The organism is Alteromonas sp. ABH4_453, from assembly GCF_056160665.1.
This window is the reverse complement of record NZ_JBSWXP010000001.1, coordinates 634,386-749,728: the sequence shown is the minus strand read 5'-3', so window position 1 is coordinate 749,728 and position 115,343 is coordinate 634,386. Positions and strand designations below refer to the sequence as shown.

Genomic DNA, 115,343 nt, shown 5'->3' with positions numbered 1-115,343 from the left:
CGGCTTCATTTTTTGGTTTGAAGTTATCGACACCGGTCGATAACACTTTGCCGTTTCGTTGCCTTTCAACAGTGCTTTCTTTACCAACAGATTCGGTCTCAGCATTCGCCGCTGCTACCTCTTTTTTGCCCGAGGGGGTTGTATCGATAAAGGCGAAAATACAACCAATAGCTACAATTGCCGTCGAAGCGGCAACAATACGCTTTTTCATAGTGTGTTCCTTTTATTTTTACTTACTGAATTTAGGAAATTGAACGTTAGAAATTAGCGACACTCTGATCCTCAAAGCGCGCTCTAGGTGAGCGATATAGAGAACCAATGTGTTTAGTGAAATTGCTTAGTGAATTAAGTAAGTCATTAAAACGTATAATATTTTCACGGTTATAAAAGTATCGCTTTGCATAAGGGGGTATAAAATTTAGCCCTTTAATGCAGTGTAAATTTCTTAGGCTAAATACGGGACTGCAAGATGTAGACCGAACGCTGAATTGGCTTGTTTTAACCATGTGAGTGAGAACGAATAAGTCACCTGAAAATGGCTTCTGGATGATGAAAAGAGAACACTAAAAATAACGAAGGAATAATCCCACTTGATAAGAGAGATAGCGAGGTAACAAGAGCGCAAAAAAAAGCGGGACAGGTAGGGAAAATATAAAAAAAGAGCGAGTAAAATCCTTTACTCGCTCAGTAAGAAGGCCACCTCTTCTGAGGGAAAGTAGCCGTCGGAGAACTGTTGGTTTTCTATTACGCTAATCGGTTGATTATTGAAGAGAAATCCATCCCTGCATTGCCTTCTTCGCAATGCATTTCAAACCACTTTGCAGCAAGCTCACCCATAGGTATTTGCGCGTTGACGCCCTTCGCGCCCTGCATGGCAAGGCCTAAGTCTTTAAGCATAAGCGCTGAAGCGAAACCGCCTGCAAAATCGTTATCAGCTGGGCTTTGAGGCCCTACACCTTTTACAGGGCAGTAGGTGGTCATTGACCATGTCTGTCCTGACGCATTAGACGCTATATCGAAGAATACTTGTGGATCTAGGCCTAGCTTTTGGGCCAGCTGGAAGCTTTCGCAGGTGGCTATCATAGTTGCCCCAAGCAGCATATTGTTGCAAATCTTCGCAGCTTGACCCGCGCCATGGCCGCCCGCATGAACAATTTTTTTGCCCATAGCACCAAGAACGCATTGCGCTTTATTGAAAGCGTCAGTATCGCCGCCCACCATAAACGTGAGTGTGCCGCCCGCAGCCGCTGCAACACCACCAGAAACCGGCGCATCCAACATTTTAAGGCCTTTTTTCTCTGCCAGTTCCGACACACTCTTCGCCGTTTCTACGTCGATGGTGGAGCAATCAATAAGCAAGGTGCCTTCGCGGACAGAAGCCAAGATCTGATTTGAATAGATATCTTGTACGTGCTTGCCTGCTGGTAACATAGTGATAACGATGTCGGCCTCAGCAGCAGCTTGCTCGGTACTTTGCGCAATAGTACACCCTGCCGCTTTGGCTTTGGCCAGTGCCGCTTCGCTTAAGTCAAAAGCCAATACGTTGTAATCGTTCTTAACCAGATTATCTGCCATCCCTGAGCCCATATTACCTAGGCCAATAAATGCAACTGTGGTCATAATAGTCTCCTCGCTTAGCCCATGGTTGGAATAACAAAGGCGTTGTCGTTCGTATCTGAGCCATCAGGCCAGCGCTGTGTAATGGTCTTAACCTTGGTCCAGAATTTCACCCCTTCCATACCGTGCTGGTTGGTATCACCAAACGCAGAGCGCTTCCAGCCCCCAAATGTGTGGTAAGCAACTGGCACAGGAATAGGTACGTTAATTCCAACCATGCCCACGTTTACACGTTGCGCAAATTCACGCGCCGCATGGCCGTTACGAGTGTACATAGCAACACCATTACCGTATTGATGATCACTTGCTAAGTTAACCGCTTCATTGAAGTCTTTAGCGCGCACCATTTGCAGCACTGGACCAAAAATTTCTTCTTGGTATGAGCGCATATCTTTGGACACGTGGTCGAAGAACGTTGGGCCGATAAAGTAGCCTCGACTGTCGTCTGGGATCTGACTGGTTCTGCCGTCATACACAAGCTCAGCACCTTCTTCTATGCAAAGGTCGATATAGCCTTCAACGCGCTCTTTGTGAGCAGCAGTAACCACAGGGCCATAATGAGCGTTAGGATCTTCACTATGACTTACCATAATGTCTTTAATAGCCGGAATAAGCTTGGCTTTCAGTTTCTCAGCGGTTTCATCGCCCACCGGAACGACAACCGGTAGCGCCATACAGCGTTCACCGGCACTGCCGTACGCAGCACCTACTAAGTCGGTTACTACCTGATCCAAATCAGCATCAGGCATTACGATACCGTGGTTTTTCGCGCCGCCCATAGCTTGAACGCGCTTACCTGAACGAGCACCACGCTCGTACACGTAGTTAGCGATATCAGAAGAGCCTACAAAGCTCACCGCCTTGATAGTTTGATGATCTAAAATACCATCAACCACTTCTTTGTTACCGTGCACAACGTTAAGCACGCCTGCAGGAAGGCCGGCTTCAATCATAAGCTTTGCCAGTTCAACAGGTACTGACGGATCGCGCTCAGATGGTTTTAAAATGAACGCATTACCGCAGGCAATTGCCACACCAAACATCCACATTGGGATCATAGCCGGGAAGTTAAATGGCGTAATACCTGCCACTACACCCAACGCTTGGCGCATGGAATACACATCGATTCCCGGGCCTGCGCCTTCGGTATATTCACCTTTTTGCGCATGAGGGATACCACAGGCAAACTCGATAACTTCAAGGCCGCGCTGAATATCACCTTGCGCATCAACCAACACTTTTCCGTGCTCGCTAGATAGCAACGCGGCTAGGCGATCGCGGTTTGCTTCAACTAGTTCTTTAAACTTGAACATGACACGAGCGCGTCGCTGAGGGTTTGTCGCTGCCCACTCAACCTGTGCAGCTTGGGCTGTTTCAATTGCATAGGCCAAAGTTGAAGTGTTAGCTAAGCTTACTTCAGCTTGTACTTCACCTGTGTTAGGCGCAAATACCGACGCGGTATTTTCGCTGCTATCCTCAAAATCTTTACCTGCAATAAAGTGAACAATCTTTCTCATGACATAGCTCCTGTAATTTTTAACAATATTGAAACCTTGTGTTTGCAAAGGCAATACATATACTTGCAGTATGGTGCTGTAAAAATGCAGGTGTTTGAATGAATTGGGATGACATGCGTTTATTTCTTGGTTTGGCAAGAAATGGCCGCGTAGCTATTGCAGCTAAAGGCTTAAAGGTAGATCCTACGACCTTGATACGTCGTGTAAAAAAACTGGAGGACTCACTAAATTGTAAATTGTTTGAGCTGACTAAAAGAGGGTATGTGCTTACCACCCATGGTAGTGAGCTAGTTACGTATATTGAAAAAGCAGAGCATTATTTTTTAGAAGCGCAAAATGAGCTTGGCGATGAACGTTCCCACTTGGCCGGCACCATTAGAGTTAGCGTTTCTGAAGGTTTTGGTAGCTGGTTTTTGGCGCCTTTACTCCCCGATTTTAAAAAGCAGTATCCGGGGATCAGTATTGAGCTTGTGGCAACCAGCGGCTTTTTAAACCTGAACAAACGAGAAGCCGATATGGCTATCTTGTTAGAAAAGCCCAGTAGAGGCTTATTGGTTACACAAAAACTCACTGACTATAACCTCTATCTTTATACCCACCAGTCTCTTATTGACGATAAAGAACCTAGATCATTACACGATCTTACCACATTCAATTTAGTGAGTTATGTTCCCGATTTAGTGTATGCGCCTCAATTGAAGTTCATTGAGGAAACGGCACTGTCACAGTTAAGCGCGCTTCGCAGCACCAGCATTAATGCGCAATATCAGATGCTTATTAATGGCGCTGGCGTAGGGATTTTGCCCAAATTTATGGCTGAGAAACAACCAGGCTTGGTTCGGCTAATTGAAAACGAGATTCACATCAAACGCACGTTCTGGTTGGCTACGCACAAAGAAACCCATTCTCAAGCACGTTTCCAAGCATTTACACAGTGGCTAATTGAAAACGTAGCGCGTTATCAGATAAGTTTTACGGACTAGTAATAATCGACATAGTAAAGGTCCCGCTTTGTTTGAAACTATTCAACTGTGAGGTCTAATACTGAGTTATAGTAGTACAGGCTAAAGTTTACTGCATTCAAAAGCCGTTTATTCGTTACATCATCCTGCGGCAAAATGCTTAAGTCAGTAGGGCAAACAAAGCTAAATTTATTCCCAAGTAATCTTTTAAATAGAATTGTAAATTTACTAAGAAAAACGCCAGTTTAGTCGATAAACGTACTATTACCGCAAAATTTTGTCAGGGAAGGCCCTATGTTCAATAAACACTTAGTGAAAGAAAACGAAGCGCTTCGCGAGGAGTTACATATACTCAAGCAAATGCGAGATGGCTTGAGCGAAGAAATGATCTTTCTCAATCTTAATGAGCGTGGTGAAATTGAAGCCGTCAACGAGATGTTCGAGAAAGAGCTAGGTTACTCACTCTCTCAAGTGAAAGGGCATCGCTTCTTTGAATTTGTTCCCGAGATTGCCAGAAACACGCCTCATTTTAAAAAGCTGAAAGATTCTATCGAGCAGCGCGTCCATTACTGGGGGGCGATTGAGTTTCTTCGTGAAAATGGTGAAGAAGCGTGGTTACGGGGCGTGGTTGAACCTATTTTTGACGGAAAAGGGAATATTCACAAATTCTCAGTTAACCTCAACGACCTCACGCGCACTATAGCTAACTCGAAAGAACACGAAGATTTGGTGGCCGCGTTACACAAGTCAAATGCGGCGATTGAATTCGATTTAAACGGAAATATTCAGGACGCAAACGAAGCTTTCCTGAAAACCGTTAAGTACAGCCTTAATGACATTAAAGGTCAGCATCATAGAATCTTCTGTGATACGGAGTATGCGAATTCCCGCGACTATAAAACGTTTTGGGAACGACTTGCTCAGGGGGAATTCGTAGCAGGAAGATTTGAGCGCTTCGATGCACACGGCAATGTTGTATGGCTGGAAGCCACCTATAACCCGATTTGTGATTCTCACGGTCGTATGTATAAAGTGGTTAAGTTGGCTACTGATATTACTGAGCAGGTGGCACGAGAAAATGCCGTATCCAGTGCCGCTGATATCGCCTACCGTTCTTCAAACACCACAGACCAAATCGCGTCCCGAGGCAAAGACGTTATTAGCGAACTGCTTTCTGAAATGTCTTCGCTGTCGCAGCAAATGGATAGGGCAAAAGAAGGGATTAACGCATTGGACGCTCAGTCTCAACAAATTGCCACCATTATCGGAAGTATCAGTGCTATTGCCGAACAAACCAACTTACTTGCTCTAAATGCTGCGATTGAGGCGGCACGTGCTGGCGATCAGGGGCGAGGTTTCGCTGTAGTTGCTGACGAAGTGCGTCAGTTAGCATCGCGTACGACCGAAGCCACAGAAGAAATCATCAATGTGGTTAAACACAACCAGACATTGGCCACCGACGCAGTGAGCTTGGTTAATGAAGGTGATGAAAAGGCGCAATCAGGTCTCAATTACGCCAAAGAAGCGGGTGAAGTTATCGAACAAATTCAAGACGGTGCAAAAGAAGTCGTTGATGCAGTAGGCCAATTCAGCAGTCGACTGGGAAGCTAGTAGCACAGAAAAAGAGGCTTACCGATAAGTGTTAACAGTCTCCGTTCTTACCAAATAAAACATCGCTCAAAACAGAATTCATCCTACCTTGGTAGGATGAATTCGCCCCTATTGCAGGATGTGCTTTTTAACGTAGCCTGTATAGCATAACCCTGTAATAAAAGGCTTGCAGGGGCGGTTATGTCAGGTTTTACGAAAATATCTACAGCTATAGTGGCCGTATTCATTGGCTGCTTTTTGGTTTTTACCTGTCTGGTCTACTTCCACATACAAGATAACATTGAGGAAGAGATGACGGGCGCGCTTAATCAAGTGCGAGAAATGGTCAACCTCAATATCCCTGTTGCTGATATCGAAGCGATTGTAGAGCCTAGCCCTCACTTATCCGCCCACTATTTCACAGGTCGCCTTCAGGCAGAGCAGACTTCATCGGTGTCGACAACTGAACGCATTGCACTCACACCTGTAATCATCCCAATTCAGGAAAATCAGTATCTTATCGTTACGCCTTTTGATGCTACTGAACTCACCCAGAATCTCACTTTTTTTGCCTTGGTGGCGGGACTGTTTTTCGCAACATTTGTGCTGTTGCTGTTTACGTTAAAAGTGGCGGTTAAGCAAAGGTTAGTGCCGCTAAATCAGCTCGCTGACGCGCTATCTGAGCTACGAGAAGGCAAGGAATCACAGCCCCTGCCACATTCAGATATCACCGAAATGAACAGGGTGTTAGAGCAGTTTAAGCACCTACAAAATGCACTTAAATCAAAAGAAAAGCAGCTCATAAAAATAGATAAGCAGCTAGCTCTTCTTCAAGAGCAAGAGCGTAATTACCTTGCCAGAGAGCTTCACGATAATGTGGGGCAGTTGCTGACAACGATAAAAGCCCACGCCTATATTTTGGTTAACGCAAAAGAGCGATCTGTTGTTGAACTGTCGGCGCAGAAGGTTCAAGTGATGTCACATCAAATAAGCGATGCAATTAGAAAACTCACTGCTCACCTACACCCGCTTGTTTTAGATAGAGTCTCTCTTCAGTCGTCGCTTGAGCGATTGGTGTACGAACAAGAAGTAGCACAGCCCGATACGCAGTGGGACGTGTCTATTAATCTAAAGCGCTATCAAGAAGATAATGAGCGAGATATTCACCTTTACCGATTTGCTCAAGAAGCCATTAACAACGTGATTAAGCATGCGAAGGCCACCAAGGTTAGCATTCAAATTTATGGCGATACTCACCGTGTTTCTGTGATGGTCAAAGACAACGGTCGGGGATTAGGGAACCACATTGTAGAAAATATTGGCATGTCTTCAATGCGCAGCCGAGCGCGTTGTATAGGAGCAAATTGCAGTGTAACGTCACCCGATGATGGCGGCGTTGCTGTATCGCTGTCCCTTACCCTTAAAAAAATGCCTCCTCTTATGGGTGCTAACGTCGCATGAATATTCTAATTGTCGACGACCACGCTGTGGTGCGTGAAGGATACAAAGCTTTACTCAATGCGATGATGCCCGACTGCCGTATTTTTGATGCTGAAAACGGTGCACAAACCCATCGTTTATTAGCCAGTAGTGACATTGAAATCTTAATCCTCGACATAAACCTTTCAAATGAAAGTGGCCTTGTTTTAGCCAAGGTTTTTTTGAAGCGACATCCAGATTTAAAAATTATCTTTTTCAGCATGTTCGAAGACAGCGTCATATTGCACCGCGCCATGCAGACCGGTGCTATGGGGTACATCAGTAAAAGTAGTTCGCCTGAAATATTGATCTCAGCAATTAAGGTCGTCGCAAAAGGGCAAAAGTATATTGAGCGAGGCCTGGCGGTAAATTTAGCCAATCAACTTCTCGATACCAATGTGGACATTGCTGCCAAATTAACAAAACGTGAGTTCGAAATATTTATTGCTATAGCAATGAATAAATCCCGCTTTGATATTGCTGATGAGTTGGGCCTATCGGCTAAGACTGTCTCTAACGCACTTACCGTCATTAAGCGAAAGCTTGACGCGGTGCCTTCCCAGTTTTCAGGCATTGCGGCTAAACACGGTTACATCGGTGATGCAGAGCTTTCAGCGTATCAATCGGTGTCTTTTGTCGAGAAGAGTGAGAAGTAGCCATAGGTTTCCCCTCCTAAAGTAGGAGTCAAATCGGCCTATCGCATCATGGTAGGTACAACGTAAAAGTACCATTATCAAACTACACAACAAACCAAGTTAGTGCGCGTGGTACGCGCAAAGTTATCAAAAGGTACTTCTTATGATTTATGCAAAGCCAGGTAGTGAAGGTTCGGTCGTAAGCTTCAAAGAAAGCTACGGTAATTTTATCAATGGCGAATGGGTAGCACCGGTTAAAGGTGAGTACTTCACCGCAACATCTCCAGTAGACGGCAGCGACATCGCACAAATCCCACGCTCAACATCTGAAGACATCGAGCTTGCGTTAGATGCCGCTCACGCTGCGAAAAAGGGCTGGGCAGATACGTCAGTAGCTGAGCGTTCTAACATTCTTCTGAAAATAGCCGATCGCATCGAAGAAAACCTAGAGCTACTCGCCGTTGCAGAAACTTGGGATAACGGTAAAGCCGTTCGTGAAACACTGAATGCCGACATTCCGCTGTGCGCAGACCATTACCGTTATTACGCAGGCTGTATTCGAAGCCAAGAAGGCACCATCGGTGAAATTGATAAAAACACGGTGGCGTATCACTTCCATGAACCTTATGGTGTAGTTGGACAAATCATTCCATGGAACTTCCCGCTACTTATGGCGGCATGGAAACTTGCGCCAGCACTTGTTACCGGTAATGTAGTGGTGTTAAAGCCAGCAGAACAAACGCCAGTATCTATCTTATTGTTCGCCGAACTAATCCAAGACCTACTACCACCGGGTGTACTAAACATCGTTAACGGGTTCGGGGCAGAAGCCGGACAGGCTCTTGCAACAAGCACAAGAATCGCAAAAATTGCGTTTACTGGCTCTACGCCGGTTGGCGGGCACATCCTTCGCTGTGCTGCCGAAAACCTTATTCCATCTACTGTAGAGCTTGGCGGCAAATCGCCAAACTTATTCTTCGCAGACATTATGGATCACGAACCAGAATTTATCGATAAGTGTGCGGAAGGGTTAGTGCTTGGCTATTTCAACCAAGGTGAAGTATGTACGTGTCCTTCTCGAGCGATTATTCACGAAGACATCTATGATGCATTCATGGAAAAAGTGTTGGAAAAAATTCAGAAGATCAAACGTGGCAACCCACTAGACACAGACACCATGGTAGGTGCACAGGCATCTAATGAGCAGTTCGAAAAGATCCTTAAATACATCGATATCGGTAAGTCAGAAGGGGCTCAGGTTGTCACTGGTGGTGAGAAAGAGCAGCTACCTGGCTTTGATGGAGGCTACTACATTCAGCCGACTATCTTGAAGGGTGAAAACCACATGCGTGTGTTCCAGGAAGAGATTTTTGGTCCGGTAATCGCTGTTCAAACCTTCAAAACCGAAGAAGAGGCGATTGAGATTGCCAATAATACAAGCTTCGGACTTGGCGCTGGTGTATGGAGCCGCGATGCGAATGTAGCATTCCGCGTAGGTCGAGCGATTGAAGCAGGTCGCGTATGGACGAACTGTTATCACTTGTATCCAGCTCACGCTGCGTTTGGCGGCTACAAGAAATCGGGCATTGGCCGCGAAACCCACAAGATGATGCTAGATCACTACCAGCAGACAAAAAATCTATTGGTAAGCTACGACATCAATCCACTTGGTTTCTTCTAAGTAAACCTGAGGGCGGCGCCTACCGCCGCCCGCTACTTTTATGCGCATCGCATTTTCCTCAATCATTTTCTTGCTGTTTCTCAGCACCAATGTGTTGGCGCAGTCTGACGCGACAGACATTCCACAAGACATTTACAAAATATTTCCCAACGCTACACGCGTGGGGGAGATGCACACAGATATCAAGGTAACCCCGGTCTATCAGCTTCAGCAATTACTCGGATATGTTTTTGAGTCGAATGACTTTGTCGACTTCATAGGCTTTTCAGGCAAACCGGTTAATGTAGTGATTGGGCTAGACACACAAGGCAATGTGGTCGATCTGTTCGTCAAGCAGCATAGCGAGCCGATTTTTTTGCACGGGCTTGGCGAGAAATCCATGTTTGATTTCGTTGCCCAATACCAAGGGCACAGTGTCAAAGAGCGTTTTATTATTGGTGGGAAAAGCAATGTAGGCAAAGACGCTACCTACTTTGATGGGGTTACGAAAGCCACCGTATCGGTGCTGGTTATCAACGATACCATCGTGACATCTGCATTAGCCGTTGCCAGAGCTAAGCTCGATGGCTTTGTTGCGCCTAGCAACAATATTATCAATCCAGACTTTTACGAACCTCTTACTTTTAGCGAATTGGTGGACAAGGGCTACATTCAAAAGCACCAGATTACTCAGCAAAATACCGAAGGGCTTTCGAGAGAAGTGGTTCGGGCGGTTGACGATATCCAAAGCGAGTTTGCTCTTGATGGTGACATCATTGCCGAACACTACTATGCGTTTTTAAGTCTTCCTATTGTGGGGAAAAACCTGCTAGATGAAGAGGAATTTGCTCGGTTGCAGGAAAACCTAAATCCGGGTGAAATGGCACTGATGGTGCTGAATACGAAAGGTTTCAGTTTTATCAGCGATGAGTTTATTCCCCAAACCACACCTGAGCATTTACGGGTGTCTCAAGGCGGCTTTCCCACAGCTATCCGCGATATCGATTTTTATAGCTTCTATGCCCCCGCATTTTCACAAGCATTGCCCGACTACAACGAGATCAAAGTACTTCGAGTAAAATCGAAAGGTGGGCTGTCACTTGACCAAGAAATGGAAATAGCGATTAGTGTGCCGTTTAAGCCAAGTTTCTTCGAGCAAGATGAGCATCTGTTCCCTTTGAAAGTGACACTGCCTAGTGAACTATTTATGGAAAATCCTGAGGCTCAGTTAGCGAAGCCCATTCCGTTGTGGCAGAAAATTTGGAGGGACAGAACCTTAACGATAAGCATCACCGTTGTTTATCTTGTAGCGCTGTCGTTGTTTTTTGCATTCCAGCAAAGGCTAACGCCTTACACCAAGTTTGTGCATACAGTGCGGGCATTTTCCCTTGTGTTCGTGCTGTTTTTTATTGGCTTTTACGCTCAAGGGCAACTGTCTGTTGTCAACATATACACGCTGCTACTGGATATTGTCGATGGATTTTCCTTAGAGGTGTATCTTCTCGACCCGGTCATTTTTATTTTGTGGAGCTTTGTATTTGTCTCGCTGTTTATCGTTGGACGGGGACTATTTTGTGGCTGGCTTTGCCCTTTCGGAGCACTCCAGGAAATGATGGGAATACTGGCTGAAAAGCTCAGGATAAAACAAATTAGAATTAAACCTCAGCACCACAAACGGGCGCAAAAAATCAAATATGGGTTGCTTATAGGGCTTGTTGCGTGCTCATTCTATTCGCTAAACTTTGCGGAGAAGCTCGCTGAAATAGAGCCGTTCAAAACGTCCATAACCCTACACTTTGTTCGATATTGGCCCTTTGTGCTGTATTCGGTTTTATTGCTGCTACTTAGCTTAAAAATTCATAAAGTGTACTGCCGCTATTTATGTCCATTGGGAGCAGGGCTCGCCATTCTGGGGCGTTTCCCTTTCGTTAAATTGCTTACACGTAAAGATGCCTGCGGTAATCCGTGTCAGCTGTGCAAACAAAAGAAATGTGGTATTGATGCTATAGAACAAGACGGCAGCATTGACTATGCTGAATGTATTCAGTGCCTTGAGTGTGTGGTTACGTTAGATAACCCTGACTTGTGCAAAATCGATAAATATAAAAAGAAAAAGGTGCCAACGCGTGTCAAAAACCTCAATCCTGTCCGCACTTAGTCAACCTGCTAATAGCAAGGTTAACGATGACAACCATTCTAGTTTATACGGTGCTAAAGAAGCCTGCCGTGATGTGGCCAATGAGATTTTAGCCAACGTTAAGTGCGATGAAATAGAGCTATTACTTTTTCATACCAGCACGCTGTTTGACTTAGACACCGTAGCACAGGAAATCTCCGCACGTTTTCCGCACGTGAATATTGTTGGCTGCACCAGTGCTGGAGAATTTAATAAAAATGGGTACGGAACAGAAAAGCTTTTGGCCGTCGCGTTTTTGAAAAACGAATTTTCTATTGCCACAGCATTGGTGCCTAATTTAGGCGAAGTAAACTTTGATGAAGCCCACGATATTGCCAGTGGTTTGCGCCGAGCCTTACAGGGGAGGGAGCGTCGTTACGATACAGAGCAGCACTTCGTTATTTCTGTGCTCGATGGACTTACCCGCCATGAGGAACATTTTCTAGAAACCTTTGCGACCGCATTTGGCAATATCCCACACTTAGGCGGTAGCGCTGGCGACGATTTAAAGCTTGAAGCCACCTATGTGTTTTACAACGGTGAATTTCATCGAGACGCAGCAGTACTGCTGCTTGTTGGCACGGGAAAGCCCTTCACCGTGTTCTCCATTGATCACATTAACTCTCCCGTATCGAAGCTGGTGGTCACCCACGCCGATCCTGAGTCGCGAACCGTGTATGAGATTAACGGTGAACCCGCAGCGCAGTATTACGCCAGTTTATTGGGAATGAAAGCTGAAGACTTAACGCCGGATGTGTTTTCCATGTTTCCCCTTGCTGTGATGGTAGGTGGCAAATATTTCATCCGCTCTATTCAAAAAGTAGATTTGGCCACTAACGCCATTACCTTTTACTGCGCGGTAGATATTGGCATTATTCTTACATTTGTTCAGCTGGGTGACTGCATTGAAGCATTAGAAAGTAAACTAGACAAACTGTGCGCTCAGCTTGGCGAGCCCGAATTTGTCTATGCTTGCGATTGCTTTTTGCGAAGGCTCGAAATTCAACAGGGCAAAAACGACCACGAAATAAGACGGCTACAGCAAAGGTACAATGTCGCGGGCTTCAATGCCTATGGCGAGCATATTCACTCGGTTCACTTAAACCAAACGTTTACGGGGGTGTATTTTGCAGCCCAATAATCAATTTGCCGACGTGGAAGCGCTCCAAAAGGCCCTTTACGAGCAACGGCGTGAAAACGAAAAGCTTGAGAAAATAAACGCAGCGCTGATGTATCGCATGGAAGAGGGCGGTTTTAATCATCACAGTTACCGCGCCTTCGAACATTCGGTTCAACTCTCTGAAAAAGTGAGTCAGAAAACAGAGGAGCTACAGTCAGTACTGCAAAAGCTGGAACAGTCAAACGCCGAACTGGTGCGTGCTCACGAAGAAACCCATCAGGTGAAGCAGCGTTTACACGATGCCATTGAAAGTACCAATCAGGCGATGGTGTTGCTAGATAGACTGGGCGGGATCATTTTCTTTAATCGGCACTTTGAAACGGTTTGGGATGACCTTTCTATTACCCCTAAAATTGGCGATAACTATTACGATATCACCCAAGCTGCCAAGCATTCCGGGGTTATTCGCCGCGCCCTGCCTGCTGATGTCGAAGGTAGGATGATTTATCAGTTGTCAAACCGGCGGTGGTATCAGCTGACCAATCGACCCACGCAAGAAGGCGGGAACGTTATTCTGTTTAACGACATCACTGAAGTAAAACTGCTTGAATCAAATCGTTACGAGCAAGTCATTAAAGAGAAAAACAAGCTGTTGCAAAGCCTTATCGATAATATTGATGTTGGAATATTGCTCATTGATAGAGAAGGTGGCATTGCGTTTTGGAATAACACGTTTTTGACCCAATCAAACGTGCCCCAGCACGTACTGGTAAACAGTAAGAATATTTATGCCCTTCAAAATAACCGTCACTGGAGCGGGCTCAACTTAAACCCGGTGGGGCCAAGTACCCAGATTATCCACGAGCAACTGGTGGTTGAACGCAACATCACTACACTGCCCGACGGCAATACGCTGTGCACGTTCACCAATGTTACATCGCAGCATCAGTACGCGGAAACGCTGAAGCAAAACGAAAGCTGGATCCGCATGATAACCGATAATGTACCGGCGCTTATTGCTTACATTGGTACCGATAAAAAGTTTCAATACACCAATAAAGGTTATCGCGATTGGTATGGCGTTAGTGAGCAAGATATTAATGATATGCCTATGGATCGAAGCCATCTGAAAGAGGTTTACCCCAATCTTATTCAGTACTTGCGCCGTGTTAACCAAGGCGAAGTGGTGAGCTTTCAAAGCAAAGAAAAAAATGCTCATGGCGACGTTGGCTTTTTACAGAAAGTTTATTTACCTCATTTCAATGAATCTGGCGATATCACCGGGCACTTTGTTTTGGCAACAGACGTGTCGCAGCAGGTAGAAAGCCAACTCCAGCTTAAAGCGGCTAAAGACCAATTAGAATCGAATGTAGAAAAGCGTACCCGTGAACTCAATCACGCCAACATCGCCCTTCAAGAAGCGATTGATTCAAAGAGCAAATTTTTGGCTGCTATTAGCCACGACCTTATGCAGCCCCTTAGCGCTGCCATCTTGTTCAACGAAACATTGAAAGATCAAGTGGATAGTTCATCCAGCCCCATTGTTGCCGCCCTCGATAATTCACTGTCTGATTTACATGGCCTTATTCGCACGCTTATTGAAACATCCAAACTGGACGCTGGGGTGTTACAGCCCGATAAGCAGCAAGAAAATGTATTGCCGTTACTTATGCAGCTAGCCGAAGAGTTTACGCATATCAGTAAAGACTACAGTGTAGATTTTCGCTATCGATTGAAAGAAGCCTTCGTGGTGACAGACGTGAACTTACTTTCTCGAATATTGCGAAATTTATTAATAAATGCAATGAAATACGGTGCCAACGGCAAGGTGTTACTGGCAGCACGAAAGGTGAATGAGAACCTAGAAATTAGCATCTATGATCAAGGGGTGGGTATAAGCGAAGACGATCAGAAAGTTATTTTTAAAGAGTTTTCCAGATTAGAAAACGATTTTAACTACTCTTACAGTTTGGGTCTGGGATTATACATTGTAGATAAAATGAGTAAGTTGCTAGAGCACGATATTCGAGTGCGCTCGAAAGAGGGCGTAGGCGCATGTTTCACGGTGACCATTCCTATTACCGAAGTGTGTGATACGAGCCAGGAACAAGACTATCTTTATACTTTGGAGCCATCGTTACCAGATTACATTTTGGATAAGCATATATGGCACATTGATAACGATGCGAATATGCGCATCGCTATGCAAACGTTGTTCGCAAACTGGGACATGGAAGTAGAGACTTTCTCAGGTTTTGAACAATGCAGTGCTGTAAATAATGGCAGTTTTAACGAGTGCGACATGCTTATTGTCGATTACCACCTAGATGAAGAAGAAACCGGTTTAGACATTGCGAAACGCGTAAGAAAAATCGCGCCTTCAATGCCCATTATGATTTGCACCGCTAATCACTCAAAAGCGTTAGCGAATGAACTTGAAGGCACCGACATTCAGCTGCTGCACAAACCTGTTAACTCCGCGGTGCTTAAGGCGGCGCTAGTCTCAAGCTTGAATGGCTAAAAGTATAGGAACATGGGGCCTGTTAATCTTCGGCGCACAGCAAAGAACAACAGGTCTTAATTAAATACGTATTGGTTAAAGTCGATATTCGCGGCACTGGCCACAACCTTTACTCGGTTGCTGGCGCCTAATTTTTTGAGAATAGATGAGACGTGAGACTTAACCGTGGTTTCAGAAATATTAAGCTCGTAGGCAATCACTTTATTGGCTAACCCTTGAGTTAGATATTTCAGTACAGTCAGCTCTTTTCGTGTTAATGAACGAATTTGCTCCGGCGAAATACCGTTGTCATTGGTCATGCGTGTTCTGGTAGACGGTGTTCTCAATATCTCTGATGGTAAACACACGTTCCCTTCAAAAATACTCTCGATAGATGTGGCGATTTCTTCAATCTTGCTGCTTTTTGAAATAAAGCCAACGGCACCATAAGAAATGGTTTGCAGTATATTTTGCTTTTCCGTTTCAGCGGAAATAATCACTACAGGTACGTTAGGGTGTTGGTTTCGAATTTCTAAAAGTCCGTTTAGGCCACAGGTTTCCGGCATATTTAAATCAAGCATGATTAAGTCGAACTTCGCGTCTTGCTCTAGTAACGTTAACGCTTCAGAAATTGAATTGGCTTCGAGGGTTTCTGAGTCGGGAAACTTTTTCCCTAAGATAGTAATCATTGCGTGACGAAAAATAGGGTGGTCGTCAATTATCAAGATACGGTGCATGGTCTTTCCCTCAGCTAAAAAAGCGACGTTTGCCGCTGGCCTTGTGACTTATTTGGGCTGGCGTTTTATTCACACATAAGCCTTTTAGTAAGACAAAATTATGGCGTAAATGAAACGCTTCAAAGTGACCAAATTCTCCGAAATATTAAAAGCTAAACAGTCACTTCACGTGTTTACAATGTTAACATTAATATAACATTAAATCAGGCCTAATAAGACCAATGGCTTATAATAAAAAAGCACGTAAGACCAGTACTGACGGGACTTTCGTTCTATAACTCGTCAAGTAACTGCCTTCTTTTTTCGGCGTATTCTGTTTCGCTAATTAGGTCTGCCTTTTTTAGTGCTTCTAACCGTTTAAAACGAGCAACGATATCGTTCTCTGCTGGTAAGGGGGCCGAGCCAGCTACGTCTTTCTTACTGGGTGTGTTTTCCCTATTCGCTGGGGAAAGTGTTTCCTTTTCTACAGGTGCTTCAAATGCTAGCTGAGTCGGTGCGACCACCCAATCGAAGCGACTTTTCGTTTTTAGTTCTATATCAGGTGCGGAAAAAGAGAGTGGGGAATCGAATGAGAACTTTGCTTGTTTCCGATTACCAAAATTAAAGTCGTATTTTACCAAGCCCTGAGAAGTAGGATCATAAGCCATTTCGTAGGCTTTATTGGCTACTTTGTCGAACTCGCCAATAAGAATATTGAGGTGATCGTCTGCAACGAAAATACTGCCTGCAATGTAATACGTTTGTGTTTTAAGGCCTGCCAAATAGCGCTTCTCTTTACTAAGGGCAAAAATTACGTCTTGCTGAGCAGTCGCTGTTCGCAGCGCATCAGGCAGATAGGCGGCAAGTAGCGTAACTTGCTCGTTGGAAAAAAGCGGTGTTGACGTATTTTTGTTCTTAACCACGTCAATAGCGCTAAGTATGGCTGATACATCCTGCTCGTGCAGCGTAAAGGGGTGTTGGTTGGCACGCATGTCACTGTCTGCTTCGTTTTGCTTTTCAACAAGGCGAATAAAGTTGTTTTTGTCCTCCTGAAATATGACCTGTGCGTCTGCGATATGTACTGTCGTTATGAAAAGTAGGGCTAACAGAATGGGTTGAGCTGAACGTAATGAAAATAGAGATATATTTTTCATGATCTTTCCTTTTTCAATAGGAAAAGCGAGAGTGAATCTCGCTTTTTTATGTCATATCTTTTAGCTTAATTTTAATTTTTTACTTAAGTTTAAAATTGTTCAATTTTTTATCATTAATTAAATGAGTCGAGTAATTTTTAAATTTCAGAGTAATTAGATATAAGTTCAATGTTAAAATATGACTGATTTTTAATTCTCAATTAAAAGAACACAGTGCCACCTAGTTGAATTAGGGTTAAGTCTTCTGCGCTGTTATAAATTCCTTGCGCAGATTCTGAACCATCAATATCTAAACTTAGATTTTCGTATTTCGCGTACACCAAGAAGCGCGAGCCAAAATATTGTTCTGCTGCAATACCCCATTGACTAAGCTCTGAGCCGGTAACGCCATCTAAATGCGCCATACCGTATTGGTCGTTATAACTTGCATATTCAGCATAGAAAGCAGAGTCACCAAAGCGATTAAACTGTTTTCTTATGCCTGCTTTAAAGTAATAGGCATCCGTATCGTCACCCGAGCCAACAATCGCATCGTCAGCTTCTTCCATCTGATAAGTGGCGACCCCAAATACTCCTGATTCAAGATGCATCACGCCAGCTTGCAGTTGCAGCGTAGTTGAGCTGTTGCCCCCAACATTGCTACCGCCATCTTTGTTCACCGAGTAACCTGCGTGAAGGTTAGTTTTGAAGCCTTCGTGCTCAGCCGCATACTTAACCGCAATATCGTAAATTTCGTCGTTTGCATAACCGACCGCAATACTCACATTGCCCATTTGGGGAAGATCGTAGCGTACACCATTACGGTAAATCCCATTACAATCTAGCCCTATACCCAAACCAGGCGTTGCCAGACACTGAGCAAATTGACCCCACGCTACATTGGTTGAACCTTCTTCCACGCCTCGAATAAAGAAACCATTAGCTCTAAATAATGGAGAAATTCCCGACCAGATTGTGCCAGAAGGATCGGCTAGAACGGCAATGTTATCGGTGGGAAGGCTTTGTAAACCAACGGTGATTTTACCCCAGTCGCCACCAAAGTAGAGGCTACTGCCCAACAGGCCTATGTCGCCGCCATTGAAGGTGTCTAAGTTATCCTGGTTTGCAAATAAAAGCGGCGTTTGATGGCCACCACCGGCGTAATTCGGTGCGCCTGAAAGAGGTTCAATAATGACCTCAAAGCCCACGTCCATGCCTTGTTCTTCCAGTTTATAATTCCCTGAAAGCGTAATACGGCTGCCTAGCGTTGTACCGTTGTCTGAAAGTTGTGCCACATCACTACCCAAACCGTCGTCGTAATAGGTTAAGCCTTCATTTATCCATCCAGAGATATTCCATGAATAGGGCTCGTCTTGGGCAAAACTATGGCTACTGACTGTGCTTAAAATGGCAATAGATAAACAGGTTTTTGTAAATGCGTTCTTTTTCATTTTACTGTCCCATTATTGGTAGTGTTGATTAATTACAGTGGCTTTTTATTTTTATTTTTGACTGGTTTAATGCTTTCGGTGTCCAGTAAATTGATAATAGGTTCTATTGAATTTTGAACCATCAGCCGTAAGGCGTGTTAATCTCCTTCTTTAGTAGCGGGAAAATTAAATGTATAAATGATAAAAAACGCGACTACTGTGAAAAAGTAAGTCGCGTTTTTTGATTATTTTTCAGCTTTTATATCGATAAAAGCGCGTGTGGTAACAACTGCTACTTGATTAGAATCTCGCTTTTAGATTCACACTGACCATTCGCGGTTGTGCGGGGCCCACGAACTCTGCGCCTTCTACGTCGGGATAAATGTCTTCTAACACCTCATCCGCCTCGCCATAAGTGCCGAAAGTTTCATAGTCTTTGTCAAACAGGTTGTTCACACGTAGCGATGCGGTAAATGTGTCGTTGAAACGGTACGATGCAAAAATGTTTGCAATAACGTATCCGTCAATCTTTTCATTTTCGTTCGCCTCATCGCCCCTAAAGTACTGACTAGATGCTGAAATAACTTCTGCCCCCAAACGCGCTTTATCCGTTAAGGCGTAATCTGCATAGAGCTTGACTAAATGCTCTGGCTGGCCTGGAATTTTGTCACCTGGTGTTACGAGTCTGTCTGGACCCTGAGGGTTAAAGGGGCTAAACGACGTGAATGTCGATTCGTAGGTTGCGTTAAGATAGTTGTAGTTTAACCGGTAGGTTAGTTTTTCCCACGTTGAGCCTACGCTGAATTCTACGCCCTGACGCTGGGTTTCATCAACGTTAATAAAGTATCCGCGAGAGGCAACAGAGCCTGCTTGTTGGAAGATAATGTCATCCTTACTTCTACTGTGAAAAACATTTAGCATCAGGTCGATGTTATCAATGCGTGTGGTGTAGTTCGCTTCAATAGTTTGGGTGACCACCTGATCAAGAGGAGGATCGGCCACAAAACCGTTCGGTAAGCGGCACGGGTCGTCTTCATCTGCACAACTTAACTCTGCTGGGCTTGGCGTTCTTGAAGACTGGCTGATTGCAAGATTCAACTGGCTTTGCTCATCAATAGTAATGTCTACCCCTACCGCTGGGTTAAATTGGGTAAAGCGGTGATTACCGTCCAATGAACCTTCACCGTCATCAATCAGGTCTTCCATAACAATATGGTCTCTGTTAAAACGTCCACCAAGATTGAGTGATACGGCTGAAGAGAGCTGTGTACTATTCATGAAAAATAGCGACCATGCGGTGGTGTCTACTTCTAATCTAACTCGTGCTTCTTGTGCCATAAGCCCGTCGATGGGTAAAACGGTGCGTGAGTCTTGTGCAGATTCGTTTTCCAAAATACCAAATGTAGTATCAGCGGCGTAGTTAACATCTCCTTTGGTGTAGCTGGCACCAACAATTAACTCTGAACCGAAGCCGCTCAAGGCATATTGTTTTGCTAGCTGAAAAGATAACCCAGTCGCTTTGGCGTCTGTGCGGCCCGTATTGTATGTACCATCAAGTTCATCTGCGTCCACATCTGATATGTCGGCAAGCGCGGTGTCGTCATCAAAGCCAATAAATTCAACCGCTTCTATATCGTCACCTTCTCCTACAACAGGCAAATCATCGTCATTGTCGTCGCCATCATCATCACTATCAAGCGGATCATCATCTTCATCGTCATCGTCGTCATCATCTTCAAATTCACACAGTGTTACGCGTCCATCAGCGAACTGGCAGGCACCAAAATCACTGTCATCGCCGTTGATTGATTGAGTTTGTGTGTCGCGATAAAACATATTGGCGGTTAAAGATAAGGTGTCAGTTAAAACGAAATCACCGGTTATATTAACGTGCGTAAGTTCGTTGTTGGTCTGATCGGGGTGGGTGTAGACCGCTTCTCTGCCTTCAATATCCAGCAGTTCAATAGGTGACGCACCATTCCCGAGTAACTCGTTATCGGCCATAAACAGGTTCAAGTCGAGATGCATTTTGTCACTTTTATAGGCAAGCGATGTAAATACTTGCTGCACTTCAGAAGGCGAATAGTCGCGCCAGCCATCTTCCTCATAGTGATTCAGGTTCACATAATACGCCCAGTGATCGTTATGACCACCTGATTCCACAGACGCGGCTTTCTGGCCGAATTGTCCAGCCTGTAAATCTATTTCGTTGGCGTTGAAGCTAAACCCTGTTTTCGTTCTTAGCGCAAGGGCGCCGCCTAGCGTGTTTTGGCCAAACAGAGGGTTTGAACCAGAGTACAAAGAAACGGTATCTATAGCATCTAGAGGCATTAGATCCCAATGCACAGTATCGCCAAACGCTTCATTAACCCGACCGCCGTTCAAGTACACCGAAATGCCCTGAGGTAGACCAAGCAGCGGAGAGGCAGTAAACCCGCGGTATTGCAGGTCGGGTTGGAATGGATTGTTTTGAACATCGTTTAGGTTCACGCTTGCCAGCTGAGTTTTGAGTAGCTCCGGTAGTGAACGGTTAACGCTCCCTTCAATGTCATCTTGAGTGAGTGTTTGAACGTTGCCAAATACGGCAGAGTTATTGCTGTTGGCGCTAAGCGGTGTCGCTCCCTGTACCTCTATAACCTCGTAGTGGTCCATTGCATCGTTAGCTTCTGCAGCAGAGCTAAACGCATAGGTTACAGCGCTTGCAATAATCGCAAGAGCAAAAGGTGAACGGGTAAGTTGATGTGTTGGGAATTGTGCAACGTTTTGGCTAGAGCTTTTAGTAGAAATTCGCGTAGGCATGGTCTTGACTGCTTCGTTATTATTTATACTTTCAGTATTGCCTTAACCATTCCCTAAAAATATCCTCCTTAAGTGGGAGGAAGTATCATAAATTGGTAGCAGTGTTTTTTCCCGAATTCCCTACGAGAGAATCGATAAAACCTTATGACACCAGTTTTCACGCTCTGTGATATTTGTATCGCTGGCACCAAATAGAAAAAGGTTATTTTTATAGGTTGCAGCGCCCAGTGCGTAGCATTCCCCCGAGGTTCTTGGTTGCCAGAAAAGGTGGTGTGCCAGCACCGCTTGTAGTCTTGACTGTTGATAGAACGCGATGCGATACACCCAGTGCGAGGCCAAATAACCAGAAGCTGAATTTAGAGGCACTGACTTTACTGTTGTGGAGGGGGACGGGTTTAAAAATGGTGCTAAGTCCGAAGCAATTTGCTCAGCGTTAAATTGCGCTAAAGCAGTGGTGTTTCTAGCGAGGGGGTGTAACAACCGTGGGAGCGAAGGCAAGTTATCTAAAGTAATAAAATGTTGGTACTTGGAGACAAGACGCGGTATGAAAAATGACGGGGCGCTATTGGAAGCGCTAGCACGCGCGGCTAAGCTTTTACGTGCCTTTGTAACACGCTCGCGTGCCACTGATTTTTCAGGTGAATCTAGCGCTCCCAGACAAAAATGCGATACCTTATTGGCACTCGCTAGATAAGCTTTTTTGGTGGTACTATCTTTGGCGGCACGCTCGTTCCAAGACAACCCATTCGTTAATTGCGCAAAATAACGAATGGCTACACCTACACCTTCTGCGTGTTTACCAGTGCTTGGCATCGGGTTTGAAGGCGCGATATCTAATGAGGCGAGACACGTGGATACGACATCTTTTAGTCGTTCCAACTCTTGATTATTACTACCCTTTATCTGCTTGTGTGTCAGTTTTTTTGAAAGCCTTGGTGCAGCTTCTCTTGAAAACTCTCTTGCTTCTTCTTTAATCGCTTCTTTTGTGACGAGGCGAATTGCAAAATTGCCTTGTTGATTAATTTCAGGGTCAATAAATAAGGTGTTTTCAGGGCCTGCTACAGTGTTAAGCCTTGCTTCTTGCTGCTGTAAACCCTTTAGAAAGCACTGAGGAAACCACCAGGTTAAGACATGGCTTATTGAATCGTTTTTGCCATTTATTGTTTGTGAATCAAGGGAGGCTACTTTGTCTAAATGTGAGTGCTCGCGTTGTGATGCGTGCTGACTCAGGGGGGCGTTACTGTTCAGTGTTGATTCTTCGCTCAAAGCTGCTTTCTCGCTCAGGGCTTTTTCAGCGCTCAGGGCTGCTTCCACGCTCAGGGCTGTAACAACCTCCTTGCATTGTTCAAAAAATTGGGCTGAATCACTATAAACCAGCGTGGTGATATTGCTTGGCTGATACCACTGGCGTTTGTAGTCTTGAAGCGCTTGAATGCTGTTGCTGCCTATGGTTTGTGTAACCCCCCCCGCGTGTTGATAGGCATTATTATCGGTATCGGCTAATCGAATAGCGGCGTTTAACGCATAGTCGCTGTTTGCCTCTAGCATGGCGAGCTCGTTAAAAATAACCCCGTCACGCTCTAAGATAACCTCATCGGTACCGTAATCCCAGTTAAGCAGGCCACAGTATAAGTAATTTATAGTATCAAGCAGTAGGTTCGCTTTTTCAGACGAGGCGAAAAAGAAGGTGTACTCGGCGAGCGTGGTAGCGTTTATAGTGACAGGCAGAAGTGTATTGGCCGTAAAAAGCTCGTGGGCAGCGGGGTAGTGGTGAGAGCGTCGAAAGCTCATGTGCTCAGCTAAATGAGACAATCCAGTGTGGCCTGCTGCAGGGGTTTTTAGCGCAAAAACAACGCTATGCACTTTTGACACAGAGCTGGCATCAATGAAATGAAATTCAGACATACACTTTTATCATTGCGGTTTAACGGTATCTCTTTTTTGTTTTGTATTTATCGCAGCGCACTCTTCTCGTATTACTTGTCTCGTATTACTTTTCTCGTAGCGCTTACCTCGTAGCACTTACTTCTAGAATGGGAATCGGCTTTTCCACCTTCCGATACTGAAGTGCCTTCGACGGTGCAGTACCTGCTTTATCGGTAATGCCTTTCATCAAATGGTGATCGGGCGACTTGCTGCAAACCGGATCCGTCTTATACATATCACCTGTTAGCAGGTACGCCTGACATCGGCAGCCGCCAAAGTCTTTATCTTTTTCATCGCAGTCCCTACAGGGCGACGGCATCCAACTATCGCCACGGAAATGATTAAAGCTAAAGTCTTGGTGCCAAATATCGTGCAATGAACGTTCTTTCACATTAGGAAAACGAAGGGGTAATATCTTTGCACTGTGACACGGAAGGGCACTGCCATCTGGCGTTACGGTTAAAAACGTTGTGCCCCAGCCATTCATGCACGCCTTAGGGCGAGATTCGTAGTAGTCGGGCGACACAAATATGAAGGTTGGGCCTTTACCGTTTTGTTGCGCGCGGTAGCGGTTCACTGCGGCCTCAGCTTCCTGTAGCTGCTGTGACGTAGGCAGCAAATGGTCTCTATTTTCATAGGCCCAGCCGTAATACTGTACGGTAGCTAGCTCGACAAAATCAGCGTTCAGCTGCTCGCTGAGCGCCATCACGTCTTCTATTTCGTGAATGTTCTGAGCGGTAATACAGAAGTTAAGCACCATAGGGTAGTTGTATTGTTTTACCAGTTTCGCAATTTTAAGTTTTTGTTCAAATGAGTGACGCTTGTTGCCTATTAAGTCGTTGACTTCAGCATTGGCTGCCTGAAAGCTCAGCTGAATGTGGTCAAGGCCGGCTTCTTTGAGTTTGGCAATACGTTTTTCTGTCATGCCAATGCCAGAGGTGATCAAGTTGGTGTAAAAACCCAAAGCCCGCGCATAAGCAACTAAATGCTCTAAGTCTTTTCGAAGCAATGGCTCTCCGCCAGAAAAGCCCAACTGCACGGCGCCCATTTCCCGCGCTTCACGCAGTACACGCTCCCAATGCTCAGTAGAGAGCTCATTAAATGTTTCTTCCATATTTACTGGGTTTGAGCAATAGGGGCAATGCAATGGGCACTGATAGGTAATTTCGGCTAGGAGCCATAGCGGAGGTGTTATGCTATTTGGTACGTCGGTTTGTAAATCAACGTCTGTATTATTCGTCATAGCGGATCCACTTCTTTTGCTCGGCATGGACCAGAAATGCATGAACATCTTCTTCCAAATCTTCAGGTGCATCAGGGAACGCTTGGCGAAGCTCAGCACAAATGGCATTTTCCGTATTGCTGCCATCCACACGCTTAAGAATTTCTGCCGCAGAAGGATTAAGTTTGATCATTCCTTCGGGGAATAACAAAACATAACAACCCTGAGCTTTCTCGTACTGCATGCGAAAAAGCGGATTTAAAGAAGCTGTTTTGTCTCTTGTGCCGCAGCCCTCGTTGTTGTGACTGCTGCTATTTTCCACGTTATCAGCACCGACGCTATCAGCATCTAAGTGGTGTTGGGTTTGTGATTGTAAATTCGACATCATTAAAACCTCCCTTTATGGCACACCCGCTGGTCGGCAATCCCATCAAACGGCTTTCTCTTGTATTCATAGGCAAAGCAAATGGCATCAGCAATGCTCCACAAAATATCAATTTTGAACTGCAGTATATTGAGCGCATGTTCTTGCTGTTGTCGGGTAACAAAGTGGTCAAGGGTAATCTGCAGGCCATGCTCTACATCACGGCGCGCCTGACTTAACCGCATTTGAAAGTAGGTAAAGCCTTCACTATCAATCCATGTATAGTGCCCAGGCCAGGTATCTAATCGGCTTTGATGTATTTCAGGGGCGAACATTTCAGTTAACGATGAGCAGGCAGCCTCTTCCCACGACGCACGGCGGGCAAAATTCACATAGGCATTTACTGCAAATTTAACCGCTGGCAACAGGTGGGTTTCATCAAGCAATTCACTGCGGTTCAAGCCTACCGCTTCGCCTAACCGCAACCAGGCTTCTATGCCGCCCAGTCCGTCTTCACCTTCCCGTCCATCGTGATCGATAATTCGTTGGATCCAAGTTCTGCGTACCGATTGATCTTCGCAATTCGCTAAAATTGCCGCGTCTTTAACCGGTATCGCCATTTGATAATATAGTCGGTTGGCCACCCAGCCCTGAATTTCATCAACGCTGCAGTGTCCTTCATTCATGCGTTTATGAAAGGGGTGATGAATATGGTAGTAAGCGCCTTTTTCTCTCAGTTTTTGTTCGAATTCTTGTCTAGACCATGCGTGTTCTGTCATTACTACACCTCAATTTCCATACCGTCGTAAGCCAATTCAATACCTTGCTCACACAGGCTGTGATAGGCACTGGAGTCTTCGTCAAGCACGCGATTTGTGTTGTTGATATGAATAAGCACTTTACGCTCAACGTTAAATTCCTTTAGCAGCGCAATGGCTCCGCCCTTTCCATTAACCGGCATGTGTCCCATATCAGTGCCCAGCTTGTTGCTAAAGCCGTGATCTATCATTTCTTCATTGGCCCACAGCGTACCGTCAAATAGCACGCAGTGAGATTCGCGCATCACCTGTTTTACTGTGTCGTTTGCCTGCATACATCCCGGCGCGTAAAAAAGCACGTTGCCCGTGGTGTCGTCAGTTATCTTCAGGCCGATATTGTTGCCCGGCACAATGTTGTCGCGATACGTCGAGTAAGGGGGCGCATTAGACTCTAATACCACAGGTTGGAAAGTCAGGCCTTCTGCCCCTTTTGGTACAAAGCGTTGATGATAATCGGTATTAATTGAATGCTGCTGTAGTCCGCCGTGCCAGTGTTTTAATACGGTAAAAAGCGGGAAGCTGGTGGTTAGGTCTTCGGCCACAACATCGGTACAATAAACGGGAAGGGGTAAGCCTTCGCGCAATGTTAGCAGACCTGTAGTATGGTCTATTTGACTGTCGGTAAGCACAATTGCGCTTATGCGTGTGCCGCGAAACACATGGGCGTCGGGCCACAGCTGCGGGTGGCTATTTATCTGCTCCCTTAAATCGGGGGAGGCATTAATGAGAACCCAATTTTTACCATCGCAACTGACAGCAATGCTCGACTGTGTTCTGCCTTTCGCCTTTATTTTACCTTCGCGTAAACCCTTACAATTGGGGCAGTGGCAGTTCCATTGCGGAAATCCCCCCCCGGCGGCGGAACCAAGAATCAATACGTGCATAACAACTCCATACTACAAGTAAAAAAAGGCTGCATCGGCAGCCTTTTTGTTCATCATCCCAGAGGGCGTTGCCTAGCGGTTATTGATGTAAAGAGTTACTTCAAAACCAAGGCGCATTTCTGTGTATTGGGGTTTAGTCCACATAATTGTTCCTCTTCTTTATGATTAAACGCATGACTGAGTATATGTTGAATATGTGTTAACAGATATCCTCCTAAGGGAGGAGAACTGTCATGAATTTTGATGATTTATTGATTATTTTTGATAGCGCAGCTGCTTAAGTAAGATAACAGCAAAGGAATAGGGCGGCCGGTTGCCGATAACGATTTGGTGTAGGTAAAAGCGGTTCCTGCTACATCGAGGTGAGCCCACGGGATGCCGTCAGCAAAGCGAGAGAGAAAGCAGCCTGCCGAAATAGCACCGGGAGAGTTTATCCCCGTATTCATCATATCCGCATGTTGAGAGGTAATGGCGTCTTGATATTCTGGCCACAGTGGGAAAGGCCAGCACCTGTCGTTAGCCTGTTCCCCCGCTTCAACTAACGCACTTTCAAGCGCTGAAGTGTTGCTAAAAAGCGCAGTGGCTTTGTGCCCCAGTGCGCTAATAGCCGCGCCGGTTAGCGTTGCTATATCAATAATAACCGAGGGGGTGAACTGTTTCGCGTAGCTGATTGCATCGGCCATAAGCATACGCCCTTCTGCATCGGTGCTCATGACTTCCACGGTTTTTCCTGAGTGCATAGTAATAATGTCACCCGGGCGATAGGCTTTGCCATCAATTGCATTATCGGCGTTCGCCACAATACCAATAATATTTATATTTAACCCCAGTGTGGCAACCGCCTGAATGACGCCCAATACACAGCCGGCGCCCGCCATGTCGTAAATCATGTGGCGCATGTCAGGGCTGCGTTTTAGCGTTATGCCGCCACTGTCAAACGTTACGCCTTTGCCAATTAACACTACCGGCGGAGAATTCTCTAAACCTTTGGCTGTGTAGCGAAGAATAGGCATTGTGGCAGCAAACTGTGAACCCGCGTTTACCGCTAAATAGCCATTCATGCCTAGCTGCTTCAGCGTGCTTTCATTGAGGATATCGCAAGAAACCGTGCTAAAGGTTTGCGCCAGTTGCTGAGCTTGTTCGGCCAAATAATCTGGCGTACATAGGTTGGCTGGCATGTGGGCGAGATCTTTAGCCCAGGTCATCGCGTCATTAAGGGCCGTTTCATAGCTTATAGTGTGTGAAACGAGACGCTTTTGCGCGCTAGTAAAATACTTGGCATCTAATGCAAGAGACAGCGTGCCCCTAATATCAAGTGCTTGGTTAATTGCTCCATTATTTGCGTTGTTGTTGTCATTGAGAGGCTGACTGTTGGAAACCGATCGATTATTCGTTTTATAGCCTTTAAAGTGATAGCCGTGCTTGAAATAGTTTCTAAGTAGCGCACTCAGAAACTGTGACTGGCTCGCAATGGTGTTAACAGGGTCACTGCTTGCTGTTTCAGTGGTAGAAAGCGCCATTAACGACAGCTTTTCCAAGGTTACCGACACGCTTTTAAGCTTTTTAAACAATGCATCGAACTGCTGTTCTAAGTAGCGAAATGCTGGCGCGTCATTTTGGTTCAAGTCACTGCTGCTTTTTGAATTAAACGCAGAATTTGAATCGCTAGCGTAGCTTGAACGATTCACCATGGAGGAGTAATTAGTTTTAGATAAAGTCGAGGCACGGCTAGAGGCGTTGGGTGCATCTGACGCTTCAAAAAGCGCAAAATCGACACCATAAAACAGCACCCGTTTTACATCAGCTAATTGTTGGCTAATTTTGTTTTGTCCGCTGTTTTCAGTGTCTGGGATGTAACTTGTTTTAAACGCCTTAAGGCCTTGTACTAATACACATTCGCCTTTATTTCCTGCAAAACCTACATCGTCAAAAACTTGCTCAATGTATGTCTTAACGGGTTTTGAAAAGTGAAATAGTTGGCTCGCTAATAACTCGGGTGTAGTTAAAATAAGTAAGCAGTCACTATCGTATAACGTTTCAACTTTATTGCTTTCATCAGCCCAAATCAGGTTTGCTTTTATCACGAGAAGCGCCCTTTTGAGGCTTTGGGGCGAAAGCTTCTCACCGAGAAAATAAACGTGATGACGGTAAGGCACAGTACAACAGCAAGCGCGTTGTGTTCGAGTTTTTCATAAAGCGCAAATCGCAGTAATTCTACGCCGCTACTAAAGGGATTAAAGGCACAAATCTGATAGAGCCATTCGCTGGCCTCACGCATTTTCCAAAGCGGGTATAAGGCGCTGGATAGAAAGAACAATGGGAAAATGACAAAGTTCATGACCCCGGCAAAGTTCTCTAGCTGCTTAATATAGTTTGCCAGTAATAATCCTAACGAACCTAAAAACAATGACAGTAGCGCAATAACAGGCAACGCATAAACGTATCCCAACGCAGATAGGCGTACATCCAGTAAAAGCGCAAAGGCAAAGAAGATGTACACCTGAATAGCGCTTACCAAGGTGTTGGCTATAAGCTTGCTGCCTAGCAGAAAAGGGCGGGGAACCGGGCTTAACAGCAGTACTTTCATGCTGCCCATTTCTCTGTCGTACACCATGGACAATGAACTTTGCATACTATTAAAAAGCACAATCATGGCGGCAAGCCCAGGTACAATGTACTCTTCGTACAAAATATAACTCTCGTAAGGCTCGGTCATTGAAAGACCCAGGGCCGAACGAAACCCTGCGGCAAAAACAAATAGCCAAAGCAGCGGGCGCACCAATGCACTTAACAGACGTGTACGTTGCTGCCAGAACTTCAGCATCTCTCGGTTGAGTACGCCAACAAAACAGCGCCAATACATCAGGAGCCTTCCTGCATCAAATGCTGCCAAAGGTGCTCAATATCCTGTTGATGATACTTGGCTAACAAGGCTTCACATTTATCGTGAGCTAACACTCGTCCTTTTGATAAGACTATCAGATTGTTGTTGTGCTTCACTTCTTCAAACAAATGCGTGGCCCACAGTACACTTACGTTTTGCGAATGAGCGAGTGCTTGTACTACCCGCAAAATAAGATGACGGGATTCTATGTCTAAGCCAACGGTAGGCTCGTCTAGTAGCAGCAAGGATGGCTTGTGAATAAGGCAGCGAGCTAACTCGACCCGACGTCTGTGCCCGCCATTTAAGTTGCGAATTTTTGTGTTGAGCTTGGTCGTAAGGTCGAGCTCGTCGAGCAGGCCTTGAATATGAGATAGCGCGCTAGTGGTACTTATGCCGTGGAGCGAAGCAAAATAGGACAAATTTTGTTTTACCGATAAGTCGATATCTAAAGTGCTTTGCTGAAATACCACGCCCATTTTCGCCATAATATTTGTACGAGATTGAGACAGGCTAGCACCATCAAAGGTAATGTTGCCTTGCGTGAGTTTTTGAAGGCCCGTAATAAGCGCAAATAAGGTACTTTTGCCTGCGCCATTTGGTCCAAGCAGCATGGTTAAGCCTGGTTTTAGGCAAAGGCTTATATTGTCCAGCGCGTGGTGGCCGCCGTACTGATGTGAAACCGCTTGAACCGCTATTTCCATTTAACCGCCACGCCCCAAGGGTATCGCCCCACTTTTACGGTATGCTCTACGTTTAACGAGTGGGTATTGATGACAGAAACATCACCGCTCACACCGTTAGTGGTCAGCAATAAAGACTGATCTTGATTAAACGCTAATTGCCACACTCGTCGCCCAACCAAAATGTAGTCTTCCACTTCGAAGGTATCGGTATTGATGACCGCTATGCGATTCGCAGGACCAAGCGCCACGAAGGCGTAGGGTTTATCTTTCATAAGCACAATACCCACTGGCTGAACCTTGTCGCGATAAACGCCTTTAATGGCAAAGGAAAGGGTCTTCACTTTTTGCTTAGTAGCAGTATCGAAAATACTAACGGTGCCACCTATTTCCGAGCTTACCCAAAGGTACTTGTCATCTCTGGTAAAGTGAGCATCTCTGGGTCTTGCATCAACCAAGCTATTTGCAATATTTTCATGCGTTTTGGTAACTATCCAGTGCACCATGTTAGTGGTTTCTGATGTGACGACCATCATGCTGCCATCGTGACTCACAGCCAGCCCCTCAGGCTCTACGCCCACATCTATCTGAGAAATGACCTGAGCCGTTGGAATGTCGATAACAGTAAGAAGGGCATCGTCTTCATTAGCTGTGTAAATAGTGGTGCCGTTAGGATGTAATGCTATGGTTTCAGGATCTGCACCTGAGGGAAGATCGCCCACTATGGAATGGGTAGACAAATCCATAATTTGAATGCGATCAGCATCAGAGGCACAGATATACGCGTGGGACTGGTCTGCACTTAAAATAAACCCTCGGGGGCGCTCTCCAACCTCGATAGTTTCAATCACATCAAATGTCGTCATATCAATGACAGATAGCGTGTTGTCTTTTTCGTTAGTGACATACGCTTGAGGAAATGCAAAGGTTTGAGGAAGTGCAAAGGCAAAGCTTGCCATTAAACTGCCAAGCAAGAGTGCAAAGCGATAGCTCATAACTTGTCCTTACAGGTAGTGTGTGTTGCGCCTAATGTGTCCAGTTCGTTGGTTTGGTGCAGAAAGCCTTCAAGGGGTGCATGAGTCACCAATGCGTCTTCGTGGGCCAACGCAATAGGCTGACGAAATTGGTGGGTGTAGGGGCGAATAGAAAGAGGGCGGCCTTTATAGGCACCTAGTGTGTAGTGGTCGCTAAGCAAGGTTTTAAGTATTCCCTGCTGCGTTAAATCGCTTCCTTGCTGCGCAGCATTCGCCACCGCGGTTACCGCAAGGTACGCGGCGAAGTCGACTTCATTCATGTGTCTGTTAAACCCGTCGTTAAAACGGCTTTGAAGCTGACGGGCGCCCCATTGTTCGTGGGTAAAGTGCCAACCTAGCGCTTTTAGGCCGGCAGCGCCTACCACAGGTACGGGATAATAGGTGTTAAAGGGTAGGCTATATGCGAATTGCGCCGCGCTATCGGCGGTAAAAACAGCCTGATAGGTTTCTGTTGTTCGCGTAAATTGAGGAATTTCAGCAAAGGCAGCCCTGCGCAAGTCGAAGTTATCCTGCCACTGTTTAGTTTCAACAAGTGAAAGTTTGAATTTTTTAGCGCTGCGTTTGAACGCGGCTAGGTATGCAGCATCGTCAGCGGTTTTTCCGTAAACTGCAAATATCTCGTCAATTCGCTTAGTGCGAAACCACTGGGCTAGCGCGTCGGCTTTCATCTGATAACTGGGGATCGTATGAAACAAGGGCAGGCGACATGAATTTTGTCTCAGCAAATCATCGCTATTAGCTACGTTAAAAAATACGGCATTAGGCAGCGTTTCCTGAATAGTTGTCATCAACTGTTCTATTGAGGTTTCCTCTGAGTTATCGCTGCTTTGCATATCCAGTAGTACAACAGGTGCGATGTTGCTCTGCTGATTGCTGCTTATTTCTTTGTGATTTGTGTTAGTACTTGAACCAGAGTGCTTACGTGTTTTAGCTAAAGAAGCTTGCAGTTCGCCGATAGAAGGCACACTGATTTCAGTTAACTCAAACTGATAACCAAGAAATTTTCCCGTGATGTTGGCATCCTGTATCGCCACACTTGCGCCAGCTGTCCCCTCATTGCTGGGGGACTTTAAATAGTCTGGTGTGCCTGGTGGAGATGTGCCCGCATCTTTTATGTAAATGACAGGAATAGTGGCAAAAGAGGCCTGTGGTGCAGCTTGTTTAGCCTGAGAAGATTGAGCTTCATTAAATGCGAGCGCGCTGTTTAAAAACGACAACAGAACGCAACAAAAAAGTGACGCTATACACTTTTGATAGCGCTTACCGGTTAATCGTCTTTCAACCGTGCTTTTTACACCCTTTGCCATATACCACCCCGAGCTCAGCTGCATGCTTTTGCTGATATCTGTTTGTCTGACATAAGGGTATATGGCAATTTTCCCGAAGAACATCCTCCTAAAGGAGGAATGCTATGGCGCTAAAGTAGCATTAGTAAAATCACGCTAACCCCTTAGTATGCTTAAGAAGTTCGATCGAATAAGTGGGTAAGCTGTGCAGTTAGTTAAACCTTTTCGAGTTATTTTCATTTTACTCTGCCTGATAACGGGTTCTGCGCTTTCTGCGTTCGGGGAAGCAAGATCGTTAGACGATATTAAAGACAGCGGTTTAATTAGAATTGCGGTGTACACCGACTATCCTCCATTTTCATTTATTGAAAACGACAGCCCCACAGGTATTGATATTGATATCGCCCGTGAAATCGCGAGCGCCCTTGGTGTTGAGCTAGAACTGATATGGATGACACCAGGTGAAACGACAGAGGACGATTTCAGAAATTACCTATGGAAGGGCCATATAATTCATCGCATTAAGGCTGATGTGATGATGCGCGCGCCTTACGACCCAAGCTTTTCTCAAAAACGTGACGACGTGGGCTTGTTGGTTAATGAGCTCGTTCATATGTTTGCCCCTTATCAGCGTGAAAGCTGGCAAATCATTCACAACACGCACACCTTGCCCGAAGTGGAAACCATGGGCATGTTTCAGTATCACACGATTGGTGCGGAAATAGACAGCATTCCCCACTTTTACTTAACGTCAGCGTTTGGCGGCCGATTGCGAGAAAAAACATCGCACTATGGTTCAAATGCAGAAGCGATTGACGCAATGAAAGCAGGAACCGTCGAAGCGGTAATGGGATTGCGCTCGCAAATATCCTACCTCAGTCAGTTTGTTAATAATGAGCAATATCGCCTTGCAAGCAACGCGTTTCCGCTTATTGGAAAGCAAAAGTGGGACATTGGACTTGCTGTTCACACTAATTATCGCGCGCTTGGCTATGAAATTGGCGATGTAATTACGCGAATGGTGGTAGAGGGCGATATGCAACGGCTATTTGAGAAATACAAAACCAATTATGAAATGCCGCCTTATTTTGCGGGGCAAGAGCATTCTGACCAATAGCATGTTAAACAATAGCAGTTTGGCCGAGAGCGCTTCGGATAACGTCCTTTCGAACACTAGCCTATTAACCGGTAACACTATGGCCAAATGCCTTTTTAGCTTTAGCACTGTTATTAATAACGCATCACTTCAAAAAGGCGTAAAGGCATTAATCAAAAGGGAAAATAGCCCTTCATTCCTCCTCCTAAAGGAGGAGTCAAATCACTCCGCTGTTGCATAGGCATCGACATCACCCCTAGCTATGCTAATCCTAACGAATAGTCTGAAACAGACCATTTATGGCCTACATGCAACTAGGAACCGTTATGAATAATAATATGCCAATTAAAAAACTTGCCCTATCAATGCTGATTTGTGCAAGTGCGTTAACTCCTGTCCATGCTGTTGTCACCGACAAAGATATTCAAAATGACCACGTTACCACTGATGACGTAGTGACGTATGGAATGGGCTTGAAAGCTCAGCGCTATAGTCCGCTAACCGCTATCAACCGCGATACAGTAGAAGAAGTGCGTCCCGTGTGGGCGTTCTCATTAGGCGGTGAAAAGCAGCGGGGGCAAGAATCGCAGCCTCTGGTAAAAGATGGTGTGATGTATGTAACCGGATCTTACTCTCGTGTGTGGGCCATCGATGCGAGAACTGGTGAAGAATTATGGCAGTATGAGGCGCGTTTGCCAGACGGCATTATGCCTTGCTGTGACGTGATAAACCGTGGCGTTGCGCTTTACGATAATCTGGTCATATTCGGCACCTTGGACGCTAAGTTAGTCGCATTGGATAAAGACACGGGTAAAACCGTTTGGAAGAAGAAAGTTGAAGACTACCGAGCGGGCTACGCCATTACTGCGGCGCCTATTGTTGTTGACGGAAAAGTCATTACAGGCATCTCCGGTGGTGAGTTCGGTATCGTCGGTAAGGTGTATGCTTACGACGCGAAGTCTGGCAAACAGCTGTGGGTAAGACCTACCGTTGAAGGGCACATGGGGTATTTGTGGAAAGATGGTAAGAAAACCGAGAATGGTATTTCAGGCGGTGCGCCAGGTAAAACATGGCCTGCTGATTTATGGAAAACCGGTGGCGCAGCAACGTGGCTAGGCGGCACTTATGACTCAGATACAGGCTTGCTATTTTTCGGTACGGGTAACCCTGCACCGTGGAACTCTCACCTACGTCCGGGCGATAACTATTTCTCGTCGTCGCGCTTAGCTATCGACCCTAATACAGGAAAAATTGTGTGGCATTTCCAAACCACACCACACGATGGTTGGGACTTCGATGGCGTAAACGAGCTTATCTCGTTTGATTACCAGGAAAACGGCAAGACAGTGAAAGCGGCGGCAACCGCTGACAGAAACGGCTTTTTCTACGTCCTTAACCGTGAAAACGGTGACTTTATCCGCGGCTTCCCGTTTGTTGATAAATTAAACTGGGCAAAGGGGCTGGATGAAAAAGGTCGACCTATCTACATTGAAGAAAATCGCCCAGGAAGCCCAGCGCAATCAGCTAATGGTAAACAAGGTGCACAGGTCGTAGCGCGTCCTGCGTTCTTAGGTGGTAAAAACTGGATGCCAATGGCCTATTCAAAAGATACTGAACTCTTCTATGTGCCTTCAAACGAATGGGAAATGGATATCTGGAACGAGCCTACCTCTTACAAGAAAGGTGCAGCGTACCTAGGTGCTGGTTTCACCATTAAATCAGTGAATGAGGACTTTATCGGCGTACTTAAAGCGATTGACCCCAAAACAGGTAAAACCGTTTGGCGCTATAACAACTTCTCTCCACTTTGGGGCGGCGTGTTAACTACAGGTGGTGGTTTGGTTTGGACCGGTAACCCTGAAGGTTATCTTATGGCCTTTGACGACAAAACCGGCGAAATGGTTTACAAGTTCCAAACTGGCTCAGGTATTGTTGGATCTCCAGTGACATGGGAAATGGACGGTGAGCAGTATATCTCGGTACTATCTGGATGGGGCGGCGCAGTGCCATTATGGGGCGGTGAAGTTGCAAAACGCGTGAAGCACTTCAACCAAGGCGGCACTGTGTGGACGTTTAAATTGCCCAAGCGCTATCAGCAGGTGGCAAAAAACTAATATTATCCAAGCGTAAAACGGTGATAATTGCATGGCCAGCGCTAACGTGCGCTGGCCTTTTTCTTCACTTATTCATTTACCTGTTGGCAAGGTAAGTCTTCATCATTCTTATGGGCTTTATTTCGACTCTGACTTTAGCACTAGCGTTGAAGCAGCAACGGTAAAGTTTGCGCTTTCAGTGGCTATCATTGTGGTCTCCTACCAAAGGAGGAGCCTTTCAAAACCAAAGTAGAGTTACCCCTTATTTACTCGTAAGTATACTTAATTCATAGTCTTTTGAGGATGTATGAATTATGAAAACAAAAATATCGATGTTGTTTGCTGCGCTCGTGGTAACTGGTTTGTCTGGCCACGTGCTTGCACATGGAAATGTTATCCCTCAAGGAGCAGATAGCTCAGCTATGCCGCCAATCACTGATGGCGATGAGTCTGAAAATGGGTGGGTGTTTGAAAACCCCTACCGAAGCCTAGACGACGACACCAAAACGAAAGTTATCAAATTTGGTGAATCAGCTTATGCAAATAATTGTGCTGGCTGTCACGGCTTGCACGCGCAGTCTGGCGGAATAAACCCAGACCTTCGTGAACTCGACCCAGAAAGCTTTGAAGACGACGAATGGTTCGTTGAGCGCTTGCGTTTTGGTTCGGCGAAAGGGATGCCTGCACTTGGCGGTATTCCTGAAGGTCAAACCGATCCTATCTTAGACCAAGAGACACTTTGGGCTATTAAAACCTACGTTGAAGCGCGTCGCGTTGTGGCCATTGAAGAGGGTGAGATAGAAGCAGATTAAGGTGACTGCTACACCTTTTTCGCCGGGTTAACGTCGAGTTGCCCGGCGCTTTTCGTTTCCAATACTGTCTAACAACACATCAATAGCTTCACTCTTCACTGTTTATAAACTTAAAATGCGCTTAACAAAGACGTATTGTCATCACACCAGCTGTAGCTTACTTAATATTCCAAAAGCGAGGGCGGTAATAGGCAAAGATGCCAATGTGCTGACTGCGATAATACTTGCTGCTAAGCGATAGTCGCCTCCTAAGTTTCTAACCATGACATAGCTTGCTGCGGCAGTAGGTGAAATGGCGAGAAGAAGAACAATGCCCAGCTCCATACCTCTAAATCCAAAAGCATAGGCAAACGCGACTAATATGGTGGGATAAACCACGCATTTACTGGTTGTGCTAAGCACAATGTTAAACCAGTCACTGGAGAATGAGCGGAACTGTAGGGAAGCACCGGTACAAATAAGTGCAAGTGGCAGTGTTAGCTGCGCAAAGTATTCACCGGTTTTTATCAAGGTGGTGGGCAATTGCCATTCGAAGTAAGAGAAGGGGAGCGCTGCCGCGATAGAAAGAATTAGCGGGTTTTTCGCCATGCCAGTAACTTGACCCAACAAAGAACGCGACGTGCCTTGATAAAAATTAAGAACAAAGACAGACAATACGTTAAACAATATAGTAATACATCCCATATAGACCGAGGCTACAGCAAGCCCTTCTTGCCCATAGGTATTGGCACAATAAGCAAGGCCAATAATGCCCATATTGGCTCTGAAACCGCCTTGTACAACCACACCTCTGGCTTTGTACGGATGTACGGTCAGATGAGAGGTAATCATCAGAGCGGCAAAAACAATGAGCGTGCCCATAACCCCAACGCCTATCAGCGATAGGTTGGCGGCTTTAGAAAAGTCTGCTCGCGCTATCGATAAAAATAACAGCGCAGGGAGCGCAACGTTAAATACCAGTTTAGATCCAGCTTCTATAAACCCTTCATTGAGCCATTTAATGCGAAAAAATAGCCATCCCATTAACAGAAGGAGCAAAACAGGAATCAGCGTGCTGGTAATAAAACTAAGCATAAAAGATACGTAAGCCTTTACAAGTGGAAACGAAACAACATAAAAACGCATTTGTAGAATATTGATGAATTTAACCTATTCACAAACGGTTTTGATAAGCGTAACTTAATATTTATATAAGAAAGGGTTGCCGATACAAAAGCTAGCCCTGTGTTCAAAAGCCCCTATAAAAAAGAATTGATGTATGAAAGCACTTCTTTTATTTATTGGTTTTGTAATAGTTAATTGCTTGTGGGGCGGGCTCTCTCACGCTTACGCTAAAAGTACTGCGTCTTTAGATAAAATGCAGTTAGTTAACGACAAGCTGTGGATGTATTACGAGGAAGGTAGTCAGCTTACTGCTGAAGACATCCTGACTAAGTATCAGCAGAATACACTTATAAAAAATACTAATGGGCGCGTTAGTTATGGGTTCACTGGTAACACGGTTTGGGGTGTGTTGGCTGTTGAATTAGATACATATGGTGTTCTTGTTACTCGTATTGCTAAAAATAGCCCAATAAACGTACCTTTTCTTCCTCTGAAAATAGAGATAGATAATGCGTGGCTAGACGAAATCGACCTCTATTTTTTCGAAAACGGTCAAAGAAAGCGTCATGTAAAACTTGGTGATAATCAGGTGCACAGTGCTCGCTTTGAAGACGCAAGAATGCCTTCCGTATTCTATCGATTTACCCAACCTGAAACGCTGGTGGTTTTTCGATTTTCCTCTGAAGATCCTATGACGATCCCCATATATGTAGGGCCCCCAATAGTTGCCAAAAACAAGACAACGGAAAATGCGTATTTTTATGGCGCGTTGTACGGCGCACTCGTTATTTTATTGGTCTACAACTTGGTTCTATACTCTTATCTTAAAGAACGGCGCTACCTGCTTTATTCCTTATACCTTCTCTCGTTTTTGCTATTTAACTTCACTTATACCGGTCATGGTTTTTGGTGGCTTTGGTCAGAATCGATATTCCTTCAACAGTGGCTTTTGCCCGCGCTAATGTTTTTGTATTTGTTCAGTGCGGTAAGATTCACTATCGAGTTTCTTAATACCCAACTCTATCTACCAAAGCTCTATCGGTGTAGGAAGTATATCTATGGCGCATTGGGTGCACTCGCTGTCACCATTGTGTTGATTGGAAGTCGCTCTTTCGCGGTGATGTCGCAGCTTGCCGTTTTAACAACAATAGCGATTTGGATGTTATTGATAGGAATTTTTGCCTACCGTAATGGCGACACATTAGCTAAATTTTTCCTCCCTGCCATTTTATGCGGAACCGGCGGTGCGATGGTGTCGAGTCTAGCCACATGGGGGCTTATTCCATACTCTAAATGGGCATTTAGAGGCATTGAAATTGGTATGGTGTTGGAAATGTCTTTGCTATCTATCTCACTGGCATTTAACTACAAACAAGTACAGCAAGCGCGCAGAAACGCCGAGCGTGACGCAAGGCTTGATCCGCTTACGTCGCTTTATAATCGGCGAGCTTTTGAAGACTTGGTTTATCCTATTTGGGAGATGGGAAAGCGCAGTAATAAGTTCATGTCGGTTATGCTCATTGATATTGATTGGTTTAAACGTATCAACGATAAATATGGTCACGACATGGGTGACAAGGTGCTGAAAAAAGTCGCTGAAGAAATTAAAGGGCAAGTTAGGGGCTCTGACATTACCTTTCGCTGGGGCGGCGAAGAGTTTTTGGTATTTTTGCCCAATACTCGGGTGCATTACGCCAAGCAAATTGCCGAGAATCTCCGCGTACACCTTTTCACCCACGACATTAACAATTTCATACGAGTGACAGTAAGTATAGGTGTGGCAGGCACCTCGCCAGGCGAAGAGGATATTAATGTTCTCATTAAACAGTCAGACCAAGCCTTGTACCTAGCGAAAGCAAAAGGTCGAAACAAAGTAGTGCTTTGGGAGGAAGATTCAGAATAAGAGGAAATAACCAAGAGGAGAAATAAAGGGAAGTATCTAGCTGATTTATAAATACAGCATTCTCACGTATGATTCTGCTTTTCATTTTCTCAGAGTATCCTTTTCATGTACCAAGATTTTCAAGCAGAGTTGGCGTGGGCTAGCCTTCATATGCCGCGCACTCGTAACGCCATTGCATCACTTCCCGATTTGTCGAACGTTAAACTTGCTTGCAACATGCATTTAGATTTGAAAATGGCGCCTTTGGTAGAAGGGCTACTTTCACGAGGATGCGACATTTTTCTTACCACGTGTAACCCCACTACAGTGCAAGATGACGTGGTGTCTTACCTTGTTGATAAAGGCGCAACGGCCCATGCATGGCGTGATATGAGCGAGGCTGACTGGTCTGAGTCATTCGATAAAGCGCTGGCGTGGCAGCCTACCCATTTGTGTGAAATGGGCGCTGATCTGACAACTCGACTTCACGAAAATATAAAAGCAAATAAACCAGTACCAAATATTGTATCGGGGTTAGAAGCAACGGGTTCTGGTATTAACCGTTTAAATGGTATGGCGCCAAACTATCCAATATTTAATTGGGATGATTTGCCGGTAAAAGAAGGGCTTCACAACAGGCACATGGTGGGCTTGAGCGCATGGCAAACTTTCTTCCAAACCACTCATCTAACCCTGCACGAAAAAGTAGTGGTTGTTATTGGTTATGGTTTGGTTGGGCAGGGCGTTGCTGCCTCGGCTAAAGCGTTCGGGGCACAGGTTCAAGTTGCAGAACTTGATCCAGCAAGAGCGCTTCAGGCGAAATACGACGGCTGGCCAGTGGTTGATTTAAATGAAGCCGCTAGCCAAGCAGACGTAATCGCCACTGCAACTGGTGCCTATGGCGTAGTGAACTCAAAACATTTAGACAGCATGAAAGACGGGGCGTTTATTTTAAATGTGGGCCACGTAGCGCAAGAAATTGATGTGCCTTACCTTAAAAACAACGCTACTCACAGTGAGCCAATGCCTTATGTAAATGCCTATAAACTGGGCGATAAAACACTGTATCTTCTAGCCGATGGCTCTATGTTTAACCTAACAGCGGGCTATGGTGACAGCATTAATGCGTTTGACGTGACGTTAGCGGTTATGGCTGCTGGTATAGGCTTTATAGTCAATGAAGGTGCGAAGAGTGAAAAGGGCCTTTATTTGCTGCCTGAAAAGGCATGGAAAGGCGCGCTTTAAAGTGCATGCTGTGGGGCGTGTAATGTAATTGATACGCAAGAACTAAACGAATTGTCGGGTGAGCGACTGCTATCTCGACATTATTTTTGAGTGTTGTAAAGTGAGCCCGTTTTAAAATTTCAGACCTAAGGCGGGCTTTGATGAACACAGCTATCGGCACAAAGACAGCACAACAAGCACTTGATAGTCTTGTCGACATGACAGGCGACTTAACACCCATCCCTCTTTCTGAGTATCAGGCCCGAATTGCCAAGGCGCAGCATTACATGCAACAGCATGACATAGGCGCGCTTTACTTAAACGCGGGCACTAACTTGGCGTATTTTACAGGAATGCAGTGGTACGCCAGTGAGCGTTTAGTCGGTGCGCTTTTGCCTGCAAAAGGTGACGTTGTATATCTAGCTCCTACCTTTGAAATTGACTCTTTAAACGAACGCAAATTAGTGGAAGGCGACATAATTGGCTGGCAAGAGCACGAGAGCCCATATGCGCTTGTCATCGCTATGCTAGATAAACTAAATACCGCTGGTGGCGATAAACTGGGTGTGGATGAGTCGACCCAGTTTTTTATCGTAGATGGTTTGAATAAGATGCTTGGCCAACCTTGGCAAATTATCAATGGTGCTGAGGTAACAGCACACTGTCGCATGCACAAATCTGAAAGTGAACTCGCGCTCATTCAACGTGCTATGGACATGACCCTTGCCGTGCATAAAGCGACTGCCAGTATGCTTTATGAAGGCATTACTACTACTGAAGTTGAAGCATTTATTAACGATGCACACAAGAAAGTGGGGGCCACGGGTAATTATTTTTGCATTGTACTTTTTGGAAAAGCCACCTCGTTTCCCCACGGCGTTAAAGACCCTCAAGTACTAAAGAAAAACGACTTAGTATTGATTGATACTGGCTGTAAAGTACATGGCTACCTGTCTGATATTACTCGAACCTATTGTTTTGGTGAGCCAACCGATAAGCAACGAGCACTATGGGAAAGCGAAAAGCGCGCGCAGCTTGCCGCATTTAACGCTGCAAAAGTTGGTGTTTCCTGTGGCGATGTTGATAAAGCCGCGCGAGACAGCTTAGCAAAAGATGGCTTAGGACCTGACTATAACTTACCAGGTTTGCCCCATCGAACCGGGCACGGCATTGGTATGGATATTCACGAATGGCCGTATTTGGTGAAAGACAATCCTCACCCGCTAGCATCTGGTATGTGTTTTAGTAACGAACCTATGATCGTAGTACCAAACGAGTTCGGTATTCGCTTAGAAGATCACTTTTATATGACCGAAGATGGCCCGGTGTGGTTTACTGAGCCCAGTTCTGCCATCGACTCACTGTAAGTCGAATGAGATGCAGCTGCTCTTTGTTACGAAGAGCAGCTGTAATGCGCAACACCGCCAGCACTGAAAAATTCAAGTGGGCGCAGTTGATAATACTTATTCTCTACCTCTTCTGTCTGCTCATCATAAGGCGCGGTAAGTATATTCTGTAGTTCGTGAATTTGGGTAAAGTCGCCTTTCTCTGCGGCTTTATAGGCTGGCATAATAAGCCATTCGCGCCATGTGAATTTAGGGTTTGCTTGGCGCATGTTCTCTGCGGTAGCAGCAATAGCGTTTGCTGCATCAACTTGTGCTTCAGCGTCCTTTTCAATACGCTCACGCCACGTTTGTAACCAGGCTTTCCATTCTGTCATGACCTCTGCTTTAGGCGGGTAGTAAAAGCTCTTCGTCAAACTCGCCGTATCTTCAGGCATTGATGATAGCTCTCGGAAAAACATATTGTAGTCAACGCCTGTGCGCAGCATTAATTGCAGTAGCTTGATAAGCAAGTCGTGGTCGTAGCTCGCAAGGCCAAGCTTTGTTGCCCACATGCTCTCCATGGCGCGTTCCATAACGCCAGAAAAACCGTCGTTAATATCGTTAAGCTTAGCGATCTGTTCACTGTTGTTTTCAAGTAGCGGCATCAGTGAGCGGCAGAACATATCAAAGTTCTTTTGCGCAGCAATGGGCTGGTTTAAAAACGAAAAATGACGACCGCCGCCTGTCCATGGTTGGTAGTCTGCTTCAAAAAACTCACAAAAACCAAATGGCCCGTAATCCAGCGTAAAACCACCGGCGGCACAGTTATCGCTATTAAAGTTGCCCTGGCAGTAACCTACGCGAACCCAATTAGAAACTAGGCGGGTTAATCGGCCTCTAAAATGCTCAGCCAGCGTTATCACTTGCTCTTTAAACGGCGCTGTAGTGTCTATTTCGCTTGCGTACTCTCGCTCAATAAGGTGCTTAACAATGGCTTCTAGCTCGTTTAATGCTTCGCTGTGTTCATTACACCTTGCGCGCCTAGCAAAAAGCTCCAGTTGCCCTACGCGCAAAAACGAAGGGGCAACGCGGGTAGATATTGCTGTGATATTTTCTACCATCACTTCAGGTTCATAGGAGTGAGATCCTTCGCGATACCAAGGTCTGTCTACGGTGTCAGATTCAGACATAAACAAGCTAAGTGAGCGTGAGGTCGAAATGCCAAGCGCGTTCATGTGCTCTTGCACTAAAAATTCGCGCACGCTAGAGCGCAATACGGCTCGACCATCTGCGCCGCGGCAATAAGGCGTGCGGCCCGCACCTTTTAACTGCATTTCCCAACGCTTGCCGTTTAGCACCGCTTCAACGATAGAAATTGCTCTGCCGTCACCGTAGCCGTTGCCCGTTCTAAACGGACACTGCTGTGTGTACTCCGTACCGTAAATAGAAAGTGCGTAGCCGGTTGCCCAGCCGAACGACTTCATAGATTCAGGCACTGCAGACATGTCGCCTGAAAACAGCTGGGTGAACTCTTTAGAAGTTACCAAGCTGTCGTCTAAACCTAATTCGGCAAACAGAGTTTCGCTATGAGCAACGTACGTCGGTGCAGTTAATGGGGTCGGAATCACTGGCACATAGTGACCTGAGAATACTTGGCGCGGGTCATGGTCGTCACCATCGCACGTCGACTGCGGATCGGGAGTGAGCGTATTCAGCAAAGAGTAATCTACGTGCTTTGCGAATTCATCTAGTGTTTTGATACGTTCTGTCACTATGCCTGCCTATTTCACTGAATGGGAAAATCTGTTCACGAGCATCGAGGCTCAGGTTACTTTTGCACCTTTAGCCATTAACAATCTCGACACTTCATACGTTTTTTCAATGATTATTGTTTAGGTCGAAGCGCAAGCTGCCCTTGCTCTACAGTTAGCTGTAAAGGTACCGTTGAAAGCATGCTTACTGCTTTGTTCGCAGGGTCTAAACGATAAACGGGGTTAGTGGCTAGATAGCCGTTAATGAGCTGCATGAATTCGCCACTTACAGGGGCTAAATTACCCTTGAAGCCGCCAGCATCAATTGTGCTATCAAGTAGAGACAATGAACGCACAAAAATCGCTTTTTCTTCACTGTCATAATAAGGCGTGCCTTCTAATGAAAGGCTTACCTTGGCTGGGTAGTTCAAACCAAAGGCACTAATACGCGCAGTAGCAATCGCGCCTAGCTGAACCACGTCTCTTCCATCTGGTCCGATGGTCGCCGTCATATCTTCCACATCCAAATACAGAGGAATACCAGCAAGTGACGTTTGCTTTTGCAGTTTGCTTACTTGGCTATCAAGTACTTGTTCTAACTCGGCATTAGAAACCGTGTAAACCGCTAACTGAGAAAGGGTTGCACAGCCTGCAAGCGCAATAGCGAAAGCTGTAGAAAGTAGAAATCTCATAAAAAAGTCTCTTTAGTAATTAGGTGTCGAATTACACAGCGTGAGCCACCAATGCTAACGCCGTAACAACAGAATGTATTCATTGTAAGGGCTGAGGCAACAGATGAACAACGAAATCGTGTACGGGCTAAGACAACGGCTTATTCAGGCAATACATTTCTTTGTTTAATCTAGATATTCATAACAAAGAAACACCTAGTCTGTAGTGATGACTTTAAGGAAACGCCATGAAAAAACAGCCATATACGAATTCCAATGATGCTGCAGAGCCTGAAAAAAAAGATGATGGTAGCAGTGACTTTGATAGAGAGACTATCCAATCAACCAAAGTTGCTTTGAATGAATCGATGGTGCTAACAGATAGCGAAGTAGAAACCTACCTTAAGTGGCTAAGCGGTTATCCAATGGAAAGCCGAGGCGAAGGCGTCTCTATTACCATCGAGTTTTTACCCGGCTTTGGTGAGCGTATAGTCGCTAAGCTTTCCAACAGCGAGTGTGTGTTGAGGGATTATTTTTAAAAAGGAAGCTAAGAATCAGGTTAGGTCCATACTAGTTAAATCTATGGACCTGCCTATCTCAATTGTCTAACTATATTTCGTTTGAAGTTGTTCCATCATGAATGTTACGACATTGAAGATCTCATCAATATCATCAGCTCTTGGGCGTACCTCAATATCTTTTTTAATACCAGTTCGCTCAAGATAATTCTGCAACCCTATGTAGCTGCCTACACTGCCATTATTTACTTTTAGTGGGGCCATGACCTGTGCAAAGCGCGTCTTCGATTCTTTATCTGTATTTGTGCTTACAAACTCTGGGCTGATCGTTCTTCCAGCTAATGGTAGTTTTAGCCTAATCGAAATGTCTATCGCAGGGTTATTTATCCATAAACCAGTGTCAGCAGGTGACTTACCGATAATTTCACTTACTGAATATTCAGTATCTTCAAGCAGAGGCTCGATATTCTCTTTGATTGACTCAAGCTTGGCTTCAATGTTGTTTTTCACAAACTTTTCTTGCTGAGCTTTAGTGAATGAACCGTCGTTGAGACTAGGCGTGTACTCCACATCAATACCTGGAATGTTTTCATAATCACCCATTGTACGTATTAACGCAGAGTAACGGCCATGCACTTTATTTGTAAGGTTATCAAAACCGTATACCCATTTAATGAGCACAGTTTCAACAGCATGGGCTTCGTTTTCAGTTGAGTAGCGCCCTACAATTCGTTTACCGAATCGGTTGTCCTTTTGTAAGGCTTTTATCTTTTCAGTTTTTTCACTTTCGATAGCATCATTTTCATGATGATCAATTCTGAAACCTTTACCTTTCCCTACGTAGAAAACGTCATTGGTTTTTGTATCAAACAATATATAAACGTAATAGTCCATTTGAAGCTTCTTAATTATCTGCTTTTATTAGTCTTTTTCTATCTATAGCTCAGATAAGCAAGTCGCTCTATAAGACAATGTCCTATGCAGAATTTCCCTCATGGGAAATTGATTGTTTACGTCACTATTTTTCATAAACAAGTGCTTTTTCTATAACAAAAACTTTTGCCATAACGCCCGTAACAAAGCAGTATAAGAAACTCTTCTTATTAAAAATAAAAACACAACAAGGCACTTTCTATGGTTTCACAGAGACTGGTTTCTGGGAAAATAGTGGCTGCGCTAGCTCTTTGCGTAAGCGCACTTTCTAGTTTCTCGTATTCTGCATTCGCACTTGAAGATACGGTTAACCCTGAGCTTTTCGATAAAATGGAGTATCGCTTTATTGGGCCTTACCGCGGTGGGCGTTCGGTGGCGGTTACTGGAGTTGAAGGTAATACCAATCTTTATTTTATGGGCACCGCAGGTGGCGGTGTTTGGAAAACCGAAAACGCCGGTTTATCCTGGAAAGCCATATCCGATAAAACATTTAAGGTAGGCAGCATAGGTTCTATCGCCGTTGCGCCTTCAGATCCAAACGTTATTTACGTGGGTACGGGTGAAGGCCCTATTCGAGGTGTAACTACTAGTCATGGAAAAGGTGTTTATAAATCTACAGACGGCGGTGAAACCTGGAAGCTGGTGGGTTTAGATAAACGGGGTCAAATCCCCAAAATTCGTATCCATCCCACCAGTCCCGATATAGCATGGGCGGCAGTGCAGGGCAATATTTGGGGACCTAACGAAGAACGCGGTATATTTAAAACGACAGACGGCGGTAAAACATGGCAGCATGTTTTAAAAGTAAACGCCGATACCGGTGCCGCTGACTTAGCAATCGACCCATCTAACCCCAGAATTCTTTATGCCAGCATGTGGCATCACGGCAGAACACCGTGGTTTATTAAATCAGGCGGTGAGGGCGGTGGCCTTTATAAGTCAACAGATGGCGGTGAAAGCTGGGACAAATTAGAAAAAGGGCTGCCTACGCTTATTGGTAAGGTAGGTGTAGATATTGCCGCGTCTAACCCGAAGCGCCTGTATGCCATTGTCGAGGCTGAAGAAGGCGGCCTATATCGCAGTGACGATGCGGGCAAGTCGTGGTCGTTGATGAACGGCGACAATATTCTTAAAGCCCGCGCGTGGTACTACAACCACATCAAGGTAGACCCTAACGACGAAAATACCCTTTATGTGATGAATGTGCAGCTGCATAAATCTATTGATGGCGGCAAAACCTTCGAAATTAAATCACTGCCCCACGGTGATACCCACGATATGTGGATAAACCCGGAAAACAGCTTAAATATGATCAACGCTAACGACGGTGGCGCAACCGTTACCTTCGATGGTGGTGAATCGTGGTCAAGCATTTACAACCAGCCAACGGCGCAGTTTTACCGCGTTATTACCGATAATTTAAACCCTTACTACGTTTATGGCGGCCAGCAAGATAACTCGACCATGGCTACACCGTCTGAGACGTGGGGCGACGGTATGGGAATAGAAGATCAGTTTTCTGTTGGCGGCGGCGAGAGTGCGCATATTGCATTTAACCCAGACGATCCAACCCTTATTTACGCCACTACCATCAACGGCACATTAACCGAATACAACCGCGATACTGGGCTTACGCGGCCCATCATGCCTTACCCTGAATATGTGTTTGGCAGAAACGCACGTGACCAAAAGTACCGCACCAACTGGAATGCCCCAGTGGTAGTGTCAAAGCATGATCCTAACACCGTGTACTATGGCACGCAGATGATCTTAAAAACCACAGATCGCGGTGTGAACTGGCAGGAAATAAGCCCGGATTTGACTCGAAATGAGCCTGAAAAGCAAGGGCTGAACGGCGGGCCGATTACCAATGAACAAGCTGGAGCTGAATACTACAATACGGTGTTCTATATAGCCGAGTCAGCAGTTAACAAAGGTGAGCTTTGGGTGGGAGCCGATGACGGTAAGCTTCATATAACCCGTGATGAAGGTAAAAACTGGAAAGATATTACCCCTCACAAAAAAGAAGCGCAGGTCAATGCCATAGAACTTAGCCCCCACGCACAAGGCAGAGCCTATGTGGCAGTGGCAGGCTATAAATTAAATGACTACACGCCTTACATTTACAAAACCGACAACTTTGGCAAGCGCTGGAAGCGTATTGACGAAGGCCTACCAGAGGACGCTTTTGTTCGTGTAGTACGGGAAGACACAGAGCGCGAAGGTATGCTGTTCGCTGGCTCAGAAAGCGGCATGTTTATTAGTTTCGACGACGGTAAACATTGGCAAGAACTAGACTTAAACCTTCCGCCTGTGGCGATTACCGATATGCAGGTGAAAGGCGATGACTTAGTTGTTGCAACCCAAGGCCGAGGCTTTTGGATTTTAGACGACATAGCACCGCTACGTGAAGTGCATAAGTCGCTAGATAACGAAGCGCTGTTCCAGTTTGAACCCATTGATGGCATTCGCTTGTTATCTGGCGGAGGCATGACTGACCAGCCACAAGCGAAGAATCCACCGCGTGGCGCAACTTTCCGGTACTATTTGAAGGATGAAATAGAAGGTGAGCAAACGCTTCGCATTGATATATTTAATGCCGATAACGAGCTTGTTCGCACACTGTCATCTGCACCTAGTGCATTTGAGAAGTGCGCGAAAGGTAACGAAGACGTTCGCAGCCCCATCAAATTTAAACATCCGGCAACAAAGGCGGGTTATAACGAATTTGTATGGGACCTTCGCCGCGAGCCACTAAACTGCATAGAAAACGTAAAACTGTTTGGCGGTTGGAATGGCGCCCGCGTGATGCCGGGAGATTACAAAGCGAAAATCACTGTCGGTGAACAGGCACAAACTCGCGCGTTTAAAGTACTTCCAGACCCAAGAGAAGAAGCAGATAAAGCGCAGCTTCAAGTGGTTGAAAAGAGCATTCAGGCTACAGAAACTTTACTGAATGATTTGTTTTCACACCTGCAAAAAGCCCGTGATGTGCGAGCACAATTAAACGGCGTTTCTGAAGATAACGTAATGCTGGCAAGCGATGTGTCGGCTTCAATCGAGCGCATTGTTAGTGCAATCGACGACTGGGAAGCGTTGGTTATTCAGCCCAAGCATCAAACTTTTGAAGATGACATTAACTGGCCGAATATGCTCGACAGACAAGTACGTTTCTTGATGGATAACTTCGACAGAACCGGCGCGCCTGCACAAGCTGGTGCACTAAAACGGTTAGAAGACTTAGACGCAAAGTGGCAGCAGTATAAAGTGCAGCTAGAAGCCTTGTTTGGTGAAGAAGTGAAGCCATTGAACGAAAAGCTCTCAAAGCAAGGCGCGTTTGATTTAGAGAGTTTGTAACAAGGCAAACAACCCTTACATTTGCTGGAGTTATAAAATTAAAAAGCCGGAAGCGATGAAAACGCTTCCGGCTTTTATTTTCAGTTTTAAACGTGCATCTTGCGCAGTTTAAAAGAACTTACTGAAATAGAGGCTTTCAAAACTAAATACTAAAACTGATACTTAACGCTCACCGTATAGTTAGTCGGTGAGCCCGGCATGGTCCAAAGCTGATGGTATGAGTTCTCAAAGTAATCTCTGTCGAACAGATTATTCACGTCAAATCTCATAGAAAGCGCATCGCTGATATTCACTGACCCTGCTAAGTTCACAAGCGTGTAAGACGGCAAGATGAATGTTGGATCTGTGGTTTGCCCTAAGCGATCGCCCACGTAACGCATGGTCACACCAAAGAACGCTTCTTTTTCAAAGATGCTGGTGAAATGGTTAAGCGAGATATACCCCGAATGCTTGGCAATATTGATTAAGCGCGATCCTTTAGGAACAGGCACGCCCCAATCCAAGTTATTTACTTCGTTTGCGGTTTTAGCATCTATGTATGCATAGGCCATATCAAGACGAATGTCTGAAGTAAGATCAGTTGTTAATTGAAATTCAACCCCTTGGCTTTCAACTTCACCGAGCGTGGCTGAAAAGCCAGTGTTAGGTTCAGCGGTAAGCATGTTGGTCTTTTCAGCATCAAAAATAGCGACGCTACCAGAAAACATATCAGCAATGTTTTCCCACTTAGCACCTACCTCAAAAGAGGTGGTTTCTTCTGGGTCAAAGGCGTTGCGGTCTGAATCAAGTCCGGGGTTGGGTCTGAAACCTTCTGCATAGCTAGTGTAAAGGCTTACAGAATCATTGATTTCATACACAAAACCGAAACGTGGCGTCACTTCCGTTTGGTCTTGTTGTTGTCCTTCATTGCTTAACTTATTGAAAATGTCTTGCTCGAACTTGTCCACACGAAAGCCAACTAAAAGTTTGGTGGCGTCAGTAAGTTCAATAATATCTTGTGCGTAAAACCCTAACCCTTTTTGCTTTTCTGCTGTGAGTGTCGTGGGCGTCACTTCGGGTCTGAAAATAGTGTAGTCTGGATTTTCTGGGTCGATGCTATAAGTGGTATCACCAGCACCCCACACAGTGCGCCAACGACCATAGTCTGTATCAATATGGTAGTTGTAATAGTCCAAACCAAACAAGACGTTGTTTACAAAGCCTGCCACGTCTACCACACCGCTTAATTCAAAGCGTAGCGATAAGTCTTGCGCTTGATAGTCGCGGGTTCTGCGTTGCCTTGAAAGTATAGATGGGTCGGTATACAAAAGCTGACGGCCTTCTGACAGTTCAGTATCTGAAGACTGCCCTTCAAAAGAAGAGTCTCTGTAGGCGAAGCCACTGAGTAAATGCCAGTTGTGATTCAATTCGTGATTTAACACTAGCTGATGTCCGAAGGCTTTAACTTCATGGGCTCCGTCTCTAACATCACCATAGAAGTCTTCGGCATCTACGGCGTCGAAGTCGTTATTCAATATGAACACACCGCGATCAAGCGGCTTTTCCTGATCCAATATTTCCATCTGATAGCTTAAGCTGGTGTGATCAGAAATGTTCCAGATAAATGAAGGGTTAAGGTTCAAATTCTTGAAAAACACGTTATCGCGATAAGTATCAGAATCTTCGTATGAACCGTTAACGCGATACGCCATGTCTGAATTAATGCCGTTCGTGTAATCGAACTCTACTTGTTTTTTATCAAAATTACCTACGGTACCTTGGATGTAGCCTTGCTCTTCAAACTGAGGTTTTTTGGTAATAACGTTAATGGTACCGCCAGGTTCCCCTTGACCATATAAGGCTGATCCCGGACCCTTCATTACTTCTATGGTTTGAACGTTAACCGTGCTTCTATTACCGCTATAGCCACGCACGTTGAAGCCGTTGATTAAATAACCCGATGGGTTATTTTCATCGCCAGAAAAGCCTCGGATCGCAAAGCTATCGAACATGCCGCCAGAATTGTTTTGTCTAACAATGGTGGGCGCAAAGTCTAACGCATCGATGAAACGCGTGATCCCTTCATTTGCTAATGTATCGGCAGTAATTCGGTCGATTGCTTGAGGCGTGTCGATTAGCGGTACATTACCACGATATGGCTGAAAGTGTCTTTTTACCTCAATGTGTTCAAGTTCATCATGAGCACCTTGAAGGGAGCTTTCATCACTTTGCGCAGCGGCATTTACCGATAGTGCAGCTAGCGAAAATAAAAACGGTAATTTAATGTTAAGCATAAGCAAGGTTTTACGTGTCTTCAGAGGTTATAAAAAAGGCGGTAGATGTTATGTTATCTCGTTTCTTTACGCAAGAGTGCTTAGGAACCAAAAGGTGAGATTAATGATTCTTGAAGACTAATTGCATATCGGGCGCTTCATTCGGAAGGTGAAAACGCGCAAAGCGTTATTACAAAGCGTTGTTGCAAAGTAATATACTGGTCCAAACTCAACTATCTGGCGTTTTCCTCTTCCTGCCAATGCTATACACTTCGCGTCTTTGTTACGCCTTCTTGCTGGCTACCCGTAAATTTGAACTAGGACCCTAAATGCGTCATACAACCCTCTCATTACTCTTTTGTACTCTACCTTTTTCTGCCATGGCCGCTGAAAGTGTTGTTTCATCAAGCGCTAACGCTGGCGTGGACAGCAACGAAAAAGGCGTAGAAAAAATTACGATTGAAGGGGCGGCGACGGCGAACAACAAGCCGGTAGGGACGTTTAATTCACCTATATCTAACTTAGAGTACGATCCGCGAGTCGATTTGCAATCAAGGAACATGGCAGAAGCGCAGGCTGACGTGACTATTCGCGGCGGTATATTCGAAAACACGGGCTTTCGAGTGGGAAGCGCAACGCTTATCGACCCGCAAACGGGGCACTATTTCGCTGAAATTCCCATTGCGCCAGAAATGTTGACGAAGCCGAGTATTTTCACGGGCGTCGATAATGCGCTTTACGGCGTAAATAGCTCTGTAGGTACGGTGTCTTACGGCTGGCGTCCCATCCAAACAGCAGGCAGTGTGTCAGTGGGAGTAGGTAATAACAACTTCAATTTGCAGCGTGTACACGGTGCAGTAAAGCACGCGCTTAGTGATTTACTCGGTTGGTCTGTTGGGGTTGAAGGGGAGTATTCTCGCTCTGAAAGTGATGGCTCTATCGCTAATGGCGATCATAATTTCGAACGCGCGTCAGGGCGTATCCAGCTGGCAAGTAAAACCTCACAAACCGACGTGTTTTATGGCTTTCAGCAAAAGTTCTTTGGCTGGCCTAACTTGTACACGCCTTTTAACGTAAACGAAACAGAAGACATTCAAACCCGTTTGGTCATGCTAAATCATAAACAGCGCTACGGCGAAGAGGGCATAGAAAATAACTTTGAGGTTTCTGCTTACTACAGAGAGAATGACGACCATTACGTATTCTCACGAGAAAACCCTGAAGCGTTTCAGGCGTTTCACGAAACCCAAGTGAAGTCATTGGCGTTTTCTGGTACCCATAATGTATCGCAAGAATTCGGTATCAACTATGCAGCACAGCTTACTGCAGACGACATCACATCAACCACGTTAGAGAACAATTTCACCTCTCGCGACTACTATAAAATAAGCGTAGTGCCCGAGTACCGAGTGCAGTTGAACAGCAATGAATCGCTTATCGTTCGTTTAGGTGGGGCCTTCGACGATACCAACCGCGACGACGATCGATTGTCTTTTGTAGGCGATATCAGTTGGTTTACCCAAACGGACAACAATGCCTCGCGTACGCTCTATCTTTCATACGCAGAGGCGACGCAGGTGGCTGGCTACACGGCTGTAGGCGGCAGCACCACCAGCGGTCTGTTTAGAAGTAACAACCAGTTACAGCGAGAAGTCAGCAAAAACCTAGAGTTTGGGGCGTCATTTGATAAATCGTCTTTCAAAGTTGATACCGCCGTATTCTATCGCTGGGATAACGAACTGACGGATTGGACGTATAGCTTCGACGCTACTTCAGCTCGCAGTGCAAACCCGGTTGATATCGAAACCCTAGGTGTTGATGTGATTGCCATTAAACGCTTTGATAGCGCAGACGTGGTGGCCAGCTACACCTATCTACATAAGTCTGAAGACTATCGAATTGATGAGGTAGACGCGAGCTTTTACGCGCTTAACTATCCGCCGCATCGCGCAACCCTTGGATTGGTGTGGATTGCAACCGATACGGTTGAAGTTCGCATTGACAACGAATGGAGAAAACAGGAAACCAATGCGCTTAGAAACGGCAGTGACTCTGCGTTCTTCTCGCATGTTACTCTCACATACTCACCGGCCCAGATTGAAGGGTTAAGTCTGGTATTGGCAGTCGATAACTTGTGGGATGAGCGCTTTGAAGAAATTCCAGGAACGCCGGGTCGCGGCGACCAATACTCTGCCACTGTTACCTATTTTTGGTAAGGGAGAGCAATGATAGAGAATCATCCTCATACCTTAGACGATTTTGCTGGACAATGGACGCTAACGCGCAAAATCATCCAGCGAAATGGCGATGTATTTACCTTTTCTGGCGAGGCTCAATTCAGCTGGCTGGAAGGCAGCGTACAAAAAGAAAAAAGCGGCTTGGCGTATTATGAAAAAGGCGAAGTAACCGCACCGAATAATAGCGTAATGCTCGCAGAACGTCGGTATTTTTGGCTGCAGCCTCAAACGGGTTTGTTTGAAGTGTTGTTCGACGATAAGCGCTATTTCCATACATTTAGTGCGAGCAACCCGAACGCCAAACACTTATGTGGCGATGATAATTACGTGGTGCGCTATGACTTCACAGCATGGCCTGTGTGGCGCTCTACATGGCAGGTCATTGGGCCGCGCAAAGACTACACCATGGTGAGTGAGTATAGTCCTGCGTAGCTTTGGCCTTTTTGGGCCTTAAATCTGTTTTTGTTTCTTGGCGTGTTGATGAGACATCCCAAGTGCAATAGCAATGATGGCACCGCCAAGAAACAGACGTGTAAAATCAGTGTCTTTTTGCCAAAGCAGTAAATTAACCACAAGCCCCGCGGGAATAAGTGCGTTATTCATAATAGCCAACGTACCACCAGAAACGGCTAGTGCCCCTTGGTTCCAAAAGTAATACCCAAGCCCCGATGCTACAATACCCAACCACAGCAGCACACCCCATTGCTCGGTGTTCTGCGGTAGTTGATTTGGGTTGCCGAAAAGGAAAAACGCGGGTAAGGCTACAACAAACGCGCCTAAATAAAACCATGCGAATACGTTGTGATAAGGCACTTGGGCCGTAAAAGTCGAAGTCAGCTTTTTATAGCCCACTTGTCCTAGCGCAAAGGAAAGATTAGCACCCTGAACAATAGCAAAACCAAACCAGTAGTTATCAGTCACGCCATCAAAGCGAATTATTGCTGCCCCTGCGGTGGCGATAAGTGCACACAACAAATAAAACGGAGTAAATCGCTTAAACAGAGCATCGTTTAACATAACGACATAAAGCGGCGTAAAAATGGTGAATAGCAGCACTTCAGGCACGGTTAAATACAAAAACGCGTGGTAGAAGAAAATGTACATTAATCCTAACTGCACTGCACCTAAAGCCGCCAATACCGCTTTTTGCTTGGTGCTTAGCAGTGATACTTTGAGAAACGGAAGGAACACCGCTGCAGCAAGAATGATGCGGGTTAATACGGCAAAGTAGCTATCTACTGAGCCCGCCAAAAATTCACCGATAAGCGAAAAGGAAAATGCCCATAGGACTGTAACTGCAACAAGGTAAAGCACGTGTTTCTCTTTTTCTTAGTAGGACGCGCGCTAAAGTATTGCAATAGGCAGTATTTATCAACTAATAGCTTGTTTGGACTTTACTGATAATATTTAGTGAACAGCGCTAGAAGTCGTTGGCAATGGCGCTGATTCAACTTTTTTGTTGACCTTATTGCTTTCCTTAAACTCACCCGCTTCCTCAACCAGTGCAGTCATAGCGTCAATAATATCTAAAAAGCTCGATAATTGTTCGGGCGTCAGGCCATTAGACAAATTTTCGATTTTATTGATAAGTTGTTTAGTAGGCAGGCGCATAGTGTCAAAATCCCGTTGTTAAAACCTTAATTCCTTCCTTGTAAATCAATTATCTTGCCAAGTTTTATAAATTTCCTCATTCATCATTTTAAATTACAGGAAATAATTAAAAAGTCATATCTATTAGGCGTTTACCTTATTTTTTTGGACGCATCTAAGAATTGGCCTTGCAAAACGTTTCTAAATAAATAAGATCAAATGCAAATCATTATCATTTGCGATAAAAGAAAAATAAATGAAACGAGCCTACGTTGTACCTTCACTTGCCATAGCCGCCACGCTTCCTTTGGCTTTTTCAGTTTTAGCAGAAGGTGATCTTGAACGCGTTGTTGTTACAGGCACTAGAACACCAAAGTTATTGGCATCCTCACCCGTAAAAGTTGACGTGGTAGATAAAGAGGACATTGCCCGATTAAGTAAAGGCACACTACGCCAAGTGCTTGAAGTGATGCCCGGTGTTGTGGTTAGACGCAGTCAAAAAGACGGGTACAACGTTCAGCTAAATGGCTTCAATGGTGACCATGTGCTGGTGTTAATCAACGGCCAACCTATTATTTCACCTACAGGTTCTTCGGTCGACCTTGACCAAATTAGCGTTGCTAATATTAGGCAAATTGAAATTGTGCGAGGTGCTGCTTCTGTGCTTTACGGCAGCTCAGCCATGGGTGGTGTTATCAATATTATCACCGAAAGGGTAGAAGGCTCGCAGTTTTCAGCAGACTACGAGGCATCTTATTTTACAGATGATGCAATTGACGGTGATGAATTCGGGCACACGTCTAGGGTCACTGCAGCGAAAGCAGTAAGCGATTGGCAGCTTGGCATCACGGCTCAGAACATTACTAACCCGGGTTTTGATTACGACGGCGAAACTACATCACAAGATGGTGGCGCGGTAGACAAATCTTTTGTGCAAATGTCTTTATCTACGTTGATAAATAGCGTTAGCGTGCAATATAAAGGGCAATGGCTGGACGAGCAAAAAGACAAACCTCAATCATCAATACCCGGCCAAGCCACCATTATTAGTTATCTTTCTAACGTTACTCAGTGGCAGCACGATCTTCGCGTTGAGCAACAATACGATTGGCATATCAACACGCGCTATCTTTCACATGATGAAGAGAGTGGTAACAGCAACGGGTTGCGTCAAACCGATATTCAGCTAGCGGAACTAGAAGCGCAGAAAATTTATTCTACCGAAGATATCGAGTGGGTAGGCGGCCTTGTTTTACATGGCGACACGCTGGACCAGCAAAACCTCAGCACGGGCACGGTTGAAGTTGACGATGTAAGTCGTGAAAGTGCCGAGCTTTATTTACAAGGAAACTGGCAGAAAAACGACACCCAGCTTTTAGCAGGCGCAAGAATACAAAACGATTCTGATTTTGGTTGGCATACTGCATTTAAAGCAAGTGCAAGCCAGTCAATTAGTGCTGACAGTACTTCGTGGCAACTTCGCGCAGGGGCTGGCAGTAGTTATCGCGTGCCTAACCTAAAGGAGCGCTATTACATATTTGACCACAGTAACTTGGGTTATATGGTGCTCGGCAACAACGCACTTACTCCTGAAACAGCGCTGAATGCCAACTTAGGCGCTAACCTTCGAGTAGAACCGACCAAAAATGACTGGTTATATCACCTTGATATTAACCTTCATTACACTAAAGCTGATGACTTCATCACCACAGCGGTAGACGTGGACGCATCGCAAGAGGCGGGTTTAGATATTTCAGTTTATCAAAACCTCGATGAAGCTACCCTTTACGGTGCTGATTTAAGCGCCAGCGCGGAGAATGATAATTGGCAGTGGCAACTGAATTACAGTTATTTAATTGCTGAAGATGGCAGTTCACAGCGCTTGCCTGAACGCCCTACTCATTTAGTTAAAGCATCCGTTACTTATCAGTTTAGCCAAACTGACACCAGCCTACAGCTCTATGGAGTACATGAGGGAAATGTGTCGCCTTCCAGTGGCTATACATCAGTTTTCAAAGACAGCTTTACCACGCTAAACGCAGTCGTACAGCACCAGTTCACGCCTCAGTGGCAAGCGCGCCTTGGGCTTGAAAACCTCACCGATGAACATCGCTCAACCGACGCTCTTGTGGCAGGCGTGTTTGACGCAAGGCCGATTGCTGCAAGGCGGTTGTATTTGGGCGTGAGTTACCAGTATTGAAATAACCATAAAACGAAAGCACCGACACAGAAAACAGCGTTTGAGATCAAAACAAAAAATACCTAACGGCAGATCCCAAACCAACAACTAAAAACCGCTGGTTAATTCGGCGAATTTTAAAAAGGAAAACACATGAACAAAACCTATTTAGCGTTACTGCTTGCCATGACATTCGGACTAACTGCTTGTGGCAGCTCAAGTAGCGATGACACCCCAGTCGAAACGCCTGATGAAGTGACCGATGGTAGCGGAGATTCAGATGACGGAAGTAGTGACGGTGAAAACGAAGAAGGGACCATTTACGGGCCTTTTAGTACAGGGTCTACATCAGAGCCTGTTGCCGTTTATTTTGACTTAGATACACAAACGCAACTTACGCTTACTGAAGAAGAAGCCGCAACGGATACCACGTGGGAAATTGGCTTTAAGCGTACCAATGTGTTTTTAAATACAAACCAGGAAACCGCTGTTAGCCTTTATTTTACCGGAAATAACAGCGACTTTTACGATGATACGGGCGCGCCAGTGTCTGACTTGTTCCTAAATGCTAGCGCTGACAGCGAACTAGACGATTACTTGGCTGTTACTCAAAGCGATATACCAGAAGCTGACGCGTTCAGCACAGATACAGAAACCCAAGTGATCGGCGATACCTTTTACAACTATGACTTTACTACTCACGTAGTAACGCCAAATGAAGAGACCTATTACATCGTTTCCTCTGATAGCAACTACACAAAATTTCACGTTACCGATATCGTCACCGAAGGGCGAGGTATCGGTGAAATAACCCTTGGCGTTATGCATCAAAGCGTTCTTGACGGGCAAAGCACCTTTGCTGAAGAAGTCGCATTTACCATTGATGCGGTGGGTTGCAGCGACACGGTTTATATTGACTTTGATATTCAGCAAGTAGTTACACAAACTGATGGCTGGGATTTATCAATGCCGTGTGCGGACGGGGCGGGGGAATTTACCCTTTCTATTGCTGATGATGCGACCGTGCTTCGCACAGACGCTGAAACATACGATGGCGTAGACACCGAAGCGGCACAGTTTTATGACTTCAGTGAAGAGACGGTCAGTGAGTACGCCATGAGTGCGAACAACTGGTATTTCTACGACAGTACCAGCCACTTACTTTACTCACAGTTTGGGGTTTATTTAATTCAGGCAGGCGATACGACCTACAAGCTTCAAATTACTAGCTACTACGATGAAGAGGGGACATCAGGTGCGTATAGTTTCCGCGCCGACCCGGTAAGTGGAGAGTAAATGATGTTGCAAAAGGCTCTTTCACTTTCGTCTATTGCCGTAAAAGCGATGTGTACTGTGATGGTAGGGTGGGGTTTGTTTGCAGAAGGGGCGTTTAGCGCCCCTTTAGATGAAACGCAAACTGCATCACCTAGAATTGTTACCGCTGGCGGTAGTATTACTGAAATTGTTTTCGCGTTAGGACGAGGCGATTGGGTAATTGCTACTGACAGTACCAGTATGTACCCAAAAGAAGCGACGAGTTTAACTAAGCTTGGATACTTTCGTCAGCTTAGCACCGAGGGGGTATTGGCCCAACAGCCCACAATGCTTTTAGGCGCTGAGGCGACGGGCCCGAATGTTGCGCTGGAACAAATAGCCCATGCTGGCGTAGAGGTTACTACCTTTAACGTAGACAAAAACTTAAGTGGCCTAAAGCGCCTAGTACTGGATATTGGTGAAAAACTATCGGCAAGTGATAACGCCATTACCCTTGTTCACGATATTGAAAAGAAGGTAGAGCAACAAAAAGCGCGGTACGCTGATAAAACCTTAGCGTTCAATACGCCAATTAAAGCGCTCTATGTGGTGGCGAACAATGACAGAGGAATAACGGTTGCGGGTAAAAATACTGTGCCCCAAGCGCTATTCGATGCGCTGGGCATCGTTAATATAGGTGCAGCAGTGGAAGGCTACAAAGTGATGAGCGCTGAGTCTGTGCTGATGCAAAACCCTGATATTGTGTTTGCCGCTGGGCACATGCTGCGTGGGAAAAGCGCGAAGGACGCACTTTGTAAGCACCATGCGTTGGCAGCCACCTTTGCTGGTATTCATTGCCTGGTTCAAGCCATGGATAGCAGCATAAGTTTGGGTCTTTCTCCGCGCTTTGATGTAGCGCTTCAGCGTGTTGCTGAGCACGCAGAAAAAGCCATTGAAATGAAACAAACGCAAAATGCTGCTAACAGTAGAACGAGTCAATAATGCAGTTATCTTCCGCAGCTAAGCGCAGTGATAACCTAGGCGATAACCCAAGCGATTATTCATCTAGGCCTGTAGTACTTAAGCTAATTAATGCCCGCGCGCAGCGAAAACGTATAGGCATGGGAATACTGGTTGTATTGCTGTTGATGTTTGCTTATGTAGGGTTAACCCGCGGCAGTTTACCAATTGATATTGAACAGCAACTTAGATACTTCATTAGCGCCGGCAATACGGTAAAAAATACGGCAGCAAATGCCACCCATTGGTATGTGTTGTCTGAAATTAGGCTACCAAGGGTGATCATGACGATGCTGATTGGCGCGCTTCTAGCCGTATCTGGCTGTGCTATGCAGGGGCTAGTGCGCAATCCTCTTGCAGACCCTGGTTTAATCGGTATTGCAGGTGGCGCAGCCGCAGCCGCAGCCCTTAGTATGACTATAGTACCTCCGCTCATCCCTGCGCTTGAGTCTATATGGGTAGCCATGTGGGCCTTTGGAGGTGCACTACTTTCTGTATGGACAGTGCTTAGGTTTTCAAATGGACCGCAAGGCGTTTCAGTAGCCGCGCTTATTTTGGCTGGGGTTGCCATTAACGCCTTAACCGGAACCGTGATAGGGGCTATTAGTTATGTAGCAAGCGATGATGCACTTCGCCAAATTAGCTACTGGACCATGGGTAGTCTTGCCGGAGCAAGCTGGACGCTTTGTGGTCTTATTGCGCTAGCTGGGCTTGTTGCTTTTACTGGTCTTATGAAGTCACGTAATGCGCTAAATTTACTCGCGCTTGGTGAAAAAGAGGCGGCTTATATGGGGCTTAATGTTACCCGATACAAACACGGGGTTTTATGGCTGGTGGCGTTCTCTGTGGCCCTAGCGACGGCGCTGTGCGGCATTATTGGCTTTGTCGGTTTGGTGGTGCCCCACATGTGCAGGGCAATATTTGGTGTAAACCACCAGGTGCTAATACCTGCCAGCGCATTAATGGGAGCTTTGCTATTAATGATTGCCGATACATTGGCTCGTACCTTATTTGTGCCTATGGAAATGCCTATTGGTATTGTTACATCAGCAGTAGGGGCGCCATTTTTCCTTTACTTACTGTGGCAACAACGCCGCATATTTAGTGGTGGGGGGGAGCTAAAATGAAAGTGGAAATTCTAGAGCAAAGCGACAATGGTAACCGGTTAAACACGGCGTTGCTCACATTAAAAGATGTTGTGATAGCCAGAGGTAACACGCGTTTGCTTGAGCAAATATCTTTGTCATTTAACACTGGTGAGTTTACCGCGATAGCGGGTGAGAACGGATGCGGTAAATCTACGCTATTAAGTATGCTCAGTGGTGTAGAAACGCCATCTGGAGGAACGCTAACGCTTGGCGGGAAAAAAATTAGTGCGCTAAGCGCAAATCAATTAGCAATACAGCGTGCAGTGATGGCACAGAGCGCGTCGACGCCATTTGGATTTATCGCCGACGAGTTACTCCATTTGGCGCGGTATCAGTACGTTGAGTCATTAGAACAAAAGAGTCGGTTGATTCATGGTATTGCTGAGCAGTTTGACATTATGCATTTACTTGCTCGCAATATTCAAACCTTATCTGGCGGGGAAAGGCAGAGAATATTTTTAGCTAAATCTATTCTTCAAATAATACCGGGCGATCAAAACGAGAGTTTGGAAGGCAAGCTTTTGCTGTTAGATGAACCCACCTCAGCCCTAGATTTGCGCCATCAGAAACTTGTCATGCAGCAACTGGTTGCACTGCGGGCAAAAGGGCTGTGCATTATTTGCGTAAGTCACGATCTAAATTTAATTTCCCCTTATTGCGACAGACTCATTTTATTGGGGGAAAAGCAGTGTTTAGCCGACGGACCACCAGCGCGAGTAATTACTACCGATATGCTTTCTCGGTGTTATCACACCCAGTTAAACCTAATTAAAAACGAACAAAAACAAGTTTTCGTGACACATTAATTTTAGCGAAAACCGAAAACAGAAAAACAAGAACGGAGTAAACCATGAGCATGCAAGATATTGCATTTCAAGCAAAACAGCTTAGCCGAACCCACCACAGCGGTGTATTGGGTACGCATTCAACATCAATGCCCGGCTACCCTTTTGGTTCGGTTGTACCGTACTATTTAACGCCTAGTGGTGACGCAGTTATTTACATCAGTGATATCGCGCTTCATACGCGTAATATCAAAGCGAACGACAAGGTTAGCTTAACCATTTTTGATGCCGGTGAAGATGACTCTCAGGCGAATGGCCGAGTGACTATTATGGGAAGCGCTGAGCTAGCGAATCAAGATGACGTGAAAGCACAGTATCTTCGTTTATTCCCACAAGCTAAAAAATACGAGCAAACCCACGATTTCAATTTTTACATTATTCGTACTGAGCGAGTACGTTTTATTGGTGGTTTCGGAAAAATCCACTGGGTTGATAAAAACTATTGGCGCGTTGAAGCCCAAGACTGGCATAGCGCACCAGAGGGCATGATCACCCATATGAATGAAGACCATCAGGACGCGATGCAGCTTATCTTGCAGCATAAAGCAGGTGTAAACGTTGAAGCGCCGATAATGCACAGCGTATTTCCAGAAGGCATGCATTGCGGTACAGAAAAGCAGACTTGGTTTATCCCTTTTGAGGCGCTATGCATGTCGTCAACGGACGTACGAAAAGCGTTAGTAAAACTGACCAATGACGCACGGAGTGCGCTTAATGTACCCAAAGCGGTGTCGTAGCCTGACCGCACAATGTTACATCCATACGGAGCGGCTTTTAGTGTAGGTCGCTTTTGTATTAGAAGGTTTGAGCTTGCAGCTGCCGACACAGTCCGTTTGTTATAAACAAAGCGTTGTTTTGCAGCAGTAAGCCTGCTCATTGGTTCACCGTAAATTGACTTATACCTCTCCTTCAACGAGCGTTTTTTTAGCCATTAACGCATCGGTTAAAAACTGCATCAGCAATTTTACTTTAGGCTGTTCATATAAATCAGGGTGAGTGAGAAGCCAAATATCGTATTTCAAAACGGGTGCGCTGCCCGGTAATCGCACTAGGTCGGGGTGTGGGTCACCCATGAAACATGCAGCTCTTCCCATACCCACGCCGTTTAATATAGCGTGATATCGAGAGATGATGTCATCAATTGCTATTCCAATAGGTACCTGTGGGTAAGGCGATTGTGCTAGCCATTGCGGCCAAACTTCATTCTCTAACGGCGCAATCCATCGCCAGTCTTTACGGGGTGTATTTTCACAGTAATCTTTGTGTGCATAAAAGCACAAGCCTAGCTTGTAAAGTCGCCTTCCAATTAAGTGTTCCGGTAATTTAGGTGCCCCGCGTATAACGACATCCGCTTCGCCTTTGTCTAAGTCGGCGAATTTTATAGAGCTTTTCACTTTTAATTGAATAGACGGATAAAGCCGAGCGAACTCACCGAGTTCTTTGACCAACAAAAACTGCGACATGGGCTCGCCCAGTGAGAGCGTTATTGGGCCTGCGAGTTTTTCATTACTTGCGCAGTAAAGCCGTTCTGAATCACGAATAACACTTTCAACCTGCATAGCGGTGGCGACAAGCTGCTCGCCAAACGGGGTAGCGCGGTACCCGCCGGGAATGCGCTCGAAAATACTGGCGTTATATTGCTTTTCTAACAAAGACAAACGCCTTGCCACCGTTGTATGAGTAGTCCCTAAGGTTATGGCAGCTGCCCTGAGGGTTATTGACCTGTGCAGGGCTAGAATTAATGCGTAATCATTCCAATCTTTCATGGAACAATAATGCACCATTGTGAATAAAAAACAAACCGTGTTTTGGGTTGCTTTAGTTGCTAATGTATTTGCATAACCACAAAGTTAACTATCACAGAGAGAGTTAGAATGTTGCTTAATGTACTGAAATTATTGACTTTAAAATTTGGGTTGTTAAGTGTTTTGTTTGCCTCCCCGGTAATTGCTAATGAAAAAGAGAAAACGCTGTCGGTGCATTTTAATCCAGGAGCGGTGATGCAGCTTATTGCACCTGTAACTGAAGCGGAAAAACGTCCGCTGCGAGACAAGTATTTTGAATTGGGAGCATCAACAGCACGTGAATACGGATATACCCAAAACGGGGTACTTGTTGTTGAGAAGACACTGATAGGAACATTTAGTCCTAATGTTTTTGTGGTAAGCCAGTGGCCTTCACTTAATGCACAAAAGTCATTTCAATCGCTACCACTGTTTAGCGATATAAAGGCATTAAGAAGAGAGGCATGGGAGGCACTAAAGCTTTATGACTATGAGATAAGTAAGCCTACCACGCTGACATTTTCAGCAGACAAGGTATATTCAGTTTCATTGGCCTGGGTGAACCCCAAAGCACCTAACAACTATTATGCTTTTATCGACAGCTTTGCGAAAAAAGCGCAAGCGTTGGGTGGTAAAGTAGTATCCAAAACTCAGGATATATCACTAAGCGACCATAACCCCTACGCTGTAGCGCCACAGCAAATTGTGATTATAGAGTGGAATAGTACAAATGATATTGAGGCAGTTCTTGCATCATCAGAATATATAGCGCAGCTCGAAAAGCTTAAAAACGGCACAGTAGATTTTGAGCTGCACACAGTGCGCCCAAGGATTTAGGGGTAAAGGCGTAAGCGTATTGCTAAAGCGTTGCGTGTGTAAACAAGCGATAATCAGTTAACTATTTTGACTCGATAAGCCGAATCCAATGATTAAAAACGCCTACGTTTTCCAAGATGATTTTCACACACATCAGAATTGGTACTGCTAATAGGACTCCTATCACGCCCCATAGCCAGCCTGTGATTGCTATCCAAATTATGATTATCAGCGGATTGAGCTGCATACTGCGCCCCAGTACAGCGGGTGTAATCAACTGAGACTCGACAATGTTTAATGTTAAAAATACACCGGCGGGTAAAAATGCGCTGCCGGTAAGCCCAAATTGAACTAGACCCACAACGAGCAACACGAGACAACTAGCGATACCGCCTAAATAGGGTACAAAGTTCATCAAAGCAACCAGCGCTCCCCACAATAATGCATCTTCAATTCCGAAGTAATGGAAGGCACCAGCCGTAGCCAGCCCTAAACAGGTGTTTATGATACTTATCGTTACTATGTATGAAGAAAGCTCTCGTTGAATTTGGTCTACCAGCACCAGTGCTCGCCTTTTGTCGGTAACCACTGGAAAATCTCTAATGAAAACGTGGAAGAGGTTTGGACCGAAGACTAATAAGAAAAAGATCAATACTACGCAGCCAAGCACTTGCGCTAGTAAGAAAGGCGCACTGCTGAAAAGGTTCAAACCCATATCAATGCCACTTTGCTTGATCTTGTCGGTCACTGAATTTGAAGTATCTGGCGGAGTAAGCACCTGTTTATTAGAGTCGTCGTCGCCAAACCAGTTGAAAATAGATGATTCTTCTTCAACAGGGTCAGCCGCAGGAGGTGTTGTATAGGCGTCAATACTACTGCTAATTTCTTCTATCTCTTCACTGATTTCGGCGGCTATTTTGGGCAGAGAATGTATCCACCGCTCTGCGGGCTCCGCAAGCTCGACGGTTAGCAAAGTGAAAGGTGCTATCAACAGAATAATCAATGCACCTGCCGAAATCGTCCGTGGCACATATACTTTTCGAGCAATGGCAACAAGAGGACTTAATAGTAAGGCTATAAACGCAGAGAAAAACAGCGGGATGAGAAGTGACTTCGCCAAAAACAACGTGTAAATAAAGGCAAAGATTACTAAGGTATTAAGCAACTTAGTTTGCTTGGCTATTTTAGGGTACGCACCAGTTAAATTCTTTCTTTGTTGTTCGTTAGTAGAGCCAGCGTTATCCATGTCTTAGCCTTGGGTGAGAAGCGAAATTTGCGCGATTTTTTCGTCAATCTTGAAGAAGATAGAGTATAAATATTACGAAAATTTCATGTTTAAAGTTCAATTCCTTCAAACCCTAGTCTTCGTATTTTCTTCGACAATATTTGGGTGATCTGTATATGCAAGTAAATCACTATTAAAAGCATACATGGATTATTGTCTTATGGAGAGGGCTAATGCCTCGTATTACTCGTCGTTACTTCCTTCAAATAGCGGGTTCAGGTCTACTCCTTGCCCACAGCCCTTATTTGTTAGCTCAGCCACCTAAAAAGAAATTAGGCGTAGCCTTGCTTGGCTTAGGCAATTACAGCACAAATTTATTAGCACCTGCGCTACAGCACACCAAGCATTGTGAACTGCGAGGCATCATCACAGGTAGCGAAGAAAAAATTTCTAAGTGGCAAAGAAAGCATGGAATTAAGGATAGCAACGTATACACATACCGCACTATGGCTGAGATTGCGGATAACGATGATATTGACGTTATCTATGTCGTAACGCCCACAGGTACGCACAAAGACTTTGCAGTGCAGGCTGCAAATACTGGAAAGCACGTGTGGTGTGAAAAGCCTATGGCCATGGATAGTGAGGAGTGCCAAGCTATCATCGATGCCTGTAATAAAAATAATGTGACCCTGTCTATCGGCTATCGCATGCAGCACGAACCTAATACACGCACTTTTCATCAATACCTTGAAGCGAAACCCTACGGAGATATAACTGCCGTGTCGAGCTTCGCTGGTTATGCGGGGCAAGGCAGAGCGGCTGACAACTGGCGCATGAAAAAGCATATGGGAGGCGGTGCACTTTATGACATGGGCGTTTATGCAATAAACAGTGCGCGCTTTTTAACGGGGCGAGAGCCCTTGTCTGTTGCCGGCAGCCATCCTCCACAACGTTTCCCAAACAAGTTTACTGAAGTTGATGAAACTACCTTATTCACTATGGACTTTGGCGACGGGCTGGTGGCAGATTGCGGTACTAGCGTAGTAAAAGGGTTCAATCATTTCAAAGCTGAGTGTGAAGACGGTTGGTATCAGCTAAAGCCAATGCAGAGCTACAACGGTGTTACGGGTACAACATCTGATGGGAAAACACTGCCCCCTATTAACGGTATGCAGCAAACGCTTCAAATGGATAACGACGCTTTAGCCATATTAACTGGGCGCCAGCCAATGGTAACCGGTAGTGAAGGGCTTGCTGATATTAAGATTGTTAACGCTATATTTAAAGCGGCGAAAACGGGTCAAACGGTAACGTTGTAAGGCTTTGTGACTGAGCTTAAGCAAAGCATCGATAAATCGTTGTTCATATAATGCTAAGTTTGGCATCCGCGTCGCTTTGAATGTAAAACGCTTCAAGTTACGAAGCTTTTTCCTTGAGTCATTCAACGCCTAGAGAATCGATTAGCGAGTTTAGCTTTTTCGTATCAGTTAATTTATCAAACCATAGAGGTATCTCGGCCCCGTGCATTAAACCTAGTATGGCCCCTAAAACAAAACCACGATGCACGTTGTCACCGCCTACGTTAGTGTTTGCCATCAGTGCTTTTTTCGGATTATCAGCATAGCGATAAGCGAAGTATAAAACAGCGGGCCATGCGTCTGAGATATAACACGCTGGCGAATACATGCGCCCTACAACTTCAATATCGCTTTTGTTTTTTGCCGTAAGGGACGATAAGTTCATACGTGCTGACTTGCGCGCAATCCCTTCTAAAATATCTTTGGGTGACTCATCTTGGCGGTGCGCTAATTTGTATATAAGTTCAACGTAGACATCGCATACCGATGCTAATGACTCATCGGGATGCGTTAAATACAGATGCTTTCGGCACAGCTGTTGGATCTCGTTAAGTGCTGTATTCTTAGCTGCTTCTACTATCGCCAAAGGTGTTACTGACACAAACGCGCCTATTGAAGCTGTATCATGGGTAACTGCTCCACATTTTTCTGCCGGAATGCCTTGCTCAAGATTCGCGAAGAAACCTCTGTGATAAGACTCGGCATAGGTGTCAGAGTGCTTAGGCTCGTCAGCGCGCATAAAGTTAATATATTGGTTTAAAAACTCGTTTGCGTCATAGCCTTTAAGGGCACATGCTAGGACGATGCGCGCACAGTGGGCGTTAAGCGTATTTTCACCAGCTTTCATTCCCTGGTGATAATGAACGTTGTCTTTGCCCCAGTACTGTCTTTTTCCTTTTAGAATGACCTCACCCACAATTTCTTTTTGGCTAGCTGATGCTTTGTTTGCGCGGCCACCTTGTTGTGTGGAATGCAGCGACATTATTGAAGAGGGGTGGAAAGTAGGAGCATCTTCAAATTGTTCGATACCTAACGGAAACGCTTTGTAGATATCGGCTGGGTTGTAAAACCAGTGCACCGGCATTGCGAGTGCGTCGCCGATGAATGCGTTTTTAAGTGCTGCTCTTGCGCGTTCTATGATTAATGAAGCCATCTTTCCTCTCGCCTGCCAACCAACTCATTTGGATGGGTATGCGTGTATTAACTCATTTAAACTACGCACAAATGTCTAAAAATGATCGCTTCAATGCTCGTCAAAAAGCGACTTGTTGCGAATGTATTTCCGCATGTAGTGGTAGGTTATAGGACGCAACAACCAGCTTTTAAGAGACATTAAAAATCGCCTGTGAGTAGGCGTGTTTTCATAAATTTTATCGTCGTGCAGCCACAGCATTTTACCTACATGCCAGAAGTAAAAAGGGAAGGGAGGCATAAAGGTAATGACATCTAGGTCGCAGCAAATACGGTAGGTCCTGTGGTGTAGCGTGTAATGTTTGTACCAAGAGCGGGTGCCGACGGCAGGTTGCCCAAAGGTAACCACTCTTTTTACCGACTTTGGGAAGCGCCTTTGAAAATAATCGGCCATTAACACAGCCACCGCACCACCGGATGAGTGACCGATGAACGAAAACCGTTTGCCTTGTGCGCGAAGTGGCTCTAGCACTTTAACGAGTAATTCTCGTAGCGGTAATGCGTCATCGGAAGTTTTTGTACTTGAGTACATTGGCTGCGCAAGTAATCTCGCAAAGCCCCAGTGGACAAAGAAACTTCTGTTTAATTGGCGCAATCTATAGGGTATGAAAAACAAGTTTGCGAACCAGTCTTTAAAGCCTAACGACCCGCGAAAAACAATGATGACCTCTTTTTTGTTTTCGACCCACAGTATTCTCACGCTCATTCTGCCGTACTTATCGACAAGATGACGTTCATGAAAAGGGTCTAGTATTTTTTCGTATTGGGCGTCGGCATCGGGGTAGGCGAGTTGACAGAGGATGGCATATCGTTCGTATTGATAGCGTTTCAATTTTTTCATGAAAACTCGTATCGAAGCAATCTGCAATTTGAGGGGAAGCCTTCGTAGGCTCCATTAGCGAATATTTTACGTTACAGGTATTTTATTTCAGTGATGTGACGGGAAAGCCTTATTTTACAAAGAGGACTATAAGGCTCTGAAAAGAGGATGCAGAGCCGATATGTTAATAAGTAATGTTGCTCGATCAATTAATAATTTCAGCTGCAACTACCGAGATTTCCACGAGAAGTGCTTCGCGGGCCATATCGGCAGTAACGCATGCCCTTGCTGGCGCATGACCCTCTGGCACCCAGTTATCCCATACCTCATTCATTTTCGCAAAATCATCCATGGTTTTAAGGTAAATGGTCGCTGAAAGCATATGCTTTCTATCGCTGCCTGCCTGTATTAGCAGACTGTCGACTTTATCAAGCATGGTTTGAGTTTGGTGGGTGATATCTTGCGTGGCATCTGCGCATACTTGCCCGCATAAGTAGATAACGCCATTGTGTTTCACAATACGACTCATGCGCTGCTTGGTTTCCATTCGTTCAATGTTCATTAATTAAAGCCTTTCAGAAAGTGAAAAAAGTTTGTGCTGAGCGACTTTAATTGGTTTGTTGGGTTACTTCAATTGTTACTCAGTTCCAAACGAAGTAACCCTGAAGAATCTCGGCATGTACAGTTAAGAGATTATACTCCAGCACAACATTTGCACTGGATTCATCAGTGAGTGAGTATTTTCTATAATATTATTTGTGCATACCGCGAATAGGGTAGTTGTTATCAGGGTTACGAATCCAGCCCAAACCACTTACTAATGTCTCTAACTCAGGTCTAACAAATGGGTTGTTAGAAATATCAGCAACGTGCACATTACCTTCATTGTTCACAACAAACAGCGCTGGCTCAGAGAACGGGTGATCAGTTTCTTGAGGAGATCTTGGAGCAGAGATATATACGCCTAATTCTTCCATTTGCTCCAATGTTAAGCCGTACGCAATAGGAAAGTTGATATCCAATCTAGGCAGGTGACTCTCAAGCTGCGCTTTACTGTCGCCAGACACTGCAATGAGATCTACACCAGTTTCGGCAAGATGACCTCTAACACTTTCAAGTTGATTGAGGTATCGAGTGCAAAGTGGGCAATGTTGCCCTCGGTAAATTACCACCATTTTCCAGTCAAGACCGTTCTCAGGTCTCGCTAACTTTTTAGTGTTGCCATTTAACAGCTTTGCCGAAATATCGGGGAAAGCAGAACCTGCATGTAACTTATTGGTGTATTCAGTAATCATGATAATTCCTTAAAAATGCTTGTGAATGTGAGCTTCAAAACGTTTGAAATCCTTTTCCACATCGGCGTTTTTCATCACGTCAAAGCTGGCGAAAGTTTCAATTGGCTTCATGCCAAAGAACTTAAAATTCATATGCATTGGAAACAATAAATCGTCTACAGATTTACCTTCAAAAAACTCTTTACTGTCGTTGAATGACTCTTCTGGTGCATTGAAGGTTAAAGACATCATGTATTTAACGTCAGTAAGCGTACCGCCTGTGCCGTAGTTTTTCTTCGGTGATTCGGCAACTCGACCATCGCCGGCACATAGGGCGCCGCCCATACCTGCAGTGTATATTTCATCCATGTACTTTTTGAATGACCATGGCACACCCATCCAATTAATTGGTGTCTGTAGAAGAACGATGTCAGCCCACTGATGATGGGCCAACTGTTCTTCAACGTTGTGTTCTTCGGCCATTGTCACTACGCGAGTGTTATAGCCTTTAGCTTCAAGCAGCGTTACTGCTTTATCGACGAAAGACGCGTTTAACTTGCCTTCTGAAAAAGGGTAATACTGGTGTGCATTGATAATTAGCACATTGCCTGTCTTTGTGGTGGTCATCTCAAAACTCCCAAAAAAATTGAATAAAGCTTATTGCTCACAGGTGGTTTATTTTAGTAACCTTTTAACTTTAAACAACTAGTGGTGTTTTGGTAACTATGTTAGAGATTAATGGGATATTGTATAAATTGACTTTGAATCAATTGGTTAAGTGATTAAAGAAAGTGGGTTGTCGAGCGAAGTTTATTGCAGCCTTCAAGCGCTTACTGCAACTAAGCTTATTTTTTTGCTTCTAGGCAAAAAGTAAATTTTCACTCTATTCAATTAGACAAGACTTGGTGTATTTCATTTCTTAACCACCTTCTCATTGGGTCCTGATGCGTGCGTCCATGCCATATTTGGCTAATGTTTACCTTTGGTAAGTCAATCGGACACTCATGTATGGTTAATCTGTCGAAAGTGAAAGCATACATTTTTGCGATAGACTCCAAGCACACTAAAATGCAGTTTGTATCTTTTGCAATAAGCGGGGGCGTTAAAAAACTTGAAACGCCAGCAACAACATTTCTGGTTAAGTTTAGATTACGAAGTGCTTTATCTACTATTCCGTCAAGGTCTCCGGTTAGTGTGGTGACGATATGCCTAGCGTCTAAAAAAGTGCTTAGGTCTAGTTGCGCTGTTGGGGCAAGCTTTTCGCTGCTACTTAAAACAACAAAAGACTCGCCTCTTAGTTTTTGCTGATAAAAGGTATCAGGTAACTCATTGTAAAAGCCTGCAATAGCTAAATCACATTCGCCTGTTTCCAACTCTTTTTTTGGCACTTTGCCCAAGGTATTGTGGCAGACTATCTTAAGGTTTGGTGCCTTCGTTTCTATTCGCGTTAACAGATCAGGCAATAACAGTTGCTCAATAAAGTCTGTCGTATATATGTGAACAATATCTTCATTAAGTAAAAAGTTTTGAGATTCGAGTTGATGATATAAGCCTTCGATAGATTGAACGGCTTGCAATACGAGCGGCGCAATTTGTTCAGCTAATGGGGTTATGGTTAAGCCTCTAGCTGCCCTTACGAAAAGCGCGTCATCGAATTCATTCCTTAACTTATTTAGCTTATGGCTAAGTGCAGGCTGGCTAAGAGCCATGCGTTTAGCTGCATTGGATAAGTTCCTCTCTTCAAATAAAACCTTGAATACATAAAGTAAGTTTACGTCTTTGGTTGAGATATTCATAAATTGGATTGGTGTTATTTAACCTATTCATTTCTTGTGATTCTAGTTTGTACTTAAACTTCCCGTCAATTAATCACTGGAGGTAAGTATGAATAAGTTACGTTTAGGTATTGTTGGTTCAGGCATGATAGCGGGTATTATCGCAAATGCAGTAAAGCAGGTAGAAAGTATTGAATTAGCAGCCGTGGCAAGTCGCCGCCCGGTTTCAGCTAAAGCATTTGCTGATGAGCATGGCATTAACCTCGTGTTTGATACATGGCAAGAGATGTTAGCGTCAGACTCGATTGATGCAATTTATGTAGCAACACCAACGGCAAGCAAAGAAGAAATTGCGATTTATGGCGCACAAAACAAAAAGCATTTGCTGGTGGAAAAGCCTTACTCAAGCGCAAAGTCATTAGAAAACATGATAAATGCTGCAAATGTGAATGGTGTTAGCTTTATGGACGCCACGCATTTTACCCATAATCCTCGCACTAAAGTTATTAATGACATAATGGAGAAGGAAATAGGCGCACCGCAAGCGGTTAGAACGTCTTTTTTCTTCCCATTCATGGATAAAACCAACATCCGTTTCGATACCTCAAAAGAGCCGACAGGTGCAGTGGGTGACATGACTTGGTATTCAATGCGGGCCATTGCCGAATATTTGAAGCCAACGGCACCGCTAAAACTTATTTCTGGCGCAATTGTTAGAGACGAAGAAACAAATGCTGTCATCCGAGGTTCGGGCGTTGCAGTGTTTGAAGATGGTAAATCGTCTACCTTTGACTTTGGCTACAACGTTGGAACGTGCCTGATGGATTTAGATATTCTGGGTCATGAGGGGGTATTTAGCATGTCTGACTATGTACTTGATTGGAAGAATGGTTTTGCATTTGATAACCAAGACCATGTTGTCGGTTTTACTAAGCGCAAAGAAATGCAGCAACCCAGCGAGCATCAATATATTGAAGCAGATTCCTCAGAAGCGCAGTCAGTATTCATGATGAGAAATTTTGCGGCGCTAACATCAGATGTGGAATCGACCGAAAATGCAAAAGCGCAACACTTGGCCTTGTTAACCCAGAGGTTGCTAGACGCATATTGGGATGCAGTGTCATAGAAGAGCAGACACCTGAATCCGGGCTTTATTGGTCCAAATGCGGTGAAGCGAAGCTCGGCCGCCACGCTTGCGTGGCGATTTGCTGAAATTCAGACACAAAAAAACCGACTCAAAAGTCGGTTTCAGTATCTGCTTCTAAAAGAAGAAGATGGTACCAGTGGGCGGGCTTTGATTGGACCGACACTCGGCCGACACGCTTGCGTGGCGATTTGTTGAAATTTAAACACAAAAAAACCAACTGAAAAGTTGGTTTAATGTTTGGTACCAGTGGGCGGACTTGAACCGCCACGCTATCGCTAGCAGCGGATTTTGAATCCGCCATGTCTACCAATTCCATCACACTGGCATAGTGTATAGACATCAACGTGGTGTTGATGCTTGGCATTATAGCGATGCGGCGCGCCTATACAACTACTTTTTGTGCTTTTTATGGCTAAGTGCCGAAAGATTGTCCAAAGGCGCGCGCCGCTTTAGTCATTTCTTATTTTTTGTCACTCAGTATAAGCTTACTCTTATCTCTCAATTAATAACTAGGTGTGCCGCTGCTACCATCTCTGCAACGTCCAGTTAATCGCTATAACCGCAATAATTGAAGATGCGATTGGCATAATGGCTTTCGAATATAATCTTACGTTTCTAAGTAAGATTAGTAAGGGTAATAGCAGTGCAACTATGGCAAGTTGTCCTACCTCTACCCCCACATTAAATGCAAGAACGTTCATCACTAAGCTGCCAGATTGGGCATTCAGGTCGCCAAACACACTCGCGAACCCCATGCCGTGAAGTAAGCCGAATCCAAAGGTAATGAACCCCAAACGCATGATGATAGGGTACACGTTGTTTAGTGCAGTTATGGCCACCGAAATAGCGATGCCGAGTTCGACAATACGGCTGTTAAGCGTTATAAAATCAAGAGCAGTAGCGGTTAACGTAATACTGTGCGCAAGCGTAAAGGTGCTTACCAAAATCACCGTGCTTTTTATAATACGTTTGATGCTTTGCTCTTTTAACCATTGTTTATTTTTTCTAAATAAATTAACGGTCAGTAATGTGGCGACTAAAAATAATATGTGGTCTAGGCCAATAAAAATATGCCAAATGCCTTGGTAAACCATTTCACCAAATTGCGTAACCCAGTGGTTGTCATGAGGCGTCACGATGATAAAGCTGCGTTCACTATCTAGTACATGCACACTTGTTTGTTCATCAAAGGTGATGGAAGTAAGCAGTTTATGTGTAGGAAAGTCGCTCACTATACCAGTGTAACGAACAGACACTTCGTTTAAAAAAGCGCAGCTCACCGACAGCGGATATGCCAATAATGACTCTGCAGATATGTCTCTAATAGAGGGGTGGGCAACACTAATAGTACACCGTGTCTCGCTACCACGAATTATTAGGTGATTTTGAATGTAATCATTCGCTAGATTGTGGTTTCTTTTAACTTCACCCCATGTCAGATTGCCGTCATTATTAGTATCGAGCCCGGCAGCTTGCCCCATGTCTGTAGGTTTAAGCAAAAGCTCACCTGAGAGTGTCTCGCCAGATTCATTTTTAAGGGTTAAATAACCGTTGCTTAGCTCGTGAGAAAGGGTTGGAAAACTAAAAGTTGCTACTAAAAAAAATATAACAAGTCTCATCATGGTTCGTTCGCTGAAATAGTTGAAAGCCCTAAGCATCGCTTGACTCATCATTAGCTTTGCGAGCACGTTCTAACAGACGTTTGTCACTTAGCGCTTGGGCATATTGCCAATTGAGTTCAGCAAATTTAAGGGCAATTGGATAATCTTGCTCTATCTCTAAAAAGTACATGGCAACTTGCGCCGCGTGAGAGCTATCTTCACGCCACACTCGAATTTCCATATTTTTTGACAGTTGAGATTGCACCGTTGAAGAGGTGATACCTTGTCCACGTTCTGCGATAGCCCATTTCAAAAGCAAGCCGTCATCTACTTTTTTGATATCGGGTACATTGCGGGCAAGCGTGGTAGTAACAGCCTCATATTTTCTTAATTGAAAATTAGCGTCTGCCCACACTAGCATCGCGCTTATTGGAAGCTGTTTGAACTCAGTTTGCGATAGATAACCAAGGGCGGCTTCAGCGTCGCCAAGCTGAAGTGATATATCTGCTAATACTTCGAAAAACCACTGGCGTTCAGAAGGCCGAGCATTACTGGTATAAATTTCAAATGCCTTCAGTTTTTGAAGCAACTTTGTCTGAGCATTCTGAGAAAACTCAGCGTTGACCATGCAAGTAAAAGCAATCAGAAAGCTTGTTTTCCCTACTAGCTTTTCGCAGTTTTCTTTTGCTCTTTTAACGTCGCCTTGTTGCGTGGCGATGTCAGCCATAAGTAAGTAAGCAGCTGGCGAGCGAAAGTGAGCTATTTGTTTTAAATGTTGCCTGGCTTCCTCGAATTTATGCGTGCCTTGTAATAAGCGAGCCTCTAATATTACCAGACGTTCTTGTTGCCCAGCATTTAACGATGTGAAAGTTGCTCTCATGGAGCTGACGAAGCGAGACACCTGTTCTCTTTCGTTTCCTTTTGCGAAAATATAGCGACTTGAAGACAGTGCTTTTTCCGCTTCATTTATATTTGTTATTGATAGCTTTTCAGGCTCCCAGCTTGCGATGACAGTATTGAAGTTAGGGTTTTGTGGTTGGGCGTATATTGAAAAAGTCGAGAGGGTCAACGATGCACTTGCTAAAAAGAACTTCAGAGCTGAGTGCTTTACAAACTTCATTGATATTTCCTTAAAAAAAGCCGTCCTTGGCTTTACGGTTGACACTGGTTATGTGCTAACAAACTCCTATCATTTGATGCGTGTTATTGGCCTATCAATAAGTCATCAAATGTTGTGTCGTCAGCATCTTGGGTGAATTCTCGTCCATTTATTGGTAAAGGTTCATCCGTTGGTGCTTGATTGAAGGCGTCGCGGGTATAGCTAGAAAACGACACCTGTTGGGCTTCTATGGTTACGCTGACACTTGCCGTCACTTCAGGGTTTACGCCGTCAGAAACAGTAAATGTAAAGCTATCGCTACCTGTTACTTGGGCATTTGGTGTGTAAGTAAAGGTGCCGTCAGCATTCACTTCAGCACTACCTAAGCTACCGTTTTCGCCAAGACCAAAAGTTAGCGCGTCACCATCTTCATCGGTTGCTGTTAACGTGCCATCAAACGCAATATCTGCTTGCGTTGTAAGCATTTGGTCAACGGCAACCGGCGCCGCGTTTTCTTCAGGGGCTTGATAATCGTTATCGTCGTCACTGTCGAAGCAACCCGAGAGCGCTAATACCAATCCTGAAGCAATCCACATACGGTGTTGTTGGCGCTTCACTGACGTTTGCTTGTTAGGCGCAGTATTACCACTGCGCTCATTAAATAACCTAATCTTCATAGACATGATGGATCTCCTTATTCAGAGCCAGCAAGTGGTGTTTTTAGGTATGGAAATGACGTATCAATCATACTTGCATCTACAGGCGCGCCGTCAGTGAATGGTACATTACCTACACTCGCGTCTTCAGGTGCACAAAGGCCAAGGTCTGTGTCTTCGCCTGCAACTGGAATGGGGTAGCATAAACGGCCCATTACTACGCGAAGTGCAATATCAACCACGTCATCACCAGGGCGACGACCATTTGGGAAGCCTGCTAAGTCATCACCTGCTACACCAAAAGCTGACTGCGATTCTGCTGGTGTTGCTGGGATCCCTGTGTTTAGGCGCAGCATTTCAGACGCAGTTACCGTAGCTTGCTGGTTAACGCCAGGGAAGCCAGTAAGGAAGGCTGTGACCAAGTCCATACGCGGGAAGTTAGTAGGTGCAAGGGTCTCAATATCCGTACCCAATGTAGTATTCACAGCATCTTTAAACAGAATGTTGAGCAACTCTGGCAGCGATGGGTGAGTGACATAATCTGCAAATTGACCATCTGCACTTGGATGAGAGCTAGAAAATTTATCTTTATCACCAATACCAATAACAAGCTCGTTAACTAGCGGGCTACCTAAGCGAGACACTTGTGTCATTGCGCCGCCATTGGTTTCTGGCTTCTCAAACGTGGCATCTGGGTTAAGAATGCGCGCTTGCGGCAAACTTGCCGTGGTCCAGCTACCAATTACGCCATTGCCTTCACCCGTAACGCACGCTTTGGGTACTTCAATAGATAGGGCCGTCACGTTTTTGTCGACTAAGTCATCATTCATAGCACTTTGTGTAATGCCGCCAGGGAAGCCTTCGCCATCGCCCGCACCCGGTGCACTATCGCCTTCTACAGGTACATAATTTACCAAGTCGAAGGTTTTGCCTAAATTTACAACGAAGGGGTCTTTGCGCTGGCCAACAAAAACTTTGGCCATGTCATCGCAGCCAGGGATATTGAATGAGTAAATGAAGCTTCCAGCATAGCGCGCGTATTCCGCTTCGCTAGTAAAGGTTTTGTTACCTATGTAATCAAGGGGCTTTTTAAACATATCACCCATGGCTGGAGTAAGCGTTGTGCGGGTGCCTGTTTGCATGTCGCCACTTACCATAGTAAGGCTATACATTTCTGAAAAATTCGCTGCGCTAGAATCATCGGCGCTTATACCACCTACATTTTTCAGCGGCACTTTCACCATTTTTTGCTCGCCTTCTGGACCAATTGGCAAAGCAATGCCTTCGTTATCGGCAGCAAGCATATTGTTAAACTGGAAAACAAAGCTTAAGTCTTCAACCGCGTCGCCGTCGCTATCGATATGAATGGCGTAGTGTGCATTCGGATCCATTGCAAAATAATTAGGGCCGCCGTACGCATCCTGTAGTGGAATATAGTTAGCGATAAAAGTCACATAGTCTTCGCGACCTTCTTCATAACTGTTAAAAGCGTAAAAATCGGTGCTATCTAGGGCTGGGTGACGAGTAATATTCGGTGCTTCTCGGTGGCTTGATGCAATTGCGCCCGCTGTAACGGCGGCGCATGTCAGCGCAACAGCTACAGATAAAGTTTTACGTTTGAATTGGATCATTTTAGGTCTCTCTGTTTTTATGAGTTCAAAAGTTAAACGACTGAAGTTTCACTTTGGATGCAAAAATGTTTAAAAAATTACAATAAAGTTTTTATTAAGTGTTAAGAGTGATGGGAAGAAATAATGAAGAAGCGGCAGAAGTAAAAGGAACGGGAGAGCGCTTGGAGATTTCAGATAAAACTAAGAAAGAGCTTAGAAAGAACCAATAGGTAAGCAAAAGGCCACGAATGGTGGCCTTTTAATAAAAAGCTTAGTGTGTAAATTTACACAGACACAATGGGTGCTATGTAAAGTACTTCGGTGGGGGCCCCCGTTACCGAGCCACCAGGTGCTTCTAGACTAACGGCTAGGGCTGCGATACTTTGACTAAGTAAAATGTCGGGTGTCGCCTGCGTATCGCCATTGGCTTCTGGCATTAGACCAAGAGAGATTGGCGCCTCACCGTTTGCAGGTACCATCCAAAGCTCGTAATCCTTATCGGCCAACGCTACGAAAGCATCGGTGACCTTAACATTCATGGTTGTGTCAGAAACTTCTATCACCCACAACGGCGTATTGTCAGCGTTGTTTACCACGGCAATATGAGAAACCTCTGGTGTAGGAATGGGTTGCATTACGAACAGCAATACGGCCAATACCATGGCAGCTGCGGTGGATATGAACGATAAATTCTTCCAACGTTTTTGTTTCTCTCTCTCGAAGTTGATGACCTCACCAGGCTTGCTGAAAGATTTTGTATCGCCAGCTAGGCTTGCGTCGTTAGCGGCTTTATGTCCGAGTTTTACTTGGATGCTTTCCCACACGTCGTCTGGTGGCGCCACAGGCGGGAGCGTCTCTGCAAAGCCGGTTAGATATTGTTCCCATTGAGCCGTTGCATCGCTCACCGCTTGATATTGCATCATTAACTTTTGATAGCGTGAGCGCGCTTTACCTCGAAGGGTACCAACAACGTATTCCGCTGCCAGTGCATTAAGTCGTTCTTCTTTCAAATAATTCATAGTGACAGGCACCTCTGCAAGCTCTGCAAGCCTCGTCTTATCCAGCTTTTGATTGTACCAAGGGGCGAGGCCAAGTGACTCACCACTTCTTGATGAGACATACCGTTAACGTAAGCTAAATGAATAGCTTGGCGTTGAGGGCCGTCTAATTCATCCAAGCACGCGGCTAATCTAGCTTGCTCTGCACCCAGTTTAACATTTTGTGAGCTTTCTACTCCTGATGGTGCATCATCGTTCAGCTCAACTTCATTTCTTACATTGTGATAGCGAATTAAATCCAGAGCTCGATAGCGTGCAATGCTTACCATCCAAGTTAGCACCGTACCTTTTCCTCGCTGATAATTGCCTGCGTTATGCCATATTTTAATGTAAGCGTCTTGTGTGGCTTCATCGGCAAGTTCTGGCCGTTTAAGTAGCTTTAAAGCAACTGCATAAAGTTGTGGGCTGGTTATTTTATAAAGCTCTGCAAAGGCTTTTTTGTTGCCGTCTGCTGTTTTGCACAGCAGAGGAAACAAAGTTTCATGTTCCATCGTTGCTCCTACCTTTTATTGTTATGGCACCATTTTCATAATGAGACTAGCTCTCGAAAAGTGCGGCTTCTAAGTATTTAAACTAGCACGCTTTTTAAACATTTACATAAAATATTGCGGCGCCAAAAGGGGTCTGCGCCGCTGTTATTAAAAACTTCTGCTCGGCTAATATTTCAAGGAAACAGTAAGGCGAACGTTTCTTGGTTCAACCGGGTGATAGTGCAAGTCCTCTATGCCCTCTTCAGGCTCGCCAGGAAGTCTCGACGCATAAAAGTAGTCGATATCATGATCATCACTATCAAGAGCATTTAACACTTCTAAAGTAACGTCCCACATAGGCTGACGATAAGCGACCTGTGCATTCAGTAAAAATGTTGATGGCGGTGAAACTTCATCGAAACTCTCCACCGTGCGAGAACTTAAATAACGACCTCGCAGCGTATAGCTAAACCCAAGCTGGTTTCCGTTTTGAAAATACGTCAGGCCCGCGCTCACAACGCCCGGTACTGTACCTTCAATATGGCGGCCTTCACCCTCTACGCTGTCGCTGAATCTTGCTTTTGTCCAAGCAGCTTCAATGTCAGTTGTTAAATGATGATTAATCCAGTAGTAGGCACTTACTTCTATACCGTGTCTTTCTGATGGTCGGCTCGCTTCAGTGAAGCCTGCGTCGCCGACATAAACCAGTTCACTATCTAGTTCTAGTCGCCACAATGCAGCTGAAACGTTATAGGTTCTGTTGTCGGTAAAATTAACCCCGGCTTCATAGCCAAGAGACTTCACTAATAGCGGTGATGGTTCAGTTGCATCCCCACTTACCGGATCTACAGTAATAGTTGCACCCCGCGCGTCGTTTGAGTGATAGCCTTGACCGATATTGGCAAATGCGGTGAGCTGTTCAGACAGCAAGTATTTCAGGCCTGCTTTTAACGTAAAAAGACCATCGTCAGCACTGCCGCTGTTGGCGTCTAAATCGCTATCTACGTCAACATCTAAGTAATCATAACGACCGCCTAACGACAGGCTTAATCTATCGTTTAGAAAAATATTGGACTGAGCAAACAGTGCATAGCTGTTACTTTCTATCGCGTCTTCTCTAACGGTGCCAAACCGGGTTAAATTTTGAGTGCGATACAAGCCTACATTGTCAATATCGTCAAAGCGCCACTGGCCGCCCAAGGTAATACTGCTCCCTTCTGTAATAGCGAGGGGGAGGGTAGTAAATATTTCACCGCCATAGATTTTTCTATCATCAGCTTGTTCGAACTGATCGCCTCGCTCAGGGTTATCGAGGAAGTAAGTGAAGTTAGAAAATAAACTAAGCTCTGTGTCTATGGCATAAATAGAGGCGTTCCATGTGTCACTAGCGTAGTTTGCAGATAGACTATAGCGAGAAGACTCACCTCCAACTTGAGTATCGATAGAGCCTAGGCGGTCTATTAAGCCGCTCTGAATAGCACGCTCTGGTACCTGATCAGCGCCATTCCAGCTATTGTCATAAGCCATGCCTGTTATGGTAAGTTGGCCATCTAACATCGGCGTAATATATCGAATATGAGCGTTTTTCTTTTTTACGTCTTCGTCAATATCAGTCCATGGGCCGTCATAGGTTTGGTATTCTAAAGCCGTAACAACGCGGCTTTCTCCGGCTTCAAACTGGTTTAGTGCAACGGCGCGTTTAAAACCATATTCGCCCAAACCTAAGAATATCTGGTTGTTTTCAAGAGAATCTCTCAAATTAAAAATCGCGCCGCCTGCGCTCGAAAAGTCGCCAATATTGGCATAGTAGGTGCCTTTAAAATAACTAAGGCTGTCGATGAGTTCAGGAATAATGAAGTTTAAGTCGCTGTATCCTTGGCCGTGACCGTGACTACGCATGTTGACCGGCATTCCATCGACGCTTACGGTGAAATCGGTTCCATGGTCAAGATTAAAACCGCGAAGAAAATACTGGTTGGCTTTTCCTGAACCGCTGTGTTGCGTCACCATCATACCTGGAATAAATTCCAATATTTCACCAGCGCGTAGCATTGGGCGGTCAATCATAGTGTCACCCGACACCCAGCCCTGAGAAGCAGAAATAAATTCACCGTCTTTTACTGATGAGTCACCGCGTACCCGAATATGTTCAATATCACCTTCTGGGTCATCGAGGGCGAGTGTGGGCGCAGTTGCGAGTAATATAGCGCTAGCAGTTAGTGTTTTTGCGAAAGTTAATGTGGTCACGTCATGATTTCCTTTATCCGTTTTAATAACAATAACGAATAAATTGAATGCTTGGATGCATTATTTTTAATAACAGTGCAGTTATCGGTTTATCAATCACTTTATGAAATGACGTTTAGTGTGGCTTATTGTGTTTAAGCTATAGGGCGCTTGTGTCAAAATATGTATTGAAAATGATGATGTGAAGAGATACCCGTGGCAAGACACGATAAGAAAGTTAAGAAAAGGCAACCGGCACCAAAATCGTCGACGACTGCTGAATATGAAAATGCGAGTAGCGCAGACTCAGAAAGTGAAACCCTTGAGCGAGCGGGGTTTATCCGTCGGTTACTTGCTATGGTTTACGACACCCTGGTGGCAACCGCCGTAGGCATGTGCGCAGCAATGGTGATGATAGTCACGCTGGTGGTTATGTTAAAAAGCGGTACGCTCGATTTACAGGGGTACGCGGAGCCCGCTGACCTTATTCAGGCGTCGTTTGGCTATAAGCTACTTATTCAAACTTGGGTAGGCTTGTGGATAGCTGGTTTTTTCTTGTGGTTTTGGCGCAGAGGTGGGCAAACATTAGGTATGCGAGCTTGGCGCTTGCGGATTTATAGCACCGTCGAAGAGCCCATGACGTGGCCTCGCTTATTCATTCGACTTTTTGCATCACTAGGTGGTCTCGGTACTCTGTTGGTCTTATTTGATTTTAAGAATAAACAGTCACTGCAAGACCGTTTAGCGAAAACAGAAGTGTTGAAATTAAGCAAAGAGGCGAACGACCACAAAAGCTGGTAGCGTGCGTGTTGGTTGGCTTAAGAAACATATTTGAGAAGGCTATCACTTACTTGCGACGATAACCCATCGGTCAATTGGTAGTGAATTTATACGCTTGAGTACGAAACAAAAATAAAAAAAGAGGCGATGCCTCTTTTTTATATGTGCTGTAAGCTACCAATACACCAATCGTAAGTCACGTTGCTGTTTAATTATCGCCTGAGCATAATGCCCGCGACAGCAGCAAACAGCAGGCTTGGAAGCAAAGCACCAAGGAACGGCGGCAACTGATAGACCAAACTCACTGGGCCAAACACCTCATTTAGAATAAAGAAACCGAAGCCTGTCAGCACGCCCATAATAACGCGAGCACCCATAGTCACGCTGCGTAACGGCCCGAATATAAACGACAGTGCCATCAACAACATAACGCCAACTGATATAGGCTGGAATACTTTCCGCCATAGCGCTAACTCATAGCGAGATGGATCTTGGTCGTTATTATCTAGATAGTTTACGTAATCCAGCAGACCAGTAATAGATAAAGCCTCAGGCTTAACCGCTACAATCCCCAGTTTATCGGGAGTAAGGGTCGAGTTCCAACGCATGCGGTTATTTTCATCTACCATAACGTTTGTTTCGGTAAACTGGGTTACTTCAACATCGCTTAGCCACCAGCCGTCGCCATCGAAAGCGCTATTTTTCGCGTAGGTAATACTTTCAAGAGACAAGTCAGGATTAAAGCTAAAAATGCTTACGTCTTTTAGCGAGTCTTGGTTAAGTACTTGGCCAATACTCACAAATCGGTCGCCATCTTTTGCCCACACCAGCTTATCGGAAGAAAATAAGCTACCGCCTGAAATGGCTTCGGTTCTTATCTGTTTGGCCTTGGTTTCGCTGTATGGAGTAACCCACTCGCCAACGGCCATCACCAATAAAATCATTACAAGGGTGGATTTCATGGCTGAGTTGATGATGTTCCAGCGGCTCATGCCGGCGGCCTGCATTACTACCAATTCGCTGTTGCTGGCCAGTACGCCCATACCAATAAGACCGCCAAGGAGTGTGGCCATAGGGAAAAACTGCTCTAAGTCGCGAGGTAAACTCAGTAAAACGTAGATAAAAGCGACAAGCATGTCATAGTCGCCTTCGCCAATTTTTCGCAGCTGTTCTACAAATTTAATAAGCGCGCTTAAGCCAATAAGTACGCTAAGCGTAACGGTAATAGTGCCTAACAGCGTACGGGCGATATATAAATCGAGGATCTTAAACATCTACTTTTTCCCCAATATCCAAGCGCGAAGCTCAGTGCCGGTTTTTCTGTCTCGCACAATTAACATGACACCAATGATCAGCATGATGGTGTGCACCCACCATAAGCCAAGCTGAGGTGGCATTTTTCCATCTTCAAGCACTCGTCTACTTGCCAGTAGCAACAAGAAGTATCCCAAGTAAAGCAAAATGGCCGGGAACATTTTACCAAAGCGCCCCTGACGCGGGTCGACTGCGCTTAGCGGCACAGCAATTAGTACTAAAAACGGAATGGAAAGCGGTATGGCAATACGCCACTGAAGCTCGGCTCTGGCTTCAATACTGTCGTCTTCCCACAGTTCGTTAGTAGGCAGTACGCTTACCTTACGACGAGTTTCGTCGGCAGGTTTATCGGCAATCTGAATTTGGTATTCGTCAAATTCTACTTTGCGGTAGGCCTTTTCAGATTGTTTGCCTTCATACTGCACACCTTCTTTTAATACGAGGTTTCGTGTACCGTCGGGGTTGTTTGCGACTTCACCGGTTTGCGCATATACAACGCGTACATCACCTTCGCTGTCATCTGTTTGATTTTGCGATAAAAACACGCGTTGTAGCTTGTCATTTTTATCCACGTCGTGCACAAAAATAACCGCTTTTTCGTTACCCGTTTGCTGGAATCTACCTGGCATTAGTGCCGAGATACCGGCCTCGTTTCTGGCTTTTTCGCGCAGTTGATATTCGTTTTCAGCTGCTAATGGCGCGAAATAAAGGGTAATTGCGCCTGTGAATATCATGATTAGTACTGATAAAAATAGCATTACCCTAGTGACATACCATTCACTGATACCACAAGCCCGCATAACGGTCATTTCACTGTCTACATACAGCCTGCCGTGGGCTAGCATAATACCCAGATAAGCACTGATGGGCAGCACCAATGAAGAGAGGATAGGGGCATATAAACCTAAGAAGCCAAGCACAAGCCCAGCAGGGATATCACCGTCTGATGCGTCGCCCAATACGCGCACAAATCTTAGGGTGACAAAAATTGCCATTAGGATAAAGAAAATCGCTAACTGAGATTTCAGCGTTTCCTTAAGTAAATAGCGGAATATCAGCATCTCAGCCCTTCCGGAAAATTAGGAATTTTAGTGAAAGAAAGCACAATTTTGTTTAAACTTACCGTTTTTACAAGTTTTGCCTGCAATCATAAACCGTTTGCATGGTGTTTTGACGCAAATTTAACCTATATTCAATAGGTCTGTAAGCGTGAATTGCAGCGAACTAAAAAGTTATGCTGCGTATTAAAACATAAAGCAGCGCGAAACGTTACGTGATTTTAGTCATCGTGCAAACCATAAACGACGAAAAGCGAGGTGATATCGTGGAGTTTAGTGTAAAAAGTGGCAGTCCTGAAAAACAACGCAGCGCATGTATTGTTGTGGGTGTCTTCGAGCCGCGCCGCCTTACGGCAGTGGCTGAACAACTAGACGAAATCAGTGAAGGTTATATCAGCAACTTGTTGCGCCGTGGCGACCTTGAAGGTAAAGCGGGCCAAATGTTGTTGCTACACAACGTGCCAAACGTACTAAGCGAGCGCGTGCTTCTTGTTGGTTGTGGTAAAGAACGCGAGCTAGATGAGCGTCAGTACAAAAATATTATTGCTAAAACCATTCAAACATTGAATGAAACCGGCTCGATGGAAGCGGTGTGTTTCTTAACCGAGCTTCACGTTAAAGGTCGCGATACTTACTGGAAAGTGCGTCAGGCTGTAGAAGCGACTGAAGATACGCTTTACACCTTTATGCAGCTTAAAACCAAAAAAGGCGAGCCTCGCCGCCCGCTGCGTAAAATTGTATTTAACGTGCCTACCCGTCGCGAGCTTACTGTTGGTGAGCGCGCGGTTGAGCATGGTTTAGCTGTAGCCCGTGGCTCGAAAGTAACCAAAGACGTAGCTAACATGCCACCAAATATCTGCAACCCAGCGTATCTGTGGCAGCAAGCACAAGAATTAGCAAGCCAGTACGACAGCGTAACCGCAGAAGTGGTAGATGAAACTCAAATGGCAGAGCTGGGTATGCAGTCTTACCTTGCCGTTGGTCGTGGTTCTGCAAATGAAAGCATGATGAGTATTATGCATCACCGCGGTGGCGCAGCTGATCAAGCGCCAATTGTGCTTGTAGGTAAAGGCCTTACTTTCGATTCAGGCGGTATTTCAATAAAGCCTGGTGAAGCCATGGATGAAATGAAGTACGACATGGGTGGGGCAGCAGGCGTATTAGGTACAATGCACACTATCGCGGCGCTTAACTTGCCAATTAACGTTATTGGCGTATTGGCTGGCTGTGAAAACATGCCAGATGGCAAAGCGTACCGTCCGGGCGACATACTAACGACTATGTCGGGTCAAACTGTTGAAGTACTAAATACTGATGCGGAAGGCCGTTTGGTGTTGTGCGACGCGCTGACCTACGTTGAGCGTTACGAGCCAGAGCTCGTTATCGACGTTGCTACGCTGACAGGTGCCGCTATTATTGCACTTGGTCATCACGCAACAGCAGTAATGAGCACGCACAACCCACTAGCTCACGAGCTACTTAATGCATCAGAGCAAAGTTCAGATCGCGCATGGCGCTTACCGCTATGGGACGATTACCAAGAGCAGCTTGAAAGCCCGTTTGCAGATATGACAAACCTTGGTGGACGCCCAGCTGGGTCTATCACGGCGGGTTGTTTCTTGTCACGCTTCACTAAGAAGTACAACTGGGCTCACCTTGATATTGCCGGTACGGCATGGCGCAGTGGTAAGAACAAAGGCGCAACAGGCCGTCCAGTGCCTATGCTGTCTCAGTTCTTAATGAACCGCGCTGATATCAAGTTAGAGGACTAATCATTTATGCCACAAGTGATTTTTTATCAACTTACCAGCGGTGACAATGGTGTGGCAGGCCGCGCCAGTGAAGTCATTGCCTCAGCGTTTGCTAATAAGCAAAAAATTAGCGTGCTGTGTGATACACAGGCGCAAGCTGAAGAAGTTGATGAATTGTTATGGCAACTGCCGGCAGACCGCTTTGTGCCCCATAACCTTTTTGGTGAAGGGCCGCAGTCGGGAACGCCGGTGGAAATTTGTTGGCGGCCAGAGCAGGTAGCCAGACGACAAATGGTGGTAAATGTGGGGTCCGGTATGGTGCCTTCACCCAACCAGCATCGTCAAATCATCGATTTTGTACCCGTGGACGAGAACGCCAAACAGGCTGCGCGGGTAAGATACAAAAACTATCAGCAAGCTGGATGCAACATGCAGTTCAAATCTGCATAAGTCATTCGCGTTTAGCTTCAATTTGAGAGTGTGTAATGGATAAAACCTTCGAACCGCAGTCCATCGAGCAGCAATGCTACAAGTCATGGGAAGAGGCGGGTTTATTTAAAGCTTCAGGTAGCGGCGACCCTTATTGTATTTTGCTTCCGCCGCCAAACGTTACCGGTAGCCTTCACATGGGCCATGGTTTCCAGCAGACCATTATGGACGCCTTAACCCGTTATCACCGCATGAAGGGCGACAATACGCTATGGCAAGTGGGTACTGACCACGCCGGTATTGCTACCCAAATGGTGGTAGAGCGCCAACTTAACGCTGAAGGTAAGACGCGCCACGATTTAGGTCGCGAAGACTTCATTAAAAAAGTGTGGGAATGGAAAGAGCATAGTGGCGGTACTATTACTGGCCAAATGCGCCGTTTAGGTACGTCACCTGACTGGTCGCGCGAAGTGTTCACCATGGACGAAGACCTGTCTAAAGCCGTAACTGAAGTATTCGTGAAACTACACGAAGAAGGTCTTATCTACCGTGGTAAGCGTTTGGTTAACTGGGATCCAGTGCTTCACACGGCAGTGTCGGACCTAGAAGTACTGAACGAAGAAGAAGACGGCCACATGTGGCACATGCTCTATCCGCTAGCGGATGGCAGCGGTGAGCTAGTGGTTGCAACAACGCGCCCTGAAACCATGCTCGGTGACACAGCGGTTGCAGTACACCCAGATGACGAGCGTTATCAAGATTTTATCGGCAAAGAAATTAAGCTGCCTATTACGGGTCGTTTAATTCCAGTTATTGCCGATGACTATGTAGATCAAGAATTCGGTACAGGCTGCGTTAAAATTACGCCTGCTCACGATTTTAACGACTACGACATGGGTAAGCGTCACAATCTACCTATGATCAACATTCTTACCGACGATGCGAAAATTAACGACGATGCGCCAGAAGCGTACCGCGGTTTAGATCGCTTCGATGCGCGTAAGCAAATTGTTGCTGACCTAGAAGCCCAAGGCTCTTTGGTTAAGATTGAGCCGCACAAGCTTAAAGTGCCACGTGGCGACAGAACGGGCGCAGTTATCGAACCATACCTAACTGACCAGTGGTATGTAGCGGTTGAGTCTCTTGCTAAGCCAGCTATTGAAGCAGTGGAAAGCGGTGAAATTCGTTTTGTGCCAGAGAACTGGAACAAAACTTATTACCAGTGGATGCACAACATTCAAGACTGGTGTATTTCACGTCAGCTGTGGTGGGGACACCGCATTCCGGCGTGGTACGACGAAAACGGCAACGTTTTTGTTGGCCGCACCGAAGAAGAAGTGCGTGAGAAACATGGCCTTGGCAGTGACGTAACCCTTTCACAAGATGACGATGTTCTTGATACCTGGTTCTCAAGTGCGCTATGGCCGTTCGCGACCATGGGCTGGCCAGAAGAAACGCCAGATCTAGAAACCTTTGTACCGTCTTCAGTGCTAGTCACCGGCTTTGATATCATCTTCTTCTGGGTTGCCAGAATGATCATGATGACCAAGAAGTTCACTGGCAAGATTCCGTTTAAAGATATTTATATTACCGGCCTTATCCGCGATGAGAACGGCGATAAAATGTCAAAGTCGAAGGGCAACGTGCTTGACCCTATTGATTTGATTGACGGTATTGATATCGAGTCGCTAGTCACTAAACGTACCGCGGGCATGATGCAGCCTCAGCTTGCAGAAAAGATTGCTAAGCGAACTCGCAAGCAATTTCCTGATGGTATTCAGGCCTATGGTACAGATGCACTGCGCTTTACGTTTGCAGCTATGGCGTCAACCAGCCGCGATATCAACTTTGATATGGCCCGTGTTGAAGGCTACCGCAACTTCTGTAACAAAATTTGGAACGCATCGCGTTTTGTATTGATGAACACAGAAGAGCACGATACAGGTCGCGACGGTGGCGAAATGGTACTTAGCATGGCCGATCGCTGGATTTGGGCTAAGTTCCAACAAACGCTGGTTGAGTTTGAAAAAGCGCTTGAAGACTACCGTTTCGACATTGCAGCACAAACCGTTTACGAGTTTACCTGGAACCAGTTCTGCGACTGGTATCTAGAGCTTACTAAGCCAGTGCTTAATAATGATGCCAGCACCGAAGCTGAGAAGCGCGGTACACGCCATACGCTTATCAATGTGCTTGAAAGCCTGCTGCGCTTGTTGCACCCGCTAATGCCATTTATCACCGACACTATTTGGCAGCGTGTTGTGCCACTAAGTGCGCTTAAGGTGGAAGAGGGCGTGAGTATCATGGTTCAGGCATTCCCTGAAGTTGATGCAGCAAAACAAGACGACAAAGTGCTTGCTGATATCGAGTGGGTGAAGAAGTTTATCGTTGGTATCCGTAATATCCGTGGTGAAATGGATATCTCTCCAAATAAACCGCTTAATGCGCTACTTAAAAACGTAAGCGATGAAGACGCTCGTCGTCTTGATGCGGCTAAGGCATTCCTTGATAAGCTTTCTAAGCTTGAAACAGTCACTGTATTGAAAGACGGTGAAGAAGCGCCAGCTAGCGCAACAGCGCTTGTGGGGGAAATGGAAATACTTATCCCAATGGCAGGGCTTATCGATAAAGACGCAGAGCTTGCTCGTATTACAAAAGCCATGGAGAAAATCGAGAAAGATGTATCTCGTACACGTGGCAAGTTGGGTAACGAGAAGTTCGTAAGCAATGCGCCAGAAGCGGTAATTGAAAAAGAACGCGGTAAGTTGGAAGAGGGTGAAAAAGCCCTAGCCAAACTTAAAGAGCAGTTCGAGACCATTCAAGCGCTGTAGCTAGATACACTTCGTAATAATGACTAAAAACTAAAACGCTGCCAATTGGCAGCGTTTTTTTTTTAGGAATTTTTTGTTCGCTATACCAACGTTGTTTCTGCCATGACCACTGGCGACACTCTGTTTCGGCCTGTTTTTTTTGCGTTATACAGTTCTTTATCTGCCCGATTAAACAGTGTTTTCCACGTATCTTCGACGTTGCTCGAAGAAGACATACCTACGCTAATGGTTACTTTAATTTCTTCAGAGCCACTGAATATAACAAGTGAAGACACTGATTCTCTCAATCTATCGGCCACGATGAAAGGGGAGGCAGAATGGCGATGAGAGATAATAACGCCGAACTCTTCTCCGCCTATACGACCCACGATGTCATTCTCGCGTAACTGTGCTTGTAGACACTGTGCCACGCTTTTCAGCACTCTGTCACCTTCAGGATGACCATAGTTGTCGTTAATGGCTTTAAAAAAATCAATGTCAATTACCAATAAAGTGAAAGACCTTTTGCTTTTGGACTTCAACTTTTTCAATACTGTGCGAATAAACGCGCGACGTCCTAACACGCCGGTTAACTCGTCGAAGTTTGCCATAGCTTCCCATTCGCCTTTTTCTTTAGACAGAATAATAAATGGAAGAAGCGCTGAGGTGGCAAGGCAAAGTAGTACGTGGAGCCCTACAGTAACCGTTATAAAAACTTGCAAGTTAGATACTAAGCCATAATAGGTAACACCAGTGGTAAGCCCCGCCCGTATCACCATTATGATAAAGTGAATGAACAGTATGCTTCGTATCAGAACAGAAATACCTTCAATGGTTTTCCATTGCTGTGATTGAAAGCTCTGAAAACAAAATAGAAACATTAAAGCAATAAAAAAGGACGTTGTTGGCTCGACTAATTCAGGGTACCAAGACGCTCCGAACAAAGAGAGAACAGCTATTACAAAAACGCGGTTACCTGTGCGTTTGACGGTAGAGTGCACACATTGAATGTTGAAACTTAAAAAGCCATGAAGAAGCAAATAGCTGGCCGTTAAATAAAGAAGCCCTGCGAGTGTGCTGAGCACGTTTATATTTGGCGCGAATATAGTGAACGCGCTGCCGACTAGCCCTAAGCAATACACCAAACATGATGCGGCCCAAAAGTTAAACGCGACAGGTTCGTATTGGTTTTTCGCCAAGATGCGAAAATACCCACCTACCGCAGCATTTATAGCAAGCGACAGGAGCAACACAATCAAAACGGAACTTGACATTTTTTCGCCGACAAAATTAGACAAAAGTATTATTAATAATGGCGTTGAATTAAAAATTTACGTAACGATAAAGGTATGGTGGTGGATAAATAAGTATTTTTTTATATACCCTTGAGGCAAAAGTTTTTTTGAAAAAGAGGTGCTAAGCTTATGCAATATAAGGATTTATTTATTTAGAGTTCGCTGCTTATAAACGCTAATTTAAAAAGCTTTTTACTATGGCAATTAGTGACTTCTGCTTTATAGGCTTGGTTAAATAATCATTCATTCCCGATTGAAGCGCGTTTTGTTTATCTTCTTTCATCGCATTGGCTGACAGGCCAATGATAGGTACGGCTGTAAAGCCTTTTTCACGAAGCAGCTTAGTGGCTTCATATCCATCCATAACGGGCATTTGTACGTCCATTAAGATAAGGTCGTATTGGGGAGCGTTTTCTATTTTTTGTACTGCTTGCTTACCATCTTCAGCGATATCAAACGTAAGTCCTAGGTTTGTTAGAATTTCACCGGTAACGAGTTGGTTTATATTATTGTCCTCTACAAGCAATATGTGCCCTTCAAGTTTTAAGCTCTCGGGTTCCTCGTTATATTCTTTACTTTGATAATTAGCATCTTTTGAGATTATTTGGTGTACAAAACGTTCAAATTGGGCGGGGGTGAAAGGATGCATAATTAAAGGGCCTTTCCACAGCGAATCATATTTAGACTGCAGGGCACTGCCAGCGCTCTCCATCACTAAGCCTACAGACTTTCCGCTTTCTAAAAGACTGTTCAGCCAGCTAATATTTTTCCTAAACGAGCTAAATTCATGAACATCGACAACAATATGATCAGGGAGAGTAGCAGCATCTTTAGCATTTTCAATTGACATGCTTGATGCTGTCGAAAGCTGAATTTGAGAGCAATAGGCTTCTGGGAGTAACGGCGATTCAGTTACGTAAAGGCTATTAGTAGGCAACTGTGGAGAGTTTTGTAATACCCCTGGCTGATTCTTAAATGCTTTAAGAGGAAGTTCAACCTCGAATCTACTGCCTTTCCCCATAGTCGAGGTTGCATCAAGGCGTCCATTCATAAGTTCAGTAAGCTGGCTGACAATGGCAAGGCCAAGGCCAGTACCGCCGTATTTGCGGTTAGTTGAGCCATCAGCCTGTGTAAAAGGCTTAAATATTTTATCGAGCTGTGCTGGGCTCATGCCTATACCTGAGTCGGCAATTCGCATGATGAGGTTTAGTAGGTTACCTTTTTCATTCAAGTTACCGTCAAACTCTATATCTATACGCCCTTGCTCGGTAAATTTCACGGCGTTGTTGCCAATGTTCATAATAATTTGAGCAATACGCAACGGGTCGCCTATAACCTGAGGTGGTATTCTAGGGTTAACCGTAAAATGAACAGATAGATTTTTCTCTTTTGCTCGCAGCGCTATTACGGCGATGAGGTTGTCAAATAGCGAGTGCAGTGAAAAGCTAACCTCTTCTATCTTTAGTTCACCTGCTTCAATCTTGGAAAAGTCCAGAATGTCGTTAATTACGCTCAGTAATATTTGCCCAGAATATGAAGCTTTATCAAGATATCCTCGTACTATTGGTGATAGTTCTTGCTGTTGTGCTAGTTCTATCAGGCCAATGATACCATTCATGGGGGTACGAATTTCATGGCTCATGTTCGCTAAAAACATGCTTTTAGATGCGGTAGCCTGCTCGGCTTTTACTTTAGATTCGGTGATGACCTTGTTCAAGCTTTCTAGCTGAGAGTTCATCGATCTCGCTTCATTTAATAGCTTTTCCGTTTCACGGTTTTTATCACTAAATACAAGAGCGGCTCTTGCTAGCTTTCCAATTTCGTCTTTTCGACTGCTGCCCGGAATATTAGAGATTTGTACGCCTTCAGCGAGCTTATTGAAAACTTCGGTAATAGAGCGGATTGGGCCAAGGATACGAAATATTGAAAACAGCGCAGCTGCTAAAGCAAGCAAAATCGCAAATAAAGAAAAAAGCTCTCCATTACGCTGTGTATTCTCTGCTATTTGGTAAGTGCGCTGTGTAATAATCTCTGAGTGAGTACTAACTTTTTTTGCTAATTCTCCACTTAAATAAAGAAACTCATTAGCAGAGCCTGCCATTACTACATTAACCAGAAAAAGATTGCCTTGCGTTATTTGAGTAAGCTTAAAAAAGTCGTTTTTTATTCTGTCCATAACTCGCTCCACACGCTGCTGCAAGTCAGCATTGGCCGAGAAGGAAATGAGCATTAGAGCGTCAAGAGAGTCATTGAATGTCTTGATGAATTTCATATCAGGCTTCATCAGGTATTTTAACATCGCATTTTCTGTTTGAATTAGAATGATCTTTGCGTCTTCTACAAAAGTCGCTGAAACATCTCCTTTCGCTAGTGCCTTGTCGAGTTCACTTTCTAGTAAGGTGATATCAGACATAGTCCCTTGAACGACGAGGTTGTCTCTTACTGAGCGTGCTTCAACAACCTGAGAGAAGTTCTCTTGATAAGCGTTTAGGTGCTCTCTCATTCTACTGAGAATTTGATTGCTGTCGCCTTTTTGACTGGAATGCTCGTTAACCTCTGCAAGTTTATCGAGCTTGCTGTTAATGGTAACCATCAGGCGGCTAAAACGCGTAATGGCCGACTTACTTGCATTTTCTTTAAAAATTAAGACATTGCGCTGAAGGTCGACTACGTCCCGTTCAAGCTCTTTTACAATGCCCACATCAACGACGGCTTTAGCAGCAGATGCCACGCCTTTATTTAAAACCTCTTGGTTTTTTCGCGCCACAAAGCCCTGAGCAAGTATTAGTGCAATTAACGCAACTAAAACTGTTATAAGTTGTACTCGGATTGACGATAACATATAAGCTGAAGGAACCTTATTCCATTTAAGAAGCGGTACTACACGGTGTCATGCAGTGATAAATTCGTACCATTTTTGTAAGCTATATTCATAGCTTGGCATAACCGTGTTCCAAACTGCAACATTACTAAATCGTTCTTCGTAACTGCCACCAGTCCGTTGTGCGCCTTTTTGTACACTCACTTTGCCATCAGTGCCTTTTAGTGGTTCAGAAGCAACTTTACCCTTATACCAGTAGTCCCATTCAGCCTTCGATAAATATTCGGCAGAACGTTGGGGGTTCGAAATGTAATACCCCTGTCTTGCTATGAATGCACCCGGCCAACCCGACAGCCACCAGTTCATATATTCATAGGCTACATCTTTCATTCTGCCTTGGGTAGCAGAAGAAAGGCACATTACCCCGTGCCATCCTCGGTATCCTTCTTTTGGAGCAGCGAAAGTGACGGGTATATTTTGACCATTTAGTGCGGAGACCGCTGGCGAGAACATGCTTTCAACAGCCACACGACCACTTTTCATAAATTCAACGGATTCAGGAACCGATGTCCAAAAACCGCTAAAGTGATTCAACTGATTTAACTCTATAAGCAGGTTAAACAGGTCGTCTAGCTCGTATTCGGTGATAGCACCAATATCTTTGAAAGTGATGAAACCTTTCGCTTGCGCGGCTAATGCTAAATCGAATAATCCGATGGTAGGGTCATTTACAATGCCGACTTTTCCAGAAAAGTGACGATCTAGCAGCCAGCCCCAACTTTCTTCTTGCCCCTGCAGTTCGGTCGGTAGCTTTGACCTGTCATAACCAAATGAATCCACGTTATGTACGTAGGGTAAAAAGCTGATGGCATCAGTGTGCTTTTCACCTAAAGAGGCGTCTTCTTGCACATTAAGAATTTTGTGTGGCGCGTCGCCGGCACCCATACGCGCACTTTCAGTAAGCTTACCGGTTTTGCTTAAGTTATTTATCTCTTCCCAATAGTGAAGACGCTTTTTCTGTATAGGCTGAATAGCCTTTGCGCGCCACAGTACGTTTATGCTGTTTGACCACTGCTCGTATAAATCGAACGACTGAGGGTTCATGGATGCTTTTTGCAGCACAGTGGCACTGCCGCCAGGATCAAACGCTATGTTGATACCTAAGTCTTCGATAGCGCGCTGTCGGATAGCTTCCTGCAATGTTACGTGAGTACCCATAACACGCAGCGTGGGCTTTGCTTTACCGATAGCGAAAGGAGTAATGCCTGCTGTCAACCCAAATGCTAGCCCGCCTTTGAGTAAGGTGCGACGTGCCACAGAAGAATTTTTGGTCTTACAAGGTTTAGTAGGCATTATGAAAGTCCGTATAAGAAATTTCCTTGATAACATTCTGGCATCTATTTCATAGACTTACCAAGAAATGTTTAAAAATAGTTTAATGCAACAGTGGTTTTGACATATCTGGTAACACTTCATCGGTGGCAAAAAATGGCTTTGCTTTTATTATTAAGATATCAAAATGATATCAAAGGTGATCGATATGCAAGAAAAGAAGGGTTTCTCAGTCAACGGGTATTTGATGATCTGTGTTTTATTAGTTGCACAGGCTGCGGCATTCTTCTATGCCGTTGGGGGGAGCCCCGAAGGCGGAATCATTTTAAGTCTTCTGGTTGGTGCACTCTGGATGGGATATTTTATGGTGCAGCCGAATCAAGCAAAGGTGATGACTTTTTTTGGTAGCTATGTTGGTACCGTTTCTAATGTAGGTTTGCGCTGGACCATTCCATTGTTTCGCCGAACCAATATCTCACTTCGCATAAGAAATTTTGAAAGCGCCAAAATTAAAGTGAATGACAACCAAGGGAACCCGATTGAAATTGCGTCAATTGTTGTGTGGAAAGTCACAGATACTGCAGAAGCCGTATTTGACGTAGACGATTATGAAAGCTTTGTTCGCATTCAAAGTGAATCTGCTATTCGTAATATGGCAAGTAGTTTTCCTTATGATCCTCGTGATGATGAGCAAGCTGAAGTGGCGCTTCGCAGCCATCCAATAGAAATCTCAGAACGGTTACAAGAAGAAATACAGGCGCGTTTAGCGAAAGCAGGGATCACCATTTTGGAATCTCGTATTAGTCACCTTGCTTACGCCCAAGAAATTGCCAGTGCGATGCTACAGCGTCAACAAGCCTCAGCTATTGTTGCGGCGCGTAAGCAAATTGTTGACGGTGCTGTAGGAACAGTTGAAATGGCGCTTCAACGACTAAATGAAAAAGGTGTCGTAGAGTTAGATGAAGAACGCAAAGCGACCATGATCAGCAATCTCCTGGTTGTACTGTGCGGTGACAAATCAACGCAGCCTGTTATTAATACAGGTACAATTTACTAATAGAGTTTAGTTTCTAATTATGGTGCCGTAGCCACTTAAAGCGGCACATAAGGTTTTTATTTTGGCAAAGAAAAAAGCGTATCCTCTCCGGATAAATGAAAATGTACTTGCCGCTATGGAAAGGTGGGCCGCTGATGATTTACGTAGTGTTAATGCACAAATTGAGTATGTATTAAGACAAGCGCTTATTAAGCAAGGCAGGGTCAAGCTTGTTGAAAAAACGGTGGTGGAAGTTGAAGAAGTAGAGATTGGAGCAAAAGATAACTGATGCTGAACGTACAAATCATCAGTTATCTTTTCGAGAGGCTTCACGTCAATCAGTAATTAAATAATGCTCTGGCGAGAGCGTCTCACAAACACAATCCCTCCTAGTAAAAACAATGGAAGTAGCGACCAGGCTCCGCCGTGTTCTTCTACTATTACCACCGTATCTTCTACAACGTACTCGTTGTTTTCACTTTCAAGAGGAAGATAGGCAAGTGCGCTGTCGTCATAAGCATCGGTAAAAGCTACTAGCTCTTCAGTATCTGCATCGTAAAGTTCTAGCAGTATGTCGTATTCGCCAGAAGGGAAACCCGATACCAATGAGCTTTCGATGGTGAAGGTATCGGTTGAATCTTCTGAATAAATATAGAACTCCGAAGAAACATGTATAGCGTCGTAAACACCGTCTTTTCCTAAATACAATACAGCGTATACCGGTGCCCGAGTAAAAATGGTGTCGGCATCAAATTCAATTGAAAACGTAGAGTGGTAACCATCGTAATCAATATCTTGCTCTAACGTTACCCAGCTTTCATAAATCCAGAATTCATTAACGCTGCTTACTACAATGTCGCTGGATGACTTGTTTACACCCAAATGTTGTTGATGTTTATTGGCTTTACTAAGTGTATTTTGTTGTGCGGCAGTGTCATCAGTAGATTGCTCAAACACATTGTCATTAGACAGAACGTCTGTTGTTTTGGGCAAAAGTGATTCAGCGGCTACAAAGGGTTGGTCGTAGCGGAATTCGGTCGAGGTAACCTGTTTATCTTCTGACTTACTGTCAGAACTTGCATGTACATTTGATACAAACGCAAGCTGTAATGTGGCGATAGCAGAGTATGCAATAAGTGCTAGTACTAAGTTTTTCATCTGTCCATCCTTTTCCAATCGATAATGACAGGGTCATTGTTAATCAAAAAAGATGAACAAAAGCTGAAGAGTAACTTAATGGCTCCTCAGCTTGTGAAATAGGCAATAAGGCTTAGTCGTCGAAGTGATAGTCCTCTTCTTCGTATTCACCTTCCTCGCGCGGTTCGAAGTACGTACCCCATCCATCGTAGGTTACATCGTGTTTGTCGGCAATTTTCAGCAAAGTGTCTGAATCAGCATTAAGCTTTTCAATATCTAGCTTTCTTTCTACCACGGCGTCGAAGCAAAAAATGGTTTCGCCGTCGTCAAGGATTAGCTCTTCGGCGTCAGTCACTTCAAAACCAGCTTTAAATGCATCAACAGCCGCCTTTTCTAGCACGTCGAAGTCAGTGCTGGCGAAGTGGTGCTCAATGGTGTAGTCGGCATCGGCTTGACTGCCATCTTCTAGAAGGGCATCAATAGTTTCTTGGTTAAACTCGTACCACTCTTCTCTTTCATCGAACTGGGTCATAATAAACACTCATTAGCAATTTAGGCGCAAGTTTACCTGCTTTTTTCCAGTTCATCGACCTGTGTATTAAGCGCATCAAACTTTTGTTTCATTTCATCGTTAAAATGCGCCATCCACTCTTTGATTGAATGCTCTTCTGTTAACGGTTCAGGCGCAGAAATATCAATAAGCACAATCCCGTTGTTCCAACGATTCCACTTTACTTTGTTGTGTAGGTTACTGGCCGTTACCATAACAATCGGCTCATTGGTGGTTTTAGCTAACCGAAATGCGCCTTGTTTAAAAGGTAGTATACCTCTACCGTAACTTCTGGTGCCTTCAGGAAATAGCCAAACAGATGTTTTCTTCTTAGCGATACGGTTGGCAGCAATATCCAAGGTATTGCGCGCTTTCCCTGAATTTTTTCTATCGATCATGATATTCCCAGATAGCCAATAAATTTGGCCAAAGATAGGGATCCACTTCAAACTCTTTTTACCAATAGTAACCACGCCAGGAAGGGCAGCTTTACAAATTGTAATGACGTCAAAGCTGTTTTGGTGATTAGCGATGAAAACATAAGGCTCGCTCGTTTTTACAGCGGGGTCTCTTTGTATGACAATTTTGAGGCCCACTATTTTAGCCATAAGAGAATACAAACTACCGGCAGCATGCACGTTATCCTTGTGAAAAGGGCGCACGATACAAATGATCAGCAAAATAATGTTGATTAATAAAAAGGCGATAAACAGTGCCGGTATGCGAAATAAAGCGATCAAAACAACTCCTAGAAACAATTGACGCGCGCAGTATAGATGAAGTTTCAGCGTACACTTGTCTGATGAGTTTTTACAGCATTAAGACTTACAAAGTGCATTACTCGCGAAAGTTCCTCTTTTATCACCTTTAGTATGAGGAAATTTTGCCGATACCGAATTACAATAATACAAGGCTAATCGAATTTAACTCGGTATTCATTACATGCAGACATTTACTCCAGACGACCTAGAAGAAGATATTCTTGCTGACCTTATGGAGGAAATAAACGAACTCTACGAATCAAGCGAACAAACCTTGATTGAGTTAGAGCTTCGTCCAGAAGATAACGAGTTACAGCGTGCTCTGTTTCGTTCAATCCACACTATTAAGGGCGATTTAGGCTTAGTAAATTTCTCGCCGATGATACCCCTTTTACAGCATGTCGAAGATTTACTCGATTACTTGCGGAAGGGACAGGTAGCGTATACCAGTACCATGAGCGACTTGGTGCTACTTACTATGGACAGGGTCAAAGCCTTTGTTGAGGCTGTGATGGCTGACTGTAAGGCTGAGTATGATGATAACCTCCACAACCAACTGGTGTTAGCAATTGGTCGTGTTACACCAGAGAACACGGCTGAGCACGAAAAGCGCCTCACTGAAGCTGTGTTACTGTTAAATCCAGCGTTAGACATTGTTGCTGACAGCGGCGACCCGGAAAACGTGCAGATAAAACCACCTACATTAGCAGCAACGGGTATACCAAAAGACATTAGCAGTGAAAAGAAACAAGATATTTTATTTTTCCGTGACCTAATGCAAACCATTGAACGTCGCTCTAACTATTGGGGAGGAAGGGGCGATCGTATTGCTAAGTTAGCTATGTATATCAACGACGTTGCTGAAAATCCGATAGACGAAGACCAACTGGCGGTAGCCAGTTATGTTCATGACTTTGGCATGGCGTTTATGCCTTTAAAGCTGCTGCATAAAGGCGATGAATTGACTGATATCGAGTTTAATCTGATGCGATCTCATGTTTACAAAAGCGCCCGTTTGTTAGAGCACCTGGACCAATGGGACATGGCGCGTAAAATAGTGATGCAGCATCACGAGCGCACCGATGGAACCGGTTATCCGCTAGGCATAAAAGAAGACGATATCTGTGAAGGCGCGAAGCTACTTGCCATTGTCGATACCTACGATGCAATGACGCACCCCAGAGCGCACAATGAAGATAATGTGCTTTCCAAAAAAGAAGCGGTAATAGAGATCAACCGCAGTGCCAAAGGCCAGTTCAGTATGAAGTGGGTGAGGCTGTTTAATCAGGCGATGACAGCTTTGCTGACGAAAGGGCAGTAAGCACTGCCCTTTGTTTGTTTTCTAAATTAGCTATTATTTGAATTAGGTGCCAATTGACTAGTTGGCTGTCTTCAATTGCTGCCAAATCAAATTCTCGAATCAAGCTGTATTTCGTTGCAGAACTTCTGGTTTGTAAATTCCCAACAAAGTGGCACTGTTTCTCTTTTGGGGTGACTCAGCGCCATCTTTAGTTTATCGAAGTTTGCATAGGTAACTGGTTCTCCCTCAAATTCTGTGATGATACTGTTGATTGAAATTTTGGCAACATAAGCCCCGGTATCTTCAGCAACGCCTAAGACAATGGCACCTTGGGAATGAGGGAGCAGGCGAAGTCCAGAACGATCTGCGCCAATAAAGGAACTAAATTGCTTGCTGGGTTGATACCACATGCGCTCTTCAGAGAAATCAAACACAGTGTTAAAACGTTTTAAAACTTGATTGCCAAGTACCCCGTCGCTTCCGTCCTGCGAATTACTCCCCTCAAACCTGAAGTATGTTGGCAGATGCTCAAACGTGAGGTCGCCAAATGATAAGTGAGAAAGTGATCCCACGAGGTTGGCTGAATCTCCTTGAATTCCAGTGCTAGTTGCTGCAAAGGTTTTATCTGGCAACGCAAAACGTTCATTTTGAGCGAATAAGCTTAATGTTCCTGTCGAACCGGTATCCAGCATGAGTTTTACCGTTTTTAAGCTCTTTCCATCGTGAAGTGTTGTGGTGAAGTAGGGCGTATCGCTCTTTACGGTCATCGCAATTTCCTGCCACTGTTCAGTGCCATAATGCGCTCTGCTGCTATCATCTGGTTTGGTAATTATCAGTACCTTAGCGTCCTGGTTTATCTCTACAAGACAACAATTAAAAAAATCAGCGCCAAGTACACCGTCGAAATAGGTTTCATCTACACTGCGAAACGGCATCGCAGATGTTGGTGCGTAAATTACCGATAAACCGGAGATAGAAAAACCACCTAATTGAATATGGGTATCATGCACAATGTAAGCGGTTGGCGCCTTTCCATTTCCAGCTCCCCCTATCTTAATTGGCTTGTTTGTAGGTAACTTAAGTGCGTTGGTTTTATTAGTTTCCGTAATGACTGTGGCAGCTGCGCCCGAGTCTAGTACAAAAGTCAAAGGCGTGGTTTCATTAACAGTCACATTCACCAAAATGTGGTCATTGAGCATAGTGAAAGGCACCACGGTCCGAGTAATGGCTTCATCTAAAAATTCTTTGCCAGCGTTTTTGTCTTCGCTTTGCCAAGCGATTTTCGCGTTCTCATTTTTCCACTGGAAAGCAGCCATATCCCAAATGCGACATCCTGACAGACCAATAAGCACAGTTGTAATAACTACCCAACGCAGAGAACTGCATTTACAGCAAATACGTGAAGTTTTACTAATGTTATTTATCATAATAATTGCCTCGTTGTTTTTATTAAGTGTAAAAGAAATTAATTATTGTTTTGCAATAATTATTGTGTGTTTTGTAATAAAACATTTCTGTCTTACGAGGTTTTTTGGCGTTATGGATAGCTGTGACGTACACTGCTTTAAAAAGGACAAGAGGAGCGCGCTATGCAATCTATTGAAGAATTAAAACGGGTTAGTCACTTTACTCGAATGATGCTGTTTGCTGTTGTAGGCATTTTTTTAAGTATTGCCATTTACGGCTTCGTATCACAAGGACAGTGGTGGGTGACCTTTGGAGACAACCAATTTGACGGCTTGTGGCTTCAGTACAAAGGATCACATTTCTTATTAGCAGTAATTTTCTTTCCTTTGGTTGGTTGCTGGTTGCTTGGATTCTATTTTCTTCAGCGCCTTTTACTTGCACTAAGCAGAGGGCTTTTTTATGCAAAAGCCTCGTTGCGTTACTTGAAATACGTATCTTGGATTACGGTTTTTTATGTCTGTTATAAAATGATAGTAACGCCTATGGCCACTTACCTAGTGGTGCCCAATAGTTCAATCGATATAAGTCTTAACCCCATGACGTTAATTATTGTGTTGTGCTTACCTGTACTAGTTCACTTATTTAGTGCTGCCGCCGAATTAGATAAAGAAAACAAAGAGATTGTGTGATGCCTGTTCTTGTTAACCTTGACGTTATGATGGCGAAGCGCAAAATTCGCTCAAAAGATTTGGCAAAAAAAATTGGAATAACTGAGGCAAATTTGTCGCTATTAAAAAGCGGCAAAGTTAAAGGCGTTCGATTCACAACATTAGAAGCAATATGTCACCACTTACAGTGCCAACCTGGCGATATATTGGTGTATGAAGATGAATAGGAGAAATTGAAAAGGGCACGCAAATGCCCTTTTGGGGTATTTTATGCGTTAATTAACGCCGAGTTCTTTCAGCTTGCGAGTAAGCGTATTTCGCCCCCAGCCTAAACGTTTAGCCGCATCTTGCTTATGACCATGCGTGTGTTGAAGTGCACGCTCGAGCATAACACGTTCGAAAGTCAGCATCGCGTCGTTGAGTATATTATGATGGCCATCGCGTAGTTGTTTGTCAGTCCAGCTCGCGAGTAGATCTGGCCAATCACCCGATTCGGCACTGGGTTTTTCAATACTACTATCGCTATGAATTTCCGGTGGCAGATCGCTGGGTAAGACTTCTTGCCCACTTGCCATAACGGTTAACCATCTGCATACGTTTTCAAGTTGTCTAACGTTACCAGGCCAGGATAGTTGAGACATAACGCGCTCAGCTTCTTTAGAAATGCTTTTAGCTTCTACATCAAGCTCTTTGGCAGCTCGGCGAAGGAAGTGACGAGTTAACAATGGAATATCTTCACGACGCTCGTTCAGCGATGGAAGATGCACGCGAATAACATTCAGTCGATGAAATAAATCTTCCCTAAATTTACCTTCAGTAACGCGCTGTTCTAGGTTTTGGTGGGTTGCTGCAATAATGCGTACATCAACGCTTACCGACTGATGTCCACCTACTCGATAAAATTGGCCATCGGCCAGCACGCGTAAAAGGCGGGTTTGCACATCTAACGGCATATCGCCTATCTCATCTAAGAAAAGTGTACCGCCGTCAGCTTGTTCAAAACGCCCTTGGCGTGCTGCTTGTGCACCAGTAAAGGCGCCTTTTTCATGACCAAAAAGCTCAGACTCGACCAGATCAGCCGGGATAGCCGCCATGTTAAGCGCGATGAAAGGTTTGCTCGCTCTGGGGCTGTGTCTGTGAAGCGCGTGCGCCACCAGTTCTTTACCCGTACCCGATTGCCCGTTAATAAGCACGCTAATTGAAGAACGTGAAAGTCTACCTATGGCACGGAAAACTTCCTGCATAGCAGGCGCTTCACCGATAATCTCTGTTACAACATCTTCAACTTGCGTTTTTGAAACGGTTGATTGCTCTCTTGCGTGAGCAAGCGCACGTTGGGATAAGGTTACCGCTTCGTCAATATCAAAAGGTTTTGGCAAGTATTCAAATGCCCCTTTTTGATAAGCATTAACTGCGCTGTCTAAATCCGAATGCGCTGTCATAATGATGACGGGAAGCAGTGGGTGCGATGCGTGCACTTCGTTCAATAATGTCATGCCGTCCATTTGTGGCATTCTTATATCTGAAATGATGACTTCAGGGGCTTGACCGCTTTGAAGTTGAAGCAATAAATCTTCAGGGTTTTCAAAACTCAAACAGCTGATATCAGCTGCTTGTAAGGCCTTTTGCAGCACCCAACGAATAGAACTGTCATCGTCGACAATCCACACAGACTCATTCGTCATCGTCTGTCTCCTTACGATCTATTGGAATGTAAATTACGAACTCAGTGTGACCAGGGTAGCTGTCTACATCTATTTTGCCGCCGTGGTGGTTTATTAGGGTTTGTGAAATAGATAAACCCAGCCCAGAGCCATTTTGCTTGCTCGTGACCATGGGATAGAAAAGTGTGTCTTTAATTTCAGCTGGAATGCCTGGGCCGTTATCAATGATCTTAATTTTTGCTACCAGTGCATGACGCTTTGTTTGAATTGTCATTTGACGTTCTATGCGCGTTACCAGCCTAATTTCGGGGTTAGGTGTTTGACTTTCGGTTAGTGCCTGAACGCTATTGCGCACAATGTTGAGCACCGCTTGCTGAATCATGTCAGGGTCGAGCATGAGCGGAGGAATACTGGGGTCATAGTCGCGAACTATAGTTATGGGGTTGTCAGAGTCAAAGCGCATTAAACTACGTATTTTTTCAAGTGCTTGATGCACGTTACTTTCTTCGAACCGAGGTAATGAATTTGGCCCTAGCAAGCGGTCAACTAAGTTTCGTAGGCGATCAGATTGCTCAATGATCATGCGCGTGAACTCTTTATGCTCTTCAGTCAGCTCTTTTTCTAATAGTTGTGCTGCACCCCTTATACCGCCTAGCGGGTTTTTTATTTCGTGAGCTAGACCTCTCACTAACTCTCGTGCCGCATAATGCTGAGCGTTTTGTAAATTCTCTCGAGAAATACGCTTTTGCTGGTCAATTTTTTTTACTTCAAACAATAACCTTGGACCATCTTCAAAGTGTAAGTTTGTGACGGTCAAATCGGCGGATACATAGCGGTTATCTCTAAATGCCAACTTAATTTCGTTTTCGGTAAAATCCTCACCTTTTCTAATGGCGGCCTTAAGGCGGGTAGTTTCTATTGTGCCCGGCAAGAAAAAGTCTTGGAGTGGGTGTCCGATAAGTTGTTTCAGCCCAGTCTCAAACAAAGCTTCTCCCGCATGGTTGGCATAAACAATTGAAAGTTTATTGTCTACCATTACCAATGCGGTATTAAGGCTATTAATAAGCTGTTGTGTTTCTAACTCGGTGGAATGCATCCGAGCCCGTCTCCTTTGCACTATAATTGTGCATTGTAGCTTGCAATGATGCGTTACGCGAATAAAGAGACCAAGAAGAAATGTTCACTGAACCTCTATGGTGCGCATACACAACAATGGTTGCACGCTATTAGTTATTAATTAACGCCGATGCCTGATGCAGGTAAAGGGTTTGTAGTGGAGACGATGCAAGAGTCTTGCCCGTATTGTTAGTCAGTTCAACTTTATAAGTGTGTGCCCCACGATGGATACCAGAAAGCTTAAAGACACCTGAATTATTGCTAGCTAATGGGGCGTCGTCAAAGATCAATCGGTAGATTGGCGCTTTGGGTGCACCAGGTTGTGCGGCAGAAATAGTGAATTCACCTAGATTATTGCGAATTGTCGCTTCTGGTGCAGGTGACTTAATGACCACTCGGTAGTTGGGCTTGGGGGCAGCCGGCTTTACAGGGGGAGGTGGGGTAACCTTTGCCGCGGTTACTACGTTTTGTGTTTTTACATCGAACGCTAGGGGTTCTGCGTTCTGCTGCGGCTTGTCTGTGTAAGTCACGGACCCATCTTTTCCAACCACTTTGTATATTGTCATTGGAGAGGTAGCTGCAGCTGATGTTGCATTGCCGCTTTGTTCGGTTTCGCTTTCTTGTGCTTCTTGCTGGGTACTTTCTTGGCTCAGCATTTCCGCTTGCACAGGCTCTAAGCCGTTGCCGCTACTTAGTAATAGCGAAATTAAGCAAATGTGTCGCGTCATGTTGTGCACGTGTCGTTACCTAATTAATGTGGTTTTGGTTAGCTGGCTAATTCACATAGCTTGCTACGTTTGGCTTATTGATAACCTCTTTAGATGTATGCAAGTGCAAGCGGGGCAAAGCCCTGTGCGCAGTTGATGTAGCATGAAAGAGTATTCGTTAGCATAGCTATAAAAACATAGTAGATAAATCGTACGCATAAAAAAAGCCCGCAGAGCGGGCTTTAGTATAAATTGCTATACAGTGCGAATTTACACGCTGTAGTACATGTCGAACTCAACTGGGTGAGTAGTCATGTTAAGTTTTGTTACTTCTTCAGACTTAAGGTCGATGTATGCATCAATCATGTCGTCAGTCATAACGCCACCCGCTTTAAGGAAGTCACGGTCGTTATCAAGAGCTTCAAGCGCCATTTCTAGCGAGCTTGCAACTGTTGGAATTTCAGCAGCTTCTTCTGGCGGTAGGTCGTACAAGTCTTTATCCATTGAATCACCAGGATGGATCTTGTTCTTAATACCGTCGATACCCGCCATAAGCATAGCGGTGAACGCTAGGTATGGGTTGGCTGTTGGGTCAGGGAAACGTACTTCGATACGACGCGCTTTATCGCTAGTTACGTGAGGAATACGAATAGACGCAGAACGGTTACGTGCAGAGTATGCAAGCATTACCGGTGCTTCGAATCCAGGAACTAGACGCTTGTATGAGTTAGTTGAAGCGTTAGCAAACGCGTTGATTGCACGCGCGTGCTTGATAATACCACCGATGTAGTAAAGTGCTTCTTCAGAAAGGCCTGCGTACTTGTCACCCGCAAAGATGTTTACGCCATCTTTAGAGATAGATTGGTGGCAGTGCATACCAGAACCATTGTCGCCAACAAGCGGCTTAGGCATAAAGGTAGCAGTTTGACCGTATGCGTGTGCAACGTTGTGAACAACATACTTGTAAACTTGGATTTCATCGGCTTTCTTAACTAGCGTGTTGAATTCGCAAGCGATTTCGTTTTGGCCAGCAGTTGCTACTTCGTGGTGGTGAGCTTCGATAACAAGGCCCATCTCTTCCATAACTAGGCACATTGCAGCACGGATATCGTGAGCAGAATCTACTGGTGGTACTGGGAAGTAACCGCCTTTAACGCCAGGGCGGTGTGCCATGTTGCCGCCTTCAAATTCTTCGCCAGAGTTCCATTTTGCTTCAGAAGAGTCAATCTTGTAGAAAGAACCCGCCATGTCAGTGTGGAAGCGAACGTCGTCAAAAAGGAAAAACTCTGGCTCTGGGCCAAAGAAACATGTGTCACCGATGCCAGTTGATTTTAGGAATTCTTCTGCACGGCGAGCAACTGAACGTGGATCACGCTCATAACCTTCCATTGTAGAAGGTTCAACAATGTCACAACGAATGTTTACTTGTGTTTCTTCAGCGAAAGGGTCAACAACGCAGCTTGTTGCGTCTGGAAGAAGAACCATGTCTGATTCGTTGATGCCTTTCCAGCCAGCGATTGAAGAACCATCGAACATTTTACCTTCTTCGAAAAACTCTTCATCAACAACGCTCGCAGGAATAGATACGTGTTGCTCTTTACCCTTTGTATCGGTAAAACGTAAATCTACAAACTTCGCTTCACTTTCTTTAATCAGCTCTAATGCCTTTTCTACTGACATCGTGTCCTCCAGGTTTAATGTAAAAATGCGGAATGATCAGCTTCACTCCAACAGTGGCAAAAGTGAAAGCGATTATCATGCCATCTATATGTACACCGATTTTTGTGGCATAGACAGGCATCTATCACTTCCGTTTGAATTAAAATGCGCCATATTGGTGCATTGCTGCACCAATATGGCGTTTTGTGCTCATTTGTACGTCAATCAGCCTAGATTACTTTTTAGTGTATAGCCACTTAATATGATCAATTCAGTGCAAAAGCGCTTGGTTATTTATTGGTCTGGTTTTCGAAAAGCAATAAAACTCGTTTCTATCAAAAAAAAGATGCGCAAACGTCGTGGTTTTTCTGTACAATCCGCGCAAATTTTTCTATCTGCATTTTTTTGCAACAAATCTAATGCAGACTTATTCGATTTCCGAAATAAGTCGGCATCGATTTACACAGGCTCTATATAAGCATGAATACCACTGATATTAGTAAATTGCGTAACATCGCAATCATCGCCCACGTTGACCACGGTAAAACCACCCTGGTAGACAAACTGTTACAGCAGTCTGGCACCCTTGAATCTCGAGGCGAGCAAGAAGAGCGCGTAATGGACTCGAACGACATCGAGAAAGAACGTGGCATTACCATCCTAGCTAAGAACACAGCGATTAACTGGAACGACTACCGTATCAACATCGTAGACACTCCAGGACACGCTGACTTCGGTGGTGAAGTAGAGCGTGTCATGTCAATGGCTGACTCTGTACTTCTACTTGTAGATGCACAAGAAGGCCCAATGCCACAAACGCGCTTTGTTACGCAAAAGGCATTCGCTCAAGGTCTAAAGCCAATCGTTGTTATCAATAAAATCGACAAGCCAGGTGCTCGCCCAGATTGGGTTATGGACCAAGTATTTGACCTTTTCGACAACCTAGGTGCGACTGACGAACAGCTAGATTTCCAAGTTGTTTACGCTTCTGCACTTAATGGCTGGGCGTCACACGATGCTGACGAGCCGCAAGAAGACATGAATGCGCTATTTGAAACTATCGTCGAGCAAGTTTCTGCACCTGATGCAGACGTAGACGGTCCTTTCCAAATGCAGATTTCTCAGCTTGATTACAACTCATACGTGGGCGTAATCGGCGTAGGTCGTGTTAAGCGCGGTTCTGTTAAGCCAAACCAACAAGTAACGGTTGTTACTGCTGATGGCGAAAAGCGCAACGGTAAAGTTGGCTTAGTTTACGGCTATCTTGGTCTTGCACGTCACGAAGTTGAATCAGCGCATGCTGGCGACATCATTGCTATCACAGGTCTTGGCGAACTTAAGATCTCTGACACAATTTGTGACCAAAATACGGTTGAAGCGCTTCCGCCACTTACGGTTGATGAGCCTACTGTAACCATGACATTCCAGGTAAACACGTCTCCGTTTGCGGGTAAAGAAGGTAAATATGTAACGTCACGTAACATCCTAGAGCGTCTTAACGACGAACTAGTACACAACGTTGCGCTTCGCGTTGAAGAAACTCAAGACCCTGATAAGTTCCGCGTATCAGGTCGTGGTGAACTTCACCTAGGTATTCTTATTGAAAATATGCGTCGTGAAGGTTACGAGCTAGCTGTATCTCGTCCAGAAGTAATTCTGAAAGAAGTTGATGGTGAAACTCAAGAACCTTACGAAACACTAACGATTGACTGTGAAGAAGAGCACCAAGGCTCAATCATGGAACAGCTTGGTCTTCGTAAAGCAGAAATGACCGATATGTCTCCAGATGGCAAAGGCCGTGTTCGTATCGACTTTATTATTCCAAGCCGTGGTCTAATTGGTTTCCAAACAGACTTTATGACAATGACGTCAGGTTCTGGTTTGCTATACCACACGTTTGATCACTACGGTCCATACAAAGGCGGTATCATTGGTAAGCGTAAAAACGGTGTTCTTATTGCAAACGCAAATGGTAAAGCACTAACTAACGCCCTGTTTAATCTTCAAGAACGTGGTCGTCTATTCATCGGTCATGGTGTTGAAGTGTACGAAGGTATGGTTATCGGTATTCATAGCCGTGACAATGACCTTACTGTTAACGCGCTTAAAGGTAAGCAGCTTACTAACGTTCGTGCATCAGGAACTGATGAAGCGCAAACACTTGTTCCGCCTATCAGAATGTCACTTGAACAAGCGCTTGAGTTCATTGATGACGACGAACTAGTAGAAGTAACGCCTGAATCTATCCGTATTCGTAAGAAGCTTCTTACAGAAAACGAGCGTAAGCGTGCATCACGTGCACCTAAGTCTTAATAGCTTCCAAGACTTACATTGATTTTGAAAATGCCAGCGTCAGCTGGCATTTTTTTTCCATTTTGCCGATGGGTTTGGCCTGCAATCTCTCAAATCGTCTCTCAACTTACACACCGTCACTTCCTATCAATAAAGCTGCTTTCTAGCATTATCACTAAAACGTTAGAAAACGTTTAAATATCGACCAAAGGTTAGTGGTTAAAAGCATTCAGAGATTCTATTCTTGATTATACCAATTCGCGTAAATTATTACCCACTCAGCGAGATTTAAAATGTTAATATTTACGTCTAATAATATAATGAAAGGGGAAGGGTAGTGTTTTCTGTAGCAGTAGTTGAAGATGATCCTATCACGCTTGATCTTATAACCGACGCGTTGGAAACGCAGTTAGACGCTACCGTATATCCGTTTACGCGTAGTAAATTTGCAAGGGATTTTTTGCTGCAACAAAGCTCTGACTCTATAAGTTTGATCATTAGCGATCAAATAATGCCGGATTATGATGGGCTAAGTCTTCTAAAAACCTGCCAGTCTTCGGGTTTGGACGTTCCATTTCTACTCATTACTGCCGACCCTAACAAAGAGTTAGTGATAGAAGCGCGTAAACTTCAGGTTACCGGTTTTCTTGCTAAGCCACTCAATATGGAAGAGCTAGTTCAAAAATCGAGAGAGGCGGTGTCGCAGGCCAGCTAAGCCTGTAGGTTGTTTTTCATTTTATGTATCGCACGCTAAAGGTGTGCATGCGGGCCAAAAATCTACTTCGTGGTTAACGATGACAACGTAAAACAGGTTAGGACAGCAATGCGCAATTTACCTTTGGCATTCACGTGTTAATTTATCTCTATTAAAGTACATTTCGATATAGAAAATTCAGGTTAATTCATCTCACGCCCCTAGTTTATGAGGCGCTAAAATTCTACACTGTTGGCATAAGTTTTTATGCAACAGGATGTAATGTGAGCGCCTTATTCGATAATACCCCTCCTAGAAAAGATACGTTTTCGTTTAAATGGCAAAAGTACAAAGGGAAAGACATCATTCCTGCGTGGGTTGCCGATACTGAGTTTCGTTGCGCGCAGCCAATTCTAGACGCCATTTCGGGTCAGGTTGAGCATGGCAACATGGGTTACATACTGCCTGCACATCATGAAGGCGCTATTCAGGCTGTAGTGAGATGGCTTAAAGATAAGCATAATTGGGAAATTCAACCCGAGTGGCTAGTGTGGACACCAGGCGTTGTGCCAGCGTTTAACGTAGCGTGTAAAGCCTATTGTGAACCCGGTGATAAAGTACTTATTCAAACACCTAATTATCCGCCTCTACTGGCCGCCCCAAAACTAAATGGTCTTGAACGGGTAGATATAGGTACGGTAGTGCAAAATGACGACGGCACAAGTTCTGAAACTATCTCGAGTGTTGAAGGTGCGCGCTATACGTTAGATTTTGATGCATTAGAAAGAGAAGCGGCTGATCCTAAATGTAAGCTGTTTATTCTTTGTAACCCAATGAACCCGGTAGGTTCGGTGCTTACTAAGGCTGAGTTAGATCGCATTGCTGAGATCTGTAACGCGAATAACGTTAAGCTTTGCTCTGATGAAATTCACTGCGACCTTATTTTAGAAGAAGGCAAACAGCACATCCCGGCGGGCCGCGAGTCCAACCTTGCTGAAAATAGCGTTACGCTAATGGCTGCCAGTAAAACATTTAATATTGCTGGTTTGGGAACGTCTTTTGCCATTATCCCTAATCGACAACTGCGTCAGGCATTTACCAATGCCGCAGCGGGTATAGTACCTTGGGTTACTGTATTGGGCTTGGCGGCTACGGAAGCAGCATTCACTCAATGTGACGAGTGGCATCAGCAGCAACTTACCTATTTACGTGAAAACAGAGATATGGTGTTTAACACAGTAAACAGCATTGACGGGCTTAAAATGCTCAAAGCCGATGCGACGTTCCTTGCGTGGGTAGACGCCAGCGGACTAGGTGTAGAGAACGTCCAGCAGTGGGCCGAAGAGAAAGGCGTAGGCCCGTCACCAGGCATCGATTTTCACAAGGCTGATCATTTCAGAATTAACTTTGGCTGCAGCAAAGCAATGCTCCAAGTTATTCTGCAACGCCTCGCAAGCTAAGAATTGGGGTCAGAGTACTTTTTGCAGCTACGCTCTCTAATGAAAAGGGCCAAAGTATTACTTTGGCCCTTTTCATATGCAGTTAGTTTGTTAGTCACGTAATTTCATTGCTATCTGCGAGTGCACACTACGATGATATACAAAGGGAGAAAATTACTCTGACCCCATTTTTGAAGCTAGCTAAATACGCCGACTAGTTTATACAGACCCAACCCAATCACAGTACCCACTACTAGAAAGCCTGCCAGGTTACTTTTCCATGTGTTTCTAAATTCCCCCAGCGCGGTGCTTTTATTCATAACGACCAATAGAAATATGGCAATAATTGGCAGTAAAAGAGCATTAGTTGCTTGAGCAAACAAGATGGCGGGTAGGGGCTTAAAGCCAAGTGCTGCAACGCTGACCCCCACTACAATGATGATAAACCATACCGCTTTAAAGCTCTTGCTTTGCATATCGTCAGAAAGCCCTAGTGCTCCTGTTACCGCATAAGCGGCCGCTAGCGGTGCAGTGATAGCGCTGGTTAAGCCGGCGGCGAACAACCCTAGTGCAAAGAACCACTGAGCTTTGTCACCCAATACCGGCTTAAGCTGCTCGCCCATGTTCGAAGCGTCCATAGTGGCCGCTTGATTGAAGAACGCCATCATTGCTGTTGCCATTACGATAAGCGTAATAAGCCCACCCATACTAATAGCTCTAGCAGACTGGTTTCTGCACGCGACGACCGCTTCTTGTTTATCTTGGCCTTCCGATGATTTTGCAACTAGGCTAGCGTGAAGAAACAAGTTGTAAGGCACGATGGTTGTGCCGATAAGCGCCAGCACCGTGGTAATGGCGCCTGCGTCCAGTCGTGGAGACATTAACTGACTAAACATGGCAGCAATATCAGGTTTGGCCACCAGCAATGTCACTAAAAACACACCAGCCATAATAAAGACGAGATAAACCAGTACTGTCTCTATCCACTTGTAGCTGCCCGACCAGAGTAAAACTATAGCGATAGTGCCCAAAATACTGGCCCAAGGGCCAATGCCTATACTGATAAATGCGTCTAGACCGATTGCTGCGCCGGTCAGGTTGCCCGATTCATAGGCTGCGTTGCCAATGCCAATAGCACTGACGATAAGCACGATAAAAAGATTTTTAAGCCAGGGCTTGTAAGCCATATTTTTCATTGCACTGGCTAGGCCTTGGCCGCTGGCCACCCCCAAACGCGCTGCCATATCTTGAAGTACTATGGTTGCGAATATGGAGAAAAGGAGCGCCCATACTAGGTGAAAGCCAAAGTTTGCACCTGCCAGACTTGCCGTAGTTACTGTTCCAGGGCCAATAAAGGCGGCCGCGATGATGTATCCTGATTTATCTTTTGCCATTGCAACGACTCTTAGTTAAGTTTTGCTATCATGACAATAGGTAGGCGAGCACGCAACAGTACCGCTAAACCAATACAGTAACAGATTGGTTTTAAACCTATTGTCGCGTACCCAGTGTAGAAGTTTGCTGTTTACTCTTTATCTAATTTCCCATTATTTTGGGTAGATACAAGGTTACAAAACATGCCCTTTACAAAGTGGCCGCGCAGACTACCGTTTCATAAAAGAGAACGCAAATTAAAATAGGATGGTAATGGTGAAAGATAGGTTTCCAATAAACACAATCAGCGATATTGTTTCGCTACCCAGTTTCAAAAATGTGCTTCCGGATGCTTATTACGTAGATGGGATGATCTTTGCCGTCGCCTCCGCTCCAGAAATTCCCATGCCCGAACAGTGGATGCCGTGGCTCATACAGTCGAGTGACAGCCACCTTGTAGACAAAGATGTAGATAAGCTTGCTGATACATTAATGAATGGCCTGCGGGCGCATTTAGATTTTATGCGTCAGGAAAAGTCGCCCATGCCTAATGAATTAACCGTTGCGATAGAGGTGCAAGGAACGACGAGGCCTTCGAAAGAGCTCGAAAGCTGGCTAAATGGGCTTTTACACGTGCACAAGCAATTAGAACCTGTGTGGCAAAATGCGTGGAACCATTGGGAAAAGCATTTAGAAAAAAGTAAGGCGAACAAGAAAGACTGTGACAGTAACGAGCCTGAGAAAACAGAACCTGCAGAAGTTCGCCTGTCTCGATGTTTAAAGCTTTTTTCAACGCTTGCTAATATTGAATTAGCCTTGTCTTACAGAAACGACAAACAAGCTGCTCAGCTTGAAAGTAACATCGACATGCTTGTAAAACAGCTTCCTTCGGTGCTGGCAGATTACACCAAGTTGTCAGGGGAGCTAGCAGGCGCGTTACCCAATCAATTTGAAACCTTTAACAAAATAACCTAGCTAAAGTTCAATAACTGGGAACTGCAGGAGAAGCAAAAAACGCTAATTCAAAATTAGCGCTGTCTTTGTTGTTGATGCCGTTGATTCAACGTGTGTTTAAGCGAAGCAGTATAGCTGTCTAGTTCAAGCTTTGCCTTTTCGTATTGCTCGTTAAGAAGCATTGAAGCAGGCTCCCTCATAAGCGCCTTAAAGGCAATATCTGTCTGTTTGAGCAAATTCTTGAGGTGTTGATTACTGTCATCCATGTATAGCATTCCGATAAAAACAATTTGTTAAACCCGAGAAACAGCAGGTTCTGGGCGACTATGTGCAATGCTTACAATACTCTCAACAACAAGCTTAAAATTGCTTCTCACACTACACAGCAGTACTGGTTCCTTGAGTACTGGCTTTTCAATAACTTTGTACGTGCGCCTTTATTATTTAGTTTGGCTGAAACTTTTATAAAGGTTTTACCACAGCCAGGCAAACGATGGCGAGAATGATAAGCACCGGCGCTTCATTTAAAAAGCGATAAAAGCGCGGAGAGTGTCTATTTTCGTCTCGTGCAAATTGCTTCATCAACTTAAACAAATAGAAGTGATAGCCGTAAATAGCAAGAAGCAGCAGTAACTTTATATGAAGCCACCCCGACATTTTAAACCAGGTTCCACCATAGCTGACAATAAGCGCAACGCCGAATGCTAGAGTTAACAAGGCGAATGGAGTAACAAACAACCACAGGCGGCGTTCCATGACCTTAAATTCGTCTTTTACCACTTGAGATTTCGTTGTCGCGTGATAAACGAACAGTCGCGGTAGATAGAAAAGCCCTGCCATCCAAGCCAGCATAAAAAAGATGTGCAGCGCTTTAAACCATAAAATGTACATATTAATAATGAGCCTTCTGTAAGAAACTTTGTAAGATATTCCACGTTACTACGCCAATAATATCGTTAAGCTCCTGATCGTAAATATAAACTGCGCCAGAGCGCGAATTTTTAAGGTGTTCGTATACTTCGTGCAACGTAGACTGCGCGCTAATCCCTTCCATTTCGTAATAGTTTAACGCTGTTGCATCGTGTTCCAAACTCACATTGTATTGGACCAGCTTATACTGCACATCTATTTCAAATTTTAACTTCTGAATGACAATTTT

The 115,343-nt window shown here is 44.8% G+C and carries 98 protein-coding genes and 1 tRNA gene (2 of these 99 cut by a window edge); 41 read left to right on the top strand and 58 right to left on the bottom strand.

Annotation, left to right across the window (positions count from 1 at the left end):
* The 3 genes from ACXAGV_RS03215 to ACXAGV_RS03205 all read right to left on the bottom strand — a co-directional run.
* Positions 1–211, bottom strand: the 5' end (the start) of a protein-coding gene (locus tag ACXAGV_RS03215; RefSeq protein ID WP_474871824.1) for a lipocalin/fatty-acid binding family protein. Its footprint begins 512 nt before the window's first position; only the first 211 of its 723 coding nucleotides appear in the window; it begins with the start codon at positions 209–211; the stop codon falls past the left edge of the window.
* A 533-nt stretch (positions 212–744) separates the two neighbouring features.
* Positions 745–1,620 (bottom strand): 3-hydroxyisobutyrate dehydrogenase, encoded by an 876-nt coding sequence (gene mmsB, locus ACXAGV_RS03210; RefSeq protein ID WP_474871822.1) that lies wholly within the window; start codon positions 1,618–1,620, stop codon positions 745–747.
* A 14-nt stretch (positions 1,621–1,634) separates the two neighbouring features.
* Complete coding sequence (locus ACXAGV_RS03205) at positions 1,635–3,134, bottom strand: CoA-acylating methylmalonate-semialdehyde dehydrogenase (RefSeq protein WP_474871820.1); 1,500 nt, start codon at positions 3,132–3,134, stop codon at positions 1,635–1,637.
* 98 nt (positions 3,135–3,232) lie between these two features.
* Here ACXAGV_RS03205 and ACXAGV_RS03200 point away from each other — a divergent pair, with 98 nt between their 5' ends.
* The 8 genes from ACXAGV_RS03200 (at position 3,233) to ACXAGV_RS03165 (ending at position 15,277) form a co-directional block, all read left to right on the top strand.
* Positions 3,233–4,117, top strand: coding sequence for a LysR family transcriptional regulator (locus ACXAGV_RS03200; RefSeq protein WP_474871818.1), 885 nt, complete (start codon positions 3,233–3,235; stop codon positions 4,115–4,117).
* A 273-nt stretch (positions 4,118–4,390) separates the two neighbouring features.
* Positions 4,391–5,707, top strand: coding sequence for a methyl-accepting chemotaxis protein (locus ACXAGV_RS03195; protein ID WP_474871816.1), 1,317 nt, complete (start codon positions 4,391–4,393; stop codon positions 5,705–5,707).
* 180 nt (positions 5,708–5,887) lie between these two features.
* Positions 5,888–7,147 (top strand): sensor histidine kinase, encoded by a 1,260-nt coding sequence (locus ACXAGV_RS03190; RefSeq protein ID WP_474871814.1) that lies wholly within the window; start codon positions 5,888–5,890, stop codon positions 7,145–7,147.
* On the top strand, positions 7,144–7,821 hold the full coding sequence (locus ACXAGV_RS03185) for a response regulator (RefSeq protein ID WP_474871812.1): 678 nt from the start codon (positions 7,144–7,146) through the stop codon (positions 7,819–7,821). The genes ACXAGV_RS03190 and ACXAGV_RS03185 overlap by 4 nt, the downstream gene beginning before the upstream one ends.
* Before the next feature lie 142 nt (positions 7,822–7,963).
* Positions 7,964–9,481, top strand: coding sequence for an acetaldehyde dehydrogenase ExaC (gene exaC / locus ACXAGV_RS03180; RefSeq protein ID WP_118492296.1), 1,518 nt, complete (start codon positions 7,964–7,966; stop codon positions 9,479–9,481).
* Between the two features lie 40 nt (positions 9,482–9,521).
* Positions 9,522–11,618, top strand: coding sequence for a 4Fe-4S binding protein (locus ACXAGV_RS03175; protein WP_474871810.1), 2,097 nt, complete (start codon positions 9,522–9,524; stop codon positions 11,616–11,618).
* The gene (gene nosP / locus ACXAGV_RS03170; protein WP_474871808.1) at positions 11,587–12,777 is read left to right on the top strand and encodes a nitric oxide-sensing protein NosP; all 1,191 of its coding nucleotides are present in this window, start codon (positions 11,587–11,589) and stop codon (positions 12,775–12,777) included. The genes ACXAGV_RS03175 and nosP overlap by 32 nt, the downstream gene beginning before the upstream one ends.
* On the top strand, positions 12,764–15,277 hold the full coding sequence (locus ACXAGV_RS03165; RefSeq protein ID WP_474871807.1) for an ATP-binding protein: 2,514 nt from the start codon (positions 12,764–12,766) through the stop codon (positions 15,275–15,277). Before nosP ends, ACXAGV_RS03165 begins: the two co-directional genes overlap by 14 nt.
* Before the next feature lie 56 nt (positions 15,278–15,333).
* On the opposite strand, the gene ACXAGV_RS03160 is transcribed toward ACXAGV_RS03165, so the two are convergent.
* The 15 genes from ACXAGV_RS03160 to ACXAGV_RS03090 all read right to left on the bottom strand — a co-directional run bounded on the left by ACXAGV_RS03160 (position 15,334) and on the right by ACXAGV_RS03090 (position 32,453).
* Positions 15,334–15,993 (bottom strand): response regulator, encoded by a 660-nt coding sequence (locus ACXAGV_RS03160; RefSeq protein WP_014950680.1) that lies wholly within the window; start codon positions 15,991–15,993, stop codon positions 15,334–15,336.
* 272 nt (positions 15,994–16,265) lie between these two features.
* A complete protein-coding gene (locus tag ACXAGV_RS03155; protein ID WP_474871805.1) occupies positions 16,266–17,126 on the bottom strand; it encodes a hypothetical protein in 861 nt (286 codons plus the stop codon).
* A gap of 200 nt (positions 17,127–17,326) precedes the next feature.
* Positions 17,327–18,556 (bottom strand): porin, encoded by a 1,230-nt coding sequence (locus ACXAGV_RS03150; RefSeq protein ID WP_474871803.1) that lies wholly within the window; start codon positions 18,554–18,556, stop codon positions 17,327–17,329.
* 279 nt (positions 18,557–18,835) lie between these two features.
* Positions 18,836–21,334 (bottom strand): TonB-dependent receptor, encoded by a 2,499-nt coding sequence (locus ACXAGV_RS03145; RefSeq protein WP_474871801.1) that lies wholly within the window; start codon positions 21,332–21,334, stop codon positions 18,836–18,838.
* Between the two features lie 120 nt (positions 21,335–21,454).
* On the bottom strand, positions 21,455–23,239 hold the full coding sequence (locus tag ACXAGV_RS03140; RefSeq protein WP_474871799.1) for an insulinase family protein: 1,785 nt from the start codon (positions 23,237–23,239) through the stop codon (positions 21,455–21,457).
* A 103-nt stretch (positions 23,240–23,342) separates the two neighbouring features.
* The gene (pqqE, locus tag ACXAGV_RS03135) at positions 23,343–24,503 is read right to left on the bottom strand and encodes a pyrroloquinoline quinone biosynthesis protein PqqE (RefSeq protein ID WP_474871797.1); all 1,161 of its coding nucleotides are present in this window, start codon (positions 24,501–24,503) and stop codon (positions 23,343–23,345) included.
* Positions 24,493–24,870, bottom strand: a complete 378-nt coding sequence (gene pqqD / locus ACXAGV_RS03130) for a pyrroloquinoline quinone biosynthesis peptide chaperone PqqD (protein ID WP_474871795.1) — start codon at positions 24,868–24,870, stop codon at positions 24,493–24,495. The genes pqqE and pqqD overlap by 11 nt, the downstream gene beginning before the upstream one ends.
* Positions 24,870–25,625 carry a pyrroloquinoline-quinone synthase PqqC gene (pqqC, locus tag ACXAGV_RS03125; protein WP_049588479.1) on the bottom strand — a complete coding sequence of 252 codons (756 nt, stop codon included), beginning with the start codon at positions 25,623–25,625 and terminating at the stop codon, positions 24,870–24,872. Before pqqC ends, pqqD begins: the two co-directional genes overlap by 1 nt.
* Positions 25,626–25,627: 2 nt before the next feature.
* Complete coding sequence (gene pqqB / locus ACXAGV_RS03120; RefSeq protein WP_474871793.1) at positions 25,628–26,548, bottom strand: pyrroloquinoline quinone biosynthesis protein PqqB; 921 nt, start codon at positions 26,546–26,548, stop codon at positions 25,628–25,630.
* Between the two features lie 72 nt (positions 26,549–26,620).
* Positions 26,621–26,692: a pyrroloquinoline quinone precursor peptide PqqA gene (gene pqqA / locus ACXAGV_RS03115; RefSeq protein WP_071953288.1), complete on the bottom strand. Its 72-nt coding sequence runs from the start codon at positions 26,690–26,692 to the stop codon at positions 26,621–26,623.
* Between the two features lie 104 nt (positions 26,693–26,796).
* A complete protein-coding gene (locus ACXAGV_RS03110) occupies positions 26,797–28,632 on the bottom strand; it encodes a leucyl aminopeptidase (protein WP_474871791.1) in 1,836 nt (611 codons plus the stop codon).
* A complete protein-coding gene (locus tag ACXAGV_RS03105) occupies positions 28,629–29,411 on the bottom strand; it encodes an ABC transporter permease (protein ID WP_474871905.1) in 783 nt (260 codons plus the stop codon). Before ACXAGV_RS03105 ends, ACXAGV_RS03110 begins: the two co-directional genes overlap by 4 nt.
* Positions 29,411–30,133, bottom strand: coding sequence for an ATP-binding cassette domain-containing protein (locus tag ACXAGV_RS03100; protein WP_474871789.1), 723 nt, complete (start codon positions 30,131–30,133; stop codon positions 29,411–29,413). The genes ACXAGV_RS03105 and ACXAGV_RS03100 overlap by 1 nt, the downstream gene beginning before the upstream one ends.
* Positions 30,124–31,107 (bottom strand): PQQ-dependent catabolism-associated beta-propeller protein, encoded by a 984-nt coding sequence (locus ACXAGV_RS03095; RefSeq protein ID WP_474871787.1) that lies wholly within the window; start codon positions 31,105–31,107, stop codon positions 30,124–30,126. Before ACXAGV_RS03095 ends, ACXAGV_RS03100 begins: the two co-directional genes overlap by 10 nt.
* Complete coding sequence (locus ACXAGV_RS03090) at positions 31,104–32,453, bottom strand: type 1 periplasmic-binding domain-containing protein (RefSeq protein WP_474871785.1); 1,350 nt, start codon at positions 32,451–32,453, stop codon at positions 31,104–31,106. Before ACXAGV_RS03090 ends, ACXAGV_RS03095 begins: the two co-directional genes overlap by 4 nt.
* A 184-nt stretch (positions 32,454–32,637) precedes the next feature.
* On the opposite strand from ACXAGV_RS03090, the gene ACXAGV_RS03085 reads away from it, so the two are divergent.
* The 4 genes from ACXAGV_RS03085 (at position 32,638) to pedF (ending at position 36,433) form a co-directional block, all read left to right on the top strand.
* Entirely contained in the window at positions 32,638–33,549 is a 912-nt protein-coding gene (locus ACXAGV_RS03085) for a substrate-binding periplasmic protein (RefSeq protein ID WP_474871783.1), read from the top strand.
* Positions 33,550–33,854: 305 nt separating this feature from the next.
* Entirely contained in the window at positions 33,855–35,642 is a 1,788-nt protein-coding gene (locus ACXAGV_RS03080; RefSeq protein ID WP_474871781.1) for a PQQ-dependent methanol/ethanol family dehydrogenase, read from the top strand.
* Between the two features lie 31 nt (positions 35,643–35,673).
* Complete coding sequence (locus ACXAGV_RS03075; RefSeq protein WP_474871779.1) at positions 35,674–35,874, top strand: hypothetical protein; 201 nt, start codon at positions 35,674–35,676, stop codon at positions 35,872–35,874.
* A 61-nt stretch (positions 35,875–35,935) separates the two neighbouring features.
* Positions 35,936–36,433 carry a cytochrome c-550 PedF gene (gene pedF, locus ACXAGV_RS03070; RefSeq protein WP_474871777.1) on the top strand — a complete coding sequence of 166 codons (498 nt, stop codon included), beginning with the start codon at positions 35,936–35,938 and terminating at the stop codon, positions 36,431–36,433.
* A 141-nt stretch (positions 36,434–36,574) separates the two neighbouring features.
* Here the strand turns inward: pedF and ACXAGV_RS03065 are convergent, their stop codons facing one another.
* Positions 36,575–37,507, bottom strand: a complete 933-nt coding sequence (locus ACXAGV_RS03065) for an AEC family transporter (protein WP_474871775.1) — start codon at positions 37,505–37,507, stop codon at positions 36,575–36,577.
* Positions 37,508–37,691: 184 nt separating this feature from the next.
* On the opposite strand from ACXAGV_RS03065, the gene ACXAGV_RS03060 reads away from it, so the two are divergent.
* From ACXAGV_RS03060 to ACXAGV_RS03050, 3 genes are all read left to right on the top strand, one after another.
* The gene (locus tag ACXAGV_RS03060) at positions 37,692–39,440 is read left to right on the top strand and encodes a sensor domain-containing diguanylate cyclase (protein ID WP_474871773.1); all 1,749 of its coding nucleotides are present in this window, start codon (positions 37,692–37,694) and stop codon (positions 39,438–39,440) included.
* A gap of 105 nt (positions 39,441–39,545) precedes the next feature.
* Entirely contained in the window at positions 39,546–40,664 is a 1,119-nt protein-coding gene (locus ACXAGV_RS03055) for an adenosylhomocysteinase (RefSeq protein ID WP_474871771.1), read from the top strand.
* Positions 40,665–40,804: 140 nt separating this feature from the next.
* A complete protein-coding gene (locus tag ACXAGV_RS03050) occupies positions 40,805–42,010 on the top strand; it encodes a M24 family metallopeptidase (RefSeq protein ID WP_474871769.1) in 1,206 nt (401 codons plus the stop codon).
* A 26-nt stretch (positions 42,011–42,036) separates the two neighbouring features.
* Here the strand turns inward: ACXAGV_RS03050 and ACXAGV_RS03045 are convergent, their stop codons facing one another.
* Positions 42,037–43,740 carry a protein adenylyltransferase SelO family protein gene (locus ACXAGV_RS03045; RefSeq protein WP_474871767.1) on the bottom strand — a complete coding sequence of 568 codons (1,704 nt, stop codon included), beginning with the start codon at positions 43,738–43,740 and terminating at the stop codon, positions 42,037–42,039.
* A 113-nt stretch (positions 43,741–43,853) separates the two neighbouring features.
* Positions 43,854–44,411: a YceB family lipoprotein gene (locus ACXAGV_RS03040; protein WP_474871764.1), complete on the bottom strand. Its 558-nt coding sequence runs from the start codon at positions 44,409–44,411 to the stop codon at positions 43,854–43,856.
* Positions 44,412–44,638: 227 nt separating this feature from the next.
* Between ACXAGV_RS03040 and ACXAGV_RS03035 the strand changes: the two genes are divergently transcribed.
* Entirely contained in the window at positions 44,639–44,929 is a 291-nt protein-coding gene (locus ACXAGV_RS03035; protein WP_474871762.1) for a hypothetical protein, read from the top strand.
* Between the two features lie 66 nt (positions 44,930–44,995).
* Here the strand turns inward: ACXAGV_RS03035 and ACXAGV_RS03030 are convergent, their stop codons facing one another.
* Positions 44,996–45,802, bottom strand: coding sequence for an LEM-3-like GIY-YIG domain-containing protein (locus ACXAGV_RS03030; RefSeq protein WP_474871760.1), 807 nt, complete (start codon positions 45,800–45,802; stop codon positions 44,996–44,998).
* A 240-nt stretch (positions 45,803–46,042) separates the two neighbouring features.
* On the opposite strand from ACXAGV_RS03030, the gene ACXAGV_RS03025 reads away from it, so the two are divergent.
* Positions 46,043–49,198: a WD40/YVTN/BNR-like repeat-containing protein gene (locus ACXAGV_RS03025; RefSeq protein WP_474871759.1), complete on the top strand. Its 3,156-nt coding sequence runs from the start codon at positions 46,043–46,045 to the stop codon at positions 49,196–49,198.
* Between the two features lie 149 nt (positions 49,199–49,347).
* On the opposite strand, the gene ACXAGV_RS03020 is transcribed toward ACXAGV_RS03025, so the two are convergent.
* Positions 49,348–51,471: a TonB-dependent siderophore receptor gene (locus ACXAGV_RS03020; RefSeq protein ID WP_474871757.1), complete on the bottom strand. Its 2,124-nt coding sequence runs from the start codon at positions 51,469–51,471 to the stop codon at positions 49,348–49,350.
* 308 nt (positions 51,472–51,779) lie between these two features.
* On the opposite strand from ACXAGV_RS03020, the gene ACXAGV_RS03015 reads away from it, so the two are divergent.
* Both ACXAGV_RS03015 and ACXAGV_RS03010 read left to right on the top strand, forming a co-directional pair.
* Positions 51,780–53,666: a TonB-dependent receptor domain-containing protein gene (locus tag ACXAGV_RS03015; RefSeq protein ID WP_474871755.1), complete on the top strand. Its 1,887-nt coding sequence runs from the start codon at positions 51,780–51,782 to the stop codon at positions 53,664–53,666.
* Positions 53,667–53,675: 9 nt separating this feature from the next.
* Positions 53,676–54,119 (top strand): DUF6314 family protein, encoded by a 444-nt coding sequence (locus ACXAGV_RS03010; RefSeq protein WP_474871753.1) that lies wholly within the window; start codon positions 53,676–53,678, stop codon positions 54,117–54,119.
* A gap of 18 nt (positions 54,120–54,137) precedes the next feature.
* On the opposite strand, the gene ACXAGV_RS03005 is transcribed toward ACXAGV_RS03010, so the two are convergent.
* On the bottom strand, positions 54,138–55,001 hold the full coding sequence (locus ACXAGV_RS03005; protein WP_474871751.1) for a DMT family transporter: 864 nt from the start codon (positions 54,999–55,001) through the stop codon (positions 54,138–54,140).
* A gap of 93 nt (positions 55,002–55,094) precedes the next feature.
* A complete protein-coding gene (locus tag ACXAGV_RS03000; RefSeq protein ID WP_474871749.1) occupies positions 55,095–55,298 on the bottom strand; it encodes a hypothetical protein in 204 nt (67 codons plus the stop codon).
* A 235-nt stretch (positions 55,299–55,533) separates the two neighbouring features.
* Here ACXAGV_RS03000 and ACXAGV_RS02995 point away from each other — a divergent pair, with 235 nt between their 5' ends.
* From ACXAGV_RS02995 to ACXAGV_RS02970, 6 genes are all read left to right on the top strand, one after another.
* Positions 55,534–57,477 carry a TonB-dependent receptor plug domain-containing protein gene (locus tag ACXAGV_RS02995; protein ID WP_474871747.1) on the top strand — a complete coding sequence of 648 codons (1,944 nt, stop codon included), beginning with the start codon at positions 55,534–55,536 and terminating at the stop codon, positions 57,475–57,477.
* Between the two features lie 132 nt (positions 57,478–57,609).
* On the top strand, positions 57,610–58,752 hold the full coding sequence (locus ACXAGV_RS02990; protein ID WP_474871745.1) for an HmuY family protein: 1,143 nt from the start codon (positions 57,610–57,612) through the stop codon (positions 58,750–58,752).
* Positions 58,753–59,712, top strand: a complete 960-nt coding sequence (locus ACXAGV_RS02985) for a heme/hemin ABC transporter substrate-binding protein (protein ID WP_474871743.1) — start codon at positions 58,753–58,755, stop codon at positions 59,710–59,712.
* Positions 59,712–60,857: a FecCD family ABC transporter permease gene (locus tag ACXAGV_RS02980; protein ID WP_474871741.1), complete on the top strand. Its 1,146-nt coding sequence runs from the start codon at positions 59,712–59,714 to the stop codon at positions 60,855–60,857. The genes ACXAGV_RS02985 and ACXAGV_RS02980 overlap by 1 nt, the downstream gene beginning before the upstream one ends.
* Positions 60,854–61,684 (top strand): ABC transporter ATP-binding protein, encoded by an 831-nt coding sequence (locus ACXAGV_RS02975; protein ID WP_474871739.1) that lies wholly within the window; start codon positions 60,854–60,856, stop codon positions 61,682–61,684. Before ACXAGV_RS02980 ends, ACXAGV_RS02975 begins: the two co-directional genes overlap by 4 nt.
* A gap of 44 nt (positions 61,685–61,728) precedes the next feature.
* Positions 61,729–62,460, top strand: a complete 732-nt coding sequence (locus ACXAGV_RS02970) for a HugZ family pyridoxamine 5'-phosphate oxidase (protein WP_474871737.1) — start codon at positions 61,729–61,731, stop codon at positions 62,458–62,460.
* Positions 62,461–62,619: 159 nt separating this feature from the next.
* Here the strand turns inward: ACXAGV_RS02970 and ACXAGV_RS02965 are convergent, their stop codons facing one another.
* Positions 62,620–63,489, bottom strand: coding sequence for a LysR family transcriptional regulator (locus ACXAGV_RS02965; RefSeq protein WP_474871735.1), 870 nt, complete (start codon positions 63,487–63,489; stop codon positions 62,620–62,622).
* Between the two features lie 108 nt (positions 63,490–63,597).
* On the opposite strand from ACXAGV_RS02965, the gene ACXAGV_RS02960 reads away from it, so the two are divergent.
* Positions 63,598–64,344 (top strand): hypothetical protein, encoded by a 747-nt coding sequence (locus ACXAGV_RS02960; RefSeq protein WP_474871733.1) that lies wholly within the window; start codon positions 63,598–63,600, stop codon positions 64,342–64,344.
* 61 nt (positions 64,345–64,405) lie between these two features.
* Here ACXAGV_RS02960 and ACXAGV_RS02955 read toward each other — a convergent pair whose 3' ends face one another.
* Positions 64,406–65,569, bottom strand: coding sequence for an AI-2E family transporter (locus ACXAGV_RS02955; protein WP_474871731.1), 1,164 nt, complete (start codon positions 65,567–65,569; stop codon positions 64,406–64,408).
* 212 nt (positions 65,570–65,781) lie between these two features.
* Here ACXAGV_RS02955 and ACXAGV_RS02950 point away from each other — a divergent pair, with 212 nt between their 5' ends.
* Positions 65,782–66,870 carry a Gfo/Idh/MocA family protein gene (locus ACXAGV_RS02950; RefSeq protein ID WP_474871729.1) on the top strand — a complete coding sequence of 363 codons (1,089 nt, stop codon included), beginning with the start codon at positions 65,782–65,784 and terminating at the stop codon, positions 66,868–66,870.
* 118 nt (positions 66,871–66,988) lie between these two features.
* Here ACXAGV_RS02950 and ACXAGV_RS02945 read toward each other — a convergent pair whose 3' ends face one another.
* The 6 genes from ACXAGV_RS02945 to ACXAGV_RS02920 form a co-directional block, all read right to left on the bottom strand.
* Positions 66,989–68,062, bottom strand: a complete 1,074-nt coding sequence (locus ACXAGV_RS02945; RefSeq protein ID WP_474871727.1) for an ADP-ribosylglycohydrolase family protein — start codon at positions 68,060–68,062, stop codon at positions 66,989–66,991.
* 90 nt (positions 68,063–68,152) lie between these two features.
* Positions 68,153–68,941, bottom strand: coding sequence for a lipase family protein (locus ACXAGV_RS02940; protein ID WP_474871725.1), 789 nt, complete (start codon positions 68,939–68,941; stop codon positions 68,153–68,155).
* Between the two features lie 184 nt (positions 68,942–69,125).
* Positions 69,126–69,482, bottom strand: a complete 357-nt coding sequence (locus ACXAGV_RS02935) for a RidA family protein (RefSeq protein WP_474871723.1) — start codon at positions 69,480–69,482, stop codon at positions 69,126–69,128.
* A 190-nt stretch (positions 69,483–69,672) separates the two neighbouring features.
* A complete protein-coding gene (locus tag ACXAGV_RS02930) occupies positions 69,673–70,215 on the bottom strand; it encodes a redoxin domain-containing protein (RefSeq protein WP_474871721.1) in 543 nt (180 codons plus the stop codon).
* Between the two features lie 9 nt (positions 70,216–70,224).
* A complete protein-coding gene (locus ACXAGV_RS02925; protein WP_474871719.1) occupies positions 70,225–70,821 on the bottom strand; it encodes an NAD(P)H-dependent oxidoreductase in 597 nt (198 codons plus the stop codon).
* Positions 70,822–71,081: 260 nt separating this feature from the next.
* Positions 71,082–71,990, bottom strand: a complete 909-nt coding sequence (locus ACXAGV_RS02920) for a LysR family transcriptional regulator (RefSeq protein ID WP_474871717.1) — start codon at positions 71,988–71,990, stop codon at positions 71,082–71,084.
* An 88-nt stretch (positions 71,991–72,078) separates the two neighbouring features.
* Between ACXAGV_RS02920 and ACXAGV_RS02915 the strand changes: the two genes are divergently transcribed.
* Complete coding sequence (locus ACXAGV_RS02915) at positions 72,079–73,095, top strand: Gfo/Idh/MocA family protein (RefSeq protein ID WP_474809483.1); 1,017 nt, start codon at positions 72,079–72,081, stop codon at positions 73,093–73,095.
* 259 nt (positions 73,096–73,354) lie between these two features.
* Here ACXAGV_RS02915 and ACXAGV_RS02910 read toward each other — a convergent pair.
* The 8 genes from ACXAGV_RS02910 to ACXAGV_RS02875 form a co-directional block, all read right to left on the bottom strand.
* A tRNA-Leu gene (locus ACXAGV_RS02910) sits at positions 73,355–73,441 on the bottom strand.
* Positions 73,442–73,640: 199 nt separating this feature from the next.
* Positions 73,641–74,738: a HupE/UreJ family protein gene (locus ACXAGV_RS02905; protein WP_474871715.1), complete on the bottom strand. Its 1,098-nt coding sequence runs from the start codon at positions 74,736–74,738 to the stop codon at positions 73,641–73,643.
* Between the two features lie 28 nt (positions 74,739–74,766).
* Positions 74,767–75,837 (bottom strand): tetratricopeptide repeat protein, encoded by a 1,071-nt coding sequence (locus tag ACXAGV_RS02900; protein WP_474871713.1) that lies wholly within the window; start codon positions 75,835–75,837, stop codon positions 74,767–74,769.
* A gap of 83 nt (positions 75,838–75,920) precedes the next feature.
* The gene (locus tag ACXAGV_RS02895; protein ID WP_474871712.1) at positions 75,921–76,499 is read right to left on the bottom strand and encodes an Ig-like domain-containing protein; all 579 of its coding nucleotides are present in this window, start codon (positions 76,497–76,499) and stop codon (positions 75,921–75,923) included.
* A gap of 11 nt (positions 76,500–76,510) precedes the next feature.
* Positions 76,511–78,103, bottom strand: coding sequence for a DUF4331 domain-containing protein (locus ACXAGV_RS02890; protein WP_474871710.1), 1,593 nt, complete (start codon positions 78,101–78,103; stop codon positions 76,511–76,513).
* A 263-nt stretch (positions 78,104–78,366) separates the two neighbouring features.
* Positions 78,367–79,101: an anti-sigma factor gene (locus tag ACXAGV_RS02885; protein ID WP_474871708.1), complete on the bottom strand. Its 735-nt coding sequence runs from the start codon at positions 79,099–79,101 to the stop codon at positions 78,367–78,369.
* Positions 79,098–79,631, bottom strand: coding sequence for a sigma-70 family RNA polymerase sigma factor (locus ACXAGV_RS02880; RefSeq protein ID WP_474871706.1), 534 nt, complete (start codon positions 79,629–79,631; stop codon positions 79,098–79,100). The genes ACXAGV_RS02885 and ACXAGV_RS02880 overlap by 4 nt, the downstream gene beginning before the upstream one ends.
* Before the next feature lie 165 nt (positions 79,632–79,796).
* On the bottom strand, positions 79,797–81,857 hold the full coding sequence (locus ACXAGV_RS02875) for a TonB-dependent receptor (protein ID WP_474871704.1): 2,061 nt from the start codon (positions 81,855–81,857) through the stop codon (positions 79,797–79,799).
* Between the two features lie 195 nt (positions 81,858–82,052).
* Between ACXAGV_RS02875 and ACXAGV_RS02870 the strand changes: the two genes are divergently transcribed.
* Positions 82,053–82,637 carry an RDD family protein gene (locus ACXAGV_RS02870; RefSeq protein ID WP_474871702.1) on the top strand — a complete coding sequence of 195 codons (585 nt, stop codon included), beginning with the start codon at positions 82,053–82,055 and terminating at the stop codon, positions 82,635–82,637.
* Between the two features lie 191 nt (positions 82,638–82,828).
* Here ACXAGV_RS02870 and lptG read toward each other — a convergent pair whose 3' ends face one another.
* Entirely contained in the window at positions 82,829–83,890 is a 1,062-nt protein-coding gene (lptG, locus tag ACXAGV_RS02865) for an LPS export ABC transporter permease LptG (protein WP_474871700.1), read from the bottom strand.
* Entirely contained in the window at positions 83,891–84,991 is a 1,101-nt protein-coding gene (lptF, locus tag ACXAGV_RS02860; protein WP_474871698.1) for an LPS export ABC transporter permease LptF, read from the bottom strand.
* A 263-nt stretch (positions 84,992–85,254) separates the two neighbouring features.
* On the opposite strand from lptF, the gene pepA reads away from it, so the two are divergent.
* From pepA to ACXAGV_RS02845, 3 genes are read left to right on the top strand one after another with little or no spacing between them, the layout of a single operon-like run.
* Positions 85,255–86,760 carry a leucyl aminopeptidase gene (pepA, locus tag ACXAGV_RS02855; protein ID WP_474871903.1) on the top strand — a complete coding sequence of 502 codons (1,506 nt, stop codon included), beginning with the start codon at positions 85,255–85,257 and terminating at the stop codon, positions 86,758–86,760.
* Between the two features lie 6 nt (positions 86,761–86,766).
* Positions 86,767–87,189 carry a DNA polymerase III subunit chi gene (locus ACXAGV_RS02850; protein ID WP_474830183.1) on the top strand — a complete coding sequence of 141 codons (423 nt, stop codon included), beginning with the start codon at positions 86,767–86,769 and terminating at the stop codon, positions 87,187–87,189.
* A 35-nt stretch (positions 87,190–87,224) separates the two neighbouring features.
* Positions 87,225–89,999 (top strand): valine--tRNA ligase, encoded by a 2,775-nt coding sequence (locus ACXAGV_RS02845; protein WP_474871696.1) that lies wholly within the window; start codon positions 87,225–87,227, stop codon positions 89,997–89,999.
* Positions 90,000–90,079: 80 nt separating this feature from the next.
* On the opposite strand, the gene ACXAGV_RS02840 is transcribed toward ACXAGV_RS02845, so the two are convergent.
* The 3 genes from ACXAGV_RS02840 to ACXAGV_RS02830 form a co-directional block, all read right to left on the bottom strand.
* Positions 90,080–91,252 (bottom strand): GGDEF domain-containing protein, encoded by a 1,173-nt coding sequence (locus tag ACXAGV_RS02840; protein WP_474871694.1) that lies wholly within the window; start codon positions 91,250–91,252, stop codon positions 90,080–90,082.
* A gap of 196 nt (positions 91,253–91,448) precedes the next feature.
* Positions 91,449–94,115, bottom strand: a complete 2,667-nt coding sequence (locus ACXAGV_RS02835; protein ID WP_474871692.1) for an ATP-binding protein — start codon at positions 94,113–94,115, stop codon at positions 91,449–91,451.
* A gap of 48 nt (positions 94,116–94,163) precedes the next feature.
* Positions 94,164–95,447 carry an ABC transporter substrate-binding protein gene (locus ACXAGV_RS02830; RefSeq protein WP_474871690.1) on the bottom strand — a complete coding sequence of 428 codons (1,284 nt, stop codon included), beginning with the start codon at positions 95,445–95,447 and terminating at the stop codon, positions 94,164–94,166.
* 187 nt (positions 95,448–95,634) lie between these two features.
* Here ACXAGV_RS02830 and ACXAGV_RS02825 point away from each other — a divergent pair, with 187 nt between their 5' ends.
* Positions 95,635–96,483: an SPFH domain-containing protein gene (locus ACXAGV_RS02825; RefSeq protein ID WP_039219019.1), complete on the top strand. Its 849-nt coding sequence runs from the start codon at positions 95,635–95,637 to the stop codon at positions 96,481–96,483.
* A 61-nt stretch (positions 96,484–96,544) separates the two neighbouring features.
* Positions 96,545–96,751, top strand: coding sequence for a type II toxin-antitoxin system antitoxin (locus ACXAGV_RS02820; protein WP_474871688.1), 207 nt, complete (start codon positions 96,545–96,547; stop codon positions 96,749–96,751).
* A 56-nt stretch (positions 96,752–96,807) separates the two neighbouring features.
* On the opposite strand, the gene ACXAGV_RS02815 is transcribed toward ACXAGV_RS02820, so the two are convergent.
* From ACXAGV_RS02815 to ACXAGV_RS02805, 3 genes are all read right to left on the bottom strand, one after another.
* Positions 96,808–97,620 carry a choice-of-anchor H family protein gene (locus ACXAGV_RS02815; RefSeq protein WP_474871686.1) on the bottom strand — a complete coding sequence of 271 codons (813 nt, stop codon included), beginning with the start codon at positions 97,618–97,620 and terminating at the stop codon, positions 96,808–96,810.
* Positions 97,621–97,732: 112 nt separating this feature from the next.
* The gene (gene rraB, locus ACXAGV_RS02810; protein ID WP_474830200.1) at positions 97,733–98,131 is read right to left on the bottom strand and encodes a ribonuclease E inhibitor RraB; all 399 of its coding nucleotides are present in this window, start codon (positions 98,129–98,131) and stop codon (positions 97,733–97,735) included.
* 32 nt (positions 98,132–98,163) lie between these two features.
* The gene (locus ACXAGV_RS02805) at positions 98,164–98,889 is read right to left on the bottom strand and encodes a 1-acylglycerol-3-phosphate O-acyltransferase (RefSeq protein WP_474871684.1); all 726 of its coding nucleotides are present in this window, start codon (positions 98,887–98,889) and stop codon (positions 98,164–98,166) included.
* Positions 98,890–99,091: 202 nt separating this feature from the next.
* Here ACXAGV_RS02805 and ACXAGV_RS02800 point away from each other — a divergent pair, with 202 nt between their 5' ends.
* Positions 99,092–100,231 (top strand): HD-GYP domain-containing protein, encoded by a 1,140-nt coding sequence (locus ACXAGV_RS02800; RefSeq protein ID WP_474871682.1) that lies wholly within the window; start codon positions 99,092–99,094, stop codon positions 100,229–100,231.
* Between the two features lie 86 nt (positions 100,232–100,317).
* Here ACXAGV_RS02800 and ACXAGV_RS02795 read toward each other — a convergent pair whose 3' ends face one another.
* The gene (locus ACXAGV_RS02795) at positions 100,318–101,637 is read right to left on the bottom strand and encodes an aspartyl protease family protein (protein ID WP_474871680.1); all 1,320 of its coding nucleotides are present in this window, start codon (positions 101,635–101,637) and stop codon (positions 100,318–100,320) included.
* A 162-nt stretch (positions 101,638–101,799) separates the two neighbouring features.
* Here ACXAGV_RS02795 and ACXAGV_RS02790 point away from each other — a divergent pair, with 162 nt between their 5' ends.
* Both ACXAGV_RS02790 and ACXAGV_RS02785 read left to right on the top strand, forming a co-directional pair.
* Positions 101,800–102,306, top strand: a complete 507-nt coding sequence (locus ACXAGV_RS02790) for a hypothetical protein (RefSeq protein ID WP_474871678.1) — start codon at positions 101,800–101,802, stop codon at positions 102,304–102,306.
* Positions 102,306–102,512, top strand: coding sequence for a helix-turn-helix domain-containing protein (locus ACXAGV_RS02785; RefSeq protein ID WP_474871901.1), 207 nt, complete (start codon positions 102,306–102,308; stop codon positions 102,510–102,512). Before ACXAGV_RS02790 ends, ACXAGV_RS02785 begins: the two co-directional genes overlap by 1 nt.
* Before the next feature lie 48 nt (positions 102,513–102,560).
* Here ACXAGV_RS02785 and glnG read toward each other — a convergent pair whose 3' ends face one another.
* From glnG to glnA, 4 genes are all read right to left on the bottom strand, one after another.
* Positions 102,561–103,970, bottom strand: a complete 1,410-nt coding sequence (glnG, locus tag ACXAGV_RS02780; protein WP_474871676.1) for a nitrogen regulation protein NR(I) — start codon at positions 103,968–103,970, stop codon at positions 102,561–102,563.
* Positions 103,960–105,045 carry a nitrogen regulation protein NR(II) gene (glnL, locus tag ACXAGV_RS02775; protein ID WP_039219001.1) on the bottom strand — a complete coding sequence of 362 codons (1,086 nt, stop codon included), beginning with the start codon at positions 105,043–105,045 and terminating at the stop codon, positions 103,960–103,962. Before glnL ends, glnG begins: the two co-directional genes overlap by 11 nt.
* Positions 105,046–105,175: 130 nt before the next feature.
* Positions 105,176–105,802 (bottom strand): DUF4124 domain-containing protein, encoded by a 627-nt coding sequence (locus ACXAGV_RS02770; RefSeq protein WP_474871673.1) that lies wholly within the window; start codon positions 105,800–105,802, stop codon positions 105,176–105,178.
* 240 nt (positions 105,803–106,042) lie between these two features.
* Positions 106,043–107,452, bottom strand: a complete 1,410-nt coding sequence (gene glnA, locus ACXAGV_RS02765) for a glutamate--ammonia ligase (protein ID WP_014980177.1) — start codon at positions 107,450–107,452, stop codon at positions 106,043–106,045.
* Between the two features lie 459 nt (positions 107,453–107,911).
* Here glnA and typA point away from each other — a divergent pair, with 459 nt between their 5' ends.
* The 3 genes from typA to ACXAGV_RS02750 all read left to right on the top strand — a co-directional run bounded on the left by typA (position 107,912) and on the right by ACXAGV_RS02750 (position 111,877).
* Positions 107,912–109,744 (top strand): translational GTPase TypA, encoded by a 1,833-nt coding sequence (gene typA / locus ACXAGV_RS02760; protein WP_474871671.1) that lies wholly within the window; start codon positions 107,912–107,914, stop codon positions 109,742–109,744.
* A 316-nt stretch (positions 109,745–110,060) separates the two neighbouring features.
* A complete protein-coding gene (locus ACXAGV_RS02755; protein ID WP_474871669.1) occupies positions 110,061–110,438 on the top strand; it encodes a response regulator in 378 nt (125 codons plus the stop codon).
* 263 nt (positions 110,439–110,701) lie between these two features.
* A complete protein-coding gene (locus ACXAGV_RS02750; protein WP_474871667.1) occupies positions 110,702–111,877 on the top strand; it encodes a MalY/PatB family protein in 1,176 nt (391 codons plus the stop codon).
* A gap of 176 nt (positions 111,878–112,053) precedes the next feature.
* Here the strand turns inward: ACXAGV_RS02750 and ACXAGV_RS02745 are convergent, their stop codons facing one another.
* A complete protein-coding gene (locus tag ACXAGV_RS02745) occupies positions 112,054–113,250 on the bottom strand; it encodes an Nramp family divalent metal transporter (RefSeq protein ID WP_474871665.1) in 1,197 nt (398 codons plus the stop codon).
* A gap of 253 nt (positions 113,251–113,503) precedes the next feature.
* Here ACXAGV_RS02745 and ACXAGV_RS02740 point away from each other — a divergent pair, with 253 nt between their 5' ends.
* Positions 113,504–114,205, top strand: coding sequence for a UPF0149 family protein (locus tag ACXAGV_RS02740; protein WP_474871664.1), 702 nt, complete (start codon positions 113,504–113,506; stop codon positions 114,203–114,205).
* A gap of 53 nt (positions 114,206–114,258) precedes the next feature.
* Here ACXAGV_RS02740 and ACXAGV_RS02735 read toward each other — a convergent pair whose 3' ends face one another.
* The 3 genes from ACXAGV_RS02735 to ACXAGV_RS02725 form a co-directional block, all read right to left on the bottom strand.
* Positions 114,259–114,450: a hypothetical protein gene (locus tag ACXAGV_RS02735; RefSeq protein ID WP_474871662.1), complete on the bottom strand. Its 192-nt coding sequence runs from the start codon at positions 114,448–114,450 to the stop codon at positions 114,259–114,261.
* Between the two features lie 196 nt (positions 114,451–114,646).
* Positions 114,647–115,075: a CopD family protein gene (locus tag ACXAGV_RS02730; protein ID WP_474809457.1), complete on the bottom strand. Its 429-nt coding sequence runs from the start codon at positions 115,073–115,075 to the stop codon at positions 114,647–114,649.
* 1 nt (position 115,076) lies between these two features.
* On the bottom strand, positions 115,077–115,343 hold the final stretch of the coding sequence (locus tag ACXAGV_RS02725; protein WP_474871660.1) for a chloride channel protein. The gene runs 1,410 nt beyond the window's last position; only the last 267 of its 1,677 coding nucleotides appear in the window; its start codon lies beyond the right edge, outside the window; the stop codon is at positions 115,077–115,079.

What these genes read in the sequence shown, in the direction of transcription:
- mmsB (WP_474871822.1), bottom strand. Translation starts at nt 1,620, where the DNA reads ATGACCACAGTTGCATTTATTGGCCTAGGTAATATGGGCTCAGGGATG.
- ACXAGV_RS03205 (WP_474871820.1), bottom strand. Translation starts at nt 3,134, where the DNA reads ATGAGAAAGATTGTTCACTTTATTGCAGGTAAAGATTTTGAGGATAGC.
- ACXAGV_RS03200 (WP_474871818.1), top strand. Translation starts at nt 3,233, where the DNA reads ATGAATTGGGATGACATGCGTTTATTTCTTGGTTTGGCAAGAAATGGC.
- ACXAGV_RS03195 (WP_474871816.1), top strand. Translation starts at nt 4,391, where the DNA reads ATGTTCAATAAACACTTAGTGAAAGAAAACGAAGCGCTTCGCGAGGAG.
- ACXAGV_RS03190 (WP_474871814.1), top strand. Translation starts at nt 5,888, where the DNA reads ATGTCAGGTTTTACGAAAATATCTACAGCTATAGTGGCCGTATTCATT.
- ACXAGV_RS03185 (WP_474871812.1), top strand. Translation starts at nt 7,144, where the DNA reads ATGAATATTCTAATTGTCGACGACCACGCTGTGGTGCGTGAAGGATAC.
- exaC (WP_118492296.1), top strand. Translation starts at nt 7,964, where the DNA reads ATGATTTATGCAAAGCCAGGTAGTGAAGGTTCGGTCGTAAGCTTCAAA.
- ACXAGV_RS03175 (WP_474871810.1), top strand. Translation starts at nt 9,522, where the DNA reads ATGCGCATCGCATTTTCCTCAATCATTTTCTTGCTGTTTCTCAGCACC.
- ACXAGV_RS03160 (WP_014950680.1), bottom strand. Translation starts at nt 15,993, where the DNA reads ATGCACCGTATCTTGATAATTGACGACCACCCTATTTTTCGTCACGCA.
- ACXAGV_RS03155 (WP_474871805.1), bottom strand. Translation starts at nt 17,126, where the DNA reads ATGAAAAATATATCTCTATTTTCATTACGTTCAGCTCAACCCATTCTG.
- ACXAGV_RS03150 (WP_474871803.1), bottom strand. Translation starts at nt 18,556, where the DNA reads ATGAAAAAGAACGCATTTACAAAAACCTGTTTATCTATTGCCATTTTA.
- ACXAGV_RS03145 (WP_474871801.1), bottom strand. Translation starts at nt 21,334, where the DNA reads ATGCCTACGCGAATTTCTACTAAAAGCTCTAGCCAAAACGTTGCACAA.
- ACXAGV_RS03140 (WP_474871799.1), bottom strand. Translation starts at nt 23,239, where the DNA reads ATGTCTGAATTTCATTTCATTGATGCCAGCTCTGTGTCAAAAGTGCAT.
- pqqE (WP_474871797.1), bottom strand. Translation starts at nt 24,503, where the DNA reads ATGACGAATAATACAGACGTTGATTTACAAACCGACGTACCAAATAGC.
- pqqD (WP_474871795.1), bottom strand. Translation starts at nt 24,870, where the DNA reads ATGATGTCGAATTTACAATCACAAACCCAACACCACTTAGATGCTGAT.
- pqqC (WP_049588479.1), bottom strand. Translation starts at nt 25,625, where the DNA reads ATGACAGAACACGCATGGTCTAGACAAGAATTCGAACAAAAACTGAGA.
- pqqB (WP_474871793.1), bottom strand. Translation starts at nt 26,548, where the DNA reads ATGCACGTATTGATTCTTGGTTCCGCCGCCGGGGGGGGATTTCCGCAA.
- ACXAGV_RS03105 (WP_474871905.1), bottom strand. Translation starts at nt 29,411, where the DNA reads ATGTATTGGCGCTGTTTTGTTGGCGTACTCAACCGAGAGATGCTGAAG.
- ACXAGV_RS03100 (WP_474871789.1), bottom strand. Translation starts at nt 30,133, where the DNA reads ATGGAAATAGCGGTTCAAGCGGTTTCACATCAGTACGGCGGCCACCAC.
- ACXAGV_RS03095 (WP_474871787.1), bottom strand. Translation starts at nt 31,107, where the DNA reads ATGAGCTATCGCTTTGCACTCTTGCTTGGCAGTTTAATGGCAAGCTTT.
- ACXAGV_RS03090 (WP_474871785.1), bottom strand. Translation starts at nt 32,453, where the DNA reads ATGGCAAAGGGTGTAAAAAGCACGGTTGAAAGACGATTAACCGGTAAG.
- ACXAGV_RS03080 (WP_474871781.1), top strand. Translation starts at nt 33,855, where the DNA reads ATGAATAATAATATGCCAATTAAAAAACTTGCCCTATCAATGCTGATT.
- ACXAGV_RS03075 (WP_474871779.1), top strand. Translation starts at nt 35,674, where the DNA reads ATGGCCAGCGCTAACGTGCGCTGGCCTTTTTCTTCACTTATTCATTTA.
- pedF (WP_474871777.1), top strand. Translation starts at nt 35,936, where the DNA reads ATGAAAACAAAAATATCGATGTTGTTTGCTGCGCTCGTGGTAACTGGT.
- ACXAGV_RS03065 (WP_474871775.1), bottom strand. Translation starts at nt 37,507, where the DNA reads ATGCTTAGTTTTATTACCAGCACGCTGATTCCTGTTTTGCTCCTTCTG.
- ACXAGV_RS03060 (WP_474871773.1), top strand. Translation starts at nt 37,692, where the DNA reads ATGAAAGCACTTCTTTTATTTATTGGTTTTGTAATAGTTAATTGCTTG.
- ACXAGV_RS03055 (WP_474871771.1), top strand. Translation starts at nt 39,546, where the DNA reads ATGTACCAAGATTTTCAAGCAGAGTTGGCGTGGGCTAGCCTTCATATG.
- ACXAGV_RS03050 (WP_474871769.1), top strand. Translation starts at nt 40,805, where the DNA reads ATGAACACAGCTATCGGCACAAAGACAGCACAACAAGCACTTGATAGT.
- ACXAGV_RS03040 (WP_474871764.1), bottom strand. Translation starts at nt 44,411, where the DNA reads ATGAGATTTCTACTTTCTACAGCTTTCGCTATTGCGCTTGCAGGCTGT.
- ACXAGV_RS03035 (WP_474871762.1), top strand. Translation starts at nt 44,639, where the DNA reads ATGAAAAAACAGCCATATACGAATTCCAATGATGCTGCAGAGCCTGAA.
- ACXAGV_RS03030 (WP_474871760.1), bottom strand. Translation starts at nt 45,802, where the DNA reads ATGGACTATTACGTTTATATATTGTTTGATACAAAAACCAATGACGTT.
- ACXAGV_RS03025 (WP_474871759.1), top strand. Translation starts at nt 46,043, where the DNA reads ATGGTTTCACAGAGACTGGTTTCTGGGAAAATAGTGGCTGCGCTAGCT.
- ACXAGV_RS03020 (WP_474871757.1), bottom strand. Translation starts at nt 51,471, where the DNA reads ATGCTTAACATTAAATTACCGTTTTTATTTTCGCTAGCTGCACTATCG.
- ACXAGV_RS03015 (WP_474871755.1), top strand. Translation starts at nt 51,780, where the DNA reads ATGCGTCATACAACCCTCTCATTACTCTTTTGTACTCTACCTTTTTCT.
- ACXAGV_RS03010 (WP_474871753.1), top strand. Translation starts at nt 53,676, where the DNA reads ATGATAGAGAATCATCCTCATACCTTAGACGATTTTGCTGGACAATGG.
- ACXAGV_RS03000 (WP_474871749.1), bottom strand. Translation starts at nt 55,298, where the DNA reads ATGCGCCTGCCTACTAAACAACTTATCAATAAAATCGAAAATTTGTCT.
- ACXAGV_RS02995 (WP_474871747.1), top strand. Translation starts at nt 55,534, where the DNA reads ATGAAACGAGCCTACGTTGTACCTTCACTTGCCATAGCCGCCACGCTT.
- ACXAGV_RS02990 (WP_474871745.1), top strand. Translation starts at nt 57,610, where the DNA reads ATGAACAAAACCTATTTAGCGTTACTGCTTGCCATGACATTCGGACTA.
- ACXAGV_RS02985 (WP_474871743.1), top strand. Translation starts at nt 58,753, where the DNA reads ATGATGTTGCAAAAGGCTCTTTCACTTTCGTCTATTGCCGTAAAAGCG.
- ACXAGV_RS02980 (WP_474871741.1), top strand. Translation starts at nt 59,712, where the DNA reads ATGCAGTTATCTTCCGCAGCTAAGCGCAGTGATAACCTAGGCGATAAC.
- ACXAGV_RS02975 (WP_474871739.1), top strand. Translation starts at nt 60,854, where the DNA reads ATGAAAGTGGAAATTCTAGAGCAAAGCGACAATGGTAACCGGTTAAAC.
- ACXAGV_RS02970 (WP_474871737.1), top strand. Translation starts at nt 61,729, where the DNA reads ATGAGCATGCAAGATATTGCATTTCAAGCAAAACAGCTTAGCCGAACC.
- ACXAGV_RS02965 (WP_474871735.1), bottom strand. Translation starts at nt 63,489, where the DNA reads ATGAAAGATTGGAATGATTACGCATTAATTCTAGCCCTGCACAGGTCA.
- ACXAGV_RS02960 (WP_474871733.1), top strand. Translation starts at nt 63,598, where the DNA reads ATGTTGCTTAATGTACTGAAATTATTGACTTTAAAATTTGGGTTGTTA.
- ACXAGV_RS02955 (WP_474871731.1), bottom strand. Translation starts at nt 65,569, where the DNA reads ATGGATAACGCTGGCTCTACTAACGAACAACAAAGAAAGAATTTAACT.
- ACXAGV_RS02950 (WP_474871729.1), top strand. Translation starts at nt 65,782, where the DNA reads ATGCCTCGTATTACTCGTCGTTACTTCCTTCAAATAGCGGGTTCAGGT.
- ACXAGV_RS02945 (WP_474871727.1), bottom strand. Translation starts at nt 68,062, where the DNA reads ATGGCTTCATTAATCATAGAACGCGCAAGAGCAGCACTTAAAAACGCA.
- ACXAGV_RS02940 (WP_474871725.1), bottom strand. Translation starts at nt 68,941, where the DNA reads ATGAAAAAATTGAAACGCTATCAATACGAACGATATGCCATCCTCTGT.
- ACXAGV_RS02935 (WP_474871723.1), bottom strand. Translation starts at nt 69,482, where the DNA reads ATGAACATTGAACGAATGGAAACCAAGCAGCGCATGAGTCGTATTGTG.
- ACXAGV_RS02930 (WP_474871721.1), bottom strand. Translation starts at nt 70,215, where the DNA reads ATGATTACTGAATACACCAATAAGTTACATGCAGGTTCTGCTTTCCCC.
- ACXAGV_RS02925 (WP_474871719.1), bottom strand. Translation starts at nt 70,821, where the DNA reads ATGACCACCACAAAGACAGGCAATGTGCTAATTATCAATGCACACCAG.
- ACXAGV_RS02920 (WP_474871717.1), bottom strand. Translation starts at nt 71,990, where the DNA reads ATGAATATCTCAACCAAAGACGTAAACTTACTTTATGTATTCAAGGTT.
- ACXAGV_RS02915 (WP_474809483.1), top strand. Translation starts at nt 72,079, where the DNA reads ATGAATAAGTTACGTTTAGGTATTGTTGGTTCAGGCATGATAGCGGGT.
- ACXAGV_RS02905 (WP_474871715.1), bottom strand. Translation starts at nt 74,738, where the DNA reads ATGATGAGACTTGTTATATTTTTTTTAGTAGCAACTTTTAGTTTTCCA.
- ACXAGV_RS02900 (WP_474871713.1), bottom strand. Translation starts at nt 75,837, where the DNA reads ATGAAGTTTGTAAAGCACTCAGCTCTGAAGTTCTTTTTAGCAAGTGCA.
- ACXAGV_RS02895 (WP_474871712.1), bottom strand. Translation starts at nt 76,499, where the DNA reads ATGTCTATGAAGATTAGGTTATTTAATGAGCGCAGTGGTAATACTGCG.
- ACXAGV_RS02890 (WP_474871710.1), bottom strand. Translation starts at nt 78,103, where the DNA reads ATGATCCAATTCAAACGTAAAACTTTATCTGTAGCTGTTGCGCTGACA.
- ACXAGV_RS02885 (WP_474871708.1), bottom strand. Translation starts at nt 79,101, where the DNA reads ATGAATTATTTGAAAGAAGAACGACTTAATGCACTGGCAGCGGAATAC.
- ACXAGV_RS02880 (WP_474871706.1), bottom strand. Translation starts at nt 79,631, where the DNA reads ATGGAACATGAAACTTTGTTTCCTCTGCTGTGCAAAACAGCAGACGGC.
- lptG (WP_474871700.1), bottom strand. Translation starts at nt 83,890, where the DNA reads ATGTTTAAGATCCTCGATTTATATATCGCCCGTACGCTGTTAGGCACT.
- lptF (WP_474871698.1), bottom strand. Translation starts at nt 84,991, where the DNA reads ATGCTGATATTCCGCTATTTACTTAAGGAAACGCTGAAATCTCAGTTA.
- ACXAGV_RS02850 (WP_474830183.1), top strand. Translation starts at nt 86,767, where the DNA reads ATGCCACAAGTGATTTTTTATCAACTTACCAGCGGTGACAATGGTGTG.
- ACXAGV_RS02845 (WP_474871696.1), top strand. Translation starts at nt 87,225, where the DNA reads ATGGATAAAACCTTCGAACCGCAGTCCATCGAGCAGCAATGCTACAAG.
- ACXAGV_RS02840 (WP_474871694.1), bottom strand. Translation starts at nt 91,252, where the DNA reads ATGTCAAGTTCCGTTTTGATTGTGTTGCTCCTGTCGCTTGCTATAAAT.
- ACXAGV_RS02835 (WP_474871692.1), bottom strand. Translation starts at nt 94,115, where the DNA reads ATGTTATCGTCAATCCGAGTACAACTTATAACAGTTTTAGTTGCGTTA.
- ACXAGV_RS02830 (WP_474871690.1), bottom strand. Translation starts at nt 95,447, where the DNA reads ATGCCTACTAAACCTTGTAAGACCAAAAATTCTTCTGTGGCACGTCGC.
- ACXAGV_RS02825 (WP_039219019.1), top strand. Translation starts at nt 95,635, where the DNA reads ATGCAAGAAAAGAAGGGTTTCTCAGTCAACGGGTATTTGATGATCTGT.
- ACXAGV_RS02815 (WP_474871686.1), bottom strand. Translation starts at nt 97,620, where the DNA reads ATGAAAAACTTAGTACTAGCACTTATTGCATACTCTGCTATCGCCACA.
- rraB (WP_474830200.1), bottom strand. Translation starts at nt 98,131, where the DNA reads ATGACCCAGTTCGATGAAAGAGAAGAGTGGTACGAGTTTAACCAAGAA.
- ACXAGV_RS02800 (WP_474871682.1), top strand. Translation starts at nt 99,092, where the DNA reads ATGCAGACATTTACTCCAGACGACCTAGAAGAAGATATTCTTGCTGAC.
- ACXAGV_RS02795 (WP_474871680.1), bottom strand. Translation starts at nt 101,637, where the DNA reads ATGATAAATAACATTAGTAAAACTTCACGTATTTGCTGTAAATGCAGT.
- ACXAGV_RS02790 (WP_474871678.1), top strand. Translation starts at nt 101,800, where the DNA reads ATGCAATCTATTGAAGAATTAAAACGGGTTAGTCACTTTACTCGAATG.
- ACXAGV_RS02785 (WP_474871901.1), top strand. Translation starts at nt 102,306, where the DNA reads ATGCCTGTTCTTGTTAACCTTGACGTTATGATGGCGAAGCGCAAAATT.
- glnG (WP_474871676.1), bottom strand. Translation starts at nt 103,970, where the DNA reads ATGACGAATGAGTCTGTGTGGATTGTCGACGATGACAGTTCTATTCGT.
- glnL (WP_039219001.1), bottom strand. Translation starts at nt 105,045, where the DNA reads ATGCATTCCACCGAGTTAGAAACACAACAGCTTATTAATAGCCTTAAT.
- glnA (WP_014980177.1), bottom strand. Translation starts at nt 107,452, where the DNA reads ATGTCAGTAGAAAAGGCATTAGAGCTGATTAAAGAAAGTGAAGCGAAG.
- typA (WP_474871671.1), top strand. Translation starts at nt 107,912, where the DNA reads ATGAATACCACTGATATTAGTAAATTGCGTAACATCGCAATCATCGCC.
- ACXAGV_RS02745 (WP_474871665.1), bottom strand. Translation starts at nt 113,250, where the DNA reads ATGGCAAAAGATAAATCAGGATACATCATCGCGGCCGCCTTTATTGGC.
- ACXAGV_RS02740 (WP_474871664.1), top strand. Translation starts at nt 113,504, where the DNA reads ATGGTGAAAGATAGGTTTCCAATAAACACAATCAGCGATATTGTTTCG.
- ACXAGV_RS02735 (WP_474871662.1), bottom strand. Translation starts at nt 114,450, where the DNA reads ATGGATGACAGTAATCAACACCTCAAGAATTTGCTCAAACAGACAGAT.
- ACXAGV_RS02730 (WP_474809457.1), bottom strand. Translation starts at nt 115,075, where the DNA reads ATGTACATTTTATGGTTTAAAGCGCTGCACATCTTTTTTATGCTGGCT.